Source organism: Gemella sp. 27098_8_149 (assembly GCF_041433745.1).
GTDB lineage: Bacteria > Bacillota > Bacilli > Staphylococcales > Gemellaceae > Gemella.
Window position 1 is genome coordinate 57,672 of record NZ_JAPWCB010000002.1, and the last position, 115,343, is coordinate 173,014.

Consider the following 115,343-nt stretch of genomic DNA (forward strand, 5'->3'; position numbering starts at 1 on the left):
TCTTAGGAATAAGAACACCGATGAACTTCAACAAACCATTCCTAAGTATAGACATAAAAGACTTCTGGAATAGATGGCACATAACACTATCAACGTGGCTTAGAGACTTCGTATTCTCAAGAGTTTTTATGGAAGCAACAAAGAAAAAAAGATTCAAGAAAAGACTTAATACAGCGATGTATGCCTACATGGTAAACATGGTTCTTATGGGATTTTGGCACGGCTTAACAATAAGCTATATAGTATATGGATTCTACCATGGAATACTTATGGCAGGATTTGAATACTATCAGAAGAAAAGTAAATTTTACAAAAAGAATAAAAATGAAACATGGTACAAAGTACTTAGCTGGTTCATAACGATCAACTTAGTAATAATAGGTTTATATATCTTCTCAGGAGAACCGTATAAACTAATAAGCCATGTACTAAAAAAATAATATAGAGTTAGGAGAACAAGGATGATAAAAGAACAAGTATTAGAAATGTTAGAAGAAATCTGTGAAGACGAAGTAGTAAGAGAAGATTTAGATATAAACATGAAAGAAGAAGGGTTAATGGACTCATTAGCTTTTGTAGAAATGTTAGTAAAAATCGAAGAAATCTTCGGATTAAGTATAGCTCCAACAGAAGTAACATATGAAGAAATCGATACACCAAACAAGGTAATTTCATATATAGAAAATAGGAAATAATAACATGATAAGATTAAAAGCATTTTTAATATCAATAGTATTGGTATTAATTACACTTGTAATTTTAGATGTGACCCTCTTAAAGAAGGTAGAAACTTACTATAAGTCGAACGACAATAGCGTTAGATATAGTACTGCTTTTGAAAAGTATAAAAGTAAAGATATAATAGTTGAAAATATGACTCCTAGGACACTTTTACTTTTGGGGTCTTCAGAGTTAACAACGACTATTAATGAAAATTATCACCCTAAGAAAATATTCAATTACGAAGATTTTAATATAATGCAAGTAGGAGTTGGGAACTCTCAAAATATTATTCATGCGGCTACTATTGGATCAATAGGGAATGATGTGAAGAATAATGAGATAGTAATGATTCAATCTATTCAATGGTTTGATAATAAGAATGGTATTTTAAAAGATGCATTTTTATCTAGAATTTCTAGCGAACATGTGTACAATACAATGAGAAATGATAAAATTAGTAGAGATACCAAAGAAAAATTTATTAATAGGGTTATAGAACTTTCATCTACAAATAAGGAATTGAATAAAAAGTATAAAAGCTATAAACAATATTTTTTAGAAGGTAAAGGTAATAAATTTACAGGAGAGTTTATAAAACTTGATAATTACTTTTATGTTTTAAAAAATAAATTGAACTTTTATAAAAATAAAGGTAAAGAAAACTATCCAGTTAGTGGAGAAAAGACACCTGATTATAATTGGGACGAATTAGATAAAAAAGCAGCTGAGGAAGCTAAAGAAAGAACTAATAACAATGATTATCAAATTGACAATACATATTATGACAAATATATAAGAGTTAAATATAATCAATTAAAAGATAGTTCAAAAAATACAAAGTATGATGATTCTAAAGAATACGAAGACTTAGATATACTATTATCTATTGTTAAGGACTTGAAGTTGAATATCAAGTTTGCAATTCTTCCTGCTCACGGGAAATGGAGTGACTATACTGGAATAGGTAGTGAAAAGAGACAAGTTGCCTACAATAAATTAAAAGAAATTGCTAAAAATAATAATATAGAGGTAATGGATTATTCAAGTAAAGAATATGAAGACTATTATATGTATGATGCGATGCATCTAGGTTGGAGAGGATGGATTGATTTTGAAAGAGATCTTTACAAACTTAAAAAGTAAATTAAGCTATAAACAAAAATTAACACTATGGGTATTATTCTTTTATATAGTAATAATGGGAATAATAATATATTGTTTTTTAACGGATTTTTCAAATGTCCAAGAGTATGTATATAGTGAATTTTAGTATTTAGAAACGGATTACTGTGTAGTAATTCGTTTCTTTTTAATATATTATTTAGATATAAACATTATGCTAATGTGTAAATTATCTACAAAAATAAATTTTCAGAAAAATCACAGAAAATTACAATCAATTAATTGATTTTATAAGAGAAATATTGTAAAATTATAGCTATAACAATAATTTTAAAGGAAAATATAATGAAAAGAGATGCGTATTTTTATTTAGAAATGAAGGAACATGAATTAAAAGTTCCTTATACTGGAAAAAATCGTCGTATTAGAGTACTTTTACCAAAAGGTTATGCTCAAGATGAACATAGACACTATCCAGTAGTATATATGAACGATGGACAAAATGTTTTTTATAGTGGAGAATCTTTTAGTGGACATTCTTGGAAAGTGATACCAGCAATAAAAAGAAATCCAGATATGCCAAGGATGATAATAGTTGGAATTGATAATGATAATGAAGGGAGAATGAATGAATATGCCCCTTGGAAGTTTTCAAGTTTACCAATATTAAATTTCGGTTTGACTTTAGGTGGATTGGGGTCAGAATATGCTGACTTTTTTGTAAATGTAGTTAAACCGTTTATAGATAGTACATATCGTACAAAACCACAACGTGAATATACGGCGATGATTGGTAGTTCTTTAGGTGCTAATATATCGCAATATATTGGTTTAGAACATAAAGATGTTGTGGGATGTTTAGGAGTTTTCTCATCTGCAAATTGGTTAAATAAACCTGAGTTTGACAGATATATTTCAAAACATAAAGTTTCTGAGCAAAGAGTATATATTGAAGTTGGAACAAATGAAGGTGATGATACAGATAAACAATTAGCAAATGGTAACTTAAAACAATTATATATTGATGCAAGTTTAGACTATTATCGTCAGTTAATTGATGCTGGATTATCAACAAGTGAAATTAAGTTAAATGTTGTAGCTAATGGAGAACACAGTGAAGAGTGTTGGGCTAAATATTTACCAGAATGTTTAAGATTTATAAGTGAAAATTGGTAAAAATATTTTTTAGAAAATGGAGGTTTTTAGTTTGAATATAGAAAATTTAAGTCATTATAGTGGAAATTTAGGAAGAGAGATGGTTCTTAATAGGTATGGACATGCGGGATTACCGATTGTTGTGTTTCCATCATCGGGTGGGACACACAATGAGTATTATGATTTTGGTATGATTCATGCTTGTGAAAGATTCATCAATGAAGGAAAAGTACAATTTTTTACTTTATCAAGTGTTGATAGTGAATCGTGGTTATGCGACTGGAAAAATGGGCATGATAGAGCATTAGCTCATACACAGTATGAAAAATATGTCATTGAAGAAGCCATTCCGTTTATTAAACATAAAACAGGATGGTTTGGACAAATGATGGCTACTGGATGTAGCATGGGAGGATACCACTCGTTTAATATTTTCCTACAACATCCAGATGTATTTGGAAAAGTAATTTCACTTAGTGGAGTTTATGATGCTAGATTTTTCGTAGGTGAATATGGAAATGATGAGTTAATATATAGAAATTCACCTAGTGATAATATTTGGAATCAAAATGATGGGTGGTTTATTGATCACTATAGAAACGCTGATATTATTGTATGTACAGGGTTAGGTCCATGGGAACAAGATGGATTACCATCATTTTATAGTTTGAAAAGAGCATTTGAAGAAAAGAATATTCCAGCATGGTTTGATGTATGGGGCGAAGATGTTGCACATGATTGGCCTTGGTGGAGAATACAAATGCCATACTTTTTAGATAAGTTAAATTTATAATAAAGTTAAGAGGAGACAAAGATTTATGAATTACATAGTTATATCACCATATTACCCACACAATTTTCAAAAATTTTCTATTGAGTTAAAAAATCAAGGTATTAATGTACTTGGAATTGGAGAAGAACCATATGAACAACTTGATCAAAGACTTAAAGAAGCTTTAACTGAGTATTTTAGAGTTAATAGTCTTGATGATGTTGATGAAGTAAAACGTGCTGTTGCATTCTTATATCACAAACATGGGCACATTGATAGAATAGAATCACAAAATGAGCACTGGATGGAACTAGATGCTGCACTTCGCACACAATTTAATGTGTTTGGTTTAAAAGAACACGATCTTAAGAAAACAAAGCACAAATCAGAGATGAAAAAATACTTCGAAAAAGCTGGGGTTCCTGTAGTACCAGGTTTCTTAGTGAAAAAAGAAGGAGACATCGAAAAAGGTGTTAAAAAATTAAAATTACCATTAATAGCCAAGCCTGATAATGGTGTAGGAGCGTCAGCAACTTATAAACTTAAAGATAAGAAAGATGTAGAAAATTTCAAAAAAGAATGGGATGGAACTACACATTATTTCTTAGAGCCTTTTGTAGATAACTCTGATATCGTGACTTTTGATGGATTAGTAGATGCTAAGGGGAATATTGTTTTCTATACTAGTATCGTTTATTACCATACTCCATTAGATTTATTAAATAATAATACTCTTGATTGGGTTTATTATATCGATAAGGATTTAGATCCAAAATTAGTAGAATATGGTAAAAATGCAGTAAAAGCATTTGGTATGAAAGAGAGATTTTTCCATATTGAATTTTTCAAAACTAAAGATGATTATATAGCGATCGAGTATAATAACCGTCCAGCTGGAGCTTTTGCAGTAGATGTGTATAACTTTGCTCATTCAACAGATTATTTCAGAGTATATGCTGAAGTTGCTAATGGAACATTCAATGGATTAAGTGTGGATGAAAAATACGGATTAGCTTCAACTCGCCGTGATTATAAAGACTATGTACATTCAGATGAAGAAATCAGAAATAAATATCAAGATAAATTAAAAGCTGTATTAAGAATGCCTGAAGCTTTCGCTGAATTACAAGGTAATACAATGTATGTTCTTGTTGCTGATACTCTTGAAGAAATGAAAGAGATGGAAAGATTCGTAGGAAAATTAAAATAATTTTATAAGAGAAATATGATACTAATGTTAAACAGTTAGTATCATATTTCTTTTAATTTTATATTTTGAGGAATAATATGTAATAACTTTTGACTCCTTTTGACAACGTGTACATTTCTTGAATTACCAAAAGAAGTGTGTTAAGATTTAGATGAAAATCATAAAAAGGAGATTAGCATGAAAATATCTAGAGAACATTTAGAATTACTAGCGGGAAATTTTCAGAGTATAGATGAAACAACTAAGGAAATAATTAATTTAGAGGCTATATTAACACTTCCTAAAGGGACAGAACATTTTTTAAGTGATATTCATGGTGAATATGAAGCCTTCGATCATATTTTAAGAAATGGTTCAGGTATAATTAAAGAAAAGCTTAAAGAGGTATTCGGTAACAGACTTCCTAGGAAAGATTTAAATCTTCTAGCTACTATTATATATTATCCAGAAGAAAAACTAAATTTTATAAGAAAAGAATATGATATATGTGATTATAAAGAATTTCAAAAGATAATACTTCTTCGATTATTAGAAGTAACGCAAGTAGCAGCAAGGAAGTACACTAGATCTAAAGTTAGAAAAATTTTACCAAAAGATTTTAAATATATTATTGATGAATTGCTTTATAAAATGCAAAGTAGTGATAAAAATGACTATTATGATAAAATTCTTGAGAATATTATTGAATTAGGTGCTGGTGACAAGTTTATCATTGAATTATCATTAAGTATTCACAAGTTAACAATTGATCACTTGCATATAGTTGGGGATATTTATGATAGAGGACCTTTCCCGGATAAAATAATGGATAGACTACTAGATTATCATTCTGTTGATATTCAATGGGGAAATCACGATATGTTATGGATTGGTGCTTATTTAGGAGATAGAATTTCATTAGCGAATGTAATCAGAATATGTGCAAGATATGATAACTTAGATATTATAGAAGATAGATATGGAATTCCTATTCGAAATTTACTAAACTTTAGTGAAAAGTATTATAAAGATGATGATTGTAAAGAGTTTTTACCAAAATTATCTAAAGATGACGAGTTAAAATATAGTGAACATGAAATTATGCAAATAGCTAGAATGCATAAGGCTATGGCAATAATTCAATTCAAATTAGAAAAACAGATTATTGATAAACATCCAGAGTTTGATTTAGAGTCGCGTGCACTATTGGATAAAATTGACTTTGAAAAAGAAACTGTAAAAATTTATGGTAAAGAATATCCATTAACTTCATGCAATTTCCCAACGGTTGATAAAGAAAATCCATACTTATTAACCGATGAAGAAGAAAAAATTATAAATAAATTAAAAGAATCATTTATAGCAAGTGAAAAGTTAAAAAAACATGTAGAATTATTTATTAACAAGGGTGGCATGTATTGTTGTTATAATGGGAATCTACTTCTTCATGGGTGTATGCCAGTAGATGAGAATGGAAACTTCCAGGAATTCTCTTATGGAGGTAAGAAATACTCTGGTAAAAACCTATTGGACTTTTTTGATAAAAAAATTCGTAGTATATTTTATTGTGGTTGTAGAGAAGATAATGGGTTGTTCTTTTACTTATGGCAAGGTCGCTATTCTCCGTTATTTGGTAAATGTGACATGACAACGTTCGAAAGATACTTTATAGAGGATAAATCTACTCATGAAGAAGTAAAAAATGCTTATTATGAACTAAGAGATAATGAAGAGTTTTGTATTAAGTTATTAAATGAGTTTGGCTTAACTAGTGAGGGACATATTATAAATGGGCATACTCCTGTTAAGGAAACAAAAGGAGAAAATCCGATTAAAGCCAATGGTAGAACGATTGTTATTGATGGTGGAATGTCTAGAGCATATCATAAAACGACAGGACATGGTGGTTATACTTTAACTTACAATTCTTATGGGTTACAGATAATGAGTCATGATATTTTCCAAAGTAAAGAAGAAGCAATCAAAAATGAGACGGATATTATTTCAACTAAGAGAGTTGTAGATAAATTATGTAGAAAAAAAGTAGCGGACACAGATAGCGGAGCAAGAATACAAAAACAAATTGAATTATTAAAAATTTTATTAGAAGAATATCGCCAAGGGGCAATTTGTGAAAGATATTAGGTAATATAAATCGATATTCTGAGTTTCTTTGTATTGAAGGGGGAGAGATGATGAAGATTTTATTAAGTATACTAGAAATTTTAATGATATTAGGGATAATTACAAACTATAAATTATTGAAAAAAAGAAAAGAAAAAAAGAAGAATGATTAATTAGTCATTTGTTTATCAAACTGATAGATATGAAAAGATACTTGCTTGTATAATAAAAGAAAGAAGGAGGTTTCAAGCCTCTTCTTTCTTTATATAAAGTATTAATGTAATGAATATTATTCTTATAAAAGTATAATATATACAATATTTAAGAGAATTTTTAGAAAAATTAAAATTTTTATTGACAATTGTAAAAAAGTATAATATACTAATAAACAGTTAATTGAATATGTACCTCACAAAGTAAGTGAGGTAGAGGTTGCGATTTTTATCAGTAGGGTAATTGAAAGTATAGGACTTGATGATATTACTTGAAAGGAAACATCGCCGAAATGATATTAATCCTATGTTAATATTGTTGGGCCTATATTGAACTAAGTATAGGACTGTCATAGTCGTGAGGCTATGTTGCGCTACTAATATCTTGTTTTGGAGAGATAATGTGAAGTATAACTCCGTGCAAATATGGTAGGAGGTTATGCTTTTTTATTTTATCAAGGAGGTTTTTATTATGACAAACAACAGCAATAACAATAATGCAACAGAAGTAAAAAGAAATTTACGATCACGTCATATTAGTATGATTGCTATCGGAGGATGTATCGGTAGTGGATTATTCATGACAAGTGGTCAAGCAATTCAAAGTGCGGGACCTGGGGGAGCTATTGTAGCTTACCTGTGTATCGGACTTATGGTATATTTCTTAATGACATCATTAGGGGAAATGGCAACATATCTTCCTACATCAGGGTCATTTAGTACATATGCTACACGTTATGTGGATCCTTCATTAGGATTTGCTTTAGGATGGAACTATTGGTTTAACTGGGTAATTACAGTAGCAGCTGACGTAGAATTATCTGCATTAGCAATCAGTTATTGGGAGCCTATGCGAGTACTTCCTCACTGGGCTTGGAGCTTATTATTCCTAGTTATTATTATCGCTTTAAACTCACTTAGTGTTAAAGTATATGGTGAAAGTGAATATTGGTTTGCACTTATTAAAGTAGTAGTAGTAATCATCTTCTTAGTAGTAGGATGTTTAACTATTTTTGGTATTTTAGGTGGAGAATACATTGGATTCAAAAACTTAACAATTGGTGATGCGCCATTCGTTGGAGAAGATTCTTCATTATCAGGACAAATCCTTGCAACTCTAGGAGTATTCTTAATTGCTGGATATTCATTCCAAGGTACTGAGTTAATCGGTATTACTGCTGGTGAAAGTGAAAACCCAGAGAAAAGTATTCCAAAAGCTGTAAAACAAGTATTTTGGAGAATTTTAATCTTCTACGTACTAGCTATCTTAGTAATCGGATTATTAATTCCTTATACTTCACCAGATTTATTAGGTGCTGCAAGTGCTGAAGAAATTGCTAAATCACCATTTACAATTGTCTTCAAAAATGCAGGATTCGCATTAGCAGCAAGTGTGATGAACGCAGTTATCCTTACATCGATCTTATCAGCTGGTAACTCAGGTATGTATGCATCTACAAGAATGCTTTATGCGATGAGTAAAGAAAAACTTGCATATCCAATTTTTGGACGTGTTACAAAATATGGAACACCTGTTATTTCATTAATCGCAACAGCTGTAGTGGTATTCTTAATCTTCTTAATCCAACTTACAAGTGCTAATGCTTATACTTATATCGTAGCAGCGAGTGGATTAACTGGATTTATCGCATGGTTAGGTATTGCATTAAGTCACTATAGATTCAGAAGAGCATTTATCGCTCAAGGTAAAGATTTAAATGAACTTAAATATAGAGCAAAATGGTTCCCAGTAGGTCCAATTATCGCTTTAGTATTATGTATCATCGTTATTATTGGTCAAGATACAGAGCTTATTACTAAAGGTGTTGTTAACTGGAGTGGAATGCTAACTACATATATGGGAGTTCCGATTTTCCTATTCTTCTATCTATACCACAAAATTAGATATAAAACAAAACTAATACCATTAGATAAAGTTGATTTATCTCAAGACGTAGATGTAAAATAATAAAAAAATTCAATCCTAGTTCGAATTCGAGCTAGGATTTTTTTGGGAGTGACTCAAAATCGTATTTCGGAGAAGTACGATTTTGTAGAGTCACCCCCGCACAGTTTATTAGATATCTAAAAAGCTTTAATAAAGCGAATTTAGATATCAATAAACCACTGCGTCTATGAGTTCTCAAATGTACTTTGTTACATTTTAGGGGCTTTTTGTCAGCTTCATTTTGATAAGCCTATAAATAGATCCAGAAAGTAGCTTAAATTTTAATTTTATATATAGTGAAGATTTGATATAAATACTTAAAATTTGAAATATTATAGTTGAATTAAAGGAAATTTTTTCAATTTTATGGTAAAATGAAGGGTAGATTAAATTACGAAAGAGGAGGAATTTCTGTGAATCTTGAATACCCATATAATTATGAAAATGTTGAAGATATGGCGAGTAAATATTTACCAGAAGAGCAAATAAAAACAATAAGAAAAGCTTATGAGTTTGCAAAAGTTGCTCACGAAGGACAATTTAGAAAATCAGGGGAACCATATATATTACACCCAGTTCAAGTTGCAGGAATTTTAACTGAGCTTAAATTAGATTATGCAACGATTTGTGCTGGTTTCTTGCATGATGTTGTAGAAGATACTAAATATACATTTGATGATATTAAAGAAACTTTCGGTGAAGATATAGCAGTAATAGTTGATGGAGTTACAAAGTTAGATAAAGTAAAATTCCGTTCTAAAAAGCAATCACAAGCAGAAAATCATAGAAAACTTTTTGTGTCTATAGCGAAGGACTTACGTGTTATTTTCGTTAAACTTGCGGATAGACTTCATAATATGAGAACTATGAAGTATATGCGAGAGGAAAAACAACGTGAAATTTCTAGTGAAACACTTGAAATTTATGCGCCTTTAGCTCATAGATTAGGGATAAGTTCTGTTAAATGGGAACTGGAAGATACATCGCTTAGATACTTACATCCATCTCAATATTTCTCTATAGTAGGAATGATGAAACAGAAAAGAAGTGCAAGAGAAGAGAGTATAAAAGATGCATGCTCAAGTATAACATCAATTTTAGCTGATAATAATATTGAAGCACAGGTAACAGGTAGACCAAAACATATTTATAGTATTTATAAAAAAATGGTTAAGCAAAATAAAACTTTTGACCAGATTTATGATTTGTTAGCTGTGCGTGTTTTAGTAGATAGTGTAGCTGATTGTTATGCAACCTTAGGACTTGTAAATAATCTCTGGGTTCCAATTCCTGGAAGAATTAAAGATTATATCGCAATGCCAAAACCGAATATGTATCAGTCACTTCACACAACAGTAATTGCACCGGACGGGCAAACTTTAGAAGTTCAAATTAGAACTTATGAAATGCATGAAATTGCCGAAAAAGGGATTGCCGCTCACTGGGCTTATAAAGAAGGTAAGAAGGTTAATAAAAATAATAATTTCTATGAAAAATTAAATTGGTTCCAAAAAATTGCGGAAAATGATGAAACTGAAGCGACTGCTGAAAGTTTTATGGAATCATTGAAAGTAGACCTATTAAGTGATAAAATCTATGTGTTTACACCTAATAGTGATATTATAGAACTACCAAAAGGATCATGTATTGTTGACTTTGCATATGCGATTCATTCAGAAGTTGGTAATAAGATGGTAGGGGCTACTGTAAATGACAAGATAGAACCATTCGATTATGTGTTATCAACTGGTGAAATTTGTGATATTCGTACTAGTAAAAACTCTACAGGGCCAAAACGCTCATGGCTAGAGATAGCTACATCATCTCAAACTAAATCAAAAATTAAAGCATTCTTCAAAAAAGCAGCGCGTGAAGAAAATCTAGTTAAAGGTGAAATCTTGTTAAAAGATGAAATTAAAGCTAATAACTTTGATATTGATGAAGTTCTTACAGAAGAAAATATTGCTATTGCTTTAAATAAATATAAATTTGCTAATCTTGAAGAAATGTATGTTGCCATAGGATATGGTGGAATCACAGCGAATAAAGTTTTTGCAAGATTAACTGAAAAAATTAGAAAAGAAAAGATGACTCAAGCAAAAATTGAGAAACTTTTCAATGCAGAAGAAACTAAAAAAATTGTTACTGAAACAGGGGTTTATGTAAAAGGAGTAGACAATATTCTTGTGAGATTATCTAAGTGTTGTCAACCAATTCCTGGAGATGAAATAGTAGGTTTTATTACAAAAGGTAGAGGGGTTACTGTACATCGACATAATTGTCCAAACTTAAGTGAAGAAGATCATGCAAGATTATTGGACGTTGAATGGGTAGAAAGCTTAAATGCACGTCGTTATAGTGTAACATTGCAAATCCATGCGTTCGATAGAGAATTATTATTACAAAATGTTCTATTGACATTAAGTGAAAGTAGAGTTGAGATTAAAAAACTTAATTCTGAATCTAAAGCTGATAAAACATGTGTCATCACAATTGGAATATATGTTAAAAATGTTAGTGAATGTGATTACATGATTAAAAAATTACGACAAATCCAAGACGTATATAGCGTAGAAAGAATAGTTAAATAGGTGGATATATGAAAATTATATTACAAAAAGTTAAAAAAGCTAGTGTAAGTGTTGACAATAAGGTCGTGGGGTGTATTGATAAAGGATACTGTCTTTTAGTAGGTGTTCATAAAGAATCTACAGAGGAAGATGCGAAATACTTGGCAAAAAAGATAGCACAAGCTCGCTTATTTGAAGATGAAAATGATAAAATCAACCTGAGTCTGAAAGATGTAGGAGGAAGTATCTTATCAGTTTCACAATTTACTTTATACGCTGATACGAAAAAAGGTAATAGACCTAGTTTTACAAGTGCTGCGGGAGCAGAAAAAGCAAATGAATTATACGAAAAATTTAATAAATTTTTAAGAGAAGAAGGAGTAACGGTAGAAACAGGAATTTTTCAAACCATGATGGAAGTAAATATTGTTAATGATGGTCCTGTAACTATTGTTTACGAAAAACTAACAACAGGAAAATAAAATGAGAATAAAAAGAAGAAACAAGAATGGAGTATTATTTCTAATATCTATACTGTTATTAGTGCTAATTATTGGAGGAGTAGTTACTTATATAGGGGAGAAGATGAATTTAGCATCTAATTCTGAAAATAATATCACCATTTCGAAAGAAATAGAGCTTAGAACTGGACCAGACGATACCTATCCAACTCTAAAAAAAGTGACTGCAGGAGATAATGTAGAAATGCTAAGCAAATCTGATTCTTGGTATGAAGTGAAAACAAAAGATAGTTTTGTTGGTTGGATACCAGGATGGAGTATTTTAGGTACTGGGCAAAAAAGTCCTGAGGACCAAAATAAAGAAAAGTTAGCCTCTTATTCAATATTATTAAATCCAATTATAAAACAAGATGATAGTTCTGATTATAAAGGAGTATCTTCTAAGTCTTATAATTTAAAAATAGCTAAACAATTAAAAGAGATATTAGAAAAAGATGGTATAAAAGCAATTTTAACGAGGGATAATGATGAAACTTATCCTACAAAAGAAGAAATCACAAAACTTGCTGCAGAGAATTCTGTAGAATTGCTAGTTGATATTGACACTACTAATGATAGTAATAAAGATGTCTTTGGAGTAAAAGTTTATTACGGAACACAGGAGTCTTCAATTGTAGCAAGAAGTATCGAGAAAAATCTTTCTGAACACTATATTTCAAAGATATCTTCATCTGAGAAACAAGCTAACTTCTCACAATTGAGTGATAAATTACCACAGGTGAAGTTGATCACAGCTAATATTGGAAATAAAATAGATGTTGATTTATTAAATAATGAGATAGCTAGTAAGCAATTCATTGAATCTCTAAGAGATGGTGTCGAAGGTTATCTATATTATCTAATAAATATTGATAATTATAACGCAAAACGAAAAGAACAATTACTTAACTTGCCTCAAAAAGGACTTTCTGTGCCTATGTATTATATGAAACAGGATGCATATAAAAATATAGCATATGGACTAGACGGGAAGAAAACAATTGAAGAAAATGGTGATGCAATTATTTCGCTTGCTATGATCGCAAAATATATTGGTAAAGATGAAGCAACTGTAGAAGAACTTGCTTCTTGGGCAGGTAATAAGTATTACATTAGAAACCAAGGAACTCAACCTACGATTATTACGGCTTTTGCTGAGAAATATAATCTAAAAGTTGAACGAATTGAAACTGATAAACTAGTAGAAAACTTAGAAGATGCACTGAGAGATAATAAACCTATACTTGTTAGGTTAAAATCTGGAGTATTCGGTGATAAAGTAACTTATAAAGTTATTCGTGGATTTGAAGATGATAAATTCTATATAAATGATCCGAACGATGATGATGTTAAACTTACAAGTTATAATGGTTTCACAGAAAATGATATAAAAAACAACCTTGCTCAGGCTTGGGTGTTTAGTAAATAGGAGAAAAGATTAATCTAGAAAAATTCTAGGTTAATCTTTTTTTATTGAAATAATTAAATTAGTTATTGACTAAAAATGGAAAATAAAATATAATAGTTAACATGGTTAACTAATTAGTTAACTTTATTAACTAATTTATAAAATAAAGGAGGTAGAAGATGAGTAAAAGTGAAATTTCGTATCATAAAGCAATTGATATGATGGAAGAATTTAGATTAATTATGAAGAGAATTCATAAAAAAAATAATGCTCCTATTAGAAAACCGGAATTTCAAGCGATGTTATTTTTATCTTGTAAAGAAAAAATTACAATGCAGGAGCTAGGCGAAGAACTTCATGTAACAAAACCTCGAGTTACAGCACTTGTTGGTGAGTTACTTGAAAAAGATTTTGTAGTCCAAAGTATCGACGAAAAGGATAAAAGAAAAAAATATCTTAGTTTATCTGAAAAAGGAATCGAATGTATAGAATTACATAGGAAAGCCTATGAAGAATGGTTTAAGTCTATGTGGGATAAATTCGATACTAAAGAAAAAGAAGCTTTTAATATATTATTAACAAAAACAAATCTAGTATTAAGAGAAGAACTACAGGATAAGGAGGATAACAATGAAACTAATTAAATATTTAAAAGGTTTCTTGGTACCTATGATATTTTTAGTTGCGATATTAGGAGTTCGTGTAGTTGCAGAGCTAGCACTTCCAACTTACACAAGTAATATTGTAGATAAAGGTATCCAACAAAGTGGTATCCAAGATGCTGTGCCGGAAAAAATAAGTGAAAAGTCATTCAGAGAATTACAATTATTTATGACTGATGATGAAATTAAAAAAGTCACAGCTAAATATACGAAAGATGGAGATGTTTATAAACTAGATAACATTAATGATCAAGAACGTAGCGAACTAAATGATATTTTTAAAAATGCTATGACTGTTGTATCTGGAGCAAAATCTGAGAACTTAGATCTAGATAAGGTTGCAGAAGGTGTTAAACTGGGACTAGTCAAGAAAGACAGCTTAATTGAGCAAAAGAATAAGTCAATTAGTGACTTAGGAAATTCAGCTGATATGATAACAAAACAAGCTGGAATTCGTTATGTTAAAGAAGAGTATAGAAATAATGTTGGTATTGATACTAACGAAATTAGAAAGAATTATCTAAAAGAAGTTGGAATCATGATGATAATCGTAACATTTATTTCAGGTATTGGAAGTGTTATTTCGAACTTTATAGCTAGTAGAATTTCTTCGAAAATAGCATATAACCTACGAGAAAAACTTTATAACAAAGTATTATCATTTTCTAAACAAGACATTGATAAATTTTCTACAGCTTCATTAATTACAAGAAGTACAAACGATATTCAACAAATACAAAATGCTTTAAATATGATGTTATTTATCGCAATCTATGCACCGATGATGGCAGTGTATGGAGTTTACAAAGTTACTCAAACTGATACTGGTATGACATGGATAATTGCATTAGGTGTAGGTATCTTAGGTTTAACATTAGGAATAATTTCATTCTTAGTAATGCCGAAATTCAAAATTATGCAAAAGTTAATAGATAGAGTGAACTTGGTTACTCGTGAAGCATTAACTGGTATTTCTGTAATTCGTGTTTTTGGTCGTGAAAAATATGAAGAAGAAAGATTCGATAAAGAAAATACAGTTTTAAAAAATGAACAACTTTTTATCAATAGAACTTTATCAGCACTTATGCCGATGATTATGTTAATTATGAATGGTATTGCACTATTAATAATCTGGGTTGGTGGAAAAAATATAGATGCTGGTAGTATTCAAGTTGGTGATATGATGGCGTTTATAACATATACAATGCAGATAGTTATGTCATTCTTATTCTTCACATTCTTAATGATGCAACTACCGCGTGCTGAAGTTGCAGCTGGTCGTATTAATGAAGTTCTGGAAACAGAGGTTACTGTAGTAGATAGTGAGAATATTGATGATAGTAAACTTCAAGATGTAAAAGGTACTCTTAAATTTGATAATGTCAGCTTTACGTTTGATGGAGCAGATAGTCCAGTGCTTAGTAATATTAGTTTTGAAGCTGAAGCAGGAAAAACTACTGCAATTATAGGAAGTACAGGTAGTGGTAAATCTACATTACTTCACTTAATTCCAAGATACTTTGATGCTAGTGAAGGTGAAATCTCAATTGATGGAGTTAATATTCGAGATATAAGCTTAAATAAATTAAGAGACATTTTAGGATTTGTTCCTCAAAAAGGTGTTTTATTCAGTGGTAACATTGAATCAAATATTAAATTTGCAGATGAAAATATTACTGATGAACAGATGAAAAAAGCCGCTGAAATTGCTCAAGCAATAGAGTTTATTAATGAAAAAGAAGATAAATTTAATAGTGAGATTTCACAAGGGGGATCTAACGTTTCAGGTGGACAAAAACAACGTCTTTCAATTGCTCGTGCCTTGGCGAAAAATCCTAAGATACTTCTTTTCGATGATAGTTTTTCAGCATTAGACTATAAAACAGATGTTAAATTAAGAAAAACTTTAAGAGAAGAAATGTCCGGGGTAACTACTATTATAGTTGCTCAGCGTATAGCAACAATTTTAAATGCAGATAAAATTATCGTAATGAATGAAGGTAAGATAGTAGGAGTTGGAAAACACCAAGAGCTTCTTGAAACTTGCCCAACATATTTAGAAATTGCAGAAAGTCAACTTAGCGAAGAAGAATTACAAAAAGGAGGTAAACATCATGGCTAAAGATCAAAAAATAGAAAAAGCTAATAATTTTTCTGGAACGTTAAAAAGAATTATCAAATTGATGTTTACACAGTATAAACTCTCAAGCATATTGATTGTATTCTTTGCATTAGCAAGTACTGTTTTTGGTATAGTAGGGCCTAAAATCATGGGACAGGCAACTACAGAATTATTCGAAGGGTTAGTAGCCAAAATTAGTAATGAAGGTAGTATAAATTTTGAAAAAATCGCAGGAATTTTACTTACTGTATTAGGTTTATACATACTGTCATCACTGTTTATGTTTATTCAAGGATGGTTAATGAGTAATATTTCTCAAAAAATGACATATGATATTCGTAAAGAAATTAGTAAAAAAATAAATACTTTACCTGTTGGTTATTTTGAACAACGTACAGTAGGTGAAACTCTATCTCGAGTAACTAATGATGTAGATACGTTAGGGCAATCTCTAAACCAAAGTTTCACACAGATGATTTCAAATACAGCAATGGTACTTGGAGTACTAGTAATGATGTTTACAATAAGTCCTCTAATGACACTAATAGCGTTAGCTTTAATTCCTGTTTCAGGAATACTTTTAGGTGCTATAACAAAATGGAGTCAAAAATATTTCAGAAGCCAACAAAAAATGCTTTCTGATGTGAATGGGCAAGTAGAAGAAAGTTTCTCAGGTCAGAATATTATTGCAGCATTCAACTATAAAGAAAAAAGTGTAAAAGAGTTCAATGATAAAAATAAACAATTATATACATCATCATGGAAAGCAAACTTCTTCTCAGGATTAATGTTCCCAGTGATTAACTTTGTAGGAAACCTTGGTTATGTAGGTATTGTTTTCTCAGGTGGATTATTAGTTTCTAAAGGAACTATTGGGGTAGGGGATATTCAAGCTTTTATCCAATATATTAGAAACTTTACTCAACCAATAGGTCAAATAGCTCAGTCTATGTCAGAAATTCAAAAAATGGCAGCAGCTGGTGAAAGAGTATTTGAGTTCTTAGATGCTAAAGATGAAGAAAATGCAGAAGTTATTGAAACAGTTACTAATAAAGAAGGTAATGTAGTATTCGATAAAGTAAAATTTGGATATGTAGAAGATCAAATAATTATTAAAAACTTTACTAGTGATGTTGAAAAAGGAGAGATGGTTGCTATCGTTGGTCCTACAGGTGCAGGTAAAACAACAATGATTAAACTTCTTATGAGATTCTATGATATTAACGGTGGAAATATTTATATTGATGGAAAAGATATTTCTAAATTAGATAGATCTGAATTGCGTTCTTACTTCACAATGGTTCTACAAGACACATGGTTATTTAAAGGAACGATAATGGAGAATCTTCGTTATGGTCGTTTAGATGCTACAGATGAAGAAGTAATAGAAGCGGCTAAAGCAGCTCATATTCACCACTTTATTAAAACATTACCAGGTGGTTATGACATGGAATTAAATGAAGATGCTTCAAATATTTCACAAGGTCAAAAGCAATTATTAACAATTGCTCGTGCAATACTTGCTGATAAACCAATATTAATTCTTGATGAGGCAACTTCAAGTGTAGATACACGTACAGAAGTATTAATTCAAAAAGCAATGAATAAACTTATGGAAGGACGTACTACATTCGTTATCGCTCACCGATTATCAACAATTAGAAATGCAGATAAAATATTAGTATTAAAAGATGGAGATATCATAGAACAAGGAAATCATGATGAATTATTAGAACAAAAAGGTTTCTATTCAGAATTATATCAAAGTCAATTTGCAGAATAAAACTAAAGACATTTAGAGATTTTTCTCTAGATGTCTTTTGATTTTATTTCTTTGACAATATATAATTAATGAAGTATAATTATCTCATATTCGAGATAATTTCCAAGAAGAAATGTTTATAATAAAAACAGGAAAAACACTATGAATAATGAATTTAAAGCAGTCATTGGTATTATGAGAGCAAGTAATTTATTAGTGGATGATTTGAAGAAAACTTTGAAGAATTATCCAATTAATGCGACTGAATTTTCTGTTATGGAATTTTTATATAGTAAAGGAGAAAAGAGTATTCAAGAGATTCGAGATAGAATATTACTTGCTAGTGGTAGTGCAACTTATGTTGTTGATAATCTTGAAAAAAAAGGTTATATCACGAGAAATGTTAGTCAAAAAGATAAAAGAGTAACTTATATAAGATTGACTGAAGAAGGAATGAAATTAATGGATGAAATTTTTCCTATTCATAAAAAAAATACTAAGAGAGTTTTTGAAAAAATAAATGACAAAGAGTTAGTAATATTAAAAGAAATCTTAAAAAAAATAAACTAGAGGCTTATGCCTTTTTTAATAAATCAATATCTTGAAATTGAGATAATATAGGAGGACATAAAATGATAGAGTTAGGAATTAGTACATTTGGTGAAACAACTGAAATAGAAGGAACAGGAATAACGCCGAAACATGATGAACGTATTAGAAATATGATTGAAGAGATGAAACTTGCAGATGAAGTAGGCTTAGATCTTTATGCAATAGGCGAGCATCATAGAGAAGATTTTGCAGTATCAGCACCTGAGATATTATTAGCTGCAGGAGCCGCTGTTACGAAGAATATAAAATTAAGTTCTGCGGTGACAGTACTATCATCTTCGGATCCTGTAAGAGTTTATCAACAATATGCAACAATCGATGCAATTTCTAATGGTAGAGCTGAGGTTATGGTAGGTCGTGGTTCATTTACTGAATCATTCCCATTATTTGGCTATGATTTGGCAGACTATGAGGAATTGTTTGATGAAAAATTAGCGATGTTGGAGAAAATTAAAGCTAATGAAATGTTAACGTGGAAAGGAAAACATACTCAAAGCGTCAATAATAGAGGAGTATATCCAAGAAGTGTTCAGGAGGACTTCCCTATTTGGGTTGCGACAGGAGGAAATACAGAATCAACTATAAAAATAGCTCAAAAAGGGTTACCTATAGCATATGCGATAATTGGTGGACAGTATAAATCTTTTAAAGGTTTAATTGATTATTATAAGGCCATTGGGCGTAATGCAGGTCATAGTGAAGATCGTTTAAAAGTTGCTTCACATTCATGGGGATTCATAGCTGAAACAGATGAAGAAGCGATTAAGAAATACTTCCATCCAACCAAACAAGTTGTTGATGCAATTTCAAAAGATAGACCGTTTTGGAGACCTCTTACTTTCGAACAATATTTAAATAGTGTTGGTCCAGATGGCTCAATGTTAGTAGGGAGTCCTGAGACTGTAGCGAATAAACTTATTGATATGATAGAAACACTAGGATTAGATAGATTTATGCTACATCTTCCACTTGGATCTATGCCACATGAAGATATTATGAAAGCTATCAGACTTTTTGGTGAAGAAGTAGCTCCTCGAGTTCGAGAATATTTTAAAGATAAAAAATAAAATTTAAATTTACACATCAAATAAATCTATTTTTTCTAAAAAATCAATCTCTATGTTATAATGAGTAAGTAATATAAGAAATGGAGCGGATATATGATTTTAGAAAAGTATAAGTATCTACTATTTGATTTAGATGATACCTTATTAGATTTTGGTAAGGCACAGGTGTTAGCTTTTAAAAAATTATTAAAAGATGAGAATATTGAATATAATGATGAGCTATTTGAAAAATATGAAACGATAAATAAATCTCTATGGAGAAGTTTTGAACGTGGAGAAATTTCGAATAAAGAAGTTACGAGCGAAAGATTTATAAGATTTTTTGCACTGTTTGATAGAAAAGTAAATGGTATTGAGATAGATAAAAGATACAGAAGTTATCTTGCTGAAGGGAACCAACTTTTCGATGGAATAATTGAAATGTTAGAGAAACTAACATTAACTCATAAATTATATGTAGCTTCTAATGGAATAGGTGTCACTCAACATACAAGATTAAAAAATAATAATCTTAATAAATACTTTGAGAAGATTTTTATTTCTGAAGAAATCGGCAGTAAAAAGCCAGATAGAGAATTCTTTGATATTATCTTTAAAGAGATTGGTGTTGAAAATAAGAATGAAGTTTTAATGATAGGTGATACGCTAACATCAGATATACTAGGAGCTAATAATGTAGGGATTGATAGTTGCTTAGTAGATATTCATAAAATTTCTAATTCAGAGATAGTGCCTACGTATAAAATTGAAAAGACGGTTGATATCTTGGGTATTTAACAAAAAAAAACGAGGACGGCTTTACAAAAAGGATTATTATGTAATCATAATTGTGAGCCGTCACTCGTTTTTTATAAACTGTGATCGTTGTATTTAATATTTTCTAATGCGATGAAGCAATGTTCAATATTGTATTCTTCCTTAAGTACTATTTTAACATTTTCTACAATTTTATAATCGTGGCTAGTTTCATATTCATTTAGTAAAATATGCATTGCAGCATTGATTTCATTTGTATCTGTGTGCCAAATGTGAAATTCATGAATATCAGCAATACCTTCCACTTCTTTTATTTTATTGTAAATTTCTTCTGTATCTAGAGTAGTAGCTTCCATTAAAATAACAAATGATGATTTAGTAATTTTGTAACCACCTTTGAAAAGAATTATACTGATGATAATACTCATAATAACATCAACGATTTGATAGTTTGTAAAGTAAATAATAGTTGAAGAAATTATGATTCCGATTGAACTGATTAAATCGCCAAGGAAGTGCCATAAAGCACTTTGAATGTTAAGATTATCTTCTTCTTTTAAACTTTTTGTTAAAATTACAGTAACAACAATATTAAAAATCAATCCGATAGTTGATATTATAAGCATTGACTTGAAATCAATATCCTTAGGATTGAAGAATCTCATGAATCCTTCAAATATTAAATAAATCGAAATACCTATTAGCATTAGACCATTTATAAAAGCTGCCAGCACTTCTAATCTGACAAAACCAAAAGTATATTTTTTATTTGGTTTTTTTGAACTGAATAGTAAGGCAATTAGACTGAATCCTAATGCAATAACATCAGAGAACATATGGAAAGAATCTCCTAAAAGTGCTAATGAATTTGATAAAAGTCCTCCAATATATTCTAATAATGCAAAACCTATTGTTAAAATTAATGTTGTATAAAGTACTTTTTTTGAATATGCTTGAATCTTGTAATGTTTTTTATGATGAAAATTTGTTTGTATCATTATATTCTCCTTTTTTAAGAATAATGATATTATAAATCATGTTGGTTAACATTACAAAAATATTGCACTGATAACAATTATTAGTATTTGTATCATTAGGTTCTATTGCTTTTTTCATATTAGTTTGATAAAATTAAGAGGAATTTAGAAGAAAAAAGGTGGGAAAAATTATGCGTATTTTATGTATTGGGGATAGTAATACTTGGGGATATGTTCCAGGAGAAGATGGAGTAAGAACAGATAAACGTTGGACAAAATTATTAGAAAATCTTCGTCCTAATGACACAATAATAGAAGAAGGTCTTTGCGGTAGAACTGTAATTGCAAAAGACACAATCGTACCCGTTAGATGTGGTATTGATACACTTCCAATACTAATGTTAAGTCATGTGCCTGTAGATTTAGTAATTATAATGCTAGGTACAAATGATTTGAAAAAACAATTTAATCCGAGTGCCAAACTTATAGCAAAAGGGATAGAAGAATACATTAAATATATTAGAAATCCACATTTAATAGCGGGATATAAAATTCCAAAAATTCTTGTTGTATCACCCGCTCCATTACGTGATGAAATAGTGGATAGACATAGTTTATTTGGTGAATTTGATGAAAATAGTTTAAAACAATCAAAATTTTTAGCACAAACATTTAAAGAAGTTAGTGATAAGTACGAAGTTGACTTTTTAAATGCTGGGCGTGTAGCAGAAACTTCATTAGTGGATTGCATTCACCTAGATGATAAAAATCATGAAAAATTAGCGAAGTATATTGCTAGTAAAGTTGCAGAAGTCTTGGATTACGAGGAAGCAAGATAAGAAGAATCCGATGATAAACTTTCTAAATTTGGAAGTGTATCATCGGATTTATTTTTTATATTGTTTAAAAGATTGATAGCTTACAGCATAACTTATAATACAGAGTAGAATATATTTCCAATCAAATTCTAAAACAAAAAACAGATTGGCAAATAATAAATTAAATATTGTAAAATATACACCAATTATATACGTATTACCTGATTGCTTAGTCATTGTTCTATTAATAGTTTTTAAAGTTCTATAGTATATAATTACTATTATGATAAACATGATACTGATGGCCCAAAATATTTTTGTAGGCAAGTCAATTTTAAAATCACTTAGTACTAGAGTCAAAGCAGTTGTGTTAGTTATTATGAATAGGTGGCTAGTTAAGTGATAAAAGTTTATATCTCTAACATGAACACTTCTGGAGATAAAGCTTGGGAATAGTTGGCTTATAGTGAAAGTAAGAAGTATAAACCAGTAACTATAATCTATGAATATTAAGCCTAATAATAAAGAAAGCGTACGCCCAGTGTGAATATAACAAAATGGTTCTGTTAGTTTTTTTATCATAAGGTCTTTTTTATCTGTAAGAATATACTCGGTTATATGTTGAACACTTAATATTGCAGATAGTAGGATTAATGTTGCAAGTATATATTTAATATTTAAAGAGTTTCTCACTAGTAAATTCACTATAACAAGTATTTGTGAAATTAAAAAGAAGTAATTAATAAAGCTATCTTTTCCATATCTGTTTAGATGAACAACTTCTAACAGCCAACTATTAAAGAAAATAATAAAAAGTAGCATAAATTGAAAGAAGTTATATATTGATTTATCTGAAAATGAATACTCTACTGAGAGTTTACTTACTAATAAAGACAATGAAATTGTATAAAAAGAGGTCAGGATGGTCTCTTTTTTAAAAATAAAATTCAAGATAAAGCTTCCTCCTTACTACTTTAATTACTCTCATTTTGATAAAAAAATATTGAAGTTATCCGTAGCAGAGAGCTAGGAGGATAACTCCAACCTTCTAAACAAAATTGAAAGAAGTTATAATCATATTTTATCAAAAAAAGATTTAAATATCAATAAAAGGAGAAGCGACTCAAAGTATTAATTTGAATCACTTCTCTTATATTTCATTATTTTTTGAATTTTTTATGAATCTCTGTGTAGAAAATTAGACCAGCTAATGTTATAACTGCTCCACTAATCGCTAAAGTGAATTGTGTTATTAGAGCAGAAATAACGATGTAAAGCCCACCGATTATAGCAATTAAAGGAACTATTGGGTATAGTGGAACTTTATAAGGTCTTGGTAAATTCGGTTCTTTCTTTCTAAGAATGAATACTGCTAAAAATGTTGCAATAAAGAAAATCCAAATTGTAAATAAAAGGAAATCCGTTAGTGCATCAAATCCACCTGTAAACATCATTGCAATTGTTAAAATTAAAGTGGTCAGAGCACAGAAATACGGTATTGAAAACATATTTAGTTTTAACCAATATTTTCTTAATGGTATTTGATTTTTTAGTGCCATTGCGTAAGGTACACGAATCGCAGTCATTGTGAATCCATTCATTGTTCCGTAGACACTTACCATAATTCCTATAGTTATTATTTTCCCACCATTAGGTCCAAATAATTTAGTGGCAATATCATTAGGAACATTACCATTACCAGCAATTTGCTCCACAGGCATAGTCAATAGATATGCAATGTTTATAAGTAGGTAAACTGCAGTAATAACTAATAATCCGTATAAAATTGCACGTGGTAAATCTTTTTTTGGATTTTTCATTTCTCCAGCAATTGTTCCAACATTACTCCAACCATCATAGCCATACATTGCAGCTAGCATAGCGGCTCCAAGAGCTGCTAGCGAAGAAGTATTGATAGTTGAACCGACTGAACTACTTGGGATTAATTCAATAGTAGTCGGATTAGGTTGTAATAATCCAAATACAATAATCGCAAATATAGGAATAAGTTTACCAATTGTTGCAGCGGTTTGAATTTGGCCACTAGCTTTACTACCAAGTAAATTTAAACCAGTAACTGTAATTGCAGCGCATGCACTTATTAAGATTGAATATTTTTTATCAACTTGGAATAAATTTAAAAATTGTGTTGCAAAGATAGTAGCTGCAGCAGCAATACTCGCTGGATAATAAATCACAGCTTGAGCCCAACCTAATAAATATGAAAAAGTTTTACCATAGGCTCTTTCTACCCAAACTATCATTCCCCCGGTTTCAGGCATAGAGGCTGCTAGTTCTGCAGTTGTTAGTCCAGCACAAATACTGATAATTCCAGCAAGAAGCCAAGCTAGAAGACCTAAGCTAACGCTGCCTGTTGTTTTATATATGACAGCTGCTTTAAAGAATACACCTGATCCAATAACTACACCAACTACCGTTGAAAATGCACCAAAGAATCCTATATCTTTTTTTAATTTTGTCAAAATATACCTCCTAAAATAAAGAGTAAAATAAAAGTTACTTAAGTTTTGAATTTGCTATAAATATTTAATCAAGCTAACTAATTATATATCATTTTAATATGTATAACAATAGTTAAAAATAGAAATAAGGAAATAAAATTGATTAAGATTACCGTGAAAATAGGATTATTAAGATATATTAAGTTGAAATTTATAAAAATTTTTAGTATGAAAATTTAATAAAATTATTGTTAAAGATTTAACAAATTCATTGAAAATATGTTATAATAGGGAGTATCTGAATAAAAATACTAGATTATACTAGAAAGGAATTTAACATGACAGAAGAAATTAAAGTAGATGTACAAGATTTAAATGATCAAATGCTTGTTCGTCGTGAAAAGATGGAAGCTATGAGAGAAAGTGGTTTAGATCCATTTGGAACTAAATTCGAAAGAACTCACCTTTCAAATGAAATCGTAGCAGAATATGATAAATATAGTAAAGAAGAACTAGAAGAAAAAAATATTTCTGTAACAATCGCAGGACGTATTATGACAAAACGTGGTAAAGGTAAAGCAGGATTTGCTCACGTTCAAGACTTAGGTGGTCAAGTTCAAATTTACGTTCGTCAAGATAGAGTAGGAGATTCTTATGAATACTTCAAGACTCTTGACCTTGGTGATATTGTAGGTGTAACAGGAGTACTATTCAAAACTAACGTAGGTGAATTATCTGTTAAAGCTGATAAATTCGAAATTTTAACAAAAGCACTACGTCCACTACCTGACAAATTCCATGGTCTTAAAGATGTTGAAGAGCGTTACAGAAGAAGATACGTTGACTTAATTATGAATGAAGACAGTAAAGAAACATTTATTTTACGTTCAAAAATTATTCAAATTATGCGTAGTTATTTAAATGAACGTGGATACTTAGAAGTTGAAACTCCAATGATGCACTCAGTTGCTGGTGGAGCCGCAGCTCGTCCATTCGTAACACACCACAATGCGCTTGATATGCAATTATTCATGCGTATCGCTCTTGAATTACCATTAAAACGTTTAATCGTTGGTGGTTTAGAAAAAGTATATGAAATTGGTCGTGCATTCCGTAACGAAGGTGTATCAACAAGACACAACCCTGAGTTTACAATGATTGAGTTATATGAAGCATATGCTGACTATAATGATATTATGGACTTAACTGAGTCTATGATTGCATACATCTGTAATGAAATTCACGGTACTACAAAAATTATGTACGGTGAAGATGAGATTGATCTAACACCAAAATGGCGCCGTGTTCACATGGTAGATGCTATTAAAGAAGTAACAGGTGTTGATTTCTGGCCAGAAATGACAGATGAACAAGCTCATGCATTAGCAAAAGAGCACAATGTTCCAGTTAGAAAAGACATGAAAGTTGGACACATTATTAATGAATTCTTCGAAACATTTGTAGAAGAAACATTAGTTCAACCAACATTTGTTTACGGACACCCAGTTGAAGTGTCTCCGTTAGCTAAAACTAATGCTGAAGATACGAGATTTACTGATCGCTTTGAGCTATTTATCGTTAGACGTGAACATGCGAATGCTTTCAGTGAGTTAAACGATCCAATCGATCAAAAAGAAAGATTCTTATCTCAAATGGATGAAAAAGATGCTGGTAACGAAGAAGTTTATGAAATGGACGAAGACTTCGTAGAAGCGTTAGAATACGGTATGCCTCCAACAGGTGGATTAGGAATTGGAATTGATAGATTAGTTATGTTATTAACTAACTCAGCTTCAATCCGTGACGTATTACTGTTCCCATACATGAAACATAAGTAAATAAATGTTGATATATAAAGGTTTATGGGTTGTCGGTTTTAAAACATCCGCTTATTGAAAAAAAGGGCAAATATTTATAAAAATTAAAACTCCCTAAAATAATAGGAAGCTTTAATAGAAATTAAAGGGAGCTTAGTCTCCCTTTTTGTATATAAAAAGATATATAAGGAGTATCCAATGGCAAGCTTTTTTGATAAATTAAAAGAAAAATTTTCTGCTAAGGAAGAATTAAATGAAGAACTGATTTCACTTGATGAATATGAAGAATTCGTCGAGAGTCAGTTTGTAACTGAAAAATTTAAAAAAGGACTTAAGAAATCACGTGATAATTTCTCTAACGCTCTTAATAATTTAATTAGTTCATATAGAGAAATTAACGAGGAGTTTTTCGAAGATCTAGAAGAACTATTAATTCAATCTGATGTTAGCTATAATACAGTATTAGAGTTAGTTGATTACTTAAAAGCTGAGTCACAAAGACAAAATCTAAAAGAACCAAGTGAACTTCAAAGTATGATTATTGAAAAACTTGTAGATGTTTACATGGAAGGAACTGTAAAATCTGAATTAAATTATGCGCCAGAAAAAGAACTTTCAGTATTTCTATTTGTAGGGGTTAATGGTGTTGGTAAGACAACTTCAATCGGTAAACTAGCTCATAATCTAAAAAAAGAAGGGAAAAAAGTTCTTATAGCTGCTGGAGATACATTCAGAGCAGGTGCAATTGATCAGCTTGATGTTTGGGCTAAGCGTAGTGGTGCTGATATAGTTAAATCGCATGAAGGAGCTGATTCAGCAGCGATAATCTTTGATGCTATCCAATCTGCAAAAGCAAAAGGTTATGATGTATTATTATGTGATACAGCAGGACGTTTACAAAATAAAGATCATTTAATGAAAGAACTTGAAAAAATAGTTCGTGTAATTAAGAAGGAAGTTCCAGAAGGACCTCATGAAGTGTTATTAACAATTGATGCGACAACTGGACAAAACGGAATTCTTCAGGCTAAAACATTTAAAGAAGTCAGTGATGTTACAGGTGTAATCCTTACTAAACTTGATGGAACGGCCAAAGGTGGTATTGTTATAGCAATTAAGAAAGAGTTAGGAATCCCCGTTAAACTTGTTGGATTAGGAGAAAATATTGATGATTTAGAAGTGTTTGATCCTGAGCAGTATATCTATGGATTATTCTATCAAGAAAATACTGAACAAAAAGATGAACAAGTAGAAGAATAAGAAATAATTTTTATAAATATCCATTTTACAATATTTTATAATATAGTAAAGTGGGTATTTTTTACTAATTTACTAATTTATTAATAATTATTAAAATTAAATTGCTATAGTAAATCGATTAAAATATTTTAATATTAAATTAGAATTATTTGTTAAAATTAATTGAAAAAAAAGCAATAAAAGTATATAATAGATATATTAAGAAGGCAATAATATATGGAGGATTATAATGGGATTTTTATCTAAATTATTCGGAAAAAAAGAAGAACAAGTACAAGAGTTAGTTTTAAACTCATACATGAAAGGTAAAGTAGTAGATATTACTGAAGTACCCGATCCAGTATTTGCTCAAAAAATGATGGGAGATGGATTTGCAATCATTCCAGAAGAAGGAAAATTAGTATCTCCAGTTGCAGGAGAAATTATCCAAGTATTCCCAACAAAACACGCTTTTGGTATTAAATCAGGAGAAGTTGAACTTCTTATTCACGTAGGGTTAGAAACAGTTGCTATGAAAGGTGAAGGATTTGATGTAGCTGTATCTGCTGGTGACAGAGTTGAAGTAGGTCAAACTTTATTAACTTATGATTTAGAATTAGTAAAAGAAAAAGCTAAAGATATTATTACTCCTTGTGTAGTTACAAACATGGACTCAGTAGCTAACATTGAAGTATTAAAATTAAATGAATCTGTTGATTTCTCACAAGAAGTAGCAAAAGTGAAACTTAAATAGACTAAAGTCTATTTAAGTTTTACTGTTAGTGGCGAAATTATGAATGATAAGAAATTTTGGAAGATTATATATCTGTATATAACAAAATATAATTATAGTATATTATATTATCGTCCAGAAAAGAAAGATGTCTGGCTTATTAATGAAGATAATGAATTAATAAGATTTATATATGGGGATAGTTTTAAATCAACAGAAATAGATAGTATAGTTTCTAATGTCATTAGAAATGAAGTTAGACTAAAAAAAATGTTTAAACTGAGTAGTTTAAAAATGAAAATCCTTTATGTTTCTCCTGACTTTGATGAAGTTATAAACGACTACAAAAAATATAGAATTTCGAATAGTTTAATCATAGAACGTATACTTTATAATGAAAAAAATAGTAAACTTTTCTTAAAAGAAAATGATTTTAGATTTATTGAAGGTACACCAGATACTTTAAGATATAAAAATAGAGTGGTTGAATTATACAAACGCCAGACATTAGATAGAAATGTATTTAATATAAAGTATAATATCTTGTCTGGAATCTATTTATTATTATTTTTGGCAAATTTTGTTGTGATATATTTTACGAATAACAATTATTCGTTATTCAATTATTTAGAATACAGTTACCAAAAAATAATAAGTGGACAATTTTTTAGAATGTTTACGAGTGTCTTTACTACAGATAGTTCAATGAAATTATTATTTGTATTGGTTTCTATTTTTTCTACTTCAATATTATTTAATAAAACATTAAAAATATTGAAGAGTATTGGAATATTACTAGTAGTATCATTTATATTTAATTTATTATTAATATTTGGTTACTCTGGAACTCTTGATATAGCGTTAGTTTCTAATATAGCCTTACTAGGTTCAATTTTTATGGAACAGCTTAGTAAGAAAAATGATAACCTGAAGTTCATGTATTCAGGAGTAATTACAATAGCTTATTTAACGGTAGCAACACTGCTATTTGAAACATCTATAGTACTTTATATCTTTTCTTTTATCTTGGGAGTATTTTTAGAACTTTTCTTGATGAAAAGAAGAAATATATATATTACACTTGTTTCGATACTAATCTTCAGTACTTTAGGGGAGGTATTATTATTAGCGGGTGTAAATACTAAGAGTGTTATAAATAGCTATAGAGCAGCTAGAGTAGAGAACAGATTGGTAAAATCATATTCAGATGAAGATATATTTAATTTAGAAAAAGAATTGACTTCAAAAAATAAATCTGTACTTACTTATTATGAGTTAGGTATGGTGAAGCTGACATCAGCAACTAAACAAGATGCTAAAAAAGTCTTCTTAGAAGGAATAAGTTTTGATGATTCTTTTGCTCCAATATACTATAATTTAGCTGTTATTGAACGTCAGGAAGGTAATTATGAAAAAGCTAAGGAGTATGCGAACCGAGCTTATGATTTAGATGGTAGAGAAATAAATAAAAACCTAGTAGACGAATTAAGTAAATTTTAAGGTGATGTAAATGATAAATTTTTACGATTTGCAACAATTTTTAAAATCTTTTGGTATAATAATATACATGAAAGATAGAAGACATACTTTAAGTATGGTAGAATATGAGGTAAGAGAGTTAAGACGTTTAGAATTAATTTCAAAAGAAGATTTTATTAGAGCAATTGCAATTATAAAACATGAAGTTAATCATGAATTATCAAAAGGATAGGTGAGAATAATGGAAAACAACCTTATTTTTATTAAGGTACGAAAGAGAATAGAAGAAGATGTTATGAAGATTGAAGAGATGATAAATGCATGTGTATCTGTTAAGGGTCAGAGAAAATGTCCATTATATCAAGATGTAATAGATACTCAAATTTATGGTCTTTCAAAAGAGATTAGTATTGCGGTAGAAATTGGATGTATATCGGAAGAAGCTGGGCGAATTATTTTAGCCGATTTAGAGGATAAGGCAAGTGAAATGTACGCTAGTGTAATAGCAGAGAGTAAAGCAAACTAACATGAAATTTTTAAAAAGATTACATAGATCTATAAAACATGAAAAAAGACATGTTCGATTAGATTGGATGGTTGCATTAACATTATTGGTTTTACTGATTTTGAGTTGTATGATGGTCTATAGTGCAAGTATGATAGGAAATAAATATGGAACATTTACCTCAGGTATCCCTGTAGGGGAAACATATTTCCTACAAAGACAAGCTTCATGGGCAATACTGGCCTATATAGCATTTTTATCTTTTTCTGTTGTTATACCATTTGAAGTTTTTAAAAATAAACAATTGTTAAAAACTGGTTTTATAATAATGGTAATCTTACTTATCATTCCACAGCTTATGCCAGCGATAAATGGTGCTAAATCTTGGATAAGAATAGGTGGATTTAGTTTTCAGCCATCAACATTAGCACAGTTATTTATTATAATATATATGGCATTTATACTAGAAACAAGAAAAGAAAAATTGCGCCAGATATGTACTAGTTCAGAATTATTAAAAATTTTTGGTATTCCTCTTGCTCTTGTAACGTTAATAGCAATGCAAAACGATACTGGGATGATGCTTATTACATTATCAGTAATTGGGATAATGACTTTATGCTCTAATATGCATTCTCAAAATGTGAAGAAAATTTTATCTCTTGCGTTAATAGCGGGTATAGCGGTCGTCCTATTATTTATGTTGAAAGGTGCACTATTTAATAATGGTACATCTTATAGAACGAATCGTTTAAAAGTATTTTTAAATCCATTTTCAGAGGATTTAGCAGCAGCAGCAGATCAAGTCATCAATTCATATGTTGCTTTTGGTAATGGTGGTTTATTTGGTAGAGGTTTAGGAAATTCAATCCAGAAGTTAGGGTATTTACCTGAGGCTCACACAGACTTCATTCTTGCAATAATAGCAGAAGAATTAGGTTTCTTAGGAGTAGTGTTTGTAGTAAGTTTACTATTAATATTAATCGGAAAAGTAATTTTTTCTGGTACAAAATCAAGAAATACATTCTCAGCAATGTATTCTTTAGGATTTGCCAGTTTACTGGTTGTCCAAGGAGTTGTTAACATCGGGGGAGTTACTGCTTCTATACCGATGACCGGAGTACCATTGCCATTTATTAGTAATGGTGGTAGTTCTATCTTAATATTAAGTATAGGATTAGGTATAGCTACTAATATTTTATCTCATGTAAAATATTTGCGTAGTAATAGTAAAAAATAAATAAGGATTTGGATTAATAGTATTGATCCAAATCTTTTTTATATAATTTAGATTATAAAATAGAAAAATTTATAATTTCTAATAGTGAGGCTTGCTAACTTTAGATAATCAAGCTATAATAGTAAAGGTAACTTTTAAAGGAGATTTTAGATGAAATTAGAACAATTTGATTTTTATTTACCAGAGGAGCTAATAGCACAAACACCTCTTTTAAAAAGAGATACTAGTAAATTACTTTGTGTAGATAGAAAAAATAATTCACATGAACATAAAGTTTTTTCAGATATTATAGATTATTTTAATCCAGGTGATACTTTAGTACTTAACAATACGCGTGTAATGCCAGCACGATTATATGGAGCTAAAAAGGATACAGGTGCTGCAATAGAGGTGCTTTTATTAAAAAATCTTGGTCATAATGACTGGGAGTGTCTTGTTAAACCTGCTAAAAGAATAAAAGAAGGTAGTATAGTATCTTTTGGTGACGGTATAATGGAAGCAGTTTGTACAAAAGTACTAGATGATGGATTTAGACATTTTGAATTCAAATATGATGGAATTTTCCAAGAAAGATTAGATGAACTTGGAACTATGCCACTTCCACCATATATTAAAGAAAGATTAACTGATAAAGAAAGATATCAAACAGTTTATTCGAAAGAGGTAGGAAGTTCAGCTGCACCAACTGCGGGATTACACTTTACAAATGAATTACTAGAAAAGATAAAAGAAAAAGGTGTAAATATAGCTTACTTAACCCTTCATGTTGGACTTGGAACATTTAGACCTGTAGCTGTAGAAAATATTGAAGAACATGATATGCATTCAGAGTACTATACTTTAGACGAAGATACAGCAAAAATAATTAATAAAACAAAAGAAAATGGTGGGAGAGTATTTTCTGTAGGTACTACTTCAACAAGAACATTAGAAACAATTGCACGTGATAATAATGGGAAAATTGTTGCAGCTTCAGGATGGACAAATATCTTTATTTATCCAGGATTTGAATTTAAATGTGTTGATGGATTGATTACAAACTTCCACTTACCAAAATCATCATTAATAATGCTTGTTAGTGCATTTTATGATAGAGAAAAAGTTATTGAATTATATAACATAGCAGTTGAGAATAAATACCGTTTCTTCAGTTTTGGAGATGCGATGATAATAATCTAGTTTAAGAAAGGAAATATTTATATGAGAGATGTAAAAGAAAATGCAGTATGGTATGAACATATAAAAACTTGTAAACAATCGGGTGCAAGATTAGGTATTGTTCACACACCTCATGGAAGCTTCGAAACGCCTGTATTTATGCCAGTTGGGACGCAAGCTACTGTAAAAGCAATGTCACCAGAAGAAGTAAAAGGAATGGGTGCAGACATTATTTTATCTAATACTTATCACCTTTGGTTACGTCCTGGTGAGGAGATTGTTGAAAAAGCTGGTGGACTTCACAAATTTATGAATTGGGATGGAAGTATCCTAACAGACTCAGGAGGATTCCAGGTATTTTCTCTTAGTGAGATGAGAAAAATAGAGGAAGAAGGGGTTCATTTTAAAAATCATTTATCTGGAGAAAAATTATTCTTATCACCAGAAAAAGCTATGCATATTCAAAATGCTTTAGGATCAGATATTATGATGGCTTTTGATGAATGTCCTGATTATAACCATGACTATAAATATATTCGTCAATCTGTTGAAAGAACAAGTCGTTGGGCTGAGAGATGTCTTGAAGCACATAAAAATCCTAAGACACAAAGTATCTTTGGTATAGTTCAAGGTGCCGGATTTAACGATCTTCGTGAACAAAGTGCGAAAGACTTAGTGAGTATGGATTTTCCAGGATATGCTATTGGTGGTTTATCTGTTGGAGAACCAAAACATGAGATGTATAGAGTTTTAGAACATGTGACACCATTATTACCAGCTAATAAAGCTAGATACTTAATGGGAGTAGGATCTCCTGATGCACTATTTGAAGGAGTATTAAGAGGCGTTGATATGTTCGACTGCGTATTACCGACACGTATTGCACGTAATGGAACATGTATGACTTCTGAAGGGCGTGTTGTAGTTAAAAATGCTAAATATGCTGAAGACTTTACTCCACTTGATCCAGAGTGTTCTTGTTATTGTTGTAAGAATTATACGAGAGCATATCTTCGCCATTTATTCAAAGCTGATGAAATCTTTGGAGCAAGATTAGCGACAACTCACAATATACATTTCTTAATCAATATGATGAAAGATATTCGTCAAGCTATAAGAGAAGATAGGCTATTAGACTTTAAAGAAGAATTCTTTGAAAAATATGGATTAAACCAAGAAAATCCAAAGAATTTCTAATAATTTAGTAAAAAAAGAATATAAAAGGTTTATTTTTTACTAAGTATATAGTAGAATAAATATATATAAATCAACCGGAGGTAAAATATGCAATATTCATATATTAATATTATTATGATTGTAGTTCTTTTTGCTTTCATGTATTTCATGATTATTAGACCACAATCTAAAAGAAATAAAGAATTAAAACTTCTTCAAGATTCATTAAAAGAAGGAGATAGAATTGTAACTTTCGCAGGAATTTACGGAGATATCGTAGAAGTAGGGACAGTAACAGTAAAAGTAAGAATTGCACCAAAAGTAGAAATCGAATTAGACAGAAATTCTATTCGTAGCTTAGTTGCAAAATAATAAATGTTTAAGCAGATTATATTAGTAATCTGCTTATTTTTTTTGAAAAAATTTAAATAAATACCAGGAGTTAAGTTAAGTACATAGTATGCTAATAATTTTGAAATATTATAATTTGTAAAATTAAATTTTTTATTATAACAATAAGGTATTAAAAGTATCGGTTATTAAATCTAGAAATGGTGTAATAAATAAATTAGATACGTAAGAAAAACAATTCTTTTTTAAATCGATCTAATAAAAAAATAGACTTGAATTTAAGTTTGTTATATTTATCTTTTTCGTGTATACTTAGTCAATGTAGAGTAATTAGTTAACTAAAAATAATGTTAATTAAAATTTAAATACATATATTTAAGATAGAATCCTGGAGGAAATATGTTTAAAAATAATGTTGATAGAAAATTAGTAAAATATGGAATAAAAAAATTTAGTTTTGGTATAGCATCAGTTGCTATTGGTTCATTAATTTTTTTTGGAGGAGCAGCTAGTGCGCATGAAGAAAATAGTGGAAATAATAATACTGTAATAGCAAGTGGTAATATTAGTAAAGATGAATCAAATACAGCCCACCATTTTAATGCTACTGAAAGCACAAACAGTATCACAAGTGACAAAAAACTAGAATCTTCTAATGGTAATAATAGTATAAATAAAGATTCTGTTGTAGCTTCGACGTCAACTAATTCATCAATTGTTAAATCTGAAAATGAAACTACTGTAACAAGTTCAGATTCTTCAAATAAAAATTTAAATGTTATCGACAAGAGAGTAGATGATAGTAGTGATATTGCAAGTCTACTAACGAAGGTAATTAACAGAAATTCAGAAGAAAATAAAGTAATACCTGAAACGGTTGAAAATACGGAAGAACCAGTAGAAAAAGGGACAAAAATTATTTCCAGACTAACTAGTAAATATGCTGAAGATATAGCAAGAGGATATATTGGTTTAGAAGGTGGGAAATATGATAGTCTAATTTATAAAAAAGCAGTGCTTAATCCTGATGGTGATGATGATGGTGATGGTATAGCTAATAAAGATGAATTATATATTTATAAAAAAGATGGACGTACCTATCTTGGATACGATATACATCCAAGATTAGCGGATACTGATGGAGATGGATTAAATGATAAAGTAGATAAGGATAAATTAATCTGGAACATATCAGCAAGGGACATGGCCATGTTTATCAATTTAGTTTATGAGAATGATAAAAAAATAGATGACATTCTTAGTAAAAAGGCTCCGGTAGAAAAACTTTCAAATAATATTCAAAAGATGACTAACAATGAGCTTGGACCATATTGGAGAGTAAAAGAAACATATCACCAAGATAATGGACTTGATGCTGTACTATTTGAAACAGTTAATAATTTCCCATTTTTAAAAGGAGATAAGATTCAAGTTCTTGCATTTGCTGGTACAAATGTTAAACAAGCAGGAGATTTGAAAGCAGATTTAGCGTTGTTTTTTGGTAATGAATCGAATCAGAGTGAAGCGGCTATTCAATTAATGAAAAAAATAAAAAATGATAGTACAATCACAAATTTATATATCACAGGGCACTCATTAGGTGGATATCTATCATTAAGAGCAACAGCAACAGCAGAAAAAGAAAAATTTGGTAAGTATAAACAAACTTATACGTTTAATGCTCCAAAAGTTAAAAGTGGTTGGTTCTGGGGAGTTCCGAAAGATGATGTAAAAATTTCTGAAGAACTTTCAAAATCTGGAAAGATAAAAAATTATTATACTGATAATGATAACATAATCCCAGGGAATCTTCAGCCTAGTAATAAAATAAGCATAGGTAGAAGTGCAGGAGCACACTCATCCACATCATACTTTGAAAGTAGAGTAAATTCAAATCCAGATTTTAATTTTGGAAAACGTCAAGGAATGGATGGAGTTGGATATCGTGATGAAAATATCAATAAATTAAGAATAATCGATCCAGAAAAGGGTACATTGAGTAAGACATTCTTACCAACTTTAGTAGATGATAAACCAGTTTCGATAATGATTGGAGAAAAACTTAAAGATAGAGATGTACTTAATAAGATTAATAGTGAATTATTACCAGTAAATACCAAATTAACAGTAGTTTCAACAGATGAATTAACAACATTAGGTTTAAAACATGCTAGGGTTAAAGTTTCTTATTTAGATGATAATACTAGCAATAATATTGATGTTCCAATTTCTGTAACTGAGGCTGATAAGAAAGAACTAATTTCTGTAGTAAATGCTGCTAAAAAACTAGTAGAGTCAGTTGTAGATTTATCTGATAAAACAATAAAATCTGTGGAAAATTATAATCGTGCGAAATATAATTTAACACAAAAATTAGAAGAAGCTGCTACTACTGTTTCGAATTCACTTACTCCCCAGTTAGTCATTAATAATATAACTAAAGAAGTTGCTAATTTAGGTATGAATGTTATTAATACACGTGCTGCTTTAGAACTTACAGAAGCGGGTAAATATGAACCTAAGATTTTAAATGATGAAGAATTATTATTACGTCAGGGGAATAGTTTGAATGTAAATGATGTACTTAATAGAATTGTTAAAGAAAATCTCCCTAAAAATATAAACTATGAATTATTAAATTCCACAGATTTTGCAGAATTAGGAAATGTCAATGCAAGAATAAAAGTAACATATTCTGATGGATCATATGATATAGTTAATGTACCTATTAAAGTATATACTGACTCTAAAGTTGAACCACTTGTACAAGAAGAGAATCCCGAACTAGTGATAAGCGAAAAAGGTGAAGCATTGGTGCAAGAGGAGAACCCGGAACTAGTGATAAGCGAAAAAGGAGAACCGCTGGTACAAGAAGAGAACCCAGAGCTAGTAATAAGCGAGAAAGGCGAAGCATTAGTACAAGAAGAGAATCCCGAACTAGTGATAAGCGAGAAAGGCGAAGCATTAGTGCAAGAGGAGAACCCGGAACTAGTGATAAGCGAAAAAGGAGAATCATTGGTACAAGAAGAGAACCCCGAACTAGTAATAAGCGAAAAAGGCGAAGCATTGGTGCAAGAAGAGAAACCCGAACTAGTGATAAGCGAAAAAGGTGAACCACTGGTACAAGAAGAGAACCCCGAACTAGTGATAAGCGAAAAGGGAGAACCGCTAGTACAAGAGGAGAACCCGGAACTAGTGATAAGCGAAAAAGGAGAACCACTGGTACAAGAAGAGAACCCAGAACTAGTAATAAGCGAAAAAGGCGAAGCATTGGTGCAAGAAGAGAAACCCGAACTAGTGATCAGCGAAAAAGGTGAAGCATTGGTGCAAGAAGAGAACCCCGAACTAGTGATAAGCGAAAAAGGTGAACCACTGGTACAAGAAGAGAACCCCGAACTAGTGATAAGTGAAAAAGGAGAACCGCTAGTACAAGAAGAGAACCCCGAACTAGTAATCAGCGAAAAAGGAGAACCGCTAGTACAAGAAGAGAACACAGAGCTAGTGATAAGTAAAAAAGGAGAACCACTAGTGCAAGAAGAGAAGCCTTCGTTAGTGATAAGTGAAAAAGGCGAAGCATTAGTGCAAGAGGAGAAACCTAGAGCTAATCTTGAATCTTTAAAAACTAAAGGTCTAGGTGTAGAAGTAGAATTATTAAGTAATATTAAAAATATTTCCTTAAATGTTAAGGTTGTAAAAAATAGTAAGCAATTAACAAGTATAAGTAAGGTGTTGTCTGTAGAGAAAAATAAAATAAGAGTGTTAGACTTGAAGTTAATAAAAAATGCTAGTGTGTTAAATCTTAATAATAAAAGAATAGTTCGAATTGCTTTACTAGAAAATGAAAGCGACAAGATTAATATCTATCATGTAGAAAAGAATGGAAAGTTAACATTAATACCATCGGAAGTAAAGAATAAGGTAGTTCAGTTTAACATAGATCATTTCAGTCTATTTGCTATTGTAGATTTTAGTAAAACTACTAAAAATAATGAAAAGAATGAACAAAAACAAATTATATTGGAAACTAAAAACCAACAAAAATCTTCAAATGATATAAAAGATAGAATAAAGATTACTAATGAAATTTTAAAATCTAAAACAGTTGTGATAAGTGATTCAAATGAGAAAAGTGAAGAATTTGATAATAACTTATTAAATAATACTAGAAGTATTAATAAAAATATTGTTGAATCAAATAATAATTTAAAACAGAATTCTATTCTTCCAAAAACTGGAGGTAGTCCTTCAAGTGAACTTCCTATAGTAGCTGGAGTAGGATTTCTTATAGTAGCTTTAGGTATTAGAAAATATAATAGATAAAAAATAAAATCAAACTGGTAAGAAAATTTATCAGTTTGATTTTTTAAATTATTTACTAAAAACGTTTTTCCATTCAGAACGTTTTTCTAAGAATTTTTTAGCTTCCATTTGAGCACCTTCTAAAGAGTGAGATGCTGCCCATCCACATTGTACTTCATTACATGCTGGTACTTCAGTAGCAACAAGAACATCTTCTAATGTTTTTGCTAAAGCCTCTTCAACTTCTTCGTAACTATCATTGTTGATTACTGATAAGTAGAACCCTGTTTGGCATCCCATAGGTCCGAAGTCTAGTACATTATCAAGGTGATTTCTGATAAGTTCAGCGATTAAGTGCTCTAAAGAGTGAAGGTTAGGCATTTCTAAGTGTTCTTTATTTGGTTGGCAAAATCTAATATCATATTTATATATTTTATCGCCATTATCACCAGAGTATACACCAACAAGTCTAATATAAGGTGCAACAACTTTAGTGTGATCTAGGTTAAAACTTTCAACATTCATTTTCTTTTCTGTCATCAATGTATCTCCATTCTATAAAATTTGTTTGCAAGTATAATTATACTATAATTTTGAAAAATATAAAATTAATAAGAATAAAACTGATGCTCAAGCGAACATCAGTTTTAAATATTATATTTCTAATGGAATAAGTTTATTCATTATTATTGCTACAATTGCACCAACAGCAATAGGAGAACCAATTAAGTATTGAAGTAATTGTGGAGCACTAGCTTTTAATTCTGCTGGAATAAATAATAATCCAATTGTAAACATTAAAGGTACTCCGATAATGTATAATTCTCTTTCTGAGAAGTCAAGATTTTTAACAACTCTAAATCCATTTAGCAGGATGATAATACATACTACTGAGAATACGCCACCGATTACTGCAGAAGGAATTGAATTAATTACGGCAGAAAGTTTACCTAAGAATGATAATCCGATAAACCAGAATGAAGCCATAACGAATACTTTTCTACTAGCTACCCCGGTAATAGAGATAATCCCAGCATTTGTAGAGTAACCAGTAACAGGAGTTGCTCCGACTAGAGCGGCAGCTAAACATCCGATACCTTCTCCGATAACACCTTTGTTAACTTGAGTGTCGCTTAAAGGTTGGTCGATAACTGAGCTTACTGCATACCAAGTTCCTGTAGTTTCAGCTAAAAGTACCATGTAAATAATAATCATTGTAATAATAGCAGAGATTTCAAAATGTATACTATAATCTAAGAATAATAGTTTTGGCATTGAGAAAAAGCTGGCATCTTTAATTCCTTGAGTATTAAAACCACCCATTAAGTATGCAGAAAATGTTCCGATAGCTAAGGCGATAATTACTGAAGAAATTTGGAAAATTCTTTTGAACTTGTTAACATAGTTTCCTAATGTAGAAAATAAAATTAAAGAAGCGGCTGTAATGAATGCTAATAATACATTTTGTTTCATTGTCAGACCATTTCCTTCGATGTAGATGTTACTTACAAATGCAGAAGGAAGTAAAGTTAAACCAACAATCATAATTATTGTTCCACTAACGATAGAAGGTATGTAATTTTTTACTATATATTTATAAATACCAGAATAACCTAGCAAGATAACTAAAATCGCACCGACAATACTAGCTCCTAGAACAGTACCAAGATTTTTAGTTCCCATATAAATACCAATAATAGCTCCAAGAGGAATAAATGATGGACCTTGACATACAGGTAGTTTTAAATAGAATAAAACCTGAATTAATGATGCAATCCCAGCTCCTAAGAAAGTAGACTGAATTAAACCAGTAGCATCACCAGGTGATAATGCAATAGCTGTTGCTAAGATAAAAGGTGGTACGTAGACATCCATTGCAAGGACGTGTTGTAAACCTAATATTAGGGATTGTGAAAATGGAATATTTTCTTCAACACCTATAGTTAAATGTTTATTTTGTTTCGTCATAAATAACGTAATCTCCTTTTTATTTTTATGTTATTAATCTTTTTTTAGAATCTGTTTACCTTGAACCCAAACTTCACGTATATTTTCTGAAGTAGAAAGGTATAATATTTTTTGAAGAAGGTGGTTGTCTTCTTCGTTATTTAAATAATTTGGAAGTTTATTTGTTGGTGTATTGATATCGATGACTTGGAAATCGCAAATATAACCTTCTTTAAATAGTCCAAGTGGTAATTTTAAAGCTTCACCACCACCAGTAGTTGCAAGATAAAATGCTTCAAATACACTCACTTTTGAAGCATGATTACCACGGCGACTAGCTTCCAGTCTATTGTCAACTCCATCATTTAACATCCTACTAGCCATGACCGTATGTTTTATATTGTCATATAGGCTAGGGGAGAAACCTCCTGAGATATCAGTACCTAAGCAGATATTTAAACCTTGTTTTTTAAGTTTGTTAACAGGTAAAACTGCATTGGCAAAATATGAATTAGAAATAGGACAGTGACAAACTGAAGAGTTATTCTTTTTGAAAATATCAGCATCTTCAGAATTTATAAAATTGCCATGAGCCATTATTGATTTATCTGTTAATAGACCAAATTGATCCAAAATTTCGGTATCTCGTTTTCCAAAACGTTCAAGAACGAAATTATGCTCCCAATCACTTTCACTACAATGACTTTGTATATAGCAGTTGTATTTCTTTGCTAATTTTCCTAACTCTAAAAGAGCATCGTCTGTACAGCTTGGAACAAAACGTGGAGTAATAACAGGATATACACCTTGAGGAACATCTTTTGAAAGCTCATGAACATCATTAATAAACCTCTCGGTATTTTCAATAGCTTCTTTTGTGCTATTATCTCGATAAAATTCAGGATTCATAGTTTTATCATCCATAACTACTTTTCCGACAAATCCTCTTTGTCCCAAATTAGCACAAATTTTTGCTAATTCGAGTGTAGCTTCATTATGGATAGTTCCAAAGTACATTGCAGATGTAGTACCGTTAGCTAATAATGTTTTTACTAAATCAGTATAGACTTCTCGAGCGTAGTTGATATCTTTATATTTCGATTCTAAAGGGAAGGTGAAATTATTTAACCAGTGGCTTAATTCGTCATCCAATGCAAGGCCAGCTTGAGGCCATTGTGGAGCATGGATGTGCAAATCAATAAAACCAGGTAAAAGTATTTTATCTTTAAAATCAATAAAATTACTTTCTTTTGAGTACTGATTTAATATCGGTTGATAATTTTCATCTTCTTTTCTAATAATTTCAGAAATAATTCCATTATCAGAAACTAAAAGTATAGCCTGTTCTAAAAATTCAATTTCACCATACTTTGGACTATGAAAAAAAGATGCTTTAATAATTTTTTCGGTTTTCATATTTTCATTTCTCCTAAAGAATTTTTATAAATATAACACGAAAAACGAACGTTGTCAACATATAAACATAATATTAAAAAATAAATTTTCTAAAAGCGAACGTTATCGAGGTAAATCAAAGTTTAAAGTTCGTGAAAAACGACGAAGAATATTTTCTTCGTCGTTTGAAATATTATATTGATATTTTTATCTAAATTCTTTTCTTTCTTTTGCTACTAGAGTTGCTACTCTTTCTTGAGCTTTTTCTAGATAGTTTTCACCTTGTTTTAATAAATCACAAATGATATTAGTAATTTCTACAAAGTCTTCTTCTACGTAACCTTTAGAAGTCATAGCAGCAGCTCCTAAACGTAACCCACTAGTTTTCACTGGTGGTAATGTATCGAATGGAATACCATTTTTATTACATGTGATTTTAGCTTTACTTAATAGGTCACTAGCATCATGTCCAGTAACATTATAAGTAGAATATGTGTCGATAAGACATAGGTGGTTATCACTACCATTTGAAACTACAGGAATATTATTAGCTTTAAATGCTTCTACCATCGCTTGCATATTTTTTACTACTTGTTGTTGGTATACTTTGAATTCAGGTTTAAGAGCTTCAGCAAAACAAATTGCTTTTGCAGCAACAACATGTTCTAATGGTCCTCCTTGTGCACCTGGGAAAATCATTTTATTAATTTTTATTGCAATTTCCTCATTATTAGTAAGAATAATACCACCACGAGGACCTCTTAAAGTTTTATGTGTAGTAGATGTAACTACATCAGCGTAAGGTACAGGGTTTGGATGTAAGCCAGCAGCTACAAGCCCAGCGATGTGAGCCATATCAACTAATAAATAAGCACCTACTTCATCAGCAATTTCTCTAAATTTAGCAAAATCAATAATACGAGAATATGCACTTGATCCAGCAATAATCATTTTTGGTTTATGTTCTTTAGCAATACGAAGGACTTCATAGTAATCAATTAGATGCGTATCTTTTGTCACGCCATAAGAAACAGCATTAAATAATTTCCCTGAGAAGTTTACTTTACTACCGTGAGTTAAGTGTCCACCCGCATCCATACTCATACCTAAAACTGTATCACCAGGCGTTAGAAGAGACAAGTAAACAGCAATGTTTGCACTTGATCCTGAGTGAGCTTGCACGTTTACAAATTTTGCATCGTAAAGTTCTTTTAATCTATCTATTGCAAGAGATTCTATTTCGTCAATTACTTCACATCCATCATAGTATCTTTTTCCAGGATAACCTTCAGCGTATTTATTTGTTAAAATACTTCCTGTTGCTTTTAGAATGTCTTTAGAAACAAAGTTTTCACTTGCAATAAGTTCAATATTCGTATTTTGTCTATGTTGTTCTTTTTTAATAAGTTCAAAAATTTTATCCATAATGGTACTCCTTTAATTGTATAAATTTAGAATAAAGAAAAGTAAAGTTCTATAAAAGTAAGAATTAATAGGTAAATTTGAAACTATGTTAACTATTAAGAAAAATATGAATTTTTTAATAGTTAGATCTTTGTAAAATTTCTTTTATTCTATGTCTTATAATAATAGCATAGTATGAATAATAAATAAACTAAAAAATAGTGAAAATATTCAAAATTATTAAAAAATATAGAAGACTTTCTGTGAAAACCGAATATTAAAATCCATATTATTAAATATCAATCGCAATAAGTTAACGAGATAGAATTTTTAATGTTAATGTGAAAAATATTAATATAATACTAACTGATAAGATTTAATAAAAATATAAATACAAATAGTAAAAAAATTAATGGATTTTAATTGGTCTATACTTGAATTAGTAGAAATGTTTTAATATTTATGCTATAATAATTAACGGAATACATCTGTATTACTATCGAACCAAATTTTAAGGAGAAAAATTTAATATGCTTGTAGATAAACCATTAAAGCTGTTTTCACTAAATGCTAACATTCCATTAGCTAAACAAGTAGCGAAGTCACTAGGAGTAGAGTTAAGTAAATGTAGTGTTAAAAAATTTAGTGACGGAGAGGTTTCAATTAATATAGAGGAAAGTGTACGTGGTAGCGAAGTATTCGTACTACAATCAACTAGTGGCCCTGTAAATGACAACTTAATGACTTTATTAATTATGATAGATGCACTTAAACGTGCTTCAGTGGACACTATTAACGTTGTAATTCCTTATTACGGATATGCACGTCAAGATAGAAAAGCAAGAAGTCGTGAACCAATTACTGCTAAACTAGTAGCTAACTTATTAGAAGTAGCAGGAGCAGATCGTATAATCGCATTAGATCTTCACGCTCTTCAAATTCAAGGATTCTTTGATATTCCAGTTGATCACCTTATGTGTGTACCAATTATTGCGAAATATTTCAAAGAAAAACTTCCAGATATGGAAGAAGTGGTTGTTGTATCACCAGACCACGGTGGTGTAACACGTGCTAGAAAACTAGCAGATGCATTAAATACACCAATCGCGATTATCGATAAGAGAAGACCAAAACCAAATGTTGCTGAAGTTATGAATATCGTAGGTAACATTGAAGGAAAAACATGTATCCTAATAGATGATATTATCGATACAGCAGGAACTATTACTTTAGGAGCACAAGCACTTAAAGATAGAGGAGCAAAAGAAGTTTATGCAAGTTGCTCACACGCAGTATTAAGTGGACAAGCATTAGATAGAATTGAAAATTCTCCAATTAAAGAATTAGTATATGCTAACACAATAGATATACCAGAAGAGAAAAAATTAGATAAAATGGTACCGTTATGTGTAGGTGATTTAATAGCTAAGGCTATTTACAAAATCCACAATAACGAACCTGTAAGTGTTCTTTTTGAATAATAATTAATTAAATCTAGCTTAGAGAAGGCAGCGGAGTCCGTTGCCTTCTTTAAGTCATATTTTCGATAGTAAATAAAATAAAGAGAGGATAATCTATGAAATTAATAGTTGGATTAGGAAATCCAGGAAAACAATATGAAAATACAAGACATAATATTGGTTTTATGGTTCTAGATGAACTAGCAAAATCTTGGAATGTAAGTTTTGATAAAACTAAATTCAATGCAGAATATGCTATGACGTATCACAATGGAATTAAATATTTATTAATTAAACCTACAACATATATGAATTTATCTGGTGAAGCAGTAGGGAAGTTTTATGATTATTTTGAAATTGATATAGAAGATATTTTGATAATCTATGATGACTTAGATACAAAAACTGCGAACTTTAAACTTAAAGCTAAAGGAAGTAGCGGTGGACATAATGGTATTAAGAGTATAATAAGTCACCTTGGAACAGAAAAATTTAATAGATTAAAAATTGGTATTGATAGACCAACCCCACCTATGAAGGTAGTTGATTATGTTTTAGGAAGATTTTCAAAAGATGAAATGATTGAAATTGAAAAAATTTATTCGAAGAGTATAAACTGTATTGAAGATTTTTCTAAAATGAATTTTGTAGATTTGATGAATAAATATAATTAAAAGAATAAATGCAGCATTAGAGAAAGATAGTTTCTTTTGCTGCTATTTATCGTGGAAAGGAGCGTACATGATAAAAGAAAGTCTGTTAGAAATAGTTGATTTACAATTTGAAAAAAAACATAAAAATATAGGGGTTTATGGACAAAATCTAACGACACGTGCTTTGGAGATATATAATGAGTATAAACAAAGTGATAAGAGTGTTGTGGTGTTATCACAAAGTAAAGCAGAGGCTGAAGAGTTATTTGCAATTTTAAGTGATTTCGAAGGAGAAACATATATTTATCCAGAAATCGATATATTAAAACGTCATACATCTAAAAGTAACGATCTAGTCCAAAATTCAATAAAAGTACTTGAAAACCTAGTTCATAATATACAAAGTATAATTATTATTCCAATAGAAGCTATATACAGAACGGTAAAAAATCCTAGTGATTTCAAAAATAATAGTTTTGAAATTAATGAGGACACTGTTATAAGTTTTGATGAATTACAAAGAAAACTTGTAAATATGGGGTATCGAAGAGTTGAAAGTGTTGATGTAGTTGGAGAGTTTTCAAAAAGAGGTAGTATTGTTGATATTTTTAGTCCTCTAAGTGAAAAGCCGATACGATTAGATTTCTTTGATGATGAGCTTGATAGTATGAGGATTTTTGATGAAATTACTCAAAGATCTCTAGATAGAATTGATAGTGCAGTTATTTATCCAACAAGTGATTTTTTCCTTACTTCTGAAGAAAAAGATATAGTTGTAGAAAAAATACTTGCTAAATTGGATGATAAAAAGATACAAGAAGACGAAAATTATCAAGAGATTAGCACTTATCTTAAAGAAAAAATAGAAATCTATAGAGCAACAGGAGATTTCAGTGATTTAGAGAGTTTCTCAAATCTAATTTATGAAAATTCATATAGTATTGCTGATTATCTAAACGCTGATACTATAGTCTTCTATGATAATTATCATAAAATTTTAGAAAAAATAGAAGGATTAAGAGAGTATTTTTTAACAAGTTTACAGGAGATGAATAGAAGTTATATTTATCAAGATGTAATAGATAATATAGCATTCGAAAAGATTCAAAATTTAGATACTAGAAAATACTACTTATCTACTTTAAAACTAAATGACAAGATTATAGAAAAAAACTATAACTTAGATATAATCGACTTAGCTTATTATTCTAGTGAAGAGTATTTAGCTAAAGAAATTAGAGAGAAGATTACAGATAATTATAAGGTTATTATTTCGTTAAATACACAAAAACAAAAAGATTATGTTGAGAAAGTGTTATTTGATAATTATTTTTATGATGACATTTATTATGGTGTTAAAGAAGGAAAAATATTTATTGATGTTAATAAATATCACCTTAAGGGGTTAGAGGATAGAAAAAATAAAATATTCCTATTAACACCACGTGAACTATTTACTGAAGAAGAAAGAAAAAAACGACGTGTAAAATTCAAATATACTAATTCAGAAAAAATAAGAAACTACCAAGAACTAAATATTGGGGATTATATTGTTCATGTTAGTCATGGTATTGGCTTATATGAAGGTATTGAGAATGTAGAAGTAGGGGGAGTATTTAAAGACTTCTTAAAAATTGTTTATGATGGTGGAGATATTATTTATGTAGATATAAATAATATGAACTATATTCAAAAATATACCGCTTCTACAGATAATAGAAAACCCGCATTAAATAAACTTGGTACCAAAAATTGGCAGAAGACTAAGAGTAGAGTTCGTAAAGAAATTGAGGATATATCTGAGGATCTTATTAAGTTATATATTAAACGTGAATTGAGTTCAGGTTATGCGTATAGCATTGATGGTAGTATGCAAGCTGAATTTGAAGCAGATTTTGCATTTACTCCAACTGATGATCAGGTAAAAGCTACCGAAGAGATTAAAAGAGATATGGAAAAAGAACGTCCAATGGACAGACTGCTATGCGGAGATGTTGGATTCGGTAAGACAGAAGTAGCGATGAGGGTTGCATTTAAGGCTGTTACTGATAATAAGCAAGTAGCTGTTTTAGTACCAACAACACTACTTGCTGAACAACACTATGATAACTTTGTTAGTAGATTTGCGAATTTCCCTATTAATATAGAGGTAGTAAGTAGATTTAAATCTGCAAAAGATATTACAGAGATTTGTAAAAAACTTGAAGAAGGTAAGATTGATATTATTGTTGGAACTCATAAGTTATTAAATGATAAGTTTAAATACAGAGATCTAGGATTATTAATAATAGATGAGGAGCAACGTTTTGGAGTTAAGCATAAGGAAAAAATTAAACATCTTAAAAATACAGTAGACGTACTTACTCTTAGTGCCACACCAATTCCAAGAACACTGCATATGAGTTTAATTGGAATTAGGGACTTATCTGTAATAGAGACACCACCAAGAGAACGTCAACCTATCCAGACATTCGTAACAGCTCAGAATAAAATGGTTATCAAAGAAGCGGTTATGAATGAGGTAAATCGTGGAGGACAGGTTTTCTATGTTTATAATAGAGTAGAGACAATCGATGAAAAGTATTTAGAGCTGAAAAGATTATTACCTGATATTAACATAGCTTATGCACATGGTCGCATGAGTCAAAGAGAACTTGAGAATATTATGACTGATGTTATTGATAGAAAATATGATATGTTAATTTCTACTACTATTATCGAGACTGGTATTGATATTTCAAACGTAAATACACTAATAGTAGAGGATGCTGATCGTTTTGGATTAAGCCAGTTGTATCAACTTCGTGGACGAGTAGGTCGTAGTAGTAGAGAAGCATATGCTTACTTGATGTATGAACCGTTTAAATCGTTAACTGAAAACTCAGAGAAAAGACTATCAGCAATTAAGAACTTTACATCTCTAGGAAGTGGGTTTAAGATTGCCATGCAGGATCTATCTATTCGAGGTGCAGGGGATGTTTTAGGTGGTAGACAACATGGCTTCATCGATTCAGTAGGTTATACGTTATATTCTCAAATGTTAGAACAAGAAATTCAAGCTAAAAAAGGGATTTTAGAACCTTTATTAGAGCAGGATAGAACACAAGATGTAAGTTACTATGAAAATATTATCAAAGAAGCGGCTCCTTCAATTAAAAAGGATATTTTTGAAGTCGAGACTGATGATCTTGAAATAAAACTTAATGTAGATGCCTTTATTCCAAAAGAATATATCTCTAGTGATGCAGATAAAATAGATTTCTATAAGAGATTGAACAATGTTGTTAGTGATGAAGAAATAGAAAGCATTGTTGAAGATTTAATTGATAGATTCTCTGATTTTGGAGAAGAAGTAAATAATCTAATAGATATTTGTTATTTAAAAGTTATGGCGAAAAATACTATGGTTACTAGCATAAAAGAATTAGCAAATAAAGTAGTAATAACATTCGATAAAGAAATTATGAATAATCTAAAAGGAAAAGAATTGTTTACGGCATTAACCCCTCATAAAGATACTCGTATTATTGCAAAGGATGGATTTTTCTTAGAAATTGATAAAAAAGAAAGATATAGCATTAGACGAATTAGAGAAATGCTTGCTTTAGTGAATAGTAATTTGGAGGCTGAACATGAATAAACATAGATGCACATGGGCAAAAGATTCCTTAGAGATCGAATATCATGATGCTGAATGGGGAAGAGAAACTCACGATGATAAAATGCTATTCGAGTACTTAGTGTTAGAAGGTATGCAAGCTGGTTTAAGCTGGTCATTAATATTAAAAAAACGCGAGAATTTTAAACGAGCTTTTGATAATTTTGATTATAATATTTGTGCAAATTATACAGACGAATATTTAGAATCATTAAGGAAAGATGAGGGCATTATAAGAAATAAGTTGAAAATCTATTCAGTTAGAAAAAATGCTCTTGCATTTATCAAAGTACAAAAAGAGTTTGGAAGTTTTGATAAATATATCTGGAGTTTTACAAACTATAAAAAAATTAATAATAAATTAACAAGCTATAAAGATGCACCAAGTGAATCTGAGCTTTCTATAAAAATTAGTAAAGATTTGAAAAAAAGAGGATTTAATTTTGTAGGTGGTACTATTATCTATAGCTATTTGCAAGCGATTGGAATGATAAATGATCATGAAAAAGGATGTTTTTGTTATGAAGAATGCTGTTAGTAAATAAACAATGTAGTCAATATCATAAGTTTATTTACTTAGCTGATAGATGAAATCCAGATATAGCTTTACTTTAAATAAAATAACGTCTATAATAGATTAGGATATTTAATTACAAGATTGGATTTTATAAATGGATAAGAGAATTGTTAAAATTGAAGAAATAAAAGACAATGAAGTCTTTGTTGACATATTTTTAGAAGAAATAAAAAAAATACAAGAAATCCCTAAAATGCCAAAATGTGAGTTTTTACATATTGGAGCAACTAGTACTACACAGGTATTGGGAGAGAAAATTGTAGACATTCTTGTTGTAGTTGAGAATTTACATGAAATAACAACATTTGATGAAAAAAGATTAAATAATATAGGTTATCATAGAATTGCTCATAATGGTATAAAAGGAGTAATTAAGTACGCACGAATAACGGATTACTTAACTATGAGTTATGATGTATTACTAAATGTTGTTCAACGTGATACAGAAGTACATAAAGATTTTATAAAAGCTAGAGCAGTTTTTGGTGCTAATAACCTAAAAGATGACTATAATTCATTCAAAAATATGAACAAAGAACTTTCATTTAAAGATTATTTAGCACAAAAATTAATATTTATAAATGAAATTTTAAAAAGGATTGAAACTAATGATTAAAATAAAAAATATTGAAGATATTCTTCAAAGCAGTGAAGTATTATATAACGAGCCTTTAAGAAATTATAGTTTTACAAAAACAGGTGGTAATGCTGAGATTTTAGTGAAAATAAATAATGAAAAAGACTTACAAAATGTAATAGCATACAGCAATGAAAATAATATTGCATTAACTATACTTGGTAATGGTTCGAATGTATTAATTTCTGATAATGGGATTCAAGGAATAGTAGCTTTAACTAGTGATATGAATGATATAGACTTACTAGAAGGTGATGTTATTTCTTGTTATGCTGGATTAACATTAAAAGAACTTACTGATTTTTGTATCGAAAATAGCCTAACTAATCTTGAATTCTCATGTGGGATTCCAGGTAGTGTAGGTGGAGCAATCTTTATGAATGCCGGAGCATATGGTGGAGAAATGAAAGAAGTTGTTCAAAAGGTTGAAGTTTTCACTAAAAACGGTGAAAAGAAAATATATACTAATGAACAAATGGAATTTTCATATAGACATTCTGTAATTCAAGAAACTAAGGAAATCATTTCTAAAGTTTATTTCCAAATGAAAAAAGGAAACAAAGAAGAAATTATCTCTAAAGTGGAAGAATTAAATAAAATGCGTTCAGATAAGCAACCTTTAGAATACCCTTCATGTGGTTCTGTATTTAAACGACCAGAAGGATACTTCGCAGGAAAATTAATCCAAGATGCAGGCTTACAAGGTTTAACTGTAGGTGGTGCTCAAGTGTCTAAAAAACATGCAGGATTTATGGTTAATATAAATTCAGCAACTTGTGAAGATTATAAAAACTTAATTAAAGAAGTTCAGAAAAAAGTACTACAAGATTCAGGTGTTGAACTTGAGTGTGAAGTTAAAATATTAGGTGAATAAAAACAGTAGTAACTCGAATAATTTTGAGTTACTACTGTTCTCTTTATTTCACATTATCTATAAATTTTTTATACTGAGCTAAATTTTGTTCATTTTTATTATTTGTTTTTGGTGTGTAGAACGTTCTTCCTACTAAGTTATCTGGAAGATATTGCTGCTTAATATACCCTGTAGGATGGCTGTGTGGATATTGATATCCGACTCCACGATTTAGTTTATCAGCTCCGTAATAATGTGCATCTCTCAAATGATCAGGGATTATGAATTTTGGATTTGTTTTAGTTTCGTTTAGTGCATTGTCGATTGCCATATATGCACTATTAGATTTTAAAGAAAGCGCTAGTTGAATGACAGCGTTGGCCAATGGAATTCTTGCTTCGGGTAATCCAAGCATCTTCGCACTCTCAATCGCAGCATGAACAAAAGGTCCAATGTTTGGATTAGCAAGTCCTATGTCTTCATAAGCAATAACACTCATTCTACGATAAATAGTGTCTAAATCACCACTATCGATTAAAAGAGCCAGGTAGTATAACGATGCATCTACATCACTTCCACGTATGGACTTTTGAAAAGCACTAATAATATCATAAAAAGCATCACCATCTTTGTCGTATGCTTTGAATTTTCCTAGGGATAAGTTTAATAGCTTATCATTTGTGACAATTTCACCTTCATTTGATAAATTATATAAAATTTCAAAAGTATTTAATGAGAATCTTAAATCACCTGAAGAGTTTAGAGCGATTGTTTTAAAAACATCATCTTCGATTGTTAAATCTTTCGGGAAGATTTCTTTATTGTTTGATATTTTTTTTAGATATTCATAAATGTCATCGTTAGAAACTTGTTGTAATTCGAAAATAATTAAACGTGATCTAATTGCAGGGTTAACAGTATGATAAGGATTATTCGTTGTGCATCCAATAACGTAAATATTGTCAAACTCGATTTCAGGAAGTAGGATATCCTGCATAGGTTTAGTTAATCTATGAAATTCATCAAGAAGAAGGATAACTTTTTTAAATCTTTTAGATTCTTCGATTACAGTTTGTAAATCCTTTTTTGTACAATTTACAGCATTTAATATCTTAAATTTATAATCTAGTTCATTTGCTAATGAATTTGCAATTGAAGTTTTTCCAGTTCCAGGGGGACCATATAGAATAAACGAGAACATTTTTTTGCTTTCTACTATTTTAGTAAGAACTTTTCCATCACCGATTAAATGATGTTGACCGATAATATCATCGATTTTACTTGGACGTAATTTATTAATAAGTGTTTCCATGGTTCCTCCTTTAGTTTTGTTATATAAATTATTATATCATAATAATGATTAATGATGTTAAGAGTTTAATTTAAATCATAGAATACACTAGAGATTATAAAATTTTACATATTTTGAAATTTATGATAGAATATAATAATCACAATTAGGGGATGTTTAGGATTCGACAGGGATGCTAGTCTTCTTGGTGGCATGTAGGAGGGTTGTCTCCTTTAACAACACATCAGTTAAATATAACTGGCGAAAAAACAAATTACGCTTTAGCAGCTTAATAAGCTAAAGGCTGATTACTTTGTTTGACTGTGACAAAGCTAATCGGTTCATTCTTAGCAGTCTACGATTTTTTTCTTCCGTTTGTAGAAAAAAATAAGAGATTAATCAAACTCGTTTTTCATTGCCTGTTTATCGGCTTAAGTGGAGAATTAAATTTAATAGGTAAACTAAACATGTAGAAGCTAAGGGGAGGCATTTTTGGACGCGGGTTCAAATCCCGCCATCTCCATATAGAATTTAAAGAAAGTAAACCTTTTTGGTATTGCTTTCTTTCTTTTTTTATTAGGAAAAGCTAAGTACATAAATGTTTAAATATAATAATACACTTTACAATTTTTGTATGTAGCCCTTACTTAATAAGTAGGGGATTATTTTTCATTCATTTATTTAAAAAGTTTTTAAATATCACTTGACTTTGCACCTTTCAGAAGGCGCAATTGATGATGTAAAGTAGCGGATGTAGTGAGTAACAGAAGAAATAAAAAACAGACTCTTACAAAGACAAGATATTGGTTCTAGCAACAGTGTTAGCTATCCTCGAAATAGTAAACACAATTCTTGAAATCTTTGTAAAAGTCTGCAAATAGACCATTAGGTAACGGAGCTTATAAAAGCTCCTAGTACCTAAATGTTTACTCACATTGTATCATAAAAATAGAAAAAATACAAACTATGATAATAGTACTAGTAATATTTGCCATGATAATTTCTATTATCTTAAAACTTATATAGGAGGTTTTACAATGATAGATCAAGTAATTAAGCAAATAGAAGAATTATTTAATAGTGATTTAACAGATTATAGAATTTCAAAAGACGCAGGATTGCCACTTAGTGTTATTCAAAATTACCGCAGTGGTATGTATGAGTTAGAAAATATGAGTTTTAAAGTGGCAAAGAAATAAATTAGATATTCGAAGAAATTAAAAAATGACAAATGATGGTTATTATTAATGGATTAGTGTTATAAGAAAGTTCAACAGTAAGATAAAAGAAAAAATAGAAGCTCTAATCAAAGACTAGAACTTCTAAAAAAACGAACGGTAATCAAGGTGAAGTCCTAAGCCACTTCACCTCGCTACTAAGATAATAATAACAAAAAAATGGTTTAAATTCAATAAAAAAGAAGGTTAGTATATGGAGGATAAACTAATTAAAGAAATAGAAGAACTTTTAAATAGTGAAATTAGTAGTTTTAAAATAGCTAAAGATTTTGGAGCTACTTATTCACTACTTTCTGATTACAGAAATGGCATAAGAAAAATAGAGAATATGACATTACAAGTAGCAAAGAAATTAATTAGATATTTGAAGGAATTAAAAAATTATAAATGAAGGTTGTTATTAATGGATTAGTGTTATAAGAAAGTTCAACAGTAAGATACTGGATAGAAGAAAATTAAAACGATTGTGCTTGTTGTCATTTAGTTGATGAATAAAAAGCGTTTCTAGGATATATGGAAGAAGATGAATACGAAAAATTAGTATTTCAAGCAGATTTTGAAGATGATCGAGAAAGATTATATCAATTTTACATTAGTAAATACAAAGCAGTGTTAGATGGAGAAAGGTTCGCTCTTGACTGTTTAAGAAATGAAAGATTAAGCCCCAAAATAAGTTTTTTTTGTGGGGGAAATTTAGGGGAAAAGTATCTAAATACTTGTTAAAATTTATTATTTTCCTGGATACTTCTGTTATATTTCGAAATGAACTAAATACACTCTGGTATGTTGATAAATACAACGTTTATACTTTCGTTATAATTCGTTATATTTCAAATTTAGAGGATGTATGATATAATATATCTATAATCAAAAGGAAGTAAAAAGGATGCTAATTAAATTTTCAGATAGATTTTATTATACAAAACAACGATATATGTATTTAGAGCCAACGCTTGGTTATGTAAGAGGTGAATACTTCTCAGTAATGTTAGATTCAGGAAATGGACCTGCACAAGTAGAAACATTTCTAAAAGAATTAAAAGAAAATGATTTACCGATGCCGAGTTATGTGATATTAACACATCATCACTGGGATCATAGTTTTGGAGCGGCGTATTTAGATATTCCAGTAATCGCTACTGATAGAGCTAGAGATTCTTTAATCGAATTATCTCAACTAGAATGGGATGATGAGAGTCTGTATCAAAGAGTCAAGGATGGAACGGAGATAAAATACAGTGCGGATGTTATAAAGAGAGTATATGAAAATCATGAGATAAAAATTAGAATTCCAGATATGCCTAAAATGGCTGATTTTAATTTAAATCTTGGAGGAGTTAAAATTAATTGTATATACAATGATAACTCGCATTCTAATGATGCATTTTTAATTTATATTCCAGAGGAGAAAGTCTTGTTTTTAGGTGATAGTCACGCTAAAAATTATTATACGAAACCGATGGCATATAACAAACAAAAGCTTCGTGATTATATAGATAGAATATCGATTCTTGACTTTGAACATGCTGTTCCCGGTCATGGGAATATTTTCACAAGGGAAGAATTATTAGACTATCTAGAAAAAGAATATGCAAAAATGAGGTGATTACATATGAATTTAATGATGTCTCTCGATTGGATTCTTTTAATTGCGATGTCCTTAACTTTTTGTCAACAATTGTTTTCAAAAAAAATTAATTTTTTGGGAATTTTGTCAGTACTTAGTTTAGCGACATATATAGCTCTACATTCATATTCTACAGGTATAAGTATTTTTGTTCTATTGTTATTTATTGGAGGTCTATCTCTAATAGGACTAGAGATGTTTGTTCCTGGTGGAATAGTTGGAACAGTAGGGATCATTACCGTGATTTATGCAATAATCTACATTAATAAGTCAACATATCATATTGCATTTATTTTAGTTGTTTCTTTAATACTTGCAGCTATTCAATTTTATGTTAATAGAAATGTTTTCCATAAAAGGTTAATGTTATTAAATAGACTTGTTCTTAACGATTCTATTTCAACAGAGGATGGATATGTGGCGAGTGAAAGTAGATTAGAATTAATAGGAAAAAAACTTCAAGCATATACAGATTTACGTCCAGCAGGAGTTGCTGTTTTAGGAAATGAAAAGTTGGATGTAGTAACTGATGGAGATTTTATAGAAAAGGGTAATGAAATAGAGATTATACGTGTTGAAGGAATGCGTATAGTAGTAAAAAAAATATAAATATTATAAGGAGGTAGTATTATGCCAGAATTAATATTCTCAGGTATTATCGTGGTAGTTGTATTGATTGTGCTATCGATATTCTTTACTTTCTTCCCTCTTGGACTTTGGATTAGTGCCATTGCCGCTGGAGTTAAGGTAAGTATCTTTACACTTGTTGGTATGCGACTAAGACGTGTTATTCCAAGTAGAGTAATTAATCCGATGATTAAAGCACACAAAGCTGGTTTAGCTGTTACTATTAATCAATTGGAAAGTCACTATTTAGCAGGGGGGAATGTCGATAGAGTAATTAATGCTCTTATCGCAGCTCACAGAGCTAACATAGTAAGTTTAACATTTGAACGTTGTGCTGCTATTGACTTAGCAGGACGTGATGTACTTCAAGCAGTTCAAATGAGTGTTAACCCAAAAGTTATTGAAACACCCTATATTGCAGGGGTTGCAATTAACGGTATTGAGGTAAAAGCAAAAGCAAGAATTACCGTTCGTGCAAACATTGAACGACTTGTAGGGGGAGCTGGAGAAGAAACTGTTATTGCCCGTGTAGGTGAAGGTATTGTTTCTACAATCGGTTCTTCTGAATCACACACAGTTGTTCTAGAAAATCCAGATAGAATTTCTAAAACAATTTTAGATAAGGGATTAGATGCAGGTACTGCATTTGAAATCTTATCGATTGATATTCTAGATGTAGACATCGGTCAAAACATTGGTGCCAACTTACAAACAGAGCAAGCTATTGCAGATAAAAATATCGCTCAAGCAAAAGCTGAACAACGTCGTGCCATGGCGGTTGCGGCTGAACAAGAGATGAAAGCTAGAATTCAAGAAATGCGTGCGAAAGTTGTAGAAGCTGAAGCAGAATTACCGTTGGCTATGGCAAAAGCTTTCCAACAAGGTAATCTTGGTATTATGGATTATATGAATTATAAGAATTTAGAAGCTGATACAGGTATGAGAGATTCAATTAAACGTATGTCACAACCTGAAACAGGAGCAGGTAAATAATTAGATAAAAAGGAGGATGTGAAATGTCATTTTTAATTTTCGCAGCACCAATAACATTTATCATAATTTTTGCTATTTTTGCAATGGTTTTTGCTTCTGACAGTAAAAGATACAGAAAAAATTTAGATAATTCAAAACAAATGGAGCTAGACAATGCTCGAGCTCAAGCGCTGAAGGCAGTTGAAGAGATGAAAAGAATCAAAGAAGCTGCCAATAGGGATTCTAATGAATTTAGAAATAGACAAAGTTCTTTATCTGATCAACAAGTTTATAAAGAAGATATATATGAACAACAAGTTGATAACTCTACTATGAACAAATATCAACAGTATTATAATGAAAAATACAATAAAGGTCGTAATAAGTTTTCGATGCAAAGAAATTTTGACCAGCCTAGTAATGCTAAAAACAATACTAAAAAATTAGAATTTTCTCAAGAAAATCTTGTTCGAGGATTGATTGCAAATGAGTATCTTAACAGAAACTCTAGGAGGGGAAGATGAGTAGTTTAGCGATTCCTATAATTTTCCTAATAGTTTCACTTATTATTGATAAAGCCAAGAACAATAAAAAAAATAATAAAGAAACTGTTAAGAAAGTTAAGCAGAAGAAAGTCCCTAAACAATTTTATAAAGAGTATAATCAAAGGGATAATCGTATTCCAAAACATGAATCTTCTCAGCAACAATTTTTTGAAAGAAAACCACGTGTTATAGTAGATAAAGAAAAAGAAATATTTTCAAATTCTTTAACTTTTGATAAAGAAAAAATTGTGAATGATATAATTTTTTCGGAGATTTTGTCTAAACCAAAAAGTAAAAGATAATAAATAGGAGGTATGAGATGAAAAAATCATTTAACTATATTAGTTATTGTATTTATTCATTTATGCCTCTTTATTTTGTTTTACTTATTTATAATTTTGTAAAACAAGATTTAGATGCACTCTTATTAACTACAATACTAACGATAATATCTATTTTTTCTTTAATAATTCACAATGGGAGTAAACCTTCAAATATATTTGTTTGTAGTAAAAAAGAAATTTCTAGACAAAGCGGTATTGATTATTATTACTTAATCTTGATGATAATTATTACATTTTTGATTATAAATCAAAAACTTCAATTTTTATGGAAAATAGTTATACTATTAGTTCTATTCTATATGTTATTTATGATTTTATTTAAATATAAAAACTATATGTTAATATTATTAGGCTACAAAATGTACATAATTCGTGATAAAATAGTATATAGTAAAAAAAGTCAAGAAGAGTTATATAAAATATTAAAAGATAAGAAGAGTTTGCAGATATTAGAAGTATCTAATAATATTTATATAGAGAATGAAAAGTATAGTATGACGAATTTTTATTGTAAAGATTTTTAAGAAGATATATTTGTTTATATTTAAATGAAAAATATTTAAGGAGAATAAACTATGAGAGTTGTTGATATCATAGATAAAAAGAAAAAAAATAAAGAACTTACAAAGGCTGAAATTGAATTTTTACTAGGGGGCTACCTTAAAGGAATGGTACCTGATTATCAAATGAGTTCGTTTTTAATGTCTGTATATTTTAATAATATGACAAAAGATGAACTTACTAACTTCACTTTAACTATGAGGGATTCTGGAGATACAATCTACTTTGACGATTTAGATCATTATCTTGTTGATAAACATTCTACGGGTGGTGTAGGTGATAAGGTTACTGTAGTTTTAGGACCTATCTTATCAGCTGTAGGAATGGCTACAACAAAGTTATCTGGTAAAGGTTTAGGTCATACTGGAGGAACGATTGATAAGTTTGAAGCAATTAGAAACTTTAAATTTAGTACTACAAAAGAAGAACTAGTAGAAGTAGCTAGTAAAACTGGAGTGGGTCTAATGGGTTACAGTGATAATATTGTGCCATTAGATAAAAAAATATATGCATTACGTGATGTGACTGCAACAGTAGATAGTATTCCATTAATAGCAAGTAGTATTATGAGCAAGAAACTGGCTATTCAATCTGATTTAATTATTCTAGATGTAAAAGTCGGTGACGGTGCTTTCATGAAAACTATTGAAGATGCGAGAGAATTGTCACGAAGAATGGTTGAAATTGGAAATAGTGTAGGTAGAAAAACCATTGCAGTACTGACTAATATGGAAGAGCCATTAGGGTATAATATTGGTAATGCTAATGAAATTATCGAAGGAATTGAAGCATTAAAAGGTAACTGGTCTGATGATCTTAAAGAGGTAGTTTATGAAATTGTCTATTTAGCTTTAAAACACAAAGGTGAAGTTAAGACATACGAAGAAGCTGCTAAAAAAATAGATGAAGTTATTGATAATGGTCATGCTTTGGAATTATTAAGACAGTTCATTGAATTAAGTGGAGGAGACGGCGAAGTAGTAAACAATTATGAACTGTTACCAACACCTAAATCAGTATTAGAGGTGTTCTCAGAAGAAGACGGTTATGTAACAAAAATCAAAGCGGAAGAAATAGGAAAAGCAGCTATGGTTATTGGGGCTGGGCGCGCTACTAAAGAAGATGAGGTTGATCACGCTGTAGGAATCGAGCTTAAGAAAAAAGTCGGAGATAAAGTGAAAAAAGGTGAAGTTATTGCTGAAATTTACTTTAACGATGAAAAAAATGTTCAATCTAGTAAAGAAATGGTCTTAGATGCTTATGTAATTGGAAAAGAAAAAATAGAAAATATTAAAAATATATTAGAAGTTATAGAATAGAGGTAAAAAAATGGGATTAAATAAATATATTGATCATACAATTTTAAAGGCGACAGCAAGTAGTTCGGATGTTCAAAAACTTTGTGAGGAAGCAATTGAACATAAGTTTTATAGTGTTTGTGTTAATGGTTGTTACGTAGCTGATGCGAAACATCTTTTACAAGGAACTGATGTTAAAGTTGCGGCTGTTGTAGGATTTCCATTAGGCGCAATGACTACTGCTGCAAAAGTATTCGAGGCTAAAGAGGCAGTAGAAAATGGAGCAAGCGAAATAGATATGGTTATCAATGTTGCTAAATTAAAAGATGGTGAATTTGATTATGTAGAAAATGAAATTCGCCTTATTAAAGAAGCGATTGGTGATAATGTCTTGAAAGTTATTATCGAAACTTGTTATTTAACTGATGAAGAAAAAGTTAAAGTGTGTGAGTTATCACTAGTAGCTAAAGCAGATTTTGTCAAAACTTCTACTGGTTTTGGAACTGGCGGAGCAACGTATGAAGATGTAAAACTAATGAAATCAGTTGTGGGTGACAATGCAAAAGTTAAAGCAAGTGGTGGAGTTAGAGATAAGGAAACAGCACAAAAATATGTTGATCTTGGAGCAGAGAGATTAGGAACAAGCTCAGGAATAGAGATTGTAAAATAATATAATTTACTGAATGCCTAAATGTTAAAATGTTATTTTACTTATTGTAATTAAGAAATTTCTGATGATAAGATAAAAAGTATTAAGTTACACTGTTAAGAAGATAAAAAAACTCAGATTAACATAAAAAAATAATTTTAATAAGTTTTAGAGTATAATTCCTAAGAGGTTATTGTATATCTAATAAATATTATGAGGAGCGATTTACCGATGATGATTTTGTTAATCATCATATTGGTGGAGCGTTCCTTTTTTTATTTTTTGATATTACTTAATTCTTTAGAAAAAGTATATCTTTATTTTTAAAAAGTAAGAAAGCGTTTCTTTTATGCTTTAAGAGAACTTAATCTAGTGATATTTTAATTATCTGTAAATAAAAAAATTATTTTTTGCTGTTTTGTCTTGAGGGGGAGGCTAAATTGTAATAGCTATATTTTTTTGATAGAATAAAATTGCAATAATATGTATTTAGGAGCAGATTTTTATGCGAACACAAAGTAAAAATAATAAAATTTTAAAGTTTTCAATTAGAAAATTATCATTTGGGGCAGCCCCTGTTGTTATTGGGGCATTAATCTTTGGAAGTTATATGCCAACTAAAGCTTACGCAAGTGATAATGGTATAAATGTAAATTATACTTATCTAACTGAAAATGAGCTTACAGAATCGGAAAAAAGTTTAATTAAAAATAGTAAACCAAATGATTTGAAAAACAATGAAACGTACTACATGGTTTATAAGAAAGAAAGTCATGATGCTAGTGCTGATACATTGAAGTCGAAATTATTACCTAATACAGGAGAAAGTTCATTGCCACTCGCTGGTTTAGGTCTAGGAACAGCTGTTCTAGTAGTTTTTCTAATATCAAAAAAACATAGAAATAAAGTACTTAGTGTAGTTTTGATTGGGACTCTAGGACAAAGTGTTGTAGTACCGTATCATTCTTTTGCTTTAGAGAATAATGATTTAGTTCAATACAACACAAACACAACAATTACTAATTCTTCTGAACTTGCTAAAGGTGTAATTCATATAGATGGCTACAGATATATGGGATTTTTCACACAGAGTGATTTAAATGAGTTTTCTAATGATTTTAAAAATATTCTTCCTCAAAAAATTAAAACTCCAGTTGAAGAAAAGACCGTTTCTACTAAACAAGAAAAATCGTTAACTAAAGTAGGAAAAAAGGAGAATACAGCACAACCAAAAACTGAAGCAGGAATAGAAGAAACTAAAAAAGAACTTCATAAACAAAACGAACAGGTTGTGAAACCTAATATAAAATATAAAACAACACCAGGGGAAGGGGAACTTAACTTATCTATAAATAAACCAGAACTTAGAACAACTGTGGAAGTTATTCCTTTTGAAACTGTTAGAAAGTTTGATGTCACATTACCAAAAGGGGAATCAAAAATTCTTAATGAAGGAATCAATGGAGAAAGTACAGTATTTAGTGAAGTATCTACGGTTAACGGCAAAGAAATTAGCAAGGTTATCAAAAAAACTATTACTAAACAACCTGTTAATAAAGTTATTGCTGTAGGAGTTGGAATCTCTGAGAAAGGCGAAGCATTAGTACAGCCGGAGAATCCAGAAGGAGTAGTAAGTGAAAAAGGCGAAGCGTTAGTACAACCAGAGAAGCCGATAGGAGTAGTAAGTGAGAAAGGCGAAGCGCTAGTACAACCGGAAAACCCAGAAGGAGTGGTAAATGAGAAAGGCGAAGCGCTAGTACAACCGGAAAACCCAGAAGGAGTGGTAAATGAGAAAGGCGAAGCACTAGTACGACCAGAGAAGCCGATAGGAGTAGTAAGTGAGAAAGGCGAAGCGTTAGTACAACCAGAGAAGCCGATAGGAGTAGTAAGCGAGAAAGGTGAGAGTCTAGTACAACCAGAGAACCCGACAGGAGTGGTAAGTGAGAAAGGCGAAGCATTAGTGCAACCAGAGAACCCAGAAGGAGTGGTAAGCGAGAAAGGCGAAGCATTAGTACAACCAGAGAAGCCGATAGGAGTAGTAAGTGAGAAAGGCGAACCGTTAGTACAACCAGAGAATCCAGAAGGAGTAGTGAGTGAGAAAGGTGAACCGTTGGTACAGCCGGAGAATCCAGTAAAAGAAATTCTAAAAGAGAAAAAACCACCTGTATTAACATTAGCTAAGATCGAAGAACATACTCTTGATCGTTCTGCTAACTTGGCATACACTTTAGAAAATGAGGATTCAGTTGAGATTAAATCTATTGTAGCAGAAGTTCGTGATGGTGAAAATGTAGTTAAACGATTAGATTTAACTACATCTAAATTAAAAGATATTGCAGATAATCTTAAATTGTATAAAGACTATATCGTCAGAACAACTATGATTTATAATCGAGGAAAAGTAGATGAGACTTCAGTATTAGAAGAAAGACCGCTAAGGCTTGATTTTAAAAAAGTTGAAGTTAAAAATATCAAAGAAACAAGCTTGATACATGTTAACGAACAAGGTGAGGAAAGTGATAGTAGCTTATTAAACGCTATTCCGGAAAATATAAAAGAATACTATTTGAAAGTGACTTCTCGTGATAATAAAACAACCAAGCTTGCTATTGATAAAATAGAAGAAGTAAAAGTTGGAGAAGATTGGTTTTATAAAGTTAGTGCAAAAGCTCAAGACCTAGTACGAAGAACGAGTGAAAATAAAATAGAGGATACTTACTCTTATTATATTGCGAAACCAAAACCACATATTGGGGATGTGTACTATGATTTTAAAGATTTAATAGATGCTATGCAAAAAACTCCTTCGGGAACATTCAAACTTGGGGCTGATTTGAGCGCAGTTAGTATAAAACCGCTTGGAAAATCTTATGTTACTCAGAAATTTACAGGAACATTAACAAGTGTTGATGATAAGCATTATTCAATTCATAATTTAGGGCACCCTCTATTTAGTAAATTAGAGAATGCAACTATTAAAAATATAAACTTAGAGAATGTAAATATTAATCTACCAGGGGAAAATAACGTTGCCACACTTGCTCAGACAGCAAAAGGTGGAACTATTGAGAATATTAAAGTAACGGGTAGTGTCACTGGAGCAAACGAAGTAGCTGGTATTGTTAATAAGCTAGATGAAGGGAAAATGACTAATATTGCATATATTGGTAAAGTTCACGCTACTGGTAATAAAGGTTGGAATCTTGCTGGAATAGCAGGTGATGTTTGGCGTGGTAATATTGAAAAAGCCTATGTTGACGCTGAAATTACAGGTGATAGATCACGAACAGGAGGAATAGCAGGTAACATAAGCCATGGTTATAACTCTGATGGCATAGGTAGATGGGGATATATAAGAAACTCTGTAGCAAAAGGAATTATTGATGTTCCTAATAGTGGAGAAAATGGAGGTCTTATAGGTAAAAACTGGCCTTGGGGTGTTATTGAAAATACTGTTACAATGATGGATGTTAAAAGAGGAGATGTATTTTTTGGTTCAAATGACATGGACAATGAATATGTTACTGATTGGGTTGTTAATAAGAATTTCACAGTAACAGGTATTAGTAAAGGTGGAAAAACTCATAGAAACTCGCATAGAATCAAAGATATCGCTAAAGATGAAGCAGATATGAAAATTCAAGCGATGATGATTACTGCTGATAAATTAGTTAGTACACAACCAACTGTAGATAAGCTTAACAACAAAGTTTCTTACGAAGATGAATATAAAAATATTCAAGATTACCAAGAAAAGCGTGCTCAGGCATATCGAAATATAGAAAAACTACAACCATTTTATAATAAAGATTGGATTGTAAATCAAGGTAATAAATTAGCTGAAAATTCTAACCTAGTAACTAAGAAAATTTTATCGGTAACAGCTATGAAGGATACAGAATTTGTGACTGATTCAGAAAATGCTAATAAAATCATGGTTCATTATGCTTATGGAACAAAAGAATTGTTTAATATTTCTGCAAAAGAATCTCAAGTAGCTCAAGTGAAAGAATATAGTATAGAAAACTTAGGAGGAATAGTATATACGCCGAATATAGTTATTAAAAATAGAGATGCTTTAGAAGCTAAAGTTAAAGAATTATTACTATCTGTTGAGTTACAGTCTCAAGCTGTTCGTAATATACTTGAAAAGAGAGATACTAAAAATGATCCTACAGCCAATAGTGAAGCTCGTCAAAATGGATATATTCGTGATTTATTCTTAGAAGAAAGTTTCAAAGAGGTCAGAGATAATATCGATAAGTTTGTTAAGAAACTTGTAGAAAATGAGGAACATCAATTAAATGAGGATGAGTCTGCTAAACTTTCATTAATTAAAAAAATCGAAAAAAATAAAACTAATATTATGCTTGCTTTAACATACTTAAATAGATATTATGGAATTAAATATAATGGTGTAAATATAAAAGATATGAATATAAAAGATATGATGACTTTCAAACCAGATTTCTATGGGAAAAATGTAGACGTGCTTGATAGACTTATCAAAATTGGTTCTAAGGAAAGTTACATAAAAGGTGATCGTACGTATGATGCATATAGAGAGGTTATTGCTAGCGGTACTGGTAAAGCTAATTTACATGAATTTTTAAATTATAATATGAAATTATTCACAGCGGATACAGATTTAAATGATTGGTTTAAACATGCAACAGAAAAAAATGTTTATATATCTGAACCGACTACCACAACTCAAGATTTTGTAAATAAAAAACATAGAGCCTATGATGGATTAAATAATTTCATACATGGTCGTATGATTTTACCGTTATTGACTTTGAAAAATGCTCATATATTCTTAATTTCAACATATAATACTTTAGCGTATAGTTCTTTCGAAAAATATGGAAAATATACAGAAGAAGAACGAAATAAATTTAAAGCAAAAATTGATGAAGTAGCAAATGCGCAACAACGATACTTAGACTTCTGGTCTCGTTTAGCATTGTCATCAGTTCGAAATAAATTATTGAAGAGTGATAATATGGTGCCAACTGCAGTTTGGGATAATCAAAATTATAGTGGTGGTTCTAACCGTTATGGATTTGCGAATAATGGAAAAGTAGTAGCTCCTGTTCGTGAGTTATATGGACCAACATGGCGTTATCACAATACAAATGGAAGCATGGGAGCTATGGCTAGAATCTATGGAAGACCATATGAAGATGACGCAGTGTTCTTTATGGTGACAGATATGGTTAGTCAATTTGGTATTTCGGCATTTACTCATGAAACAACCCATGTAAATGACCGCATGTTGTACTATGGAGGTAACTGGCATCGTGAAGGTACGGATCTTGAGGCGTATGCACAAGGTATGCTACAAACACCCGATAGTTCTACGACAAATGGAGAATATGGAGCTCTAGGGTTAAATATGGCATATGTTCGACCAAATAATGGGGATCAGTGGTATAATTATGACCCTAATAAATTGAGAAATAGACAAGAAATAGATGCCTACATGAAACGCTACAATGAAGCGATGATGATGCTAGATCACTTAGAAGCTGATGCAGTCATTAGTAAAGGACTAGCTGATAATAGTAAATGGTTTAGAAAAATAGATAAAGAATATCGTTATAAAGATTCATTTAACGAGTTACTAAAACCTAATCAATGGGATAAGGTAAGAGACTTAAAAGAAGAAGAAAAAACTAAACAATTGACTTCTATTAATGATTTGATAGACAATAACTTTGCGACTAAGCATGGTGTTGGAAATGGACGTTATCGTCCAGAAGACTTGATGCCAAATTCTGCATATGTAAATGTAAATATGATGGCAGGTATTTATGGAGGTAATTCAAGCGATGGGGCACCTGGTTCATTATCATTCAAGCATAATGCATTCCGTATGTGGGGATACTATGGTTACGAAGATGGATTTATCAGTTATGTTTCAAACAAATACAAAGATGCAGCTAATAAAGAAAAACTTTCAACTTTAAGTGATAAGTATATTATCAAAAAAGTATCTAAAGGGGCATTCGAAACTCTTGAAGCTTGGAAAAAACACTGGTATGGAGAAATTTTAGAGAAAGCTAAACATGGATTTGCTGAGATAGATATTGATAATGTTCATATAACATCTTATGAACAACTGCAACAAATGTTTAAAGAAGTAGTTCAAAAAGATTTAGATCAAATGACTAAGACTGGTAAAGAATATTATGGAAATACAGTCTCACTTAAAACTAAGGTGTTTAAACAACTTCTAAAAGTTACAGATGGATTTTCAGAAAATCTATTCAAATAATTAAGGTTATATCTTAAATACTTTGTAACTTTATAAAATTTTTAGGATAATTATAGAAGAAGCGACTTAAAAATAGGATTCTAAAAAATCTAGATTTTTGGCGCTTCTTTTTTATGATATTTTTATAAATATAGCTATAGAAAAAGAATAATAGCTAATAATACATTGTTTTTTATAGCTAATTCTACCTATTTATAGTATAATAAAGGATGGTTTATTATGGCGTGAAACAAGAATCGTTATTATAAATTAATTCACGCAGGAGATTGTGGACTGATAAAAAAGACCACGTAATAAGATTAGAGAAATCGTAAAGGAGATTTTAAATGTTACCAAAGTCATTTGAACAATATAAATTTAATGAATTTGTAAATAAGGCAGTAATAGATTTAGGATTTGATAATCCAACAAAAATTCAAGAGAGAGTATTCTCACCAGTATTAAAAGGGAAAAATATTGTAGCAAAATCACAAACGGGAAGTGGGAAAAGCCATTCTTTCTTACTACCAATTTTTAGTAAATTAGATGTAACTAAGAAAAAAACACAAAGTATAATTTTAGCACCGACAAGAGAGCTTTCTAGACAATTATACGATATGGCATTGCATATTGCTAGCTTCAGCGAAGAAGATATTAAAATCACACTATGTATTGGTGGACAAGATTTAAATAGAGATATTGAAAGAGTATCTAATGCTCCACATATTATTATCGGTACACCAACACGTGTATTAGAATTAGATAGAGCAAGTGCCTTAGCTATTAAAGAAGTTGAGAGTCTTGTAATTGATGAATGTGACATGATGATTGACTTAGGATTCATGGAAGACGTTGATAAAATTTCTAAAAGAGCAGCAGAAAATTGTCAATTTTTAGTATTCTCAGCAACTATTCCAACACAAATGAATCACTTCCTAAAAAAATATCTAAAAAATGCACAGTATATCGAAGTCGATAATGCAAAATTTGGAAAAATTGAATATATTTTAATTCCAGAGAAAAGTTCATCTCGATTAGAAAAATTACACGAAATTACTACAGTTATTAATCCTTATTTAGCACTTATCTTCGCTAATAAGAAAACTGAAGTAGAGGAAGTAAGTAGTTACCTTATTTCTAAAGGATTAAATGTAGGTGTACTTCACGGAGATTTAACACCGCGTGAACGTAAACAGATGCAAAGAAGAATTAACAACTTAGATTTCACTTATGTTGTAGCTAGTGATTTAATGAGTCGTGGAATTGACATTGAAGGAGTAAGTCATGTAATTAACTTCAATATTCCTAATGATTTAGATTTCTTTATCCACAGAGCAGGACGTACTGGACGTGCTGGATTAAGTGGAGACTGTATTACAATTTATAACAATAAAGATGAAGAGAAATTACAAGATTTAGAAAAACGTGGAATTGAATTTAATCACCAAGATATTAGAAATGGTGAATTCGTTGAAGCTAAAGACAGAAATAAACGTCAAAGTAGAAAGAAAGTCGTAGCTGATCATAACTTAACTGAGAAATTAAAATCAAAAGTTAAAGTTTCTAAAAAAGTTAAACCAGGTTATAAGAAAAAATATAAATATAAAATGGATAAACTTAAACAAAAAGAAAGAAGAAAATTTGCTAAACGTAGCAATAAGGCGAATAGAGGTAAATAATGAAAAACTTGAAAATTGGATCACATGTGTCAATGTCTGGAAAAGAAATGATGCTAGGTTCTGTAAAGGAAGCAGCTAGTTATAATAGTGATACATTTATGATTTATACTGGAGCACCTCAAAATACTAGAAGAAAACCGATAGATGAACTGCGTATTGAAGAAGCTCATAAACTAATGAAAGAAAAAAATATAAGTGATATTGTAGTACATGCACCTTATATTATTAATTTAGCAAACACTATTAAACCAGATATTTACCAACTTGCAGTTGATTTTCTAAGGTTAGAAATTGAAAGAACTGAGAAGATTGGTGCTAAAAATATCGTTCTACACCCAGGATCACACGTTAAGGCGGGAGCTGATGTAGGTATAGCAAGTATTGTTAAAGGATTAAATGAAGTTTTAACAAAAGATATGAAACCTAATATTGCTCTAGAAGTAATGGCAGGAAAAGGTAGTGAATGTGGAAGAACATTTGATGAAATTGCTCAGATTATTGATGGAGTTACACTAAATGAGAAGTTAACTGTTACCTTTGATACATGTCACGTTTTTGAAGGCGGTTATGATATCGTTAACGATTTAGATGGGGTACTAACTGAGTTTGACAAGATAGTAGGACTAGATAGAATTCAAGTTTTACACATTAATGACAGTAAAAATACTTTAGGTGCGCATAAAGATCGTCATGAAAATATCGGATATGGTGGTATTGGCTTTGATGCAATTAATAGGATTGTACACCTAGAGGAATTCGCTAATATTCCTAAAATTTTAGAAACACCTTGGTATGGAGAAAAGAAAGATATTGCGCCTTACAAAGATGAAATTGCAATGCTAAGAAATAAGACGTTTGTAGACTTTAAAAAATAATTAGTACAGGAGGTTACCTATGAAAATATCAGAAGAAAAAGTTGATAAAATAATGAAACTTTTAAAAGAAAAAGGATATAAATATACTGAGAAGAGAAAAGCTATGGTTGAGCTTTTAGTAAATGAGGATAGATATATAAATGCAAAATATGTCTCTGAGACTCTTGGTAAAATGTATCCTGGACTTAGTTTTGATACAATCTATAGAAATCTAAGTACTTATGAAGAATTGGGGATTTTAGAAACAACTGAAATAAAAGGTGAAAAATATTTTAAAATAGGATGTTTAGAAACTGATCACCATCATCATCACCATATATGTTTAAGTTGTGGTAAAGCCAAAATAATTCATGTCCATGTATGTGATAATTTAGAAATAGAAGAATTGAAAGGTTATCAAATTGATGGTCATAAATTTGAGGTTTATGGTTTATGTCCAGATTGTTTGAAAAAAGAGGATAAAAAATAATGTTTGAAGGTATTTTACCAATTTACAAAGAACGTGGAATTACAAGTCACGATGTTGTTTTTAAAGCAAGAAAAATTCTTCAAATGAAAAAAATTGGTCATTCGGGTACACTAGATCCTGAAGTTGATGGAGTATTATTACTCTTACTTGGTGGAGCTACAAAAGTAAGTGATTATGCTATGGATTTAGGGAAAAGCTATAGAGCTGAAGTTTGCTTAGGTCTTAAGACTACTACTGAAGATCTTACTGGTGAAGTAATAGAAGAATGTAAAGTACGTGATATTAACATTAATGAGATAAAGGAGATTTTATCTTCAATGATTGGTGAAATAGAACAAACTCCACCGATATATTCTGCAATTAAAGTTAATGGTAGAAAACTTTATGAGTATGCTAGAAGAGGTCAATTTGATGTAGAAATCCCAACGAGAAAAGTTAACATTTATGATATTTCATTTATAGAAAACAGTGAGTATTATAAAGATGATAAGTTTTATTTTTCTATTGATATTAGCTGTGGTAAAGGAACTTATGTTCGAACTATAGCCACAAGTATTGGAGAAAAATTAAATTTACCTAGTACGATGAGTAAGTTAACAAGAACTAGAAGCGGTGAGATAACTTTGGAAAAGTGTTTGAAGTTATCAGAAGTTGAACAAAAAGTCCAAGAAGGAAACTTGGAGCAAAGCCTTTTAAGAAAAGAATATGCTCTTGAGGAGTTTCAATTTGTTGAAATACCGAAATTTAGAGCGAAGCAAGTAATGAATGGATTAAGATTTAGAAAAAATCAATTTCCAGATTACGATTTTACAGATGGAATAGTTTTTACATATGAGAATGAGGCAATTGCAATTTATCATCTAAAAGATAAAGATGACGAATTGTTATCAGTAAAAACGACATTTCCAAAAATAATAGAGTAGGTAGATGAAGATGGAAATATTTTATATTTCAGATATAAGTGAGATTAAGGAAGAAAATAAAAAGAGAGTTGCAGCATTAGGTTTTTTTGATGGTATTCACAAAGCTCATCAAAAAATAATAGGGAGTGCTGTAGAGGCTGCAGAAAAAGGGTTTATATCTGCAGTAATTACTTTAGATAAGAGTCCGAAAGAATATTTTGGAAAAACTAGTGAGGAATCTCTTACACCGACTAATAAGAAAAACGAACTATTAAAAAATCTTGGTGTGTATGAGGTATATTATTTAGAATTCAATGAAAAATTACAAAATTTATCGGCTGAAGAATTTATCAATAATATACTGAAGAAATTAAATGTAGATAAGGTTTTTTGTGGATTTGATTATAGATTCGGTTTTAAAGGATTAGGAACACCAGATTTGATAAAAGATAGTGGTATAGAAGTAACTGTTCTAGAAAAAGAGAAAATAGGTGAGGAGAAAATATCTACGACCGTATTAAAAGAATTCGTCAGAAAAGGTGAATTTTCGAAATATAATGAGTATACAGGAAGATTCTATTCTATTTCTGGTTTAGTAGTGAAAGGTAGGCAACTAGGAAGAACAATTAATTTCCCAACTGCTAATCTTGAATTATACGGTAAATATCTATTACCTGAGACGAATGGTGTATATATAACTAAGATTAAAGTTAATAATAATATTTATAAATCAGTTACAAATATTGGTTATAATCCGACAGTTTCAGATGAAAAAAATAAAAAATTTATAGAAACACATATTTTAGATTTCGATGAGGATATTTACGGAGAAAAAATCGAAATATACTTCTATGAATTTTTACGAAAAGAACAAAAATTTGAAAGTTTTGATCATTTAAAAGAACAACTAAAGCTAGATAAAAAAACTTGCGAAGAGAAAGATTACTAAAATCTTCGATATTGTTCAGATTTTAAATGTTATCTCTTGAATTATATTAAAAAATGTTGTACAATAACTTATGTTCCTTATTCGTGGTATAGAAACCCTCCAGGTTCTACACTAGGATTAAGGTCGCAAAATAAAATTATATGGAGGAAATTGCAATGGCAGCAATTAGTCAAGAAAGAAAACAAGAAATTATCGCTAAATTCCGTACTCACGAATCAGATACTGGTTCTCCAGAAGTACAAATCGCAGTATTAACTGCAGAAATCGATGCTTTAACTGAGCACTTAAACACTCACAAAAAAGATCACGCAGGTCGTCGTGGATTACTTAAAAAAGTTTTCCGTCGTCGTCACTTACTAGACTACTTAATTAAAAAAGATATCCAAAGATACCGTGAATTAATTAAAGCTCTAGGATTAAGAAGATAATTTTTAATAACAATAAAGGGAAGCAACTTGAGAAATCAATGCTTTCCTTTTTTATTTTTGTATAAAATTATGATGATACGTTAACACTGGAAAACTATTTTAGATAAGTTAATTATAGTAATAACTACTTTCCTAAAAAATATTTATAATTCTCTAAAAAAAGTATTGACATAATATAAAATAATTGATATACTATTAAAGTACTTCAGAGAGAGGTTCTTATTAAATATGTCTCAGTAGCTCAGCAGGATAGAGCAACGGCCTTCTAAGCCGTCGGTCAGGGGTTCGAATCCCTTCTGGGACGTTATCAAGAGTAGACTTTTGTCTACTCTTTTTTTTATAAGTATAATAAAAAAAGCGTCTAAACAACGCTCATTTTCACCTGTAGAACTTTTTTTATTTCAGGTATTTTTTCTATTAATGTTTTCTCTATTGCATATTTTAAAGTAATATGGGATAGTTCACAGTGAGCACATTCACCAAGGAATCTAACTTTTAATATACCATCTTTATAATTAATAAATTCAATGTTCCCGCCATCCATAATAAGTTTGGGGCGTATTTTTTCTAATTCAAATTTTATTCTATCTACTGTTTCATAATACTCTTTATTCAAAATACAACCACCTTTCTATATGTTATTATACTTGTGGCTATAAAAAAAGTCAATAAACTGAGTAAGCGTTATAAGATTTAATGAATACATAGGACAAAATCTGTATTAAGAATTAAAATATTTGAGTGAGAAGTTATAAACGTGAAGTGTTAATATAGTATTGAATTTGGGATTTTATTTATTTTAAATAGAAAAATAGTATATAAATTCATTAATATTTATCGACTACATTTGTAACTATTGAAATATTATTAGATTGATTATTAGAGCTAAAAATTTAGGATTTTATTGAACTTATATAAGTATACTGATAGAATACTGTTTCATGAAATTTTATTATTTTAAAAAATTCATAAAATTTTCACAAATAATTTTATAAAAAGTAAGCAAGATACTATTATTTTATTAAAAAAACGGTTATAATAATAAATAGAAAATAAAAATAAAGAGGGAAACATTTTATGGCTAATACAGAGAATCAATTAATCTTGATAACAGATGTAGCAGTTGGAAAATTCCAAGAGATGTTATTTGATGCTGATAAAAGAGATAGTTATTTAAAAATTTCTATAGAGTTACAAGGTACTCAAATGCAATATGCAATTGATATCAAGGATGAATTAGAAGCAGGAGATAAAGTACTTAACTTCGGCGATTTAAAAGTTATTGTTAATGAAGAAGACGAACTTCTGTTAAAAGGTCTTGAAATTGATTATGTTCAAGATGAATTTGGAAGTGAATTTACATTACACAATCCAAATATGATTGAAATTTATGATGATGAAGACGGTGGCTGCTGTGGAAACGGCTGCTGCTGCGGATAAATACAAAATAACAGTTAAAAGGAGAAATCAATACTATGAAAAACGTAGTAATTTTAGGTGCTGGTTATGCAGGACTAACAACTTTAAAAGGATTAAAAAAAGCTGCTAAAGCTGGAGAGGTAAAAGTTACTTTAGTAAACAAAAACTCTTATCACTATGATACAGTAAACTTACACGAAGTATCAGCAGGGAACATTGCATCAAGAGATATTTGTATCGATGTTAAAGATTTAGTATCTCCAGGTGTAGAATTTATTCAAGACGAAGTAATTAAAATTGATACAGAGAAAAAATTAGTATTAACTAAAAAACACGAACTTGATTACGATGTATTAGTAGTTGGATTAGGTTTCCAACCTGAAACATTCGGAATTGAAGGTATGGCTGAAAATGCAATGCCAATCGCCGATATTAATGCTGCAGAAAAAATCTCTGCTACATTAGAAGATAACTTCAGAAAATATGCTACAAGCGAAGAAAAAGATGTTAAAGACATCTCTGTAATCGTTGGTGGTACAGGTCTTGCTGGTATGGAATTCTTAGGTGAATTAGTTCACCGTAAAAAAGAATTATGTTCTAAATACGGAATTGATGAAAAATTAGTTAAAATTTACGGATTAGATGCAGCCCCAACATTATTACCAATGTTCACTAAAGAGTATAGTGATTATGCAAGAAAATACTTAGAAGATAATGGTATTGAAATTATTTTAGGAGCTGGAATTAAAGGTGCTACTAAAGATAGCTTCACTATTGAAGTTGATGGAGAAAGAAAAGAACTATTTGCATCTACATTAGTATGGACTGCAGGTGTTCGTGGAAACAAACTTATGGACGAAGCATTCCCAGAACTTTCTAAACGTGGACGTCTAGTAACTACACAACAATTAACAGTACCTGGACACGACGAGATTTATATCGTTGGTGACTGTGCGGCATTCATCGAAACTGGTCAAGAAAGACCATACCCAACAACAGCACAAATCGCTAACCAAATGGGTGCATACGTTGGAGCTAGAATCAGTGGAAAACAAGTTGGTGACTTCAAATACATCAACCGTGGTGTAGTATGTTCATTAGGACACAAAGATGGTATTGCAGATGTTATGGGTGGTAAAAAAGCTAAAGGTTTTGTAGCAGCTAAACTTAAAAAAATCATCGAAGCTAAAGCAATTTATGAATTAACTGACTTCGTAACTGCACTTAAAAATCAACGTATTCTTTAAGAAGAGTATTAAGTAAATTTGTAAAGAAGACTCTATGAATATGAGTCTTCTTTATTCAGATTGTTGACAAAACGACCAAAATATCAATGAACGTATTGATATTTTGGTCGTTTTTCAAAAAAATAAGCCTTATGGCTAAAGCATCAGTAGTATTAAGAGATAATTATATCTCTCTTAGTACTATTGTTTTCATATTTTGAACGCAACAAGACAACCAAGAGTACGACTGTACTTTGGCTTTACCTCTATATTGTGCATATCTATATCCGTGATTTTGTTTTGAATCTGCAAAGCTACGTTCTACTGTTTCTTTTCTTCTTTTATATAATATCTTACCTTCTTTAGATATACGTCTCAATCGAGCTTTATCATAATAATCTGCATTTATATGTCGTCTTATTATTTTTTTCTCATTTTTATCATCGCTTTTATATTGTTTATATCCATTTCTATCAATATTTCTGTATCTAAATATTTCACCTGTTCGTGTATCTACATATATATCTTTTTCATGTAAGTATTTAAAATATTTATTATCTTTTGATCTTGAAAATCTTCTATATCCTATTACTGAAAATATATTTTTTTTATCTAACTGTTTTAGTATATCTAGAGAATAATATCCGCTATCTAACGCAACTTTACCAGGTATTAATCCAAAGTTTTTTTCTATTTGATTTAATCTATCTATATACGGACCACTATCATGAACGTTACCTGGAGTTATATGGCAGTCTATAATAATATTATTCTTCCCGTCTACTGTTCGATGATCTAAATACATAAAGCCTTCTTCTTTATGATCTCTGTGATAATAACCACTATCTGGATCAGTAGTGTTAATTCGTTGTCTTTTTAGTTCTTCTTTTTCTTCATACTTAAAAGGCTTTTTTCCTATTTTTTCTCTCTCTTCATTTATTTCTTTTTCTAAGTCTAATTTTCTTTCTTTTACTTTTGTGGTAATTTCAATTTTGTATTTCTTTTTGTTTGCGTTAGCTTTAATGTGTGTTGAATCAGTAAAAAACTCTGTTCCGCCTACTAATTTTTTATCAATAGCTTGATTCACTATATTTATAAATATTTGTTCAAATATATCAGTTCCTTGGAATCGTCGAATATAGTTTTGTGAAAATGTAGAATAATGTGGAACTGGTTTAGAAAATGGTATCCCTAAAAACCATCTAAATGCAGCATCTGTTTCTATTCTTTTTATTGTTTCTCTCATAGATTTTATTCCATAGAAATCTTTTAAAAACACCAATTTGAATAATACTACAGGGTCTAAACAATTTCTTCCTGATGTGTGGCTATAGTATTCTTCTGTCAAATCATAAATAAATTTAAAATCAATCGCTTCGGCTACTTTTCTTAAAAAGTGATTTGGAGGAACTAATTCTGATAACGTCATTAATATTATTTCGTCTTTGATATTTTCTTTTTTATTAAACATACTAAAAACCCCTCTATATACTTATATTATAACATTTTTAGCACTTTTTCTCATTAAAATAGGCTGCTGACTCATGCAGTTTCTGCATTTGTCAACAGCCTGTATAAAGAAGACTCTATGAATATGAGTCTTCTTTATTTTTTGAAATGTATTTTGAATAGATGTTAAACATAATGCAATAAATTTGTTATTTATTGAGTTTTCAACCATGTTAGTTTGAAAAAAAGTTATAATTATGGTAAGATATAGTGTAGAGAAAATTTAACCAAATAAAGTTATGGGGAAAAATTATGATTTATAAAATAGTAAATACAGCGGAAGAATATGAACAAATTTTCAAATTAAATTATGAAACATTTGTTGAAGAAATTCCTCAACATGAAAAAAATGAAACAAAAAAATTAAAAGATAAATTTCATGATAAAAATATATATATTATAGCGAAAAAGAAAAATGATGTAATTGGGATGATTTCATTATCTGATCAAAGACCGTTTTCGTTAGATCTAAAATTAAATGATATTGATAAATTCTATAAAGGTAGTTACAAAAAACCTGTAGAAATTAGATTGCTTTCAATCAAGGAGCAATATAGAAAAACTAAAGTTTTTACAGAATTATTACAAAGAACGTTTAATTATATAATTCAAAATGCATACGACATTGTTTTTATTTCAGGTACAACACGCCAGGAAAAATTATATAATCACATAGGATTTGTAAAATTCCATGAAAATGTAGGGACAAAAGAAGCAGAGTATATGCCTATGTATCTTAAACTGGATAATGGTAATAAAGTTATTGAAAGATTGGCTAGAGCACAAAGAATAAACTTCTTACCAGGTCCAGTTGATTTATCTGAAGATGTAACAGCAAAATTATCTAAGCAATTATACTCACACAGAAGTAGTGAATTTGTTGCGTTGACTAAGGATACATTAGCGAAGATTGAAGGTATTTTGGATGTCAAACAAGCAACGATATTACATGGATCAGCTACACTAGCTAACGAAGCTATTATGGCTCAATTAAAAGGAAGAAATCTTATAAATGGGCTAGTTTTAGCTAATGGTGAATTTGGTAATAGGCTAGTTCGTGAAACAAAGAGACATGGGCTTAATATAGAGACTTATTCTGTAGGATTTGGAGAGAGCTTTGATCTTGATGTACTATCGGATAAACTTAAATCTGGAAACTATGATTTTGTTTATGTAGTTCACAACGAGACTAGTGTTGGAATATTAAATGATTTAGATGAAATTACTAGAATAGTTAAAGAAAATAACTTAGTCTTAGCAGTAGATGCAGTTTCAGCAGTAGGAGCAATTAAATATAGCTATAAAGATGTTGATTATGTAGCTTGTTCATCTGGAAAAGCATTTTGTTCTGTTGCAGGTTTAGCAATAGTTGGTTCTAACTGTGAGTTAGTTCCATTAGAAAACACACCATTATATCTAGATTTGCACTATGCGAACAAACTTACATCTATACCTTTCACTCAACCATCGATTTTAATGGAAGCTTTAAATACAGCATTAGATGCTTTTAAAACTGATGAAAGATATGAAAAGGTACAGGAAAAATATACGTATATGAAGGAAGGATTAAAGCAATTAAATCTTCCAATTATGAAATTTAAAGAAAAAGAAGTATCTCCAGTAATAATTACTGTAGAACTTCCTGAAAATATATGTTCACTTAATGTAGGTTCTTCACTTGCAATAAATAATATTTTTATTCATTACAAGAGTTCATACTTACAAGAAAGAAACATTATACAGTTTTCATTTATAAATATTAACACAACAAAAAATGAAATAGATTACACATTAAATATATTAAAACAAATGATAGGAGATTATTAATGGCAGTATTTAAAGTATTTTACCAAGAAAATTCAAAGGAGATTCCAGTAAGGGAGAACACTCAAGTATTATATGTTGAAGCTGATGGAGTACCAGCAGTTAGAAAGTATTTAGATGATAGAAACTACAATGTTGAACTTGTTCAAGAATTAAGTGAAGCATACTTAGAGTTTGAAAAACAATCTGAAGACTTCAAAGTGGAGAAAGTTAATGGATAAGATCATTAAAAAAAATGAAGTAGGTGTAGCTGCCATTGGTGGTCTAGGGGAAATTGGAAAAAACACCTATGCAATCCAATATCGAGATGAAATAGTTATTATCGATGCTGGAGTTAAGTTTCCGGGAGATAATATTCTAGGAATCGACTATGTAATCCCAGATTACTCATATATCGAGAAAAATGTGGACAAAATTAAAGCATTAATAATTACTCATGGTCACGAAGATCACATCGGTGGATTACCATTTTTACTAAGAAAAGTAAACTTACCAATCTATGGTGGACCTTTAGCTATTGGTCTTATAAGATCAAAACTAGAGGAACACAATTTATTGGCTAAAGCTGAGTTAAATGTAATAGATGAAGATACAGTGTTGAATTTTAAATACCTTAAAGTTTCATTCCATAACACTACGCACTCGATTCCTGATTCGTTTGGGGTAATTGTTAATACTCCGCAAGGAAATATTGTTCATACAGGGGACTTTAAATTTGATTTTACTCCCGTTGGTCAAGGAACTAACTTACATAAAATGGCTGCGATTGGTGAACAAGGTGTATTATGTTTACTATCTGATTCAACAAACTCTGAAAGAACTGAATTTACACAAAGTGAAAAAGAAGTAGGAAAAACTATCTCTAATATACTTCGAAAAGAAAAACATAGAGTTATATTTGCTACATTTGCTTCGAACGTATATCGTGTAAAACAAGTAGTAGAAGCATGTATTGAACATGGAAGAAAGATTGTGGTATTTGGTCGCTCTATGGAAAAAGCTATTAAAATAGGAACGGAGTTAGGTTATATTAAAGCACCTAAAGAAACGTTTGTTAATAGTAAATATCTAAGCCAAGTAGATCCTAATAAATTACTTATTTTATGTACAGGTACTCAAGGTGAGGAACTTGCAGCATTAAGTAGAATAGCTAATGGAACGCATAAGAAAATCACAATAATGCCGACTGATACTGTAATTTTTGCAAGCTCAGCTATTCCAGGAAATACATTGTCTATTAATAAGAATATTGATTTATTATCAAAACTTGGTGCAAATGTTATTACATCAAGTGTAAATAATGTTCATACATCAGGACACGGTTCAAAAGAAGAACAAAAATTAATGTTTAGACTTATTAAACCTAAGTATTTCATGCCAATTCACGGTGAGTATAGAATGCAGGTTATTCATGCTCAAACAGCGGCAGAGTGTGATATTCCATTAGAAAATTCATTTATTATGGAAAATGGTGAAGTGCTAGCCTTAACTAGTGATAGTGCTAGAATTGCTGGTAAGTTTGATGCATCTGATGTATATGTTGATGGATTAGGAATTGGTGATATCGGTAGTGTTGTAATTAAAGATAGAAAAGAACTTTCTGAAGAAGGTGTTATCGTAGTTTCAATTGCTATTGATTTTAAGAATAAAAAACTAATGAATAATCCAGATGTAATTAGCCGTGGATTTGTAAATGTAAATGAATCTACTGAATTATTTGCACAATCTAAAGTAATAATTAAAGATGCTGTATTAGCAGCATTAGAAAATGAAGAATGTGGTGTTTACCAAATAAGACTACAAATTTTAGAAGCTTTAGGAGAATTTTTAGAAAGTGAAATAGGAAGAAAACCTGTTATATTACCTACAATATTGGAGGTGTAAATATGAAATACAGAAGTGTATTTGATATTATAGGACCTGTAATGGTAGGTCCATCAAGTTCACATACAGCTGGTGCAGTGCGTATTGGTCTATTTACAAGATATATTTTTGGTGAACAACCAGAAAATGTAAAAATAACATTATATGGTTCATTTAAAGAAACATATAAAGGGCATGGAACTGACATTGCATTAATAGGTGGTTTATTAGGTTATAACACATCTGATAAACGCATAAGAACGAGTATGGAAGATGCAAAATTAGCAGGGATGGAGTTTGAGTTTATAGAAAGTGGAATTGAACACATTCATCCAAATACAGCGAAAATAGAAGTTGAAGCAGGCAGACATAGTCTAGATCTTATTGGAAAGTCAATAGGTGGAGGGAAAATGGTAATCTTTGAGCTTCTAGGTTTCGATGTGAACTTATCAGGAGATTTTCCTAGCTATTTCATATTTTATAAATTTAAAGACGATATTAAAAAAGATCTTTCAGTACAAATTGAAGAAATATTCGGTGATTTAAAAGTAAGTGAGATGTATTCAAGTTCTATTCTAGAGGGAATAAACTTATTAGTAGTAGAATCACAAAAAGAATTAACTGAAGATAAAATTAAGAAATTAACTGAACTAGATTATATTAATGAAGTAAAATTTGCAGATAGATTGTAGAGGAACCCGAATGTTTACTAGTTTAGCAGAAATAGTTGAAAAATCAAAATTAGAAAATAAACCAGTTTCTGAATTAATGATAGAACAAGAAATTGAAGTGAATGGCGTTACACGATCTGCAGTCGAAAAATTAATGAGAAGAAATTTAAATGTAATGATGCAAGCTGTCGAAGAAGGTTTGGCGGGAGTGAGTTCAAAAACAGGACTTACTGGAGGAGATGCTAAGAAGCTTCAAGAATATATAGATAGTGGCAAGTCAATTACAGGGAGTGACTTTTTAAACGGAGTTGCAGCAGCAATTGCAACTAATGAGGTAAATGCCTCGTTAGGTTTAATTTGTGCAACTCCAACTGCTGGATCGGCTGGAGTTCTTCCAGGTTGTATTCACGCACTTAAACAAAAATTCGATATTGATGAAGAAACACAATTAAAAATGTTATTTACAGCCGGAGCTTTCGGTTTTGTAGTAGCGAATAATGCTTCTTGTTCTGGTGCAGAAGGTGGTTGTCAGGCAGAAATAGGTTCAGCAAGTGCAATGGCTGCAGCAGCTATTGTCGAAGCAATGGGCGGAGATGCTGAGATGAGTGCTCATGCATTTGCCATTGCATTAAAAAATATGCTTGGTCTTGTATGTGATCCTGTAGCGGGATTAGTAGAAGTACCCTGTGTAAAAAGAAATGCAGCTGGAGCTTCAACGGCACTTATGGCTGCTGACTTAGCATTGGCAGGTATAAAGAGTAGAATTCCTGCTGATGAAGTACTAGAAGCGATGTATAAAATAGGATTAGAAATGTCCACGACATTGAAAGAGACTGCAAGAGGTGGTCTTGCAATCACAAAAACTGGAGAAAAATATAGGAGTTTATTATTCGGTAATGATTAATATTTTAGAAAAATCAGTAGGAACTATAAAAGGTGTAGGAAAGAAGTATTTACAAACTTTGAACGAACTAGAAATTTATACTATTCGTGATATTTTGTATAATATTCCTTATAGAGTATCTAGTTCTACTGATTTTTCTTCTTCTGTAAAAGATAATGAAAAAGTTATAACAACTGGAAAGGTAGAAACTAGGGTTAGTACCCAGTTCTATGGAAATAGAAGAAGTAGGTCATTTTTTACATTATCAACTTCTTCTGGTAGCATAAAGATAGTATTTTTCAATCAACATTACTTGAAAAAAAATCTAATTGAAGGTAAGGATGTAGTTGTAAAAGGGACGTATAATGCTGCAAATAATACGATAACAGCTTCGAGCGTAAGTTTCAATGTTGTTGATGAGAAGCCTAAAGGTGATACTATTGAAGTTTTTTATTATCTTAAACAAGGGATAACGCAGAAAAAATTTACCAAGCTTGTTGAAGAGTCGTTTAATATGATAGATGGTGAAAATATTATCTTAGATCTAGTTCCTGAAAATTTTAAAGGAATTTGGAAATTAGAGAAGATTTTATATACGTTACACTATCCAAAAAATTCTGAGGAATTTGATAAAGCGAAGAAGATGTTTGCTTTTCATGAGTTGTTTAACTACCAGTTAAAATTACAGCTTCAAAATATAAATAGTAGGATAGAGGATACTAGATATTGTGTTGGAGTAAACAATAAAGATATCGATGAATTTAAGACCAGTTTACCTTTTACACTAACAGGAGCTCAAAGTCGTGTTATTGATGAAATAGTAGATGATTTAAATAATCCTTATAAGATGGACAGATTATTACAAGGTGATGTTGGTAGTGGTAAAACTGCAGTAGCGGCAGCAACTTTGTATGCAACTATAAAAGCAGGTTATCAAACAGCAATCATGGCACCAACAGAGATACTAGCAAATCAGCACTTTGAGACGTTTTTCGAGTTCTTTAAAGATTTGAATATTTCTGTAGCTCTCTTGACTAGTAGTACGCCTAAAAAAGAAAGGAATACTATTTTAAGTCTACTTGAGGTTGGTGAGATAGAATTATTAATTGGAACTCACTCTTTAATTCAAGAAGATGTAAAATTCAATAATTTAAAATATGTAATTACCGATGAACAACATCGATTCGGTGTAAAACAACGTCAATTATTAAGTAATAAAGGTGAAGCTGTTAATTCATTAATGATGACAGCAACCCCAATACCGAGAAGTTTGGCAATCACATTAATTACCGATATTAAAGTATCTACAATAGATGAACTACCTGCTGGTAGAAAAAAAGTTCAGACTTATAAAGCTACGAACAAGAGTTTTTATAAAGTTCTAGACAATATTCGTATGGAACTTGATAATGGAAGACAAGGTTATGTAGTTTGTCCGTTGATTGAAGAATCTGAGAAAATGGACCTGCAAAATGTAGAAGAAACATACGAAAATATTAAAAACTACCTACCAGATGATTATAAAATTGCAATACTTCATGGTAAAATGAATAATAAGGAAAAAGATGCAATTGTAGAGAGATTTCTAAATAAAGAAATACATATACTTATTTCTACTACGGTAATTGAAGTTGGGGTAAATGTTCCAAATGCTACATTCATGATTATCGTAGATGCTCATCGTTTTGGTCTGGCTACATTACACCAGCTAAGAGGACGTGTAGGAAGAAGTAAATTTCAATCGTATTGTATATTAGTAACTGATTCAAAAAGTGAACGTATAGACATAATGTGTTTAGAAAATGATGGCTTCAAAATTGCAGAATTTGACTTAAAACAACGTGGTCCAGGTGACTTTTTTGGTACGAAACAAAGTGGTGTGCCGAGTTTTAAAGTTGCTGATTTAATTAATGATGTTGATTTAATGTACTTAGCAAAAAAATTAGCGGTAAAAATTATAGAAGTAACTGATAATAAAGAAAGATTATTACAGTATGTTGGATTAAAAGAAACGATAATATAGGAGGATATAATGAATAAAAAGTTAAAAAATACTTTTTTAAATATTCTTATCGTAGTACTTTTATGTACATCAGTAGTGTTAATATTTAAAAATCAAATTAGAGAATATTTAACAGGAAATGCTAATGATAAGATTATTACAGCTTATAAAAATAATAAAGGTGAAGTAGACATACCTTGGTGGCAAAAAATGTTCACAGATAATGAGTCGAAAATTAAATTAACAGACTCAATGTTAGGAATTTTAAAAATTGATAGTGTAGATATAGAAGAACCAATCTTCCAAGATGTTACTGAAATCAATTTAATTAATGGAGTAGCAACATCACAAGAACCATCAACTTTAGATGCTCAAAACGTTGTTATCGCAGGACACAGTGTGCAAGGAGTTGGAATAAGATTCAATAATCTTAACAAAATAAAAAATGGTGCTAAGATTCAGATTATTTCAAAAGATAAATTACGTACATATGAAGTAAACAAACTTTATGATGTAGTACCAACACAAGTTGAAATTTTAGAACAACATGAGAACGAACCGAAAATATTAAAATTATTTACATGTGATAATTTTAACCCACAAACTGGTGAATGGGAAAGCCGTTTTGTAGTTGAAGCTAAATTAATAGGAGAAGAAAGTGCATAATATTATGAAAATAGGTATTGATATACTAGGAGTAGATGAACCTAGTAGAATTATTAACTTTGTAAATAGTTATAAAGATGACGAAGTAGAACTTTATGTCTATGGACTTGAAGAAAACTTAAATCAAATAACTAAAACGGAAAATATTATTAAGAATGTTTGTACAGAAGAGGTGCTAATGTCTGATGATGCAGCACGTGTTCATAGAAAGAAAAAAGATGCTTCTATGATAAGAATGTTATCTGATTTAAATAATGATGTTATTGATGTAGCAATTTCAGGTGGAAGCACTGGTGCTTTTATGGCTAGTTCGCTATTTATGCTAGGGCGCATTGAGGGTATCTCTAAACCAGGATTAGCATCATTATTACCAACAAGATCTGAACATAAATTTTTACTTACAGATTTAGGTGCAAATGTAGAAGCAAAACCTGATGATTTGCTAAACTATGCTAAACTTGGTCAATTATATATGAAATATATCTATAACATTGAAACACCTTCGGTAGCATTACTTAATGTTGGTGTTGAAGAATCAAAAGGTAATAAAGTATATAAAGAAGCTCATAAGTTACTTAAAGAAGATATTGCTAACTTTAAAGGAAATATAGAAGCAAGAGAAATTCTTGAGCATAAATATGATATAGTTATTGCTGACGGATTTGCTGGGAATATTTTATTGAAATCTATTGAAGGTGTAGCAAGTTCATTAGGGAAAATGATTAAAGGTATCTTCTTAGAAAACTTGATAACAAAAATCTCTGCATTACTAGTAAAAAGCGGAATTTCAAAATTCAAAAAGAAATTTGATTACAGTGAATATGGTGGAGCTTTCTTATTAGGGATAAAAAAACCAAGTATAAAAATTCATGGTTCAGCTGATGAAAATGCACTATATTATGCAGTTCAACAAGCAAAACAAATACACAAAACAAAACTTTATGGTATAATGATAGAAACGATGGAAAAAGGAGAAACAAATTAATGGCAATTTTCGAAGAAGTAAAAGAGATTATTACTAAGTATATTAAAATAGATGCGGATAAAATTACTTTAGAATCAAGATTAAATGAAGATCTTGATGCTGATTCAATTGACGTTGCTGATGTAGTAATGGATATTGAAGAAAAATACGGATTTGAATTTTCTGATGAAGATGCAGAAAACATCGTTCAAATCAAAGACTTAGTAAAAGTTATCGAAGAAAGAAAATAGAAATTAATAAGTTACTAGAGTTTTACGTGATGTAAAGCTCTAGTTTTAATTTTCTATAAATAGAAAATTATTTTAACTAGCTATAAGTTAAGTATGATAAGATAATTTTCAATATTATTTATATCATATTTAATTTATTAATTTAGCTTTTAAGTGTGTATGAAATATGATATAATTTATTAGTAAATAAATAAAAAAGGAGAATAGTTTATATATGGAAATGTTATTTAAACTATTAACTGAACATGTATATATAATATTATTTGTTTCGCTTATCTTGGAATTTGCAGCGTTACCTCTACCAGGTGAGACGATGATGGTAGTAGCTGGAATAATGGCATATAATAATCATGGAAGTTATATAGGGATGATTGTTGCAAGTGCATTAGGAACGGTAATAGGAATGCAATTTTCTTACGAAGTAGGTAGAAGGTTAGGAACAAAAGCAGTTGATAAATATGGTATGTATATAGGTCTTACTCCATATAGGATGACAAAGGCCGCTGAATTTTTTAATAAATTTGGAAATATTGTAATAATTATAGCGTATTTTTTACCAGGTGTAAGACATATACTTGGATATTTTTCTGGGATTTCACGTATAGATGCCAAAAAATTCCATATATATTCAACAATTGGTGGAGTATTCTGGGTAGTTGTGTTTATAACACTAGGTTATGTATTGGGACCAAGTGCACCTCATGCATTTAAATTACTACACAAGTATGGAACAATGTTGTTCATTTTAGCAATAGCAGCATTATTCATCTACTTAATTTATAAAAAATTAGGTGCAAAAGATTTTGCTGTATATTTTAGAAAAAGAATGAAATATTTAGTAGTTCTTTTATTACTAGAAGCAGTTGTTTTAGTTAAGTTTGTAGTATTAGATGAAAGAGCACACCCAAAATTCAAATCTGTTATAATTTTTTATTGTTTAGGATTTTTAGCATTTGTAGCTTTCTTATTATATCTTAGAGTATTGTTAAAACATGATACGACTGAAAAATTACTTGTAGTAGTTGATTATCAAAAAGACTTTGTAGATGGTGCTTTAGGATTTGAAACAGCAGAACAACTTGATCAAGTTATAGCTAACAAAATTGATGAGTATTTAAAAGCTGGTCAAGATGTAATCTTCACAAAAGATACGCATTATACTAACTATCTAACTACAAGAGAAGGTAAACATTTACCTATTGAACACTGTATAATAGATAGTGAAGGTCATAATCTATACGGAAAAGTAGCTGGTTATGAAAAACAAGCTAAGAAAGTCTTTAATAAAACATCTTTTGGAAGTATAGACTTAGCTAAGTTTATTTCACGAAGTGACTATAAAGAAGTAGAGTTTTGTGGTTTAGTCTCTAATATTTGTGTATTAAGTAATATAATAATGACACAAACTTATAATGAAAAAGTAGAAATAACAGTGGATTTAAATGCTACTAAAGGATTAAGTGAAGAGGTTAACTCATCATTTAAAACATATTTACAAAATTTAACTGTAAATGTAAAAGAATAAAAAAATATGAATCATTTTCCGAACATTAAGGGAATGATTCATATTTTTTTTATGTTTTCATTGGAAAATTAGTGAAGTTTATGGTAAACTAATGAATAATATTAGGAAAGAAGGGATTATTATGAATTATTTATTAGTATCACCAAATTTTCCAACTTCACAGGAAAGTTTTGCAAGAAAATTGGTTGAAAAAGGAGTTAGAGTATTAGGAATTGGTAGTGAAAATTATGATAATCTAACTGATGGATTAAAGAATGCTCTAACCGAGTATTACAAAGTAAACGATTTAGAAAATTATGAAGAAGTATTAAGAGGTGTAGCGTTCTTAATATATAAACACGGTGTTATAGATAGGGTTGAGTCTAACAATGAGCATTGGTTAACGTTAGATTCAATAATACGTGAACAATTTAATATCCCAGGATTAAAACCTAAAAATTTAGATTTTACAAAGTACAAATCTAAAATGAAGGAAAGATTTATTAAAGCCAAAGTACCAGTTGCTAAGGGGCAAGCAGTAAAAACAATTAAAGAACTTGAAAAAGCTATAAAAGATATTAAATTACCGGTAATAGCTAAACCAGATAATGGAGTAGGAGCTAATAATACATTTAAACTATTAACAAAAGAAGATGTAGAAATTTTTAAAAATCAATGGAACCAAGATGTTGTGTACTTCCTTGAAAGTTATGTGGACAATGGTGTCCTTTGTACGTATGACGGCTTGATTGATTCTAAAGGTGAAGTTGTTTTTGAAACTAGTTTTTATTATACAAAACCTACTTTAGATTTATTAAACGATGGTCTAGATTATGGAAATATTATTTCTAGAGAAATTGATCCAAAATTAAAAGAATACGGTAGAAAGATTGTTAAAGAGTTTGGAATGAAGGAAAGATTTTTCCATATCGAATTTTTTAAATTTCCGAATAATGATTATATAGCGTTAGAGTATAATAATCGAGTGGCAGGAGGTTATACAGTTGATTTATATAATCACACTTATGAATGTGATTTATTTGAGATGTACGCTGATGTTGTAGTTGGTAATTCACCGAAAAAAGTGCAGAATAACTATAATGGTATTGCTTTATCAAGACGTGATAAATATACTTATAAATATTCTAATGAAGATATTTATAATAGATATTCTAAAGAACTTCGTTTAATCGATAGAGTGCCGGGAGTATTTGCAACAGCTATGGGAGAGTGGATGTATATCTTAGTAGATGAAAATATTGAAAATATTAGTGAAATGATGACTTATATTCATGAAAAAGATGAATAGGAGGATTGTTTATGAAAAATAAGATTATAAATGGATTGTTACAACTAGTAGGAATTATGGCTATAGGTGCAGTAGTTGGATACTCTGTAGGAAAAATAGCTGGAGATACACTTTCACGTGGGGAAACACCTAATATTATATTTTTATTATTAGCAGGTGTTTTAGCCTTCATATTGCATATTATAGTTCATGAGGCTGGGCATTTATTTTTTGGATTATTATCAGGATATAAGTTTATTAGTTTTAGAGTGTTTGATTTTAAAATTATAAAGGATGAAAATGGAAAACTTAAAATTAGATTTGAAAGACTGGCAGGAACTGGTGGGCAGTGTCTAATGAAAGCCCCTGAATATGTTGAAGGGAAGTTTAAGTATAAATTATATCTTTTAGGTGGTGTTATATTTAATATTGTATTTTCTATTGTTTTTTGGCTAATTCTACCAAGTTATTATACATTATTATTTGCTTTAATAGGATTTGCGTTAGCTTTTCTAAACTTGATTCCGATGGGATTCAATGATGGAATGACGTTCTATCATGCTAATAAAGATGAAACCACTAGATTTGTTCTATATTTACAATTAGAATATGTATATTATCAAAGTATTGGTAAAAATTTATTAATTGAAAAACCTGAAATAGTAGAAAAAATAAATTCACTAGAAATAATTAATACTAATTATTTAACTGATGCACTAGAATTTATTAAATTAGAAGGATTAGAATATTTCTTTGAGTTTGATGCTTTATACAATGAGGCAAGAAAACTATATATTGAAAGAGACGATTTATTACCAGTTTATAAAATTGAACTTATGGCATTGTTAGTAAAATTAATGAGCTTAGTGAATCCAGAAGATGAACTATTAGAAGAACTTATGAATGATAAGACTTTATTAGCAAGACTTAAACAAAAAAATCCACAAACGAAAAATATTTTAGCAACATACGAATATGGCGTGAAGTTAAATGATGAGAAAGCTTTAGATTTAATAGCTGATACAAGAAAATTAAAAAATAAAGCACCAAATTTATATGTTCAAAGTCTAGAAATGAAATATTGTGATTATTTAGAAAATAAGATTTTAAAATAAAAGGAAATATCAGTAGCTTTTTACAAGGTTACTGATATTTTTTATTTTATTTAAATATTTCCTAAATTAAATGATGATTTTTAAATTAAAATAATCTGGCTATAATAGAAAAAAATAGTAAACGTTATCAAAAATGATAAATTTTTGATAAATGATTATCAATAAATATTATACGTAAACTTTATAAAGTCTATTAAATTAACTAATGCAGATATTTTAAAGATTAAATTATGTAAATTGATTTTTAATATAAAAAATGTTATTTTATAAATTAGACAACTATTTTATTATGAAAATAAAGGTAGTTTTATAACTTAAATATACTTAAAATATCAAAAATTCTATTGACACAAGTATATTTAATAGATAAAATTGATTTAAGTGATGAAATAATTCTATATTAGATTGATTGTTTTAATCACACCGTTATTATTATAATAGTAAAGATATTTACATTGAAATAACTTAGAAATTATATTTTTTTATTGTTTATTTAGGAGGGGATAAAAAATGTACAGTAAGAATAATAAGAAAATGATTATTCAGAAGAAACAAGAAAAAATTAATTACTACGGTATAAAAAAATTCAAAGTAGGGACAGCATCGGTATTGATAGCTGCTGGTTTTGCGTTTTTAGGAACAAATGCATTCGCCAGTGACAATACAGAAAATAACACAACGGTAACTGTTGATAAAACTAGTCAAGATACAAATTTGAATACTGTAAATAATACAAGTAATGGAGTAATTGGAAAAGAAGCAGGTAAGAGTTCAAAAGTATTAACTTCTGATAATCACTCTCAACTTGAAACAACAACACAACCAACACAACATGAGAAATCAAAACAACCATTAGAAGCTACACAACCAAAAGTTGAGAAACAGGTAAATAAATCAGAATTAGAAAATTCAATTAATAGATTGCAAGCTGCCATAGAAAAAGCTGGAATAAATGATAAAACAAAATCAATTTTAGAAGAAGCTAAATCAGAATTAGTATCAGCACAAAATTTAGTGCAAGATTCAACAGCTACTCAAGAAGAGATAAATAGAAAAGTAGTAGAACTAAAAAATAAAGCTTTTGTACTAGAAAGTATGCAGAAAGTGTCTACTGAACCTAAAGAAGAAAAAGTTAATAAAAATAATGATCCACGTAATGGGAAAGCTATACCAGGAAAAGGGGAGAGTGGATTTAGAACACCTGAAACACAATCTAACAATGATGTAGCGATTGATGGAGGAAAAATTACAGCAAGTGGTTCGATATCTACAGAACCTAGAATGGGTAGTTTTTCAGGGGTAAACAATATTAGTTATAATTTAAAATTTAAAGATAATACTTATAAACAGGGAGATAGATTTAGTATTACTTTTGAAGAGTTAGGGAATGGAGACAGTTTACCTAAATCGTTAAGTAAAGATGGAAAAACTTTCGCGAATTTAGTAAAAACTGAAGAATTATATACTCAAACATATGGAAAAAATGGAACACAAAATAAAACACCTTTCTGGGCTCAACGTGATGACTCTGTATCTTTAGAAGAAAAAGAAGCTGGTCATATTCAAAATAGAGGTACTAAAACTCGTTTTACTTACGAATTTACGTCAGCGATTGAAAGCTTGACTGACGTATCATTTAAAGGTTCTATTAATAATTATAGTTTACGTTATCCTCAAATTAGTGAAGATAAAGAAGTTACAAGTAAAATATTGGTTAATGACCAAACCATCGTTGAAAAAAGATATACTATCAATAAAACAAATATAGAAGTTGATAGAGAAAGTAATGCACCTTCAGTACTTTCGACAACTGGTAGTATGGATATAAGTGAAAGTGGAGAATTATTATCTCATAATGAAGAGTTCAGACTCGCATCTAACAAGTATGAATATGATACAGGTACAACCATAAAAATTAAATTAAAAAATAAGAATTTAAATAAATTTGCTAAAATTGGAAATTTTAATCCAGCTAAAGCAAATGTCCAAAATAACATTACAACTGCTAACTCAAAAGTTAATGAAAATGGGGTTATTTTAAAAGAACCTCGAGGTGATGTATACTTCCAAGTAACTAATTTAACAGAAGATGAAGTAACTATTAAAATAGTAAAAGGGAAAGCAAGTAAAGGGATTTTATATAAAGTGGACTGGGCAGCATTAGGTGTATCACGTGAACCAGTGAAAGATACTTTAAAACTATATCACAGTGATACTAAGAAGTTTGGTCCAACAGAAGAAGAAATTACTGTTACAAAAGATGGCGAAGAAGGAAACTTAAATGGTCAATTTTCACCAACAATGACATTTGAATGGATATATCCTAAAAAAAATGCATTCGATACTAATGGTACTTGGTTAGCGGAATACTTGGAACTTGGAAACGTAGCAATGCGTTATGTTAATGCTGCAAATAATAATTCGATATTAAAAGCAAAATCTATCGTTAAAGATGGGACAACTGAGGTAGATAAGTTTGCAACTACTTCGCCAACAAAAGATTTTACAGAAGTTAATGTTGCTACGGAATCTAATAATACTACTAAAAAAATAGAGACTCAAAATGGTAATATAAAAACAACAACAGCCACGGCACCATATATTATAAAAGGAGCAGATAATAAGTATTATATATTTAAAGAGTACCTAAAAAATAGTCCGTATAATAGAACATCAACTAGTGGTACAGTGTATGATGCTGTTTCAAATATTGTAGCTGCTTATGACGAAGCTAAATATGGTAAAGTAACTGTAAAATATGTCAAAGCTAATGATACAACTTCTGTCATTAAAGAGAATGTAATAAAAGATGGAACAGCAAAATTAGAAAATATTGTTGGAAATAATTATTCAGTAACTCCAGATGAAGAATTTACAGAAAATGGAATCGTATATAAGTTAGTTAAAACGGATTTACCAAATAATTCTTCAGGAACTCTAACAGAAAATCCTATCGATGTTATATACAAATATGTAGCCAAAAATCAAAAAGCTAATGTAGTAGTTAAAACTACTGACGGTAAAAGTACAACTACAGTTGAATTAACTGGAGAGCCTGGAGCATCTTTACCAAATAGTGACGAGATTGTTAACAAAATTAAAGAACTTAAAGGAAAAGGATATGAAATAGAAAGTGATTCATATAATATAAATGGAGTTCACCCTAATTTTGATGATCAAGAGGATACTGTGGCAGGAGTTTCTAAACCTTCTCAAACTTTTGAGATTGTTCTAAAACCTAGAATTGTTGAAGTTCCTTCATCAACACCTCATGAAAAAGATAGTCCAGTAGACCCAAATGGAGAAAATCCAGAATTGAAATGGCCTGAGGGATTAAAAGAGTCTGATTTGAATACAACTGCTAAACGTGTGATTTCTTATGTGAAGAAAGATTCAGATACAGCACCTGAAGAAAAAGCTAAAGATTCTACAGAACAAACTGTAACATTTACAAGAAAAGCAACAGTAAATCTTGTTACTAAAGAAGTAACTTATACAGATTGGGAAAGTACAAATAAAACATGGGATAAAGTTGGCGTAGATGTTTTACCAGGATATATTGCTGATAAAAAAGAAATTCCAGCGAAAGAAGCAGTAACCCCTGCAAAAGATACAAAAGTAATTCCTGATGAAACTGATAAAGTTACTTATACGAAGATTGGAAGTTGGATTCCAGTTGATCCAACAACTGGTAAGGATGGAGATCCGATTCCATTCCCTAATGATCCAAACGATCCAACGAAAACAGGAGAAATTACGCAAATTATTCCTCATAAAGATGGATATACTCCGAAAGATGGAAATGGTACACCATTAGAACCAGTAAATCCTGCAAATCCAGAACAAGGATATAAACCACCGAAAATTACAGATCCAAAAGCAAATATCAAGATTACGTATGATAAAGATGATCAAAAAGCAAAGGTTAAATTCATTTCTGTAGATCCAAAAACTAAAACAGAAACTGAGTTAACTGACCATGCGTTGACGCTAACTGGTAAATCAGGAGAAACAATTCCTGAAAGTAATGTACAAGCTCATATCGATGTATTAAAATCAATGGGATATGATATCGTTGATAATCCATTTGATAAAGACCCAGTATTTGATACGAAGAAAGATACAAATGATAATATAACTCAAGAATTTACAATTAAAGTTCAGCCACGTGTCTCAACTACAACACCAGTTTATGTAGTAGAAGGTGATAAACCATCTGCAGAAAAAGTAGGCGGAGCTGTTACACCTGGTAAAGATGGTAAAGTTACTAATCCTGATGTAAGTAGTATTTCTACAGCTGGAAAAGCAGGTCAAGAGATTAAAGTTCCAGTAACGGTTACTTATGGAGCAGATAAATTTAAACGTGATGAACCTGTTGAGGTGACTGTTAAAGTTCTTCCAAAACCAGTACCAAAAGGTGTTACAGTCTTAAATGGTACACCAAATGAAAAATTAATTGATGCTATTAGAGCAAATGTTAAAAAAGCAATTGATGGATTAACAAATGTTCCTGAAGGGGTAACTCCATTTGTAACTGACGATGCTCTTGTTACTCCAAAAACGGATGAAAATGGTCAACAAACTCCAGTAACAGTAAAAGTCAAATATAGAGATAATGCTACAGGAAAAGTTATTGATGACATTTCAGTTGACGTCGAGGTTCCAGTAAATGTAGTTGGTTCAACTCCAACATCTAAAGTTGTCTTTGAAGGAGATGAATTAACTGCTAAGGATATAACTGATGTTGTAACACCTGGTGAAAAGGGAACTAAAGGTGAGCCAAAAGATTTAGCTAAAGACATTACAGCTAAACCAGGTATCAAAGAAGTGACTGTACCTGTGACTTACACAGATCAAAATGGAGAAACATTAACAGAACCAGTAAAAGTTAAAGTAACAGTTTTACCAAAACCAACACCGAAAGGTATAATTGTTGCGAAAGATAGTGACAAGGAAAAAGCAAAAGAAAAAGCTCTTGCTAAAGCAAAAGAATCTATTGCAGATGGTACATTTAAAGGAAAACTTCCAGAAAATGTTACGAATGTAAGTATTGATGAAAATGTGGAAAGTCCAGATTTATCAGATGATACAGATGTAAATGTCACAGTAAAATATACTGTTGATGGAAAAGAAAAAACAACCGTTGTTAAAGTGCCCGTAACTGTTGTAGAGGGAGTTCCACAAATCGTTCCAGTGGATGAAAATAATAAACAACCAAATCCAGAAAACAGTATTGATAAAACTGAATATCCAGATGGTTCAACATTTGAATATGATCCAAAATCTCCTGTAGATACGACAACTCCAGGTGATTACACTGTCAATGTCATTGTAAAAGATAAAGATGGTAATCCTATTGCAGAAGTTCCTGCAACTGTGCGTGTTGTAGAAAGTTATCCACAGTTTGTGCCAGTAGACAAAGATAAAAAACAACCAGCTGTAGAAGGAAGTATTGATCCTAAAGCATTCCCTAAAGATACAGAATTCTCTTATGAAACTCCAGTAGACACAACGACACCAGGAGAGAAAGATGTCGTAGTAGTAGCCAAAATTGGGGATAAGGTTATTACGAAAATACCAGCTAAAATAATGGTTGTAGAGCCTAAAACTCAATATGTACCAGTAGATAAAGATAATAAACAACCAGATGCATCTAAGAGTATTGATCCTGAACAATATCCAGATGGAGTAACTTTCAAATATAAAACTCCAGTGGATACAACTAGCCCAGGAGAAAAAGATGTTATTGTAGAAGCAAAAGATGGAGAAGATAAGCTTGTAGATGTACCAGCGAAAGTAAAAGTAGTTGAAGGCAAGGAACAATTAATTCCTGTAAATCCAACTGAAAAACCACAAGCAAGATACAGTATTACTCCAAGTGATTATCCAGAAGGTTCAACATTTGAATACAAAGTTCCAGAGGGACAAAAAGAACCGTTTGATGCAACAACTGTTGGTGATAAACCAGTAACAGTGTTAGTTAAGGATAAAAACGGAAAAGTATTAGTAGAAGTTCCAGCGACTATTAAAGTTGTAGAAGCAAAACCTACGCCAATAGAAACGCCAGTAACAAATACTCCTTTAGAGAAAGATGATATTGCTAAATATATCAAAGTTCCAGAAGGTGGAAAAGTAACGAAAGTAGAAAATATACCGGACTTAACAACACCAGGTAAGAAAGCGCCTATAACTGCTACAATTACCTTACCAAATGGAAAAACAACTACAGTAGAAGTACCAGTAAATGTAACACCTGTGAAACCAATAGAAACACCGGTAACTAAGACACCACTAACACCAGAGGATTACACTAAAGGAATTACAATTCCAGAAGGTGGAAAAGTAACGAAAGTAGAAAATATACCGGACTTAACAACACCAGGTAAAAAAGATCCAGTAAAAGTAACTGTGGAATTACCAAATGGAAAAGTAGTTACAGTAGAAGTACCAGTAAATGTAACACCAGTGAAACCAATAGAAACACTAGTGACAACAACACCATTTAAGCCAGAAGACTACACTAAAGGAATTACAATTCCAGAAGGTGGAAAAGTTACGAAAGTAGAAAATATACCGGACTTAACAACACCAGGTAAAAAAGATCCAGTTAAAGTAACAGTAGAATTGCCAAATGGAAAAGTGATAACAGTAGAAGTACCAGTAAATGTGACACCAGTGAAACCAATAGAAACACCAGTGACAACAACACCATTTACACCAGAAGACTACACTAAAGGAATAAAAATACCAGAAGGTGGAAAAGTAACGAAAGTAGAAAACATTCCGGACTTAACAACACCAGGTAAAAAAGATCCAGTTAAAGTAACTGTAGAATTACCAAACGGAAAAGTAATAACAGTAGAAGTACCGGTAAATGTGACACCAGTGAAACCAATAGAAACACCAGTGACAACAACACCATTTACACCAGAGGATTACACTAAAGGAATTACAATTCCAGAAGGTGGAAAAGTAACGAAAGTAGAAAATATACCTGACTTGACAACACCAGGTAAGAAAGATCCAGTAAAAGTAACTGTGGAATTACCAAATGGAAAAGTAATAACAGTAGAAATCCCTGTAACTGTTACACCTGTTAAAGGTTTAGAAATTCCAGTTACTAAAACGCCACTACAACCAGAAGACTACACTAAAGGAATAAAAATACCAGAAGGTGGAAAAGTAACGAAAGTAGAAAATATTCCAGACTTAACAACACCAGGTAAGAAAGATCCAGTAAAAGTAACTGTGGAATTACCAAATGGAAAAGTAATAACAGTAGAAGTGCCTATAACTGTAACTCCAGCAACTGGAATAGAAACTCCTGTTACCGATACACCTTTAACTAGAGGAGATATTGAAAAACATGTTAAAGTCCCTGAAGGTGGAAAAATTATTGGTGTAGGTGAAATTCCTAAAGTTAATACACCAGGAGACAAGGGAACTGTTAAAGTGAAAATTGAACTTCCAAATGGAAAACAAGTAGAGGTAGAAGTTCCTGTAAACGTTACGCCAATAAAAGATATAGTTAAGAAACTAGGTGATCCGATTACCAATGAAGATGTTGAAAAACATGTTAAGATTCCAGAAGGTGGTAGAGTGATAAGTATTGGAGATAAACCTTCAACAGATGTTCCAGGTGAAAGACCTAGTATTCCAGTAGTTATTGAATTACCAGGAGGAAAACGTGTTACTGTAAAAGTACCAGTAATTGTAACACCAAAAACTACTCCAATAGTAGTTAAAGTAGGTACTCCAATAACACAAGATGATGTTAAAAAACATGTCGATCTACCAGAAGGATGGAAAATAACGAAAGTAGGAGAAATCCCAACAACTAAAACACCAGGTAATAAACCTTCAGTAACTGTTGAAATAGAATTACCTGATGGTAGAAAAGTTACGGTAGATGTGCCAGTAATTGTAACGCCGAATGTAACACCTATAGTTGTAGAAGTAGGAACACCTATTACAGAAAATGACGTTAAAAAACACGTAGATCTACCAGAAGGATGGAAGATTACAAAAGTGGGAGAAATTCCAAAAACTGATACAGCGGGTGAAAAACCATCTGTACCTGTAGAAATAGAGTTGCCTAATGGTCAAAAAGTTATAGTTAATGTACCAGTAAAAGTAATTGAAAAACATAAAGTGCCTGAAAATAATAATAATAATAATAATAATTCAAACGTAAATCCTCATCAAACAAGCACTGTCAAAGAGCCAATGACAAATACTTCATCTGGAAAAGTTAATGCTAACAAAATTGAAAAATTACCAAATACAGGATTAGGAAATAATTCTATTGCTGGTTATGGTTTGGCAATATTTGGACTAGCACTTTCAGTATTGAAACGTCGCAAAGAAAAATAATTCCTAAAAAAAGAGAAGCATAAAATTTTGCTTCTCTTTTTTATTTTATGAATATTTTATTTGTTGGATTTTTTCAATTTTTTAGACCGACAAAAAAACTCTAATAAATTCTAATTAGAGCTTTTTTCTGAATTATATTTAATTTGGCTTTTTAGAAATTAATGCTGAAAAATCTAAGTCATCGTATTTACTTTTATTAAGACCAGTTAATGAATCAAAGTCAGTGTCAGGGAATAATGGATCAAAATCATCTATACTAGTATTTAACTGTTGTCTCGAAGAATCTTTGTTAATCTCATTTCCATTAGTATTCAAAAACTTACTACTTTCACTGTAATAGTTAGGCTCCTGCGATTGTGTGCTTTCTTCGTAATTATACTCTATTGAAACTTCTCCAAAATTTTCATTAGCTGATTCTTGAGGATTATAAAATAACACCCCGTACTCTTCTAAAAGTTCCTCTTTTGAATAATTTTTTAAAGGATCTTCTATAGGTGAAATTGTACTTTCATATATTTTTTTGACAAGATTTTCATCTGTTTGAATTTTATTGTCTTCAATCTTCCAAGTTGAAATAAGTCTATGTATTATATCTAATTGTTCATCTGAAAGTAGGTGAAGTTTTGATTTAATTTCATTTAATTTATCCATAGCCTTACACTGCTTCTTTATTTTCTTTTAAATATTCAATATAGTCATTACCCCAAATTTCTAATTCATTAAGTACTGATTGGAATTTTTTTCCAATATCTGTTAAGCTGTACTCAACTTTTGGTGGAATTTGAGCATAAACTTTACGATTTATTAATCCATCTTGTTCTAATTGTTTTAATTGTTTTGTTAACGTTGCTTGTGTAATTGTCCCTAGTGATCTTTGTAACTCATTAAATCTAATACTTTTATCTTCAAGTAGGTGAAGAATTAGTATTGTCCATTTACCAGACAATATTTTTTGAGTTGTAAAAAAAGGGCATTTTCCAAAAGGTTCTTGTTGTTCCATAAAAAATCTCCTTAAAAATTCATTGGTATTATACAATTCTATCCTAAAAGATACTTACTATATTTAAAAAACGTACTTGTTATTTTTTTGGTAAATATTATAATTATATATATAACAATTATAAAACAAATAATAAAGTTTGGCAATAGCCAAAAAACGGAGGACATAATAATGACAGAAGCAAAAAATTTATATCAAAACAGAAGAAGTATATATGCACTAGGTAAAAACTTACCGATTTCAGAACAAGAAGCATTAGAAATTATTGATAATGCAGTTAAATACTCACCAAGTGCATTTAACTCACAAACTGCACACGCAGTAGTATTATTAGGTGAAAATCACCAAAAACTTTGGGATATTACTTTCGGAGAATTAGAAAAATTCTTACCAACAGAAGAAGCTAAAGCAGCTACAAAAGGCAAAATCGATAGCTTTGCTGCAGCATATGGAACAATTCTATTCTTCGAAGATCACGATGTAGTAAAAGGACTTCAAGAACAATTCCCAGCATATGCTGAAAACTTCCCAATCTGGTCAGAACAATCAACAGGAATTGCATCATTTGCAGTATGGAATGCATTAGCAGAAGCTGGAGTTGGAGCTAACATTCAACACTATAACCCAGTTATCGATGAAAAAGTTGCTGCTGAATGGGATATTCCAGCAAACTTTGTACTACGTGCTCAAATGCCATTTGGTGAAAAATTACAAGAAGCTGCACCAATTGAAAGAACATCAAGAGTAAGAGTAGTAAAATAAAATTTGATTTAACGACGGATTAAATGAGTAATAATAACGCTGAGATAGAAATATCTTGGCGTTATTTTATATTATCAGTAGGTGTAAGTTTTAGCGAATGATTAATGTAGAAAAAGACGCTTGTTTTTATGATAAATGATTATTTCTATAAATATTATTTATACCTTTAGTTGTTGGAATATACTGGTAAATATGATATTATAGTAGTTGGTATATAAATAAAGATTTAGAAGGTTTAATAATGTTAAAAATAGTAATAAAAGATTTAGAAGATACTAAACGTTTAGCAAAAATAGTTAGTGAAGGTATTGATAATAGATTAGTACTTCTGTTGAATGGAGATTTAGCGGCAGGGAAAACAACTTTTACTAAATATTTAGCAGAATATTTAGGAGTTAAGAGTGTAGTTAATTCACCAACTTTTAATATAATGAAAGAATATAAATATCCTAATGGGAAATTATTTCATATAGATGCTTATCGTTTAGAAGATAGCGATGAGGATCTAGGTTTTGAAGATATTTTCTTTGAAGATAATGTTAGTGTTATTGAGTGGGGAGAGTTTATTGAAGACTTTTTACCAAAAGAGAGACTAATTTTTAATATTCGATTAGTAGAGGATCATAGAGAAGTTGAAATTATCTCTAATGGTGAATATGAAAAAATAGAAGAAAGGATTCGTGAAAATTGGTAAGTTTAATTGTAGAAGCTTCGAATGGTGTATGTTCAATTGCATGTTTCGAGGATGAAAATATTCTAGCTGAAAGAAACTTTGTATGTAGCAATAACCTGTCTGCAGTTATTTTAGAAGAAATCGATAATTGTTTAAAAGAAGCTAATAAGAAAAAAACAGATTTAACAGAAGTAATATCAAGTGAAGGGCCAGGTTCATATACAGCAATTCGTGTAGTCGCAGCAGTATGTAAAACATTAGCTTATACACTAAAGATTAAACTGAAAAAAGTTTCTTCTTTAAAATTACAGGCGTTATTGGAGTTTGATAGTAATAAGCTACTTGTTCCTTTTATTGATGCACGACGTGGTAATGTTTTTGGTGCAGTATATGAAAATATTGGGGGCAACCTAATAGAAGCTTTAGAAGAAGGGTATTACTCACTTGAAGAAATCAATGATTTTCTTGTTTCTCAGAACAAAGAATTTGTATACATCAGTAAAGATATAGAAAAATTAAATGAACTTCTTCTTGATGGATTAAAAAATGATGAAATGGTTCGAGCAGCTAATGTTGTAAAAATATATGATTCATTAGAAGAAGTGGATTGTTATAATATGAAACCACAATATTTAAGAAAAACTGAAGCAGAAAGGGAACTTGAAAATGATAAAAGTAGATAAAGTTGATATAAGTAATCTGGATGTATTATCAAAGATAGATATTGATAATTTTGATGATGCATGGACAAAAGATATGTTTAAGTCTGAACTTGAATATACTAATGCAGAATACTATGGGTTATTTAACGATGATGAAATTATTGGTTTTTGTGGTGGTTGGTTAGTTGCCGATGAATATCAAGTTAATAAAATAGTCATCGACAAACCTCACCAAAATAAAAAACTAGGTCAAATTTTCTTCACTTATGTTATGCAACTTTTAAAATTAAAAGGTGTAAAAAAAGCGATTGTAGAAGTACGTGTAAGTAATATGCCTGCAATAACTGTATACGAAAAAGCAGGATTTAGTACTATTGATATAAGAAAGAATTATTACAAAAATAATGGCGAAAATGCTTATGTAATGATAAGGGATTTTAGCAATGAAAAAATTTAAGGATTTAGATAATGTAACTATATTAGCTATAGAGACAAGTTGTGATGAAACTAGTGTAGCTGTAGTTAAAAATGGTAAAGAAGTACTATCGAATATTGTAAGTAGTCAAATTGAAACTCATAAGCAATTTGGCGGGGTAGTACCTGAAATAGCGAGTAGACAACATATAGAAGTAGTGATGCAAATTGTTGAAGAAGCGCTAGAAGAAGCAAAAACAGCATTAGATGAAATAGATGCAATTTGTGTAACACAAGGACCGGGATTAATAGGTTCATTACTAGTTGGTGTTAATGTGGCGAAAACATTAAGTTATGCTTTAGATAAACCTCTAATTGCAGCACATCATATTGCAGGTCATATCTATGCTAGTAATATTGATAATAATATAGTATACCCATCACTAGCACTTGTAGTTAGTGGCGGACATACTGAACTTGTATATTTAAAAGATGAACTTGATTTTGAAATAATCGGTTCTACTCATGATGATGCTGTAGGTGAAGCCTATGACAAAGTTGCTAGACAGTTAAATCTTGAATATCCTGGTGGACCTAAAGTAGATAAACTAGCTAAGTTGGGTGAAGATAAGTATAAATTCCCTCGTGCAATGATAGATAGTGACGATTATAATTTTAGTTTTTCAGGTATGAAGTCAGCAGTGATTAACTTTGTACATAATGCAAAACAACGAGGAGAAGAAATTGTACCTGAAGATTTAGCATGCAGCTTCCAAACAGCGGTAGTTGAAGTTTTAATCGCAAAAACTAAGAAAGCTATTGTGAATCTAGGTGTTAAGCAGTTGATTTTAGCAGGTGGTGTTGCAGGTAATAGTGAACTTCGTAAGCAAGTCCTAGAATTAGAACATCAATTAGGAGTAGAAGTACTTATTCCAAAAATGAGTTATTGTAGTGATAATGCTGCGATGATGGGAGCAGTAGGATATTATTATTATAAAAATAACATATTTGCTAATCCATTAACGTTAAATGCGAAGTCAACATTAGACTTAGAAGAAGTCAGAGGATAAGTATTAAAAGAGAACTGACTCGACAAAATTGATTTTTGAGTTACTCCCTTTTATAAATGTTTTGGTGTAATTATGAAAAGACAACTTGATGAATTATTAGATACTAATTTGCAACAAATAAATCATATTTCTGAAAATAAGCATTTTATAGGATTTTCTAAAAGATTAGGAAAACGGGTATTCGTTAAAATTTTTAAAGATCCATTAAAATATAGACTAGAGTATAAGGTTTTAAGAAATAAAAGTAATTTTTTACTAGATTTTCCCGAGTATTTTGCACTAGTATTGAAATATGAAGATTTTACTCCACTAAATAAGGAAAGCATAAATGATGAAGATATAATAAAAATAGCAGTGTTAATATCTGATTTTCATAGAGGAGATTGGTTCCCAATTGAAAATGACAAAGAAATTTCATTGGAAAAAATTCTAGAAAAAAATGTATATAGATTAGCTGATAGAAAAGAGTATACTAAAATAAGTAAGCTTCATTCTAAATTTTTAAAAAATATTAGTAGATTAGATGAAGAGTATGAAAATACACTAGCTTTAATTCATGGAGATTTCGGTCTTAGAAATATTATGAGAAAAGATGATACTTTAGTATTAATTGATTTCGAAAGAGTTAAATATGCTAGTTATTATTTAGATTTTATTAAATATTTCTATCAAGATTTAGATAATGATAAATTAAAAAAAGAGCTATTTTTAAAACATTATTATGAACATTCAAATGAGGAAGTTCTTTCTGAGGAACTAGAGTACTGCATGATTTTTATCTCGGCATTAGGTATTTTAAACTATACGAAACGTGTTAAAGATAAAAAATTCGAGGAGTTAGGATTAAAGATGTTAGAAGATGTTGAAAATTATTATATTTAAATAACTATTAAGAAATAGGAGAGTTGAAGAGTGAATAATATTAATGAAAAAAAGCTAGAAGAAAATCGTAGACAAGCATTATTTTTAGTCGAGAAGTTGAAAGAAAACGTTAATGATTTAAAAAGTATGCGAGAATTGTCAAAAATAGTTTCTAAGGATACAGAAATGAATGATGATTTTTGGATAGAAATTTGTAATATAGACTTTACAAAAATTGAATTTTTCCCAATAAGATCGCTGTTGGCTGGGATATTAAAAAATAAACAAGATAATTCAAGTATTTCAAATATTTATAATTATTTGGTAGTAGAAAATACAGAGTATCTTAATAGAAACGGACAGAGTGCTTCTAAAAATACACCAGCAATGATAGTGTTATATTTTGCAGGTTTCTTGGGAGTAGGATTGTTTGTAATCGTTAATTTTATAATGTTAATGTTAGCTCGTGGAAATTTTGAAGAGGTTCTTTTTAATTTAATAGCAGGGACTTTTTTAAATGCCGTTATTCTTGAAGTAATTGATAGACAGTACATCTGGGAATGGGAAGTACCATATTTTGAAAATAGTAAATTCCTAGCGTATGTTTGGACATATATTCCGATTATAATAATGTATCTGTATATGAATATTACTACACTCATTACACAAGGATTTAACTATAGTATTAGTAATGAAATTAAGCTTACTATAGCAATCTATACTGGTATTTTAATAAAGGTTAATGGCTTATTCAAATTAAAAAATTCTGCGGATTTTATGTATACAGTATATACAATAATCTTTAAAATAATAGCTTTCATGAGTTTTATTTGTATCATACCTGCTTACTTTTTCGGAAAACTACCAATTGATTGGATGTATATTCTGGTAACTGTTCTGATTGTTAGTAGTGTTAGAGTATTAAAGAAAGTTAGTGCTATAAGATCTGTAAAACTTCTATTTTATCCAATGACATTTTGTTATTTAGTATACACACAACCAAGAGTGATTAATACTCCTATTTTAGAGGAACAAAATATATTTTTATATGTTTCAGGAGTATTGGCAATATTAATAATAGCTATAATTAAACTAGGAGAAAAAAACTAAATAAAATTAATATTAGTCCCTTTCTATATTGATAAGAAAGGGATTAATAATTTTTATATCTAATAAATTTATAAAGTACAAAGTGGTTTTGATTTTATTTGACCATTATTTATGTTAAAATATAATATGATCAATATTAGGAGGCGATGATATGGCGAATATTTATTTAGATTACGCAGCAACATCAAGAAAACATTTTGATATCATAGAAAAAAATATGAATATACTAAAAGAAGTCTATGCTAATCCAAGTAGTAGCCATACTCTCGGAAAGAAAAATGATAGGCTAGTTCGTGAAGATCGCGAGAAAATAGCTAAAGCTCTAAATGCAAGTAGTAATGAAATTATTTTTAATTCTGGTGGTACTGAAAGTAATAATACAGTATTTAATCATGTGTTGACTAGATTTGAAACTGGAGAAATAATAATTTCATCTATAGAACATCCTTCTGTTAAAGCAAGTGCTAAGAGATTAGAAAGATTTGGATTTAAGGTTCATGAATTATCAGTAGATGAAAGTGGAGCTATATCGCTAGATGAATTGAAAGAGAAGATTAATTCTAAGACGGTATTAATTTCAATTATGCTTGCTAACAATGAAACTGGGGTTCTAAATCCTTTAAGAGAAGTTTCAGAACTTATTGCTGATAAAAACATACTATTACATAGCGATATTGTCCAAGCTTTAGGAAAAGTCGCAATAGATGTGAAAGAATTGGGATTAGATTTTGCTTCAGCGTCTGCTCATAAATTGGGTTCTCTTAATAATTTTGGATTTTTATACGCAAAAGATGGAGATGTTGAACCATTATTATTAGGTGGAGGTCAGGAAAATGGTCTTCGTTCTGGGACAACTGATTTACTAGGGATACTAGTTCTTAATGACTGTTTATCAGAGACCCTAAATTCAATTCCAGTTCTTAGAGAATTGAAAAATTACTTTATTTCTGAACTTGAAAAAAATGGAGTTGAATTTGAAGTTAATGGTTCAATAGAAAATTCATTGCCAAATATATTAAATATTTATTTTAAAAATATAGAAGCACAACGACTGATTACATATCTAGATGCTCGTGACATTTATATTTCTGGTGGATCTGCTTGTAGTTCAGGAAATATTAAAGGAAGTCGTATAATTACAGAAATGTATAATATTGAACGTGCTGCACATTCTGTTAGAATTAGTGTTGGTTTTGATACAAGCAAAGAATTAATTGATGAAGTTATAGAAAAGATTGTAACTTTAGAGCAAAGAATTAAAGAAAGGAACTAATAATGAATAGCAACAAAAAAGTAGTAGTTGGAATGAGTGGTGGAGTTGATTCATCTGTAACAGCGTATTTGTTGAAACAACAAGGATATGATGTTATCGGTGTTTTCATGAAAAACTGGGAAGAAAAAGATGATAGAGGAGTTTGTCTTGCAGAAAAAGATTACGAAGATGTAATTAAAGTTTGTGAACAATTAGATATTCCATATTACTCTATAAACTTTGAAAAAGAATACTGGGATAAAGTATTTACTTACTTTTTAGATGAATACAAAAAAGGTCGTACACCAAACCCAGATATTATGTGTAATAAAGAAATTAAATTTAAAGTTTTCTTAGAATATGCTGAAGATTTAGGTGCAGATTATGTAGCGACTGGGCACTATGCGCGAGTTAAAGATGTTGATGGAGAACGTTTAATGCTACGTGGTGTTGATAATAATAAAGATCAGACTTACTTCTTATCTCAATTAAAACAACATCAAATTAAAAATATTCTATTCCCTGTAGGAGAACTAGAGAAAAAAGATGTTCGTAAGATTGCAGAAGAAGCGGGTCTTGCAACAGCGAAGAAAAAAGACTCAACGGGTATTTGTTTCATCGGTGAGAAAAACTTTAGAGAATTTTTATCTCAATACTTACCAGCACAAGGTGGTAAAATGGTTGATTTAGATGGTAATGTTCGTGGAGAGCACATTGGTTTAATGCACTATACTATCGGTCAACGTCATGGATTAGGTATTGGTGGAACTAAAGATACAGAAGGTGAAGCATGGTTTGCATGTGGTAAAGACCTTGAAAATAATATACTGTACGTTTGCCAAGGATTCCATAATGAAAAACTTTATTCAGACAGTTTACTAGCTAGTTCACTATCATTCACGACGAAAAATCCACAACCTAATAAATTCACATGTACTGCAAAATTCAGATATCGCCAACCAGATACTGAAGTAGAAGTAGAAGTATTAGAAGATAACAAAGTAAAAGTTGTCTATAAAGAACCAGTACGTGCTGTAACTCCAGGACAAGCGGTTGTTTTCTATGATGGAGATGTTTGTCTAGGTGGAGCAATTATCGACGAAGTATATAAAGATGGAGAAAAACTTCAACTATAATAATATATAAAATAAAATCCTAAAAGTTAGAGAAAAACTCTAGTTTTTAGGATTTTTAGTTTTTAACTTTAAGTTATAAGATTACAGTATGTACTGTGCTAGTAATGTATCAAATCTACGAATATCGATATCTTTTTTAAGGTTGATTTTAATTTTTCCAACTTTAGTCCAAAGTTCTACTTCAGCATTCAAGTCGAAGATTTTACCGGCATTTTCAGTCGACCACATTATTATTGAAGAGTATGGTAGTGAATAAATTTCTACTTTTTTCCCTGTAATTCCTTGTGCATCTTTTACAATAAGTCTTTTGTCTGTAAATACAGCAACATCTCTTATTGTTGCGAAAGCTGCGACAGGTTGTTCACCGTTTATTAATAAGTTTACTATATCTTGAGGAATAGCAACTTCTCTAAAAAATGTCCAGTTTAATAAATTCATTTCGTTAGCCATAATGTTTCTCCTATTTTTATAATTTGAATCTTGTGATTTTTTATCAGTATAACATAAAATACATGAAATATAAATAATGTACTATAATTAGGTTTTCAGTACTAATATAATAAATTTAATGATATAATATAGGTACTAGGGGGAGAGACATATGAATATTAAAAAGGAAGATGTCGTATTATTTTTTAGACAAAATGTTAAATCTATTATTTTGGCGTTTGTGTGTAGTCTTGTAGTAATAATCGGTGGTTTGTTTTATTTTAATCAGAGTAAGACAGAAGATTATAGTGGTGTTAGTTTTTCTAATACTAGTAATGAGACTAATATTAAGGATGAAAAAGCTGAAGATAAACACGATGAAAAGATTTTTGTTGATGTAAAAGGTGCAGTAAAACATCCTGGGGTATTTGAAACGACAAAAGATAAAAGGGTAAAAGATTTAATAGAAGAAGCCGGTGGACTTTTAGATGATGCTGATACTTCTACTTTGAATTTGAGTCAAAAAGTAAAAGATCAGATGGTTATTTATATCCTTAAACATGGTGAAAAGCCGAAACAAATATCTGATAGTGGTACTAGTTCATCTAGTGGTGATGTGATTAATATTAATACTGCTAATTTAGAGCAACTTATGAAAATTTCAGGAGTTGGAAAAACAAAGGCTGAAGCAATTATTTCATATAGAGAAAAAAATGGGGATTTTAAAAAGAAAGAAGATATCACAAAAGTACGAGGTATTGGAAAAGCTACTTTTGAGAAAATTAAAGATAAAATAGAGGTATAGTTATGCAGAGAATTAGTTGGGATGAGTACTTTATGGCTCAAAGCCATCTATTATCGCTTAGATCGACTTGCAGTAGATTATCTGTAGGAGCGACGATAGTTAAAGACAAGAGAATAGTTTCAGGTGGTTATAATGGTTCTATTAAAGGTGATGAACATTGTATAGATGTTGGTTGTAAAGTAGTAGAAGGGCATTGTGTAAGAACTATTCATGCTGAAATAAATGCAATTTTACAATGTTCTAAGTTCGGTGTTGGAACTGAAGGTGCAACTATTTATGTTACACATTTTCCATGTTTGAATTGTACAAAATCTATAATTCAAGCAGGGATAAAAGAAATTTGCTATGCAAATGATTATAGAAATAATGAATATGCTCGAGAGTTATTAGAAAAATCAGGGGTTGTCGTAAGAAAAGTAGATTACGACGTAAACAATGTAGTAGAAAGGTTACTAAATAAATAGTAATGATATACTTACAACTTTCTTTACTAGCATTAGGGGCGATATTATTAAATTATAATATAATAATATCTATGCTATGTATTGTTATTTTTCTACTGATAACTTGGAAAAATAAAAATCTTAATGCTAGGAAAACTATTATTTGTGTAATAGTCTTCTTAGCTTTTTTTATTCGGGGAGCATATGAACAAAAGAATAACGTTACTCATCTAGGTAATGTTGAAAATAAAAATTTAGAACTAGTAGTTTCTGATAGATTTGATGTTAATGGAGCCTATGTGTCATCTATTGGCTATCTTTCAGATGAGAAGGTGTTAGTGAATTATATAGTCAAGAGTGGAGAAGAAAAGAAATTTTTTAAAGAAAAATTTTGGGGTGGAAAACTTTTAGTAAATGCTAATATAGAAGATGTCTCAGAAAAGACTAATTTTTACTCATTTGATTATAAAAAATATAATGAGAATAGAGGCATCTTTAAAAGGATAACTATTAATGAAATTCATGAGATTAAGAATATAGATTCTGTGTATTTTAAATTCTTAACTCTTAGAAATAAATTGAGTTTGAAAATTAATAGAGAACTAACCTTTGATAAAAGTGGCTATTTTCAGGCTTTAATTTTCGGTGATAAAGGATATTTATTAAAAGATGACATAAATTCTTTTAAAAATCTTGGAACAAGTCATTTATTAGCAATCTCAGGGTTACATATAGGTGTACTTATTTCTCTAATTTACTTTATCTTATTAAAGTTTAAAGTAAGTGTTGATTCTATAGAGAAAATTATCTTGATTATTGTTCCACTGTATATGTTGCTTAGCGGAGCTAGTGCCTCTGTTCTTAGGGCAGGTTTTATGATCATATTTTACATTTTGCTTAGAAGAAAAAATATAGATAAGCTTGGCAGTTTATTGCTTACATTTCTGATTTTATTAGCGTATAACCCATTACTAATTTTTAATATTGGTTTTCAATTATCATTTTTAATTACATTTTGTCTATTGATGTCAGGCGTTTATATAAAAAATTCTAGAAATAAAATTCATGGTGCATTTAGAATCAGTGTAATTTCTACATTAGCAAGTATACCAATATTATTGTATAATTTTTATACTATAACTTATATTTCTGTATTTAGTAATATTATCTTAGTACCAATTTTTAGTATTGTAATTTTTCCGTTAGTAATTTTCAGCTATATTGTATTCTTAATAAATGGTCAGGTGTTTAATATTATCTGTAGACCGATATTAAATATTACTTTCAATATATTCGATAAAATTCAGGAGCCGTTTCTAATAGCACAACCTATTCGTATAGGTAAGTTAAATATATTTTTTATAATTGCTATATTCATTATTGTTTTAACTATATTGATAAACTTGAATAAATTTAAATATATGAATGCTGTTTATGGAGTTCTTGGAATAATTCTGATTTGTATAGGAGCTACATATACACCTAAAGCATATATTGAAGACGTAAAAATAGGAAAAGAGAGTGTTTTATATATTAGAGAAAATAAAAATAATCTGTTGATAAATACATCGAATAATATTCAAAATTTTTATACAGATTACAGAAAAAAAGACAAGGATTATGATATAATAAACCAGTACGATTTGCTTTTAAGTTATGAAGGAAAAAATAAATTTGAGTACTTACTTTTAACTTCAGCAAAAAAGAATAAAAGTGATTACTCTATAGATCTTATAGTAAAAGATCTAGTAGGAAAACTTATTGTAATAGATAGTTTAGAAAATAAATTATCAGAAGTAAAGAATATGGCGCAGTATAAAAAAATAGATTATATTGTCCTTAAAGAGAATACAGAGATGAAATTTGGAGAGAATTCTATTTATTATTATAATAAAAAAGTTAGAGTAAAGAATAAGAATTCTGAATTTGAAGTTGAGGTAGATAATTAATGAAAAATGTCTATGTAATATATGGTGAAAATTTTGAAGCCATTAATGATTATGAAAAGAATATAGCTAAAAAGTATTTAAAAGAATTGGATGAATTTAACTATATAAAAATAAATATGCATGAAAATACGTTGGAGACTTTAGTGTATGAATGTAGAAGCAGTGGTTTATTTGGGAATGAAAAAGTAGTAGTTGCTGAGAATTGTAATTTTCTACTTGCTAAACCTAAGAAGATTAAAGTAGAACACAATGTGGATACATTAATTAGTTATTTGGATAATATTAGTGAAGAAGTTGTGTTAATTTTAAAGATTTCTGAAAAGATTGATAGTAGAAAAAAACTTATAAAAAAAATTAAAGAAGTAGGAGAAGTTAAGGAGTTTTCTAATTTCAATGAAAAGGAAATAGCTAGCTATATAGTGAAAGCTGTTGCTGATTCCAATTTGAAAATTTCGAGAGATGATGCAGAATTTCTTGTGAACTATACACGTTTAGATTTTGCTAATATAAAAAAAGAATTAGAAAAACTGCTTCTTTATTGTGATGAGAAGAAAGTAATTACTAGAGAAGATATCGAATTACTAGCGACGAGAAGTTTAGAATACGATGTATTTAGTTTAACTAACGAGTTATTCGGAAAAAATTATTCGAAATTAAGAGTAGTCTATAATTCTTTAGTATTAAAAAAAGAAGAACCGATTTTCTTGCTTTCATTAATAAGTGGACAATTACGAATATATTATAAAGTGAAAGTTCTACTGAATGAACACTATTCACAAAAAGATATAGCTAGAGAATTAGGAGTTCATCCATATAGAGTACAACTAGCGGCACAAGGTATTAGAAATTATAGTGTGGACAAAATTATGAAAACATTAATTTTAGCTGCTGATTATGATAAGTTATTGAAATCTTCGTATATGGATAAATACTTGATATTAGATTTGTTTATTAATAAACTAATAGAAGAGCTAAAATAAAACTTTATTTTTCAAGATTTTATAATTTTATAAAATTTTAAAAATATATGAACTAACAGTTGTAATAGTTTATTGATATCTAAATTAATTATATAAAAGTTAGTTAGATATATAATATACATTGTAGGGGTGCTTGGCAAAGTCTATTTCTTAGAAATACTGAACTTGTCAAGTAGCTCCTATTTTTATTTTAGGTAATTAAAAGGGTTTAATCAAAAAATATTCAGAAAAAAACAAAAAATTCAGATAAATTAGTTTATTCTGAACAAATATAATGTTATAATAGTAATGTTGAAAAGAAATTAATAAAATGAGGTATTGTTTAATGAAGAAAATTGAAACTAAGTTAGCTCAATTAGGAAATAGAAAAGACAAAGTAACGGGAGCCATTGTAACTCCTATATATTTATCGACAGCATATGCTCATCCTGGATTAGGTGAGAGTACTGGTTATGATTACACAAGAACAAAAAATCCTACTCGTACAATTTTAGAGGAGGGATTATGTGAACTTGAAGAAGGATGTCGTGCGATAGCAACGAGTTCAGGTATGAGTGCTATTCAATTAGTTTTTGAATTGTTTGAATTGAATAGTGAATTTCTAGTTTCTAGAGATTTATATGGTGGAAGTTTTAGATATTTTGATGAATTAGAGCGTAAAGGTGCACAGAAATTCATCTATTTCACTGATGAGGAAGATCTTGAAGTGAAAATTACAGAAAATACTAAAGCTGTATTTATAGAAACACCAACTAATCCATTAATGCAAGAAGTTGATATTGAAAAAGTTGCCAAAATCGCTAAAGAAAAGAATGCGTTATTAATAGTAGATAATACTTTATTAACACCATTAAGACAGAAACCATTAACTATGGGGGCTGATATTGTTGTTCACTCAGCTACAAAATATTTAACAGGGCACAACGATATTTTAGCTGGAGCTGTAATTACTAATGATGAACAAATTGGAGAGAGGTTAGCATGGATTTCTAATACTACGGGTGCGGTATTATCTGCGTTTGATAGTTGGCTATTCGTTAGAAGTTTAAAAACTTTACCGTTACGTTTTAATCAACAAGAAAAAAATGCTAAGAAGCTTGCTGAAGAATTAGAAAAAAATCCAAATGTTAAAGAAGTACTATATCCGAAAAAAGGAGCTATGCTTAGTTTTAAACTTCACGATGCTTCTAAGATTGATGCATTTCTACGTTCATTAAAGGTTGCAACATTCGCAGAAAGTTTAGGAGGAGTGGAAACATTAGTTACTTATCCTACGACTCAAACTCACTTTGATATCCCAGAAGAATTACGTCTTTCTTATGGATTAACACCGGATTTATTGAGAATTTCTGTAGGTGTTGAAGATATTGAAGATTTATTAGAAGATTTTGCACAAGCTTTAGAAGTATAGAGGACAGAAATAATGAGTAGAGTAGAAGAATTTGTAAATAAGTATTACGTTGAAAGAAGAAATACGAATAGTTTAAAATGGGATGCTTTAGAAGAGCGATTCGGAGATAAAGATTTACTTGCTATGTGGGTAGCTGATATGGAATTTAAAACTCCAGATAGTATAAGAGAAGCGCTGATTGAACGTGTAAATCATGGAGTTTTTGGTTATACTAAGTTACCTGAAAGTTATTATGATGAATATAAAAAATGGCAAAAACAAAAGTATGAAGTCAATGTTGATAAGCAATGGATAAGATTTGCTCCTGGTATTGTCCAAGCGATTTTATGGGTAATTCATGCGTATACGGAAAAAGAAGATTCAGTTATAATTATGCCACCTGTATATTATCCATTTGCTAATTCTATTAGAAATAGTGGTAGAAAATTAGTTGAATCGCCGTTACTTGAGGAAAATGGTGAATTTAAAATAGATTTTGATACATTTGAAAAAGAGATTCGTGATAACAATGTAAAATTATATATTCACTGTTCACCTCATAATCCGGTAGGTAGAGTCTGGACGTTAGAAGAACAAAAACGAGTGTTTGAAATTTGTGAGAAGTATGATGTACTTGTATTATCTGACGAGATTCATCAAGATTTTACATATAATAATCACAAGCAAATTTCTGCATTAGCACTGGAAGATGGAAAATATAATCATCGTCTTATCGTTGCCAACTCAGGATCTAAAACATTTAACCTTGCTTCATTGGTTCATGCAACTTTATTAATTCCTGACGAAAAAGTAAGAATGGTTTTTGATAAATATAAAAAAGAGAACTTAGAAGCAGAACCAAGTCTCTTGGGGCAAATTGCTCTAGAGGCTGGTTATAGAGAAGGGCATGAATGGCTTGAAGGATTAAAAGAAACAGTATTGTATAATTATACTTTACTACATGACACTCTTAAAGAAAAAGTTCCAGCAATTAAGGTGTATCCATTAGAAGGAACGTATTTAGTATTTGTTAATTTAGAAAAAGTACTAGATGGAAAAACAACAAAACAATTCATACAAGACGAATGCGGTCTAGCGATTGATTTTGGTCATTGGTTTGGTAAAGGTTATAATAAATATATTAGAATAAATCTAGCAACTAGCCCGGATAATGTAAAAGAGGCTATTGATAGAATAATTAACAATTGTAATAAATAGAATTAAGCAAAAAGGAAGAACTTAGAGAGAATTTCTAGGTTCTTCCTTTAATTAGTAATAAAAAAACTACTCAGAAGTCTGAGTAGTTAATATAATTATTTAGCTAGGTTTGATTTATATCTAGCAGCTGCGTTTTTGTGGATTAAGTTAGTTTTAGCAGCTTTATCGATTTTTTTGTAAGCAAGGTTTACTAACTCTGCAGCGTTAGCAGCACCTTCAGATTTAGCTACTTTAGCTTTTTTAATAGCTGTACGCATTTCAGATTTTTTAGCTGTGTTAGCAGCATTAGTTTTAGCATCTTTTCTTACGCTTAATACTGATGATTTAATGTTTGGCATTCGATTCACCTCCTGATTATAGTTTTTTTACTAAGAAATATTAATTAATATTCTTAATTACAATGAATTAAGTGTTGTTAGATACAACTACCTCATTTTAACATATTAAAATTGTAAATGCAAGATATTTTTATAAAAATTTTAGCATTACATTATTTTTTTATAATTTTTTTATATTTTTGTTGACGAATGGATATAATATGTGTTAGTATAAATGACGTTGATATTTAATTTTACATAGGTAAGGTTATTTGTCTTCTGACTTTATTATAATAAAAGATGTTTGAGAGATCCATCTATAAAAAAAACTTGAAGTACTGATTTCTCTTAATCAGTACTTCTTTATTTTCTCTTAAACAAGACAAGGAGATATATAATGAGAAATAATACAGTTAAAGTATTAACTATTCAAGCATTAATAGCAGCTATCTATGTTGTTTTAACAGTTGCTATTGCACCATTTTCATACGGTGCTATTCAATTACGTATTAGTGAATCACTATCTCAATTAGTGGTATTTAGTAAAAAATATTGGTTCCCTATAACTTTAGGTGTAGCAATAGCAAATATTTTTAGTCCACTTGGTATTGTAGATGTGTTCTTCGGGACTTTAGGAACAGGTTTAGCGTTAGCTATCAGTGTTTTTGTATTTAAATTTGTAAAAAATAGAATAGCTAGACATATTCTTAATATTGTCATTTACTTAGTAGTTTGTATGCCGATTATTGCATATGAAATTACTATCTTTAGCGGTGAAAACTCTGCAAGAGTACCATTCGAATTTGAAGCATTCACAGCAATTTACGGATCACTTTTATTATCACAAGTTGTAGTAATGGTAATTGGTATTGTTATTACAGAAGCATTAAATAAAGCTATTGATCTTAAAAAAGTTTTTGAATAATATTCATAAATAAATCGTTAGGAAATTTTCCTAGCGATTTTTTTAATTTTAGTATTGACCTTTACGTTACGTAATAGTATATAATTAATATATCACTAGTGAAATATTATAAAATATAGAGGAATAAATATGAG

The 115,343-nt window shown here is 30.1% G+C and carries 99 protein-coding genes, 1 tRNA gene, 1 other RNA gene and 1 riboswitch (2 of these 102 cut by a window edge); of the genes, 87 read left to right on the forward strand and 14 right to left on the reverse strand.

Annotated features, from left to right (window positions below; genetic code table 11):
* The 17 genes from dltB to O3801_RS01505 form a co-directional block, all read left to right on the forward strand.
* On the forward strand, positions 1–440 hold the end of the coding sequence (dltB, locus tag O3801_RS01425) for a D-alanyl-lipoteichoic acid biosynthesis protein DltB (RefSeq protein ID WP_371453781.1). Its footprint begins 718 nt before the window's first position; only the last 440 of its 1,158 coding nucleotides appear in the window; the start codon falls outside the window, past its left edge; the stop codon is at positions 438–440.
* Between the two features lie 21 nt (positions 441–461).
* Positions 462–695 carry a D-alanine--poly(phosphoribitol) ligase subunit DltC gene (gene dltC, locus O3801_RS01430; protein ID WP_003145008.1) on the forward strand — a complete coding sequence of 78 codons (234 nt, stop codon included), beginning with the start codon at positions 462–464 and terminating at the stop codon, positions 693–695.
* 4 nt (positions 696–699) lie between these two features.
* Complete coding sequence (dltD, locus tag O3801_RS01435; RefSeq protein ID WP_371453783.1) at positions 700–1,866, forward strand: D-alanyl-lipoteichoic acid biosynthesis protein DltD; 1,167 nt, start codon at positions 700–702, stop codon at positions 1,864–1,866.
* A 324-nt stretch (positions 1,867–2,190) separates the two neighbouring features.
* Positions 2,191–3,021 carry an alpha/beta hydrolase gene (locus tag O3801_RS01440; RefSeq protein ID WP_371453785.1) on the forward strand — a complete coding sequence of 277 codons (831 nt, stop codon included), beginning with the start codon at positions 2,191–2,193 and terminating at the stop codon, positions 3,019–3,021.
* Between the two features lie 31 nt (positions 3,022–3,052).
* Positions 3,053–3,793, forward strand: a complete 741-nt coding sequence (locus O3801_RS01445) for an esterase family protein (RefSeq protein ID WP_294683466.1) — start codon at positions 3,053–3,055, stop codon at positions 3,791–3,793.
* A gap of 25 nt (positions 3,794–3,818) precedes the next feature.
* The gene (locus O3801_RS01450) at positions 3,819–4,982 is read left to right on the forward strand and encodes an ATP-grasp domain-containing protein (protein ID WP_294683465.1); all 1,164 of its coding nucleotides are present in this window, start codon (positions 3,819–3,821) and stop codon (positions 4,980–4,982) included.
* A 177-nt stretch (positions 4,983–5,159) separates the two neighbouring features.
* Positions 5,160–7,106: a fructose-1,6-bisphosphatase gene (locus O3801_RS01455; protein ID WP_371453787.1), complete on the forward strand. Its 1,947-nt coding sequence runs from the start codon at positions 5,160–5,162 to the stop codon at positions 7,104–7,106.
* Between the two features lie 397 nt (positions 7,107–7,503).
* A riboswitch (Lysine riboswitch) is annotated at positions 7,504–7,682 on the forward strand.
* 87 nt (positions 7,683–7,769) lie between these two features.
* Complete coding sequence (locus O3801_RS01460; RefSeq protein WP_294683463.1) at positions 7,770–9,266, forward strand: amino acid permease; 1,497 nt, start codon at positions 7,770–7,772, stop codon at positions 9,264–9,266.
* A gap of 392 nt (positions 9,267–9,658) precedes the next feature.
* Positions 9,659–11,836 (forward strand): RelA/SpoT family protein, encoded by a 2,178-nt coding sequence (locus O3801_RS01465; RefSeq protein ID WP_294683462.1) that lies wholly within the window; start codon positions 9,659–9,661, stop codon positions 11,834–11,836.
* 8 nt (positions 11,837–11,844) lie between these two features.
* Positions 11,845–12,297, forward strand: coding sequence for a D-aminoacyl-tRNA deacylase (gene dtd, locus O3801_RS01470; RefSeq protein ID WP_294683461.1), 453 nt, complete (start codon positions 11,845–11,847; stop codon positions 12,295–12,297).
* A gap of 1 nt (position 12,298) precedes the next feature.
* Positions 12,299–13,744, forward strand: coding sequence for an N-acetylmuramoyl-L-alanine amidase (locus tag O3801_RS01475; protein WP_371453790.1), 1,446 nt, complete (start codon positions 12,299–12,301; stop codon positions 13,742–13,744).
* Positions 13,745–13,902: 158 nt separating this feature from the next.
* Positions 13,903–14,367, forward strand: a complete 465-nt coding sequence (locus tag O3801_RS01480) for a MarR family winged helix-turn-helix transcriptional regulator (protein WP_294682106.1) — start codon at positions 13,903–13,905, stop codon at positions 14,365–14,367.
* Positions 14,354–16,507 (forward strand): ABC transporter ATP-binding protein, encoded by a 2,154-nt coding sequence (locus O3801_RS01485; protein WP_371453792.1) that lies wholly within the window; start codon positions 14,354–14,356, stop codon positions 16,505–16,507. The genes O3801_RS01480 and O3801_RS01485 overlap by 14 nt, the downstream gene beginning before the upstream one ends.
* Positions 16,500–18,290 carry an ABC transporter ATP-binding protein gene (locus O3801_RS01490; RefSeq protein ID WP_371453794.1) on the forward strand — a complete coding sequence of 597 codons (1,791 nt, stop codon included), beginning with the start codon at positions 16,500–16,502 and terminating at the stop codon, positions 18,288–18,290. Before O3801_RS01485 ends, O3801_RS01490 begins: the two co-directional genes overlap by 8 nt.
* Positions 18,291–18,431: 141 nt before the next feature.
* Positions 18,432–18,839: a MarR family winged helix-turn-helix transcriptional regulator gene (locus tag O3801_RS01495; RefSeq protein WP_294682100.1), complete on the forward strand. Its 408-nt coding sequence runs from the start codon at positions 18,432–18,434 to the stop codon at positions 18,837–18,839.
* Between the two features lie 62 nt (positions 18,840–18,901).
* Positions 18,902–19,948, forward strand: coding sequence for an LLM class flavin-dependent oxidoreductase (locus tag O3801_RS01500; protein ID WP_294682098.1), 1,047 nt, complete (start codon positions 18,902–18,904; stop codon positions 19,946–19,948).
* Between the two features lie 93 nt (positions 19,949–20,041).
* Positions 20,042–20,725, forward strand: a complete 684-nt coding sequence (locus O3801_RS01505; RefSeq protein ID WP_294682097.1) for a YjjG family noncanonical pyrimidine nucleotidase — start codon at positions 20,042–20,044, stop codon at positions 20,723–20,725.
* Positions 20,726–20,796: 71 nt separating this feature from the next.
* Here the strand turns inward: O3801_RS01505 and O3801_RS01510 are convergent, their stop codons facing one another.
* Entirely contained in the window at positions 20,797–21,702 is a 906-nt protein-coding gene (locus O3801_RS01510) for a cation diffusion facilitator family transporter (RefSeq protein ID WP_371453798.1), read from the reverse strand.
* 170 nt (positions 21,703–21,872) lie between these two features.
* On the opposite strand from O3801_RS01510, the gene O3801_RS01515 reads away from it, so the two are divergent.
* Positions 21,873–22,520 (forward strand): GDSL-type esterase/lipase family protein, encoded by a 648-nt coding sequence (locus O3801_RS01515; protein WP_371453800.1) that lies wholly within the window; start codon positions 21,873–21,875, stop codon positions 22,518–22,520.
* Between the two features lie 48 nt (positions 22,521–22,568).
* Here O3801_RS01515 and O3801_RS01520 read toward each other — a convergent pair whose 3' ends face one another.
* The gene (locus O3801_RS01520) at positions 22,569–23,450 is read right to left on the reverse strand and encodes a hypothetical protein (protein WP_294682092.1); all 882 of its coding nucleotides are present in this window, start codon (positions 23,448–23,450) and stop codon (positions 22,569–22,571) included.
* Positions 23,451–23,659: 209 nt separating this feature from the next.
* Entirely contained in the window at positions 23,660–24,982 is a 1,323-nt protein-coding gene (locus tag O3801_RS01525) for an APC family permease (protein ID WP_371453802.1), read from the reverse strand.
* Positions 24,983–25,299: 317 nt separating this feature from the next.
* Between O3801_RS01525 and lysS the strand changes: the two genes are divergently transcribed.
* From lysS to O3801_RS01580, 11 genes are all read left to right on the forward strand, one after another.
* Entirely contained in the window at positions 25,300–26,799 is a 1,500-nt protein-coding gene (lysS, locus tag O3801_RS01530) for a lysine--tRNA ligase (protein ID WP_294682088.1), read from the forward strand.
* A 177-nt stretch (positions 26,800–26,976) separates the two neighbouring features.
* The gene (ftsY, locus tag O3801_RS01535) at positions 26,977–28,038 is read left to right on the forward strand and encodes a signal recognition particle-docking protein FtsY (RefSeq protein WP_294682086.1); all 1,062 of its coding nucleotides are present in this window, start codon (positions 26,977–26,979) and stop codon (positions 28,036–28,038) included.
* Between the two features lie 229 nt (positions 28,039–28,267).
* Positions 28,268–28,771 (forward strand): PTS sugar transporter subunit IIA, encoded by a 504-nt coding sequence (locus tag O3801_RS01540; RefSeq protein ID WP_294682084.1) that lies wholly within the window; start codon positions 28,268–28,270, stop codon positions 28,769–28,771.
* 39 nt (positions 28,772–28,810) lie between these two features.
* A complete protein-coding gene (locus O3801_RS01545) occupies positions 28,811–30,250 on the forward strand; it encodes a hypothetical protein (RefSeq protein WP_371453806.1) in 1,440 nt (479 codons plus the stop codon).
* Between the two features lie 10 nt (positions 30,251–30,260).
* Positions 30,261–30,461: a YqgQ family protein gene (locus tag O3801_RS01550; RefSeq protein ID WP_060913800.1), complete on the forward strand. Its 201-nt coding sequence runs from the start codon at positions 30,261–30,263 to the stop codon at positions 30,459–30,461.
* A gap of 9 nt (positions 30,462–30,470) precedes the next feature.
* The gene (locus O3801_RS01555; protein ID WP_294682078.1) at positions 30,471–30,755 is read left to right on the forward strand and encodes a DUF1507 family protein; all 285 of its coding nucleotides are present in this window, start codon (positions 30,471–30,473) and stop codon (positions 30,753–30,755) included.
* 1 nt (position 30,756) lies between these two features.
* Complete coding sequence (locus tag O3801_RS01560) at positions 30,757–31,974, forward strand: FtsW/RodA/SpoVE family cell cycle protein (protein WP_294682076.1); 1,218 nt, start codon at positions 30,757–30,759, stop codon at positions 31,972–31,974.
* A 150-nt stretch (positions 31,975–32,124) separates the two neighbouring features.
* The gene (gene queA, locus O3801_RS01565) at positions 32,125–33,153 is read left to right on the forward strand and encodes a tRNA preQ1(34) S-adenosylmethionine ribosyltransferase-isomerase QueA (RefSeq protein WP_371453809.1); all 1,029 of its coding nucleotides are present in this window, start codon (positions 32,125–32,127) and stop codon (positions 33,151–33,153) included.
* 21 nt (positions 33,154–33,174) lie between these two features.
* Positions 33,175–34,329, forward strand: coding sequence for a tRNA guanosine(34) transglycosylase Tgt (gene tgt / locus O3801_RS01570; RefSeq protein ID WP_294682073.1), 1,155 nt, complete (start codon positions 33,175–33,177; stop codon positions 34,327–34,329).
* Positions 34,330–34,416: 87 nt separating this feature from the next.
* Positions 34,417–34,680: a preprotein translocase subunit YajC gene (gene yajC, locus O3801_RS01575; RefSeq protein WP_060913805.1), complete on the forward strand. Its 264-nt coding sequence runs from the start codon at positions 34,417–34,419 to the stop codon at positions 34,678–34,680.
* Between the two features lie 378 nt (positions 34,681–35,058).
* Positions 35,059–38,979 (forward strand): Rib/alpha-like domain-containing protein, encoded by a 3,921-nt coding sequence (locus O3801_RS01580; RefSeq protein WP_371453811.1) that lies wholly within the window; start codon positions 35,059–35,061, stop codon positions 38,977–38,979.
* Between the two features lie 48 nt (positions 38,980–39,027).
* Here the strand turns inward: O3801_RS01580 and O3801_RS01585 are convergent, their stop codons facing one another.
* The 4 genes from O3801_RS01585 to glyA form a co-directional block, all read right to left on the reverse strand.
* Positions 39,028–39,498: an S-ribosylhomocysteine lyase gene (locus O3801_RS01585; protein ID WP_048802077.1), complete on the reverse strand. Its 471-nt coding sequence runs from the start codon at positions 39,496–39,498 to the stop codon at positions 39,028–39,030.
* 114 nt (positions 39,499–39,612) lie between these two features.
* Entirely contained in the window at positions 39,613–40,926 is a 1,314-nt protein-coding gene (locus tag O3801_RS01590; protein WP_371453813.1) for a uracil-xanthine permease family protein, read from the reverse strand.
* 33 nt (positions 40,927–40,959) lie between these two features.
* Positions 40,960–42,321, reverse strand: a complete 1,362-nt coding sequence (guaD, locus tag O3801_RS01595) for a guanine deaminase (RefSeq protein ID WP_371453815.1) — start codon at positions 42,319–42,321, stop codon at positions 40,960–40,962.
* A 186-nt stretch (positions 42,322–42,507) separates the two neighbouring features.
* Positions 42,508–43,725 (reverse strand): serine hydroxymethyltransferase, encoded by a 1,218-nt coding sequence (gene glyA / locus O3801_RS01600; protein WP_371453816.1) that lies wholly within the window; start codon positions 43,723–43,725, stop codon positions 42,508–42,510.
* A gap of 509 nt (positions 43,726–44,234) precedes the next feature.
* Here glyA and O3801_RS01605 point away from each other — a divergent pair.
* The 6 genes from O3801_RS01605 (at position 44,235) to murB (ending at position 51,563) form a co-directional block, all read left to right on the forward strand.
* Positions 44,235–45,185: a ribose-phosphate diphosphokinase gene (locus O3801_RS01605; protein WP_294682505.1), complete on the forward strand. Its 951-nt coding sequence runs from the start codon at positions 44,235–44,237 to the stop codon at positions 45,183–45,185.
* A gap of 95 nt (positions 45,186–45,280) precedes the next feature.
* Positions 45,281–45,838, forward strand: coding sequence for an aminoacyl-tRNA hydrolase (gene pth / locus O3801_RS01610; protein WP_294682507.1), 558 nt, complete (start codon positions 45,281–45,283; stop codon positions 45,836–45,838).
* 67 nt (positions 45,839–45,905) lie between these two features.
* Positions 45,906–49,457, forward strand: coding sequence for a transcription-repair coupling factor (mfd, locus tag O3801_RS01615; RefSeq protein ID WP_371453818.1), 3,552 nt, complete (start codon positions 45,906–45,908; stop codon positions 49,455–49,457).
* Positions 49,450–50,013: a DNA-3-methyladenine glycosylase I gene (locus tag O3801_RS01620; RefSeq protein WP_371453820.1), complete on the forward strand. Its 564-nt coding sequence runs from the start codon at positions 49,450–49,452 to the stop codon at positions 50,011–50,013. Before mfd ends, O3801_RS01620 begins: the two co-directional genes overlap by 8 nt.
* A gap of 133 nt (positions 50,014–50,146) precedes the next feature.
* The gene (locus O3801_RS01625) at positions 50,147–50,668 is read left to right on the forward strand and encodes a GrpB family protein (protein WP_294682512.1); all 522 of its coding nucleotides are present in this window, start codon (positions 50,147–50,149) and stop codon (positions 50,666–50,668) included.
* Positions 50,661–51,563, forward strand: coding sequence for a UDP-N-acetylmuramate dehydrogenase (gene murB, locus O3801_RS01630; protein ID WP_294682514.1), 903 nt, complete (start codon positions 50,661–50,663; stop codon positions 51,561–51,563). The genes O3801_RS01625 and murB overlap by 8 nt, the downstream gene beginning before the upstream one ends.
* A 43-nt stretch (positions 51,564–51,606) precedes the next feature.
* On the opposite strand, the gene O3801_RS01635 is transcribed toward murB, so the two are convergent.
* Complete coding sequence (locus O3801_RS01635; protein WP_294682516.1) at positions 51,607–52,854, reverse strand: replication-associated recombination protein A; 1,248 nt, start codon at positions 52,852–52,854, stop codon at positions 51,607–51,609.
* 148 nt (positions 52,855–53,002) lie between these two features.
* Between O3801_RS01635 and ssrA the strand changes: the two genes are divergently transcribed.
* The 20 genes from ssrA (at position 53,003) to O3801_RS01735 (ending at position 72,559) form a co-directional block, all read left to right on the forward strand.
* Positions 53,003–53,359: a transfer-messenger RNA gene (gene ssrA, locus O3801_RS01640) on the forward strand.
* A 511-nt stretch (positions 53,360–53,870) separates the two neighbouring features.
* The gene (locus tag O3801_RS01645) at positions 53,871–54,032 is read left to right on the forward strand and encodes a hypothetical protein (protein ID WP_294681357.1); all 162 of its coding nucleotides are present in this window, start codon (positions 53,871–53,873) and stop codon (positions 54,030–54,032) included.
* 232 nt (positions 54,033–54,264) lie between these two features.
* The gene (locus O3801_RS01650; RefSeq protein ID WP_294681355.1) at positions 54,265–54,462 is read left to right on the forward strand and encodes a hypothetical protein; all 198 of its coding nucleotides are present in this window, start codon (positions 54,265–54,267) and stop codon (positions 54,460–54,462) included.
* Positions 54,463–54,584: 122 nt separating this feature from the next.
* Complete coding sequence (locus tag O3801_RS01655; protein ID WP_294681352.1) at positions 54,585–54,794, forward strand: hypothetical protein; 210 nt, start codon at positions 54,585–54,587, stop codon at positions 54,792–54,794.
* Between the two features lie 163 nt (positions 54,795–54,957).
* On the forward strand, positions 54,958–55,677 hold the full coding sequence (locus O3801_RS01660; RefSeq protein ID WP_294681350.1) for an MBL fold metallo-hydrolase: 720 nt from the start codon (positions 54,958–54,960) through the stop codon (positions 55,675–55,677).
* An 18-nt stretch (positions 55,678–55,695) separates the two neighbouring features.
* Entirely contained in the window at positions 55,696–56,307 is a 612-nt protein-coding gene (locus O3801_RS01665) for an NfeD family protein (protein ID WP_483299471.1), read from the forward strand.
* Between the two features lie 21 nt (positions 56,308–56,328).
* Positions 56,329–57,318, forward strand: a complete 990-nt coding sequence (gene floA / locus O3801_RS01670; protein ID WP_003145096.1) for a flotillin-like protein FloA — start codon at positions 56,329–56,331, stop codon at positions 57,316–57,318.
* 23 nt (positions 57,319–57,341) lie between these two features.
* Positions 57,342–57,821: a crotonobetainyl-CoA--carnitine CoA-transferase gene (locus tag O3801_RS01675; RefSeq protein WP_371453824.1), complete on the forward strand. Its 480-nt coding sequence runs from the start codon at positions 57,342–57,344 to the stop codon at positions 57,819–57,821.
* Positions 57,818–58,144 carry a hypothetical protein gene (locus tag O3801_RS01680; protein ID WP_371453826.1) on the forward strand — a complete coding sequence of 109 codons (327 nt, stop codon included), beginning with the start codon at positions 57,818–57,820 and terminating at the stop codon, positions 58,142–58,144. Before O3801_RS01675 ends, O3801_RS01680 begins: the two co-directional genes overlap by 4 nt.
* Positions 58,145–58,161: 17 nt before the next feature.
* Positions 58,162–58,710, forward strand: coding sequence for a hypothetical protein (locus O3801_RS01685; RefSeq protein ID WP_294681340.1), 549 nt, complete (start codon positions 58,162–58,164; stop codon positions 58,708–58,710).
* Between the two features lie 51 nt (positions 58,711–58,761).
* Positions 58,762–60,066 (forward strand): thymidine phosphorylase, encoded by a 1,305-nt coding sequence (locus O3801_RS01690; protein ID WP_371453828.1) that lies wholly within the window; start codon positions 58,762–58,764, stop codon positions 60,064–60,066.
* A gap of 10 nt (positions 60,067–60,076) precedes the next feature.
* Positions 60,077–60,715, forward strand: coding sequence for a deoxyribose-phosphate aldolase (deoC, locus tag O3801_RS01695; protein WP_294681335.1), 639 nt, complete (start codon positions 60,077–60,079; stop codon positions 60,713–60,715).
* Between the two features lie 484 nt (positions 60,716–61,199).
* Positions 61,200–66,974, forward strand: a complete 5,775-nt coding sequence (locus tag O3801_RS01700; protein WP_371453830.1) for a ZmpA/ZmpB/ZmpC family metallo-endopeptidase — start codon at positions 61,200–61,202, stop codon at positions 66,972–66,974.
* A gap of 326 nt (positions 66,975–67,300) precedes the next feature.
* Positions 67,301–68,632 (forward strand): DEAD/DEAH box helicase, encoded by a 1,332-nt coding sequence (locus O3801_RS01705; RefSeq protein ID WP_294681331.1) that lies wholly within the window; start codon positions 67,301–67,303, stop codon positions 68,630–68,632.
* Positions 68,632–69,507 carry a deoxyribonuclease IV gene (locus O3801_RS01710; protein WP_371453832.1) on the forward strand — a complete coding sequence of 292 codons (876 nt, stop codon included), beginning with the start codon at positions 68,632–68,634 and terminating at the stop codon, positions 69,505–69,507. The genes O3801_RS01705 and O3801_RS01710 overlap by 1 nt, the downstream gene beginning before the upstream one ends.
* Positions 69,508–69,526: 19 nt before the next feature.
* Entirely contained in the window at positions 69,527–69,976 is a 450-nt protein-coding gene (locus tag O3801_RS01715) for a Fur family transcriptional regulator (protein ID WP_294681327.1), read from the forward strand.
* Positions 69,976–70,899 carry a tRNA pseudouridine(55) synthase TruB gene (truB, locus tag O3801_RS01720; RefSeq protein ID WP_371453834.1) on the forward strand — a complete coding sequence of 308 codons (924 nt, stop codon included), beginning with the start codon at positions 69,976–69,978 and terminating at the stop codon, positions 70,897–70,899. Before O3801_RS01715 ends, truB begins: the two co-directional genes overlap by 1 nt.
* 10 nt (positions 70,900–70,909) lie before the next feature.
* A complete protein-coding gene (locus O3801_RS01725; protein WP_371453836.1) occupies positions 70,910–71,827 on the forward strand; it encodes a bifunctional riboflavin kinase/FAD synthetase in 918 nt (305 codons plus the stop codon).
* 155 nt (positions 71,828–71,982) lie between these two features.
* A complete protein-coding gene (rpsO, locus tag O3801_RS01730; protein ID WP_003146386.1) occupies positions 71,983–72,255 on the forward strand; it encodes a 30S ribosomal protein S15 in 273 nt (90 codons plus the stop codon).
* A 230-nt stretch (positions 72,256–72,485) separates the two neighbouring features.
* Positions 72,486–72,559, forward strand: a tRNA-Arg gene (locus O3801_RS01735).
* Positions 72,560–72,616: 57 nt separating this feature from the next.
* Here the strand turns inward: O3801_RS01735 and O3801_RS01740 are convergent.
* Positions 72,617–72,871 carry a NifU family protein gene (locus O3801_RS01740; RefSeq protein ID WP_371453838.1) on the reverse strand — a complete coding sequence of 85 codons (255 nt, stop codon included), beginning with the start codon at positions 72,869–72,871 and terminating at the stop codon, positions 72,617–72,619.
* Between the two features lie 461 nt (positions 72,872–73,332).
* Between O3801_RS01740 and O3801_RS01745 the strand changes: the two genes are divergently transcribed.
* Positions 73,333–73,695, forward strand: coding sequence for a HesB/IscA family protein (locus O3801_RS01745; RefSeq protein WP_060913415.1), 363 nt, complete (start codon positions 73,333–73,335; stop codon positions 73,693–73,695).
* A 35-nt stretch (positions 73,696–73,730) separates the two neighbouring features.
* Positions 73,731–74,921, forward strand: coding sequence for an NAD(P)/FAD-dependent oxidoreductase (locus O3801_RS01750; protein ID WP_371453839.1), 1,191 nt, complete (start codon positions 73,731–73,733; stop codon positions 74,919–74,921).
* Positions 74,922–75,084: 163 nt separating this feature from the next.
* Here O3801_RS01750 and O3801_RS01755 read toward each other — a convergent pair whose 3' ends face one another.
* Complete coding sequence (locus O3801_RS01755; RefSeq protein WP_371453841.1) at positions 75,085–76,371, reverse strand: IS1182 family transposase; 1,287 nt, start codon at positions 76,369–76,371, stop codon at positions 75,085–75,087.
* Between the two features lie 290 nt (positions 76,372–76,661).
* On the opposite strand from O3801_RS01755, the gene O3801_RS01760 reads away from it, so the two are divergent.
* From O3801_RS01760 to O3801_RS01820, 13 genes are all read left to right on the forward strand, one after another.
* Positions 76,662–78,236, forward strand: a complete 1,575-nt coding sequence (locus O3801_RS01760) for an aminotransferase class V-fold PLP-dependent enzyme (protein WP_371453842.1) — start codon at positions 76,662–76,664, stop codon at positions 78,234–78,236.
* Positions 78,236–78,454 (forward strand): DNA-dependent RNA polymerase subunit epsilon, encoded by a 219-nt coding sequence (locus O3801_RS01765; RefSeq protein ID WP_003144942.1) that lies wholly within the window; start codon positions 78,236–78,238, stop codon positions 78,452–78,454. Before O3801_RS01760 ends, O3801_RS01765 begins: the two co-directional genes overlap by 1 nt.
* Entirely contained in the window at positions 78,447–80,117 is a 1,671-nt protein-coding gene (gene rnjA / locus O3801_RS01770) for a ribonuclease J1 (RefSeq protein WP_371453844.1), read from the forward strand. The genes O3801_RS01765 and rnjA overlap by 8 nt, the downstream gene beginning before the upstream one ends.
* A 2-nt stretch (positions 80,118–80,119) precedes the next feature.
* The gene (gene sdaAB, locus O3801_RS01775; protein ID WP_294683616.1) at positions 80,120–80,788 is read left to right on the forward strand and encodes an L-serine ammonia-lyase, iron-sulfur-dependent subunit beta; all 669 of its coding nucleotides are present in this window, start codon (positions 80,120–80,122) and stop codon (positions 80,786–80,788) included.
* A 10-nt stretch (positions 80,789–80,798) separates the two neighbouring features.
* Positions 80,799–81,671 (forward strand): L-serine ammonia-lyase, iron-sulfur-dependent, subunit alpha, encoded by an 873-nt coding sequence (gene sdaAA, locus O3801_RS01780; RefSeq protein ID WP_294683615.1) that lies wholly within the window; start codon positions 80,799–80,801, stop codon positions 81,669–81,671.
* Positions 81,664–83,673 (forward strand): ATP-dependent DNA helicase RecG, encoded by a 2,010-nt coding sequence (recG, locus tag O3801_RS01785; RefSeq protein WP_371453846.1) that lies wholly within the window; start codon positions 81,664–81,666, stop codon positions 83,671–83,673. The genes sdaAA and recG overlap by 8 nt, the downstream gene beginning before the upstream one ends.
* A 9-nt stretch (positions 83,674–83,682) precedes the next feature.
* Positions 83,683–84,318 carry a class A sortase gene (locus O3801_RS01790; RefSeq protein WP_294683613.1) on the forward strand — a complete coding sequence of 212 codons (636 nt, stop codon included), beginning with the start codon at positions 83,683–83,685 and terminating at the stop codon, positions 84,316–84,318.
* Positions 84,311–85,303 (forward strand): phosphate acyltransferase PlsX, encoded by a 993-nt coding sequence (gene plsX, locus O3801_RS01795; RefSeq protein WP_371453847.1) that lies wholly within the window; start codon positions 84,311–84,313, stop codon positions 85,301–85,303. Before O3801_RS01790 ends, plsX begins: the two co-directional genes overlap by 8 nt.
* Positions 85,303–85,533, forward strand: a complete 231-nt coding sequence (locus O3801_RS01800; protein WP_294683610.1) for an acyl carrier protein — start codon at positions 85,303–85,305, stop codon at positions 85,531–85,533. The genes plsX and O3801_RS01800 overlap by 1 nt, the downstream gene beginning before the upstream one ends.
* A gap of 214 nt (positions 85,534–85,747) precedes the next feature.
* Positions 85,748–87,058 carry an isochorismatase family protein gene (locus tag O3801_RS01805; protein WP_371453849.1) on the forward strand — a complete coding sequence of 437 codons (1,311 nt, stop codon included), beginning with the start codon at positions 85,748–85,750 and terminating at the stop codon, positions 87,056–87,058.
* A 121-nt stretch (positions 87,059–87,179) separates the two neighbouring features.
* Positions 87,180–88,346, forward strand: a complete 1,167-nt coding sequence (locus O3801_RS01810; protein ID WP_371453851.1) for an ATP-grasp domain-containing protein — start codon at positions 87,180–87,182, stop codon at positions 88,344–88,346.
* 11 nt (positions 88,347–88,357) lie between these two features.
* Complete coding sequence (locus tag O3801_RS01815; protein ID WP_371453853.1) at positions 88,358–89,440, forward strand: zinc metalloprotease; 1,083 nt, start codon at positions 88,358–88,360, stop codon at positions 89,438–89,440.
* 510 nt (positions 89,441–89,950) lie between these two features.
* Positions 89,951–97,813, forward strand: a complete 7,863-nt coding sequence (locus O3801_RS01820) for a Rib/alpha-like domain-containing protein (RefSeq protein WP_371453855.1) — start codon at positions 89,951–89,953, stop codon at positions 97,811–97,813.
* A 138-nt stretch (positions 97,814–97,951) separates the two neighbouring features.
* On the opposite strand, the gene O3801_RS01825 is transcribed toward O3801_RS01820, so the two are convergent.
* Together O3801_RS01825 and O3801_RS01830 are read right to left on the reverse strand one after the other, a co-directional pair.
* Positions 97,952–98,464, reverse strand: a complete 513-nt coding sequence (locus O3801_RS01825; RefSeq protein ID WP_371453857.1) for a hypothetical protein — start codon at positions 98,462–98,464, stop codon at positions 97,952–97,954.
* Positions 98,465–98,468: 4 nt separating this feature from the next.
* Positions 98,469–98,813: a winged helix-turn-helix transcriptional regulator gene (locus tag O3801_RS01830; protein ID WP_371453859.1), complete on the reverse strand. Its 345-nt coding sequence runs from the start codon at positions 98,811–98,813 to the stop codon at positions 98,469–98,471.
* A 171-nt stretch (positions 98,814–98,984) separates the two neighbouring features.
* Between O3801_RS01830 and O3801_RS01835 the strand changes: the two genes are divergently transcribed.
* The 9 genes from O3801_RS01835 (at position 98,985) to mnmA (ending at position 106,753) form a co-directional block, all read left to right on the forward strand.
* Positions 98,985–99,575: a nitroreductase family protein gene (locus tag O3801_RS01835; RefSeq protein WP_371453861.1), complete on the forward strand. Its 591-nt coding sequence runs from the start codon at positions 98,985–98,987 to the stop codon at positions 99,573–99,575.
* Positions 99,576–99,816: 241 nt separating this feature from the next.
* Positions 99,817–100,269, forward strand: a complete 453-nt coding sequence (gene tsaE / locus O3801_RS01840) for a tRNA (adenosine(37)-N6)-threonylcarbamoyltransferase complex ATPase subunit type 1 TsaE (RefSeq protein WP_371453863.1) — start codon at positions 99,817–99,819, stop codon at positions 100,267–100,269.
* Positions 100,263–100,931: a tRNA (adenosine(37)-N6)-threonylcarbamoyltransferase complex dimerization subunit type 1 TsaB gene (gene tsaB, locus O3801_RS01845; protein WP_371453865.1), complete on the forward strand. Its 669-nt coding sequence runs from the start codon at positions 100,263–100,265 to the stop codon at positions 100,929–100,931. The genes tsaE and tsaB overlap by 7 nt, the downstream gene beginning before the upstream one ends.
* Complete coding sequence (gene rimI, locus O3801_RS01850) at positions 100,915–101,367, forward strand: ribosomal protein S18-alanine N-acetyltransferase (RefSeq protein WP_371453867.1); 453 nt, start codon at positions 100,915–100,917, stop codon at positions 101,365–101,367. The genes tsaB and rimI overlap by 17 nt, the downstream gene beginning before the upstream one ends.
* Positions 101,354–102,394 (forward strand): tRNA (adenosine(37)-N6)-threonylcarbamoyltransferase complex transferase subunit TsaD, encoded by a 1,041-nt coding sequence (gene tsaD, locus O3801_RS01855; RefSeq protein ID WP_371453869.1) that lies wholly within the window; start codon positions 101,354–101,356, stop codon positions 102,392–102,394. Before rimI ends, tsaD begins: the two co-directional genes overlap by 14 nt.
* 72 nt (positions 102,395–102,466) lie before the next feature.
* Entirely contained in the window at positions 102,467–103,276 is an 810-nt protein-coding gene (locus O3801_RS01860; RefSeq protein WP_371453871.1) for a phosphotransferase family protein, read from the forward strand.
* Positions 103,277–103,306: 30 nt separating this feature from the next.
* Positions 103,307–104,365 carry a hypothetical protein gene (locus O3801_RS01865; RefSeq protein WP_371453873.1) on the forward strand — a complete coding sequence of 353 codons (1,059 nt, stop codon included), beginning with the start codon at positions 103,307–103,309 and terminating at the stop codon, positions 104,363–104,365.
* A gap of 151 nt (positions 104,366–104,516) precedes the next feature.
* Positions 104,517–105,638, forward strand: coding sequence for a cysteine desulfurase family protein (locus O3801_RS01870; RefSeq protein ID WP_371453875.1), 1,122 nt, complete (start codon positions 104,517–104,519; stop codon positions 105,636–105,638).
* Positions 105,639–105,640: 2 nt separating this feature from the next.
* Positions 105,641–106,753 carry a tRNA 2-thiouridine(34) synthase MnmA gene (mnmA, locus tag O3801_RS01875; protein WP_271965772.1) on the forward strand — a complete coding sequence of 371 codons (1,113 nt, stop codon included), beginning with the start codon at positions 105,641–105,643 and terminating at the stop codon, positions 106,751–106,753.
* Between the two features lie 81 nt (positions 106,754–106,834).
* Here mnmA and O3801_RS01880 read toward each other — a convergent pair whose 3' ends face one another.
* A complete protein-coding gene (locus tag O3801_RS01880) occupies positions 106,835–107,203 on the reverse strand; it encodes a PH domain-containing protein (RefSeq protein ID WP_371453877.1) in 369 nt (122 codons plus the stop codon).
* Between the two features lie 151 nt (positions 107,204–107,354).
* Between O3801_RS01880 and O3801_RS01885 the strand changes: the two genes are divergently transcribed.
* From O3801_RS01885 to O3801_RS01910, 6 genes are all read left to right on the forward strand, one after another.
* A complete protein-coding gene (locus tag O3801_RS01885; RefSeq protein WP_371453878.1) occupies positions 107,355–107,987 on the forward strand; it encodes a helix-hairpin-helix domain-containing protein in 633 nt (210 codons plus the stop codon).
* Between the two features lie 2 nt (positions 107,988–107,989).
* Entirely contained in the window at positions 107,990–108,451 is a 462-nt protein-coding gene (locus O3801_RS01890; protein ID WP_003145233.1) for a ComE operon protein 2, read from the forward strand.
* A 2-nt stretch (positions 108,452–108,453) separates the two neighbouring features.
* Positions 108,454–110,379 (forward strand): ComEC/Rec2 family competence protein, encoded by a 1,926-nt coding sequence (locus O3801_RS01895; RefSeq protein WP_371453880.1) that lies wholly within the window; start codon positions 108,454–108,456, stop codon positions 110,377–110,379.
* On the forward strand, positions 110,379–111,359 hold the full coding sequence (gene holA / locus O3801_RS01900; RefSeq protein WP_371453881.1) for a DNA polymerase III subunit delta: 981 nt from the start codon (positions 110,379–110,381) through the stop codon (positions 111,357–111,359). The genes O3801_RS01895 and holA overlap by 1 nt, the downstream gene beginning before the upstream one ends.
* Positions 111,360–111,684: 325 nt before the next feature.
* On the forward strand, positions 111,685–112,770 hold the full coding sequence (locus O3801_RS01905; RefSeq protein WP_371453883.1) for an aminotransferase class I/II-fold pyridoxal phosphate-dependent enzyme: 1,086 nt from the start codon (positions 111,685–111,687) through the stop codon (positions 112,768–112,770).
* A 12-nt stretch (positions 112,771–112,782) separates the two neighbouring features.
* Positions 112,783–113,967 carry a MalY/PatB family protein gene (locus O3801_RS01910; RefSeq protein ID WP_371453885.1) on the forward strand — a complete coding sequence of 395 codons (1,185 nt, stop codon included), beginning with the start codon at positions 112,783–112,785 and terminating at the stop codon, positions 113,965–113,967.
* A 95-nt stretch (positions 113,968–114,062) separates the two neighbouring features.
* Here O3801_RS01910 and rpsT read toward each other — a convergent pair whose 3' ends face one another.
* Entirely contained in the window at positions 114,063–114,305 is a 243-nt protein-coding gene (gene rpsT / locus O3801_RS01915; RefSeq protein WP_003145397.1) for a 30S ribosomal protein S20, read from the reverse strand.
* 376 nt (positions 114,306–114,681) lie between these two features.
* On the opposite strand from rpsT, the gene O3801_RS01920 reads away from it, so the two are divergent.
* Both O3801_RS01920 and O3801_RS01925 read left to right on the forward strand, forming a co-directional pair.
* The gene (locus tag O3801_RS01920; RefSeq protein ID WP_294682184.1) at positions 114,682–115,209 is read left to right on the forward strand and encodes a QueT transporter family protein; all 528 of its coding nucleotides are present in this window, start codon (positions 114,682–114,684) and stop codon (positions 115,207–115,209) included.
* 129 nt (positions 115,210–115,338) lie between these two features.
* A protein-coding gene (locus tag O3801_RS01925; protein WP_371453887.1) for a MerR family transcriptional regulator crosses the window boundary here: on the forward strand, positions 115,339–115,343 show its start. Its footprint extends 733 nt past the window's final position; only the first 5 of its 738 coding nucleotides appear in the window; the start codon lies at positions 115,339–115,341; its stop codon lies off the right edge, out of view.

Excerpts from the sequence above, each read along its gene's own strand:
- recG (WP_371453846.1), top strand. The coding sequence starts at position 81,664 with ATGATTAATATTTTAGAAAAATCAGTAGGAACTATAAAAGGTGTAGGA.
- O3801_RS01635 (WP_294682516.1), bottom strand. The coding sequence starts at position 52,854 with ATGGAAACACTTATTAATAAATTACGTCCAAGTAAAATCGATGATATT.
- O3801_RS01890 (WP_003145233.1), top strand. The coding sequence starts at position 107,990 with ATGCAGAGAATTAGTTGGGATGAGTACTTTATGGCTCAAAGCCATCTA.
- O3801_RS01620 (WP_371453820.1), top strand. The coding sequence starts at position 49,450 with ATGAATAAACATAGATGCACATGGGCAAAAGATTCCTTAGAGATCGAA.
- tsaE (WP_371453863.1), top strand. The coding sequence starts at position 99,817 with ATGTTAAAAATAGTAATAAAAGATTTAGAAGATACTAAACGTTTAGCA.
- O3801_RS01510 (WP_371453798.1), bottom strand. The coding sequence starts at position 21,702 with ATGATACAAACAAATTTTCATCATAAAAAACATTACAAGATTCAAGCA.
- murB (WP_294682514.1), top strand. The coding sequence starts at position 50,661 with ATGATTAAAATAAAAAATATTGAAGATATTCTTCAAAGCAGTGAAGTA.
- mnmA (WP_271965772.1), top strand. The coding sequence starts at position 105,641 with ATGAATAGCAACAAAAAAGTAGTAGTTGGAATGAGTGGTGGAGTTGAT.
- O3801_RS01830 (WP_371453859.1), bottom strand. The coding sequence starts at position 98,813 with ATGGAACAACAAGAACCTTTTGGAAAATGCCCTTTTTTTACAACTCAA.
- O3801_RS01725 (WP_371453836.1), top strand. The coding sequence starts at position 70,910 with ATGGAAATATTTTATATTTCAGATATAAGTGAGATTAAGGAAGAAAAT.
- holA (WP_371453881.1), top strand. The coding sequence starts at position 110,379 with ATGAAAAATGTCTATGTAATATATGGTGAAAATTTTGAAGCCATTAAT.
- O3801_RS01485 (WP_371453792.1), top strand. The coding sequence starts at position 14,354 with ATGAAACTAATTAAATATTTAAAAGGTTTCTTGGTACCTATGATATTT.
- guaD (WP_371453815.1), bottom strand. The coding sequence starts at position 42,321 with ATGAAAACCGAAAAAATTATTAAAGCATCTTTTTTTCATAGTCCAAAG.
- O3801_RS01765 (WP_003144942.1), top strand. The coding sequence starts at position 78,236 with ATGGCAGTATTTAAAGTATTTTACCAAGAAAATTCAAAGGAGATTCCA.
- tsaD (WP_371453869.1), top strand. The coding sequence starts at position 101,354 with ATGAAAAAATTTAAGGATTTAGATAATGTAACTATATTAGCTATAGAG.
- O3801_RS01905 (WP_371453883.1), top strand. The coding sequence starts at position 111,685 with ATGAAGAAAATTGAAACTAAGTTAGCTCAATTAGGAAATAGAAAAGAC.
- O3801_RS01625 (WP_294682512.1), top strand. The coding sequence starts at position 50,147 with ATGGATAAGAGAATTGTTAAAATTGAAGAAATAAAAGACAATGAAGTC.
- O3801_RS01710 (WP_371453832.1), top strand. The coding sequence starts at position 68,632 with ATGAAAAACTTGAAAATTGGATCACATGTGTCAATGTCTGGAAAAGAA.
- O3801_RS01810 (WP_371453851.1), top strand. The coding sequence starts at position 87,180 with ATGAATTATTTATTAGTATCACCAAATTTTCCAACTTCACAGGAAAGT.
- O3801_RS01815 (WP_371453853.1), top strand. The coding sequence starts at position 88,358 with ATGAAAAATAAGATTATAAATGGATTGTTACAACTAGTAGGAATTATG.
- O3801_RS01690 (WP_371453828.1), top strand. The coding sequence starts at position 58,762 with ATGAGAGTTGTTGATATCATAGATAAAAAGAAAAAAAATAAAGAACTT.
- O3801_RS01450 (WP_294683465.1), top strand. The coding sequence starts at position 3,819 with ATGAATTACATAGTTATATCACCATATTACCCACACAATTTTCAAAAA.
- dltC (WP_003145008.1), top strand. The coding sequence starts at position 462 with ATGATAAAAGAACAAGTATTAGAAATGTTAGAAGAAATCTGTGAAGAC.
- O3801_RS01550 (WP_060913800.1), top strand. The coding sequence starts at position 30,261 with ATGATAAATTTTTACGATTTGCAACAATTTTTAAAATCTTTTGGTATA.
- O3801_RS01825 (WP_371453857.1), bottom strand. The coding sequence starts at position 98,464 with ATGGATAAATTAAATGAAATTAAATCAAAACTTCACCTACTTTCAGAT.
- O3801_RS01750 (WP_371453839.1), top strand. The coding sequence starts at position 73,731 with ATGAAAAACGTAGTAATTTTAGGTGCTGGTTATGCAGGACTAACAACT.
- O3801_RS01880 (WP_371453877.1), bottom strand. The coding sequence starts at position 107,203 with ATGGCTAACGAAATGAATTTATTAAACTGGACATTTTTTAGAGAAGTT.
- sdaAB (WP_294683616.1), top strand. The coding sequence starts at position 80,120 with ATGAAATACAGAAGTGTATTTGATATTATAGGACCTGTAATGGTAGGT.
- O3801_RS01835 (WP_371453861.1), top strand. The coding sequence starts at position 98,985 with ATGACAGAAGCAAAAAATTTATATCAAAACAGAAGAAGTATATATGCA.
- O3801_RS01860 (WP_371453871.1), top strand. The coding sequence starts at position 102,467 with ATGAAAAGACAACTTGATGAATTATTAGATACTAATTTGCAACAAATA.
- yajC (WP_060913805.1), top strand. The coding sequence starts at position 34,417 with ATGCAATATTCATATATTAATATTATTATGATTGTAGTTCTTTTTGCT.
- O3801_RS01515 (WP_371453800.1), top strand. The coding sequence starts at position 21,873 with ATGCGTATTTTATGTATTGGGGATAGTAATACTTGGGGATATGTTCCA.
- O3801_RS01645 (WP_294681357.1), top strand. The coding sequence starts at position 53,871 with ATGATAGATCAAGTAATTAAGCAAATAGAAGAATTATTTAATAGTGAT.
- dltD (WP_371453783.1), top strand. The coding sequence starts at position 700 with ATGATAAGATTAAAAGCATTTTTAATATCAATAGTATTGGTATTAATT.
- O3801_RS01680 (WP_371453826.1), top strand. The coding sequence starts at position 57,818 with ATGAGTAGTTTAGCGATTCCTATAATTTTCCTAATAGTTTCACTTATT.
- O3801_RS01440 (WP_371453785.1), top strand. The coding sequence starts at position 2,191 with ATGAAAAGAGATGCGTATTTTTATTTAGAAATGAAGGAACATGAATTA.
- queA (WP_371453809.1), top strand. The coding sequence starts at position 32,125 with ATGAAATTAGAACAATTTGATTTTTATTTACCAGAGGAGCTAATAGCA.
- O3801_RS01745 (WP_060913415.1), top strand. The coding sequence starts at position 73,333 with ATGGCTAATACAGAGAATCAATTAATCTTGATAACAGATGTAGCAGTT.
- O3801_RS01500 (WP_294682098.1), top strand. The coding sequence starts at position 18,902 with ATGATAGAGTTAGGAATTAGTACATTTGGTGAAACAACTGAAATAGAA.
- O3801_RS01715 (WP_294681327.1), top strand. The coding sequence starts at position 69,527 with ATGAAAATATCAGAAGAAAAAGTTGATAAAATAATGAAACTTTTAAAA.
- O3801_RS01540 (WP_294682084.1), top strand. The coding sequence starts at position 28,268 with ATGGGATTTTTATCTAAATTATTCGGAAAAAAAGAAGAACAAGTACAA.
- O3801_RS01685 (WP_294681340.1), top strand. The coding sequence starts at position 58,162 with ATGAAAAAATCATTTAACTATATTAGTTATTGTATTTATTCATTTATG.
- O3801_RS01885 (WP_371453878.1), top strand. The coding sequence starts at position 107,355 with ATGAATATTAAAAAGGAAGATGTCGTATTATTTTTTAGACAAAATGTT.
- glyA (WP_371453816.1), bottom strand. The coding sequence starts at position 43,725 with ATGGATAAAATTTTTGAACTTATTAAAAAAGAACAACATAGACAAAAT.
- O3801_RS01675 (WP_371453824.1), top strand. The coding sequence starts at position 57,342 with ATGTCATTTTTAATTTTCGCAGCACCAATAACATTTATCATAATTTTT.
- O3801_RS01895 (WP_371453880.1), top strand. The coding sequence starts at position 108,454 with ATGATATACTTACAACTTTCTTTACTAGCATTAGGGGCGATATTATTA.
- O3801_RS01505 (WP_294682097.1), top strand. The coding sequence starts at position 20,042 with ATGATTTTAGAAAAGTATAAGTATCTACTATTTGATTTAGATGATACC.
- O3801_RS01755 (WP_371453841.1), bottom strand. The coding sequence starts at position 76,371 with ATGTTTAATAAAAAAGAAAATATCAAAGACGAAATAATATTAATGACG.
- O3801_RS01580 (WP_371453811.1), top strand. The coding sequence starts at position 35,059 with ATGTTTAAAAATAATGTTGATAGAAAATTAGTAAAATATGGAATAAAA.
- rnjA (WP_371453844.1), top strand. The coding sequence starts at position 78,447 with ATGGATAAGATCATTAAAAAAAATGAAGTAGGTGTAGCTGCCATTGGT.
- rpsT (WP_003145397.1), bottom strand. The coding sequence starts at position 114,305 with ATGCCAAACATTAAATCATCAGTATTAAGCGTAAGAAAAGATGCTAAA.
- ftsY (WP_294682086.1), top strand. The coding sequence starts at position 26,977 with ATGGCAAGCTTTTTTGATAAATTAAAAGAAAAATTTTCTGCTAAGGAA.
- O3801_RS01700 (WP_371453830.1), top strand. The coding sequence starts at position 61,200 with ATGCGAACACAAAGTAAAAATAATAAAATTTTAAAGTTTTCAATTAGA.
- O3801_RS01665 (WP_483299471.1), top strand. The coding sequence starts at position 55,696 with ATGTCTCTCGATTGGATTCTTTTAATTGCGATGTCCTTAACTTTTTGT.
- O3801_RS01475 (WP_371453790.1), top strand. The coding sequence starts at position 12,299 with ATGAGAATAAAAAGAAGAAACAAGAATGGAGTATTATTTCTAATATCT.
- O3801_RS01655 (WP_294681352.1), top strand. The coding sequence starts at position 54,585 with ATGGAAGAAGATGAATACGAAAAATTAGTATTTCAAGCAGATTTTGAA.
- O3801_RS01585 (WP_048802077.1), bottom strand. The coding sequence starts at position 39,498 with ATGACAGAAAAGAAAATGAATGTTGAAAGTTTTAACCTAGATCACACT.
- dtd (WP_294683461.1), top strand. The coding sequence starts at position 11,845 with ATGAAAATTATATTACAAAAAGTTAAAAAAGCTAGTGTAAGTGTTGAC.
- O3801_RS01870 (WP_371453875.1), top strand. The coding sequence starts at position 104,517 with ATGGCGAATATTTATTTAGATTACGCAGCAACATCAAGAAAACATTTT.
- pth (WP_294682507.1), top strand. The coding sequence starts at position 45,281 with ATGAAATTAATAGTTGGATTAGGAAATCCAGGAAAACAATATGAAAAT.
- sdaAA (WP_294683615.1), top strand. The coding sequence starts at position 80,799 with ATGTTTACTAGTTTAGCAGAAATAGTTGAAAAATCAAAATTAGAAAAT.
- O3801_RS01555 (WP_294682078.1), top strand. The coding sequence starts at position 30,471 with ATGGAAAACAACCTTATTTTTATTAAGGTACGAAAGAGAATAGAAGAA.
- O3801_RS01480 (WP_294682106.1), top strand. The coding sequence starts at position 13,903 with ATGAGTAAAAGTGAAATTTCGTATCATAAAGCAATTGATATGATGGAA.
- O3801_RS01490 (WP_371453794.1), top strand. The coding sequence starts at position 16,500 with ATGGCTAAAGATCAAAAAATAGAAAAAGCTAATAATTTTTCTGGAACG.
- O3801_RS01660 (WP_294681350.1), top strand. The coding sequence starts at position 54,958 with ATGCTAATTAAATTTTCAGATAGATTTTATTATACAAAACAACGATAT.
- floA (WP_003145096.1), top strand. The coding sequence starts at position 56,329 with ATGCCAGAATTAATATTCTCAGGTATTATCGTGGTAGTTGTATTGATT.
- O3801_RS01820 (WP_371453855.1), top strand. The coding sequence starts at position 89,951 with ATGTACAGTAAGAATAATAAGAAAATGATTATTCAGAAGAAACAAGAA.
- O3801_RS01560 (WP_294682076.1), top strand. The coding sequence starts at position 30,757 with ATGAAATTTTTAAAAAGATTACATAGATCTATAAAACATGAAAAAAGA.
- O3801_RS01605 (WP_294682505.1), top strand. The coding sequence starts at position 44,235 with ATGCTTGTAGATAAACCATTAAAGCTGTTTTCACTAAATGCTAACATT.
- rpsO (WP_003146386.1), top strand. The coding sequence starts at position 71,983 with ATGGCAGCAATTAGTCAAGAAAGAAAACAAGAAATTATCGCTAAATTC.
- O3801_RS01460 (WP_294683463.1), top strand. The coding sequence starts at position 7,770 with ATGACAAACAACAGCAATAACAATAATGCAACAGAAGTAAAAAGAAAT.
- deoC (WP_294681335.1), top strand. The coding sequence starts at position 60,077 with ATGGGATTAAATAAATATATTGATCATACAATTTTAAAGGCGACAGCA.
- tgt (WP_294682073.1), top strand. The coding sequence starts at position 33,175 with ATGAGAGATGTAAAAGAAAATGCAGTATGGTATGAACATATAAAAACT.
- rimI (WP_371453867.1), top strand. The coding sequence starts at position 100,915 with ATGATAAAAGTAGATAAAGTTGATATAAGTAATCTGGATGTATTATCA.
- O3801_RS01805 (WP_371453849.1), top strand. The coding sequence starts at position 85,748 with ATGGAAATGTTATTTAAACTATTAACTGAACATGTATATATAATATTA.
- truB (WP_371453834.1), top strand. The coding sequence starts at position 69,976 with ATGTTTGAAGGTATTTTACCAATTTACAAAGAACGTGGAATTACAAGT.
- O3801_RS01910 (WP_371453885.1), top strand. The coding sequence starts at position 112,783 with ATGAGTAGAGTAGAAGAATTTGTAAATAAGTATTACGTTGAAAGAAGA.
- O3801_RS01800 (WP_294683610.1), top strand. The coding sequence starts at position 85,303 with ATGGCAATTTTCGAAGAAGTAAAAGAGATTATTACTAAGTATATTAAA.
- mfd (WP_371453818.1), top strand. The coding sequence starts at position 45,906 with ATGATAAAAGAAAGTCTGTTAGAAATAGTTGATTTACAATTTGAAAAA.
- O3801_RS01760 (WP_371453842.1), top strand. The coding sequence starts at position 76,662 with ATGATTTATAAAATAGTAAATACAGCGGAAGAATATGAACAAATTTTC.
- O3801_RS01495 (WP_294682100.1), top strand. The coding sequence starts at position 18,432 with ATGAATAATGAATTTAAAGCAGTCATTGGTATTATGAGAGCAAGTAAT.
- O3801_RS01545 (WP_371453806.1), top strand. The coding sequence starts at position 28,811 with ATGAATGATAAGAAATTTTGGAAGATTATATATCTGTATATAACAAAA.
- O3801_RS01705 (WP_294681331.1), top strand. The coding sequence starts at position 67,301 with ATGTTACCAAAGTCATTTGAACAATATAAATTTAATGAATTTGTAAAT.
- O3801_RS01650 (WP_294681355.1), top strand. The coding sequence starts at position 54,265 with ATGGAGGATAAACTAATTAAAGAAATAGAAGAACTTTTAAATAGTGAA.
- O3801_RS01590 (WP_371453813.1), bottom strand. The coding sequence starts at position 40,926 with ATGACGAAACAAAATAAACATTTAACTATAGGTGTTGAAGAAAATATT.
- lysS (WP_294682088.1), top strand. The coding sequence starts at position 25,300 with ATGACAGAAGAAATTAAAGTAGATGTACAAGATTTAAATGATCAAATG.
- O3801_RS01920 (WP_294682184.1), top strand. The coding sequence starts at position 114,682 with ATGAGAAATAATACAGTTAAAGTATTAACTATTCAAGCATTAATAGCA.
- O3801_RS01790 (WP_294683613.1), top strand. The coding sequence starts at position 83,683 with ATGAATAAAAAGTTAAAAAATACTTTTTTAAATATTCTTATCGTAGTA.
- O3801_RS01455 (WP_371453787.1), top strand. The coding sequence starts at position 5,160 with ATGAAAATATCTAGAGAACATTTAGAATTACTAGCGGGAAATTTTCAG.